Annotated in this window: 108 protein-coding genes and 3 pseudogenes (1 of these 111 cut by a window edge); 63 read left to right on the forward strand and 48 right to left on the reverse strand. The window is 75.7% G+C overall.

Annotated features, from left to right (window positions below; all coding sequences use genetic code 11):
• Positions 1–515, forward strand: partial view of an NADP-dependent oxidoreductase gene (locus tag BUB17_RS02625; protein ID WP_141242881.1) — the 3' portion only. 418 nt of this gene lie to the left of the window's left edge; 515 of the gene's 933 nt are visible here — the last part of the coding sequence; the start codon falls outside the window, past its left edge; it ends in the stop codon at positions 513–515.
• A 62-nt stretch (positions 516–577) separates the two neighbouring features.
• Here BUB17_RS02625 and pdxY read toward each other — a convergent pair whose 3' ends face one another.
• Positions 578–1429 carry a pyridoxal kinase PdxY gene (gene pdxY / locus BUB17_RS02630; RefSeq protein WP_072913665.1) on the reverse strand — a complete coding sequence of 284 codons (852 nt, stop codon included), beginning with the start codon at positions 1427–1429 and terminating at the stop codon, positions 578–580.
• 59 nt (positions 1430–1488) lie between these two features.
• Between pdxY and BUB17_RS02635 the strand changes: the two genes are divergently transcribed.
• Entirely contained in the window at positions 1489–2664 is a 1176-nt protein-coding gene (locus BUB17_RS02635; protein WP_072912803.1) for a cysteine--tRNA ligase, read from the forward strand.
• Between the two features lie 528 nt (positions 2665–3192).
• Here BUB17_RS02635 and BUB17_RS28475 read toward each other — a convergent pair.
• The 3 genes and pseudogenes from BUB17_RS28475 to BUB17_RS02645 form a co-directional block, all read right to left on the reverse strand.
• Positions 3193–3903 (reverse strand): annotated as a pseudogene (locus tag BUB17_RS28475) (hypothetical protein); the annotation flags it as partial.
• Between the two features lie 231 nt (positions 3904–4134).
• Entirely contained in the window at positions 4135–4278 is a 144-nt protein-coding gene (locus BUB17_RS26545; RefSeq protein ID WP_175561252.1) for a hypothetical protein, read from the reverse strand.
• Positions 4279–4372: 94 nt separating this feature from the next.
• Positions 4373–4966: a TVP38/TMEM64 family protein gene (locus tag BUB17_RS02645; RefSeq protein WP_244276846.1), complete on the reverse strand. Its 594-nt coding sequence runs from the start codon at positions 4964–4966 to the stop codon at positions 4373–4375.
• 138 nt (positions 4967–5104) lie between these two features.
• Here BUB17_RS02645 and BUB17_RS02650 point away from each other — a divergent pair, with 138 nt between their 5' ends.
• From BUB17_RS02650 to BUB17_RS02695, 10 genes are all read left to right on the forward strand, one after another.
• A complete protein-coding gene (locus tag BUB17_RS02650) occupies positions 5105–6238 on the forward strand; it encodes a glycosyltransferase family protein (RefSeq protein WP_072912813.1) in 1134 nt (377 codons plus the stop codon).
• Between the two features lie 19 nt (positions 6239–6257).
• On the forward strand, positions 6258–6800 hold the full coding sequence (locus BUB17_RS02655) for a GNAT family N-acetyltransferase (RefSeq protein WP_208983298.1): 543 nt from the start codon (positions 6258–6260) through the stop codon (positions 6798–6800).
• An 87-nt stretch (positions 6801–6887) separates the two neighbouring features.
• Positions 6888–10121, forward strand: a complete 3234-nt coding sequence (gene icmF / locus BUB17_RS02660) for a fused isobutyryl-CoA mutase/GTPase IcmF (RefSeq protein WP_072912821.1) — start codon at positions 6888–6890, stop codon at positions 10119–10121.
• A complete protein-coding gene (locus tag BUB17_RS02665) occupies positions 10121–10948 on the forward strand; it encodes a helical backbone metal receptor (protein WP_244276847.1) in 828 nt (275 codons plus the stop codon). Before icmF ends, BUB17_RS02665 begins: the two co-directional genes overlap by 1 nt.
• Before the next feature lie 136 nt (positions 10949–11084).
• Positions 11085–12224 (forward strand): globin domain-containing protein, encoded by a 1140-nt coding sequence (locus BUB17_RS02670; RefSeq protein WP_072913670.1) that lies wholly within the window; start codon positions 11085–11087, stop codon positions 12222–12224.
• A complete protein-coding gene (locus BUB17_RS02675; protein ID WP_072912826.1) occupies positions 12221–12994 on the forward strand; it encodes a DivIVA domain-containing protein in 774 nt (257 codons plus the stop codon). The genes BUB17_RS02670 and BUB17_RS02675 overlap by 4 nt, the downstream gene beginning before the upstream one ends.
• Before the next feature lie 93 nt (positions 12995–13087).
• Positions 13088–14320, forward strand: coding sequence for a globin domain-containing protein (locus BUB17_RS02680; RefSeq protein WP_072912832.1), 1233 nt, complete (start codon positions 13088–13090; stop codon positions 14318–14320).
• A gap of 410 nt (positions 14321–14730) precedes the next feature.
• The gene (locus BUB17_RS02685) at positions 14731–15885 is read left to right on the forward strand and encodes a CaiB/BaiF CoA transferase family protein (RefSeq protein WP_072912839.1); all 1155 of its coding nucleotides are present in this window, start codon (positions 14731–14733) and stop codon (positions 15883–15885) included.
• A gap of 9 nt (positions 15886–15894) precedes the next feature.
• Positions 15895–16731, forward strand: a complete 837-nt coding sequence (locus BUB17_RS02690) for a crotonase/enoyl-CoA hydratase family protein (RefSeq protein WP_244276849.1) — start codon at positions 15895–15897, stop codon at positions 16729–16731.
• Between the two features lie 177 nt (positions 16732–16908).
• Complete coding sequence (locus BUB17_RS02695; protein ID WP_072912843.1) at positions 16909–17508, forward strand: YceI family protein; 600 nt, start codon at positions 16909–16911, stop codon at positions 17506–17508.
• Positions 17509–17511: 3 nt separating this feature from the next.
• Here the strand turns inward: BUB17_RS02695 and BUB17_RS02700 are convergent, their stop codons facing one another.
• Positions 17512–19035, reverse strand: coding sequence for an acetyl-CoA hydrolase/transferase family protein (locus tag BUB17_RS02700; RefSeq protein WP_072913675.1), 1524 nt, complete (start codon positions 19033–19035; stop codon positions 17512–17514).
• Between the two features lie 10 nt (positions 19036–19045).
• Positions 19046–19420, reverse strand: coding sequence for an alpha/beta fold hydrolase (locus tag BUB17_RS27600; protein WP_244276851.1), 375 nt, complete (start codon positions 19418–19420; stop codon positions 19046–19048).
• A gap of 620 nt (positions 19421–20040) precedes the next feature.
• Between BUB17_RS27600 and chrA the strand changes: the two genes are divergently transcribed.
• From chrA to BUB17_RS02740, 7 genes are all read left to right on the forward strand, one after another.
• A complete protein-coding gene (gene chrA, locus BUB17_RS02710) occupies positions 20041–21417 on the forward strand; it encodes a chromate efflux transporter (protein ID WP_072912846.1) in 1377 nt (458 codons plus the stop codon).
• A 38-nt stretch (positions 21418–21455) separates the two neighbouring features.
• Entirely contained in the window at positions 21456–21773 is a 318-nt protein-coding gene (locus BUB17_RS02715; protein WP_072913677.1) for a DUF1905 domain-containing protein, read from the forward strand.
• A 102-nt stretch (positions 21774–21875) separates the two neighbouring features.
• Positions 21876–23537, forward strand: a complete 1662-nt coding sequence (locus BUB17_RS02720; protein ID WP_072912849.1) for a PP2C family protein-serine/threonine phosphatase — start codon at positions 21876–21878, stop codon at positions 23535–23537.
• A 195-nt stretch (positions 23538–23732) separates the two neighbouring features.
• On the forward strand, positions 23733–24983 hold the full coding sequence (locus tag BUB17_RS02725) for a S8 family serine peptidase (RefSeq protein WP_244276853.1): 1251 nt from the start codon (positions 23733–23735) through the stop codon (positions 24981–24983).
• Positions 24980–25213 carry a ketohydroxyglutarate aldolase gene (locus BUB17_RS02730; protein WP_141242882.1) on the forward strand — a complete coding sequence of 78 codons (234 nt, stop codon included), beginning with the start codon at positions 24980–24982 and terminating at the stop codon, positions 25211–25213. Before BUB17_RS02725 ends, BUB17_RS02730 begins: the two co-directional genes overlap by 4 nt.
• A gap of 61 nt (positions 25214–25274) precedes the next feature.
• Positions 25275–25616, forward strand: a complete 342-nt coding sequence (locus tag BUB17_RS02735; RefSeq protein ID WP_072912880.1) for an STAS domain-containing protein — start codon at positions 25275–25277, stop codon at positions 25614–25616.
• A 75-nt stretch (positions 25617–25691) separates the two neighbouring features.
• On the forward strand, positions 25692–26483 hold the full coding sequence (locus BUB17_RS02740) for an NAD(P)-dependent oxidoreductase (protein ID WP_072912884.1): 792 nt from the start codon (positions 25692–25694) through the stop codon (positions 26481–26483).
• Positions 26484–26729: 246 nt separating this feature from the next.
• Here the strand turns inward: BUB17_RS02740 and BUB17_RS02745 are convergent, their stop codons facing one another.
• A complete protein-coding gene (locus BUB17_RS02745) occupies positions 26730–28697 on the reverse strand; it encodes a sugar phosphate isomerase/epimerase and 4-hydroxyphenylpyruvate domain-containing protein (RefSeq protein WP_244276855.1) in 1968 nt (655 codons plus the stop codon).
• Complete coding sequence (locus BUB17_RS02750; RefSeq protein ID WP_072912909.1) at positions 28687–29565, reverse strand: shikimate dehydrogenase; 879 nt, start codon at positions 29563–29565, stop codon at positions 28687–28689. Before BUB17_RS02750 ends, BUB17_RS02745 begins: the two co-directional genes overlap by 11 nt.
• Positions 29566–29807: 242 nt before the next feature.
• Here BUB17_RS02750 and BUB17_RS02755 point away from each other — a divergent pair, with 242 nt between their 5' ends.
• The gene (locus BUB17_RS02755; protein ID WP_072912912.1) at positions 29808–31196 is read left to right on the forward strand and encodes an MFS transporter; all 1389 of its coding nucleotides are present in this window, start codon (positions 29808–29810) and stop codon (positions 31194–31196) included.
• A gap of 89 nt (positions 31197–31285) precedes the next feature.
• Positions 31286–31975 (forward strand): TetR/AcrR family transcriptional regulator, encoded by a 690-nt coding sequence (locus BUB17_RS02760; protein ID WP_208983299.1) that lies wholly within the window; start codon positions 31286–31288, stop codon positions 31973–31975.
• Positions 31976–32069: 94 nt separating this feature from the next.
• On the opposite strand, the gene BUB17_RS02765 is transcribed toward BUB17_RS02760, so the two are convergent.
• Positions 32070–32417 carry a UBP-type zinc finger domain-containing protein gene (locus tag BUB17_RS02765; RefSeq protein WP_072913685.1) on the reverse strand — a complete coding sequence of 116 codons (348 nt, stop codon included), beginning with the start codon at positions 32415–32417 and terminating at the stop codon, positions 32070–32072.
• Positions 32418–32504: 87 nt separating this feature from the next.
• Here BUB17_RS02765 and BUB17_RS02770 point away from each other — a divergent pair, with 87 nt between their 5' ends.
• From BUB17_RS02770 to BUB17_RS02780, 3 genes are all read left to right on the forward strand, one after another.
• Complete coding sequence (locus tag BUB17_RS02770; RefSeq protein ID WP_072912915.1) at positions 32505–32873, forward strand: thioredoxin family protein; 369 nt, start codon at positions 32505–32507, stop codon at positions 32871–32873.
• A 112-nt stretch (positions 32874–32985) separates the two neighbouring features.
• Entirely contained in the window at positions 32986–34644 is a 1659-nt protein-coding gene (locus tag BUB17_RS02775; protein WP_072912918.1) for an NAD(P)/FAD-dependent oxidoreductase, read from the forward strand.
• Complete coding sequence (locus BUB17_RS02780; RefSeq protein ID WP_072912921.1) at positions 34641–36095, forward strand: ATP-binding protein; 1455 nt, start codon at positions 34641–34643, stop codon at positions 36093–36095. The genes BUB17_RS02775 and BUB17_RS02780 overlap by 4 nt, the downstream gene beginning before the upstream one ends.
• A 15-nt stretch (positions 36096–36110) precedes the next feature.
• On the opposite strand, the gene BUB17_RS02785 is transcribed toward BUB17_RS02780, so the two are convergent.
• On the reverse strand, positions 36111–36575 hold the full coding sequence (locus BUB17_RS02785; protein ID WP_072912924.1) for a hypothetical protein: 465 nt from the start codon (positions 36573–36575) through the stop codon (positions 36111–36113).
• Between the two features lie 148 nt (positions 36576–36723).
• Between BUB17_RS02785 and BUB17_RS02790 the strand changes: the two genes are divergently transcribed.
• Positions 36724–38256, forward strand: coding sequence for an MFS transporter (locus BUB17_RS02790; RefSeq protein ID WP_072912927.1), 1533 nt, complete (start codon positions 36724–36726; stop codon positions 38254–38256).
• A gap of 59 nt (positions 38257–38315) precedes the next feature.
• Here BUB17_RS02790 and BUB17_RS02795 read toward each other — a convergent pair whose 3' ends face one another.
• Entirely contained in the window at positions 38316–39758 is a 1443-nt protein-coding gene (locus BUB17_RS02795) for a cation:dicarboxylate symporter family transporter (protein WP_072912930.1), read from the reverse strand.
• 148 nt (positions 39759–39906) lie between these two features.
• On the opposite strand from BUB17_RS02795, the gene BUB17_RS02800 reads away from it, so the two are divergent.
• The 7 genes and pseudogenes from BUB17_RS02800 to BUB17_RS27610 all read left to right on the forward strand — a co-directional run.
• The gene (locus tag BUB17_RS02800) at positions 39907–41535 is read left to right on the forward strand and encodes a sensor histidine kinase (protein WP_072912933.1); all 1629 of its coding nucleotides are present in this window, start codon (positions 39907–39909) and stop codon (positions 41533–41535) included.
• Positions 41532–42203: a response regulator gene (locus BUB17_RS02805; RefSeq protein ID WP_072912936.1), complete on the forward strand. Its 672-nt coding sequence runs from the start codon at positions 41532–41534 to the stop codon at positions 42201–42203. Before BUB17_RS02800 ends, BUB17_RS02805 begins: the two co-directional genes overlap by 4 nt.
• A 242-nt stretch (positions 42204–42445) precedes the next feature.
• The gene (locus BUB17_RS02810) at positions 42446–43675 is read left to right on the forward strand and encodes an epoxide hydrolase family protein (protein ID WP_072913688.1); all 1230 of its coding nucleotides are present in this window, start codon (positions 42446–42448) and stop codon (positions 43673–43675) included.
• A gap of 286 nt (positions 43676–43961) precedes the next feature.
• The gene (locus BUB17_RS02820; protein WP_072912939.1) at positions 43962–44357 is read left to right on the forward strand and encodes a nuclear transport factor 2 family protein; all 396 of its coding nucleotides are present in this window, start codon (positions 43962–43964) and stop codon (positions 44355–44357) included.
• Between the two features lie 49 nt (positions 44358–44406).
• Entirely contained in the window at positions 44407–44931 is a 525-nt protein-coding gene (locus BUB17_RS02825; protein ID WP_072912942.1) for a gamma carbonic anhydrase family protein, read from the forward strand.
• Positions 44932–44938: 7 nt separating this feature from the next.
• Positions 44939–45085: pseudogene (locus BUB17_RS27605) on the forward strand (ribonuclease Z); the annotation flags it as partial.
• 463 nt (positions 45086–45548) lie between these two features.
• Positions 45549–45671 (forward strand): annotated as a pseudogene (locus BUB17_RS27610) (ribonuclease Z); the annotation flags it as partial.
• Positions 45672–45836: 165 nt separating this feature from the next.
• Here the strand turns inward: BUB17_RS27610 and BUB17_RS26550 are convergent.
• Positions 45837–47447, reverse strand: coding sequence for a SigE family RNA polymerase sigma factor (locus tag BUB17_RS26550; RefSeq protein ID WP_175561251.1), 1611 nt, complete (start codon positions 47445–47447; stop codon positions 45837–45839).
• 39 nt (positions 47448–47486) lie between these two features.
• Here BUB17_RS26550 and mug point away from each other — a divergent pair, with 39 nt between their 5' ends.
• Entirely contained in the window at positions 47487–47996 is a 510-nt protein-coding gene (mug, locus tag BUB17_RS02835; RefSeq protein ID WP_072913690.1) for a G/U mismatch-specific DNA glycosylase, read from the forward strand.
• Between the two features lie 9 nt (positions 47997–48005).
• On the opposite strand, the gene BUB17_RS26555 is transcribed toward mug, so the two are convergent.
• Complete coding sequence (locus tag BUB17_RS26555; protein WP_175561253.1) at positions 48006–48149, reverse strand: hypothetical protein; 144 nt, start codon at positions 48147–48149, stop codon at positions 48006–48008.
• A 16-nt stretch (positions 48150–48165) separates the two neighbouring features.
• Positions 48166–48648: a GNAT family N-acetyltransferase gene (locus BUB17_RS02840; protein ID WP_175561254.1), complete on the reverse strand. Its 483-nt coding sequence runs from the start codon at positions 48646–48648 to the stop codon at positions 48166–48168.
• A gap of 95 nt (positions 48649–48743) precedes the next feature.
• Here BUB17_RS02840 and BUB17_RS02845 point away from each other — a divergent pair, with 95 nt between their 5' ends.
• Positions 48744–49202 (forward strand): winged helix-turn-helix transcriptional regulator, encoded by a 459-nt coding sequence (locus BUB17_RS02845; protein ID WP_072912950.1) that lies wholly within the window; start codon positions 48744–48746, stop codon positions 49200–49202.
• 15 nt (positions 49203–49217) lie between these two features.
• On the opposite strand, the gene BUB17_RS02850 is transcribed toward BUB17_RS02845, so the two are convergent.
• Positions 49218–49538 carry an AzlD domain-containing protein gene (locus BUB17_RS02850; RefSeq protein WP_072912953.1) on the reverse strand — a complete coding sequence of 107 codons (321 nt, stop codon included), beginning with the start codon at positions 49536–49538 and terminating at the stop codon, positions 49218–49220.
• Positions 49535–50314: an AzlC family ABC transporter permease gene (locus BUB17_RS02855; protein WP_244276857.1), complete on the reverse strand. Its 780-nt coding sequence runs from the start codon at positions 50312–50314 to the stop codon at positions 49535–49537. Before BUB17_RS02855 ends, BUB17_RS02850 begins: the two co-directional genes overlap by 4 nt.
• A gap of 556 nt (positions 50315–50870) precedes the next feature.
• On the opposite strand from BUB17_RS02855, the gene BUB17_RS02860 reads away from it, so the two are divergent.
• Positions 50871–52247, forward strand: a complete 1377-nt coding sequence (locus tag BUB17_RS02860) for an FAD-dependent oxidoreductase (RefSeq protein ID WP_072912955.1) — start codon at positions 50871–50873, stop codon at positions 52245–52247.
• Positions 52248–52476: 229 nt separating this feature from the next.
• On the opposite strand, the gene BUB17_RS28480 is transcribed toward BUB17_RS02860, so the two are convergent.
• On the reverse strand, positions 52477–53445 hold the full coding sequence (locus BUB17_RS28480; protein ID WP_432416374.1) for a cold-shock protein: 969 nt from the start codon (positions 53443–53445) through the stop codon (positions 52477–52479).
• Positions 53446–53535: 90 nt separating this feature from the next.
• A complete protein-coding gene (locus BUB17_RS02870; protein WP_072912957.1) occupies positions 53536–53751 on the reverse strand; it encodes a hypothetical protein in 216 nt (71 codons plus the stop codon).
• A gap of 189 nt (positions 53752–53940) precedes the next feature.
• Between BUB17_RS02870 and BUB17_RS02875 the strand changes: the two genes are divergently transcribed.
• The gene (locus BUB17_RS02875; protein WP_072912959.1) at positions 53941–54528 is read left to right on the forward strand and encodes a hypothetical protein; all 588 of its coding nucleotides are present in this window, start codon (positions 53941–53943) and stop codon (positions 54526–54528) included.
• Positions 54529–54655: 127 nt separating this feature from the next.
• Here the strand turns inward: BUB17_RS02875 and BUB17_RS02880 are convergent, their stop codons facing one another.
• Both BUB17_RS02880 and BUB17_RS02885 read right to left on the reverse strand, forming a co-directional pair.
• Positions 54656–54925 carry a YciI-like protein gene (locus BUB17_RS02880; RefSeq protein ID WP_072912961.1) on the reverse strand — a complete coding sequence of 90 codons (270 nt, stop codon included), beginning with the start codon at positions 54923–54925 and terminating at the stop codon, positions 54656–54658.
• A gap of 21 nt (positions 54926–54946) precedes the next feature.
• Positions 54947–55918, reverse strand: a complete 972-nt coding sequence (locus BUB17_RS02885; RefSeq protein ID WP_072912964.1) for a sensor histidine kinase — start codon at positions 55916–55918, stop codon at positions 54947–54949.
• Positions 55919–56128: 210 nt separating this feature from the next.
• On the opposite strand from BUB17_RS02885, the gene BUB17_RS02890 reads away from it, so the two are divergent.
• The 3 genes from BUB17_RS02890 to BUB17_RS02900 all read left to right on the forward strand — a co-directional run bounded on the left by BUB17_RS02890 (position 56129) and on the right by BUB17_RS02900 (position 62244).
• Positions 56129–56848, forward strand: coding sequence for a GDSL-type esterase/lipase family protein (locus BUB17_RS02890; RefSeq protein ID WP_072912967.1), 720 nt, complete (start codon positions 56129–56131; stop codon positions 56846–56848).
• A gap of 1 nt (position 56849) precedes the next feature.
• Complete coding sequence (locus BUB17_RS02895; RefSeq protein ID WP_083605969.1) at positions 56850–57641, forward strand: alpha/beta hydrolase; 792 nt, start codon at positions 56850–56852, stop codon at positions 57639–57641.
• A gap of 85 nt (positions 57642–57726) precedes the next feature.
• A complete protein-coding gene (locus BUB17_RS02900; protein ID WP_072912970.1) occupies positions 57727–62244 on the forward strand; it encodes a cation-translocating P-type ATPase in 4518 nt (1505 codons plus the stop codon).
• On the opposite strand, the gene BUB17_RS02905 is transcribed toward BUB17_RS02900, so the two are convergent.
• A complete protein-coding gene (locus BUB17_RS02905) occupies positions 62232–63068 on the reverse strand; it encodes a helix-turn-helix domain-containing protein (RefSeq protein WP_072912973.1) in 837 nt (278 codons plus the stop codon). The two genes, BUB17_RS02900 and BUB17_RS02905, sit on opposite strands and share 13 nt — an antisense overlap.
• A 38-nt stretch (positions 63069–63106) precedes the next feature.
• Here BUB17_RS02905 and BUB17_RS02910 point away from each other — a divergent pair, with 38 nt between their 5' ends.
• The gene (locus BUB17_RS02910) at positions 63107–63673 is read left to right on the forward strand and encodes a TIGR03086 family metal-binding protein (RefSeq protein ID WP_072912976.1); all 567 of its coding nucleotides are present in this window, start codon (positions 63107–63109) and stop codon (positions 63671–63673) included.
• A gap of 28 nt (positions 63674–63701) precedes the next feature.
• Here the strand turns inward: BUB17_RS02910 and BUB17_RS02915 are convergent, their stop codons facing one another.
• Positions 63702–64172: a heme-degrading domain-containing protein gene (locus BUB17_RS02915; protein WP_072912979.1), complete on the reverse strand. Its 471-nt coding sequence runs from the start codon at positions 64170–64172 to the stop codon at positions 63702–63704.
• Positions 64173–64251: 79 nt separating this feature from the next.
• Between BUB17_RS02915 and BUB17_RS02920 the strand changes: the two genes are divergently transcribed.
• The 6 genes from BUB17_RS02920 (at position 64252) to BUB17_RS02940 (ending at position 69851) form a co-directional block, all read left to right on the forward strand.
• Positions 64252–65235, forward strand: coding sequence for a YihY/virulence factor BrkB family protein (locus BUB17_RS02920; RefSeq protein ID WP_072912982.1), 984 nt, complete (start codon positions 64252–64254; stop codon positions 65233–65235).
• Between the two features lie 213 nt (positions 65236–65448).
• Positions 65449–66423: an ATP-binding cassette domain-containing protein gene (locus BUB17_RS02925; protein WP_072912986.1), complete on the forward strand. Its 975-nt coding sequence runs from the start codon at positions 65449–65451 to the stop codon at positions 66421–66423.
• Positions 66424–66428: 5 nt separating this feature from the next.
• Positions 66429–67265: an ABC transporter permease gene (locus tag BUB17_RS02930; protein ID WP_072912989.1), complete on the forward strand. Its 837-nt coding sequence runs from the start codon at positions 66429–66431 to the stop codon at positions 67263–67265.
• Positions 67266–67282: 17 nt separating this feature from the next.
• The gene (locus BUB17_RS02935; protein WP_244276859.1) at positions 67283–68218 is read left to right on the forward strand and encodes a tryptophan 2,3-dioxygenase; all 936 of its coding nucleotides are present in this window, start codon (positions 67283–67285) and stop codon (positions 68216–68218) included.
• A gap of 190 nt (positions 68219–68408) precedes the next feature.
• Positions 68409–68570: a hypothetical protein gene (locus BUB17_RS26560; protein ID WP_175561255.1), complete on the forward strand. Its 162-nt coding sequence runs from the start codon at positions 68409–68411 to the stop codon at positions 68568–68570.
• A gap of 69 nt (positions 68571–68639) precedes the next feature.
• The gene (locus BUB17_RS02940) at positions 68640–69851 is read left to right on the forward strand and encodes a low temperature requirement protein A (protein WP_072912995.1); all 1212 of its coding nucleotides are present in this window, start codon (positions 68640–68642) and stop codon (positions 69849–69851) included.
• Positions 69852–69867: 16 nt separating this feature from the next.
• On the opposite strand, the gene BUB17_RS02945 is transcribed toward BUB17_RS02940, so the two are convergent.
• Positions 69868–70470: a TMEM175 family protein gene (locus tag BUB17_RS02945; RefSeq protein ID WP_072912998.1), complete on the reverse strand. Its 603-nt coding sequence runs from the start codon at positions 70468–70470 to the stop codon at positions 69868–69870.
• A gap of 72 nt (positions 70471–70542) precedes the next feature.
• Here BUB17_RS02945 and BUB17_RS02950 point away from each other — a divergent pair, with 72 nt between their 5' ends.
• Together BUB17_RS02950 and BUB17_RS02955 are read left to right on the forward strand one after the other, a co-directional pair.
• The gene (locus BUB17_RS02950; RefSeq protein WP_072913001.1) at positions 70543–71433 is read left to right on the forward strand and encodes an alpha/beta fold hydrolase; all 891 of its coding nucleotides are present in this window, start codon (positions 70543–70545) and stop codon (positions 71431–71433) included.
• Between the two features lie 22 nt (positions 71434–71455).
• Entirely contained in the window at positions 71456–71896 is a 441-nt protein-coding gene (locus BUB17_RS02955; RefSeq protein WP_072913004.1) for a flavodoxin family protein, read from the forward strand.
• 43 nt (positions 71897–71939) lie between these two features.
• On the opposite strand, the gene BUB17_RS02960 is transcribed toward BUB17_RS02955, so the two are convergent.
• The 3 genes from BUB17_RS02960 to BUB17_RS02970 all read right to left on the reverse strand — a co-directional run bounded on the left by BUB17_RS02960 (position 71940) and on the right by BUB17_RS02970 (position 76057).
• Positions 71940–72695, reverse strand: coding sequence for a hypothetical protein (locus BUB17_RS02960; protein ID WP_072913706.1), 756 nt, complete (start codon positions 72693–72695; stop codon positions 71940–71942).
• Positions 72696–72767: 72 nt separating this feature from the next.
• Positions 72768–74324 (reverse strand): alpha-amylase family glycosyl hydrolase, encoded by a 1557-nt coding sequence (locus tag BUB17_RS02965; RefSeq protein WP_072913007.1) that lies wholly within the window; start codon positions 74322–74324, stop codon positions 72768–72770.
• A complete protein-coding gene (locus BUB17_RS02970; RefSeq protein ID WP_072913010.1) occupies positions 74321–76057 on the reverse strand; it encodes a pyruvate dehydrogenase in 1737 nt (578 codons plus the stop codon). Before BUB17_RS02970 ends, BUB17_RS02965 begins: the two co-directional genes overlap by 4 nt.
• Before the next feature lie 151 nt (positions 76058–76208).
• On the opposite strand from BUB17_RS02970, the gene BUB17_RS25315 reads away from it, so the two are divergent.
• Positions 76209–76757 (forward strand): hypothetical protein, encoded by a 549-nt coding sequence (locus BUB17_RS25315; protein WP_072913015.1) that lies wholly within the window; start codon positions 76209–76211, stop codon positions 76755–76757.
• A complete protein-coding gene (locus BUB17_RS27615) occupies positions 76727–76963 on the forward strand; it encodes a response regulator transcription factor (protein ID WP_072913039.1) in 237 nt (78 codons plus the stop codon). Before BUB17_RS25315 ends, BUB17_RS27615 begins: the two co-directional genes overlap by 31 nt.
• A 41-nt stretch (positions 76964–77004) precedes the next feature.
• Here BUB17_RS27615 and BUB17_RS02985 read toward each other — a convergent pair whose 3' ends face one another.
• Positions 77005–77190, reverse strand: a complete 186-nt coding sequence (locus BUB17_RS02985) for a DUF6186 family protein (RefSeq protein WP_072913042.1) — start codon at positions 77188–77190, stop codon at positions 77005–77007.
• Positions 77187–77573: a hypothetical protein gene (locus BUB17_RS02990; RefSeq protein ID WP_072913045.1), complete on the reverse strand. Its 387-nt coding sequence runs from the start codon at positions 77571–77573 to the stop codon at positions 77187–77189. Before BUB17_RS02990 ends, BUB17_RS02985 begins: the two co-directional genes overlap by 4 nt.
• Before the next feature lie 32 nt (positions 77574–77605).
• On the opposite strand from BUB17_RS02990, the gene BUB17_RS02995 reads away from it, so the two are divergent.
• Both BUB17_RS02995 and BUB17_RS26565 read left to right on the forward strand, forming a co-directional pair.
• Positions 77606–78286 (forward strand): CPBP family intramembrane glutamic endopeptidase, encoded by a 681-nt coding sequence (locus BUB17_RS02995; RefSeq protein ID WP_083605972.1) that lies wholly within the window; start codon positions 77606–77608, stop codon positions 78284–78286.
• A gap of 70 nt (positions 78287–78356) precedes the next feature.
• Complete coding sequence (locus BUB17_RS26565) at positions 78357–80210, forward strand: hypothetical protein (RefSeq protein WP_072913052.1); 1854 nt, start codon at positions 78357–78359, stop codon at positions 80208–80210.
• On the opposite strand, the gene BUB17_RS03005 is transcribed toward BUB17_RS26565, so the two are convergent.
• On the reverse strand, positions 80207–81418 hold the full coding sequence (locus BUB17_RS03005; protein ID WP_072913708.1) for an alpha/beta hydrolase family protein: 1212 nt from the start codon (positions 81416–81418) through the stop codon (positions 80207–80209). The two genes, BUB17_RS26565 and BUB17_RS03005, sit on opposite strands and share 4 nt — an antisense overlap.
• Positions 81419–81564: 146 nt before the next feature.
• Here BUB17_RS03005 and BUB17_RS03010 point away from each other — a divergent pair, with 146 nt between their 5' ends.
• Complete coding sequence (locus tag BUB17_RS03010) at positions 81565–82431, forward strand: DMT family transporter (RefSeq protein WP_072913710.1); 867 nt, start codon at positions 81565–81567, stop codon at positions 82429–82431.
• Between the two features lie 43 nt (positions 82432–82474).
• Here BUB17_RS03010 and BUB17_RS03015 read toward each other — a convergent pair whose 3' ends face one another.
• Positions 82475–83167: an NADPH-dependent F420 reductase gene (locus tag BUB17_RS03015; RefSeq protein ID WP_072913055.1), complete on the reverse strand. Its 693-nt coding sequence runs from the start codon at positions 83165–83167 to the stop codon at positions 82475–82477.
• A gap of 300 nt (positions 83168–83467) precedes the next feature.
• A complete protein-coding gene (locus tag BUB17_RS03020) occupies positions 83468–84112 on the reverse strand; it encodes an ANTAR domain-containing protein (protein ID WP_432416375.1) in 645 nt (214 codons plus the stop codon).
• Positions 84113–84931: 819 nt separating this feature from the next.
• Between BUB17_RS03020 and BUB17_RS03030 the strand changes: the two genes are divergently transcribed.
• A complete protein-coding gene (locus BUB17_RS03030; RefSeq protein ID WP_072913064.1) occupies positions 84932–85405 on the forward strand; it encodes an ester cyclase in 474 nt (157 codons plus the stop codon).
• Between the two features lie 101 nt (positions 85406–85506).
• Positions 85507–85758, forward strand: a complete 252-nt coding sequence (locus BUB17_RS03035) for a hypothetical protein (protein ID WP_072913067.1) — start codon at positions 85507–85509, stop codon at positions 85756–85758.
• Positions 85759–85882: 124 nt separating this feature from the next.
• Here BUB17_RS03035 and BUB17_RS03040 read toward each other — a convergent pair whose 3' ends face one another.
• The 5 genes from BUB17_RS03040 to lysS all read right to left on the reverse strand — a co-directional run bounded on the left by BUB17_RS03040 (position 85883) and on the right by lysS (position 93458).
• Entirely contained in the window at positions 85883–86665 is a 783-nt protein-coding gene (locus BUB17_RS03040) for a DUF899 family protein (protein ID WP_072913070.1), read from the reverse strand.
• Between the two features lie 142 nt (positions 86666–86807).
• Positions 86808–87527 (reverse strand): VOC family protein, encoded by a 720-nt coding sequence (locus BUB17_RS03045; RefSeq protein WP_072913073.1) that lies wholly within the window; start codon positions 87525–87527, stop codon positions 86808–86810.
• 165 nt (positions 87528–87692) lie between these two features.
• Positions 87693–88589 (reverse strand): ornithine cyclodeaminase family protein, encoded by an 897-nt coding sequence (locus tag BUB17_RS03050; RefSeq protein ID WP_072913076.1) that lies wholly within the window; start codon positions 88587–88589, stop codon positions 87693–87695.
• 64 nt (positions 88590–88653) lie between these two features.
• Entirely contained in the window at positions 88654–90063 is a 1410-nt protein-coding gene (locus BUB17_RS03055; protein ID WP_083605975.1) for an APC family permease, read from the reverse strand.
• Entirely contained in the window at positions 90060–93458 is a 3399-nt protein-coding gene (gene lysS / locus BUB17_RS03060; RefSeq protein WP_072913099.1) for a lysine--tRNA ligase, read from the reverse strand. Before lysS ends, BUB17_RS03055 begins: the two co-directional genes overlap by 4 nt.
• Positions 93459–93637: 179 nt before the next feature.
• Here lysS and BUB17_RS03065 point away from each other — a divergent pair, with 179 nt between their 5' ends.
• The gene (locus BUB17_RS03065) at positions 93638–94129 is read left to right on the forward strand and encodes a copper chaperone PCu(A)C domain-containing protein (RefSeq protein ID WP_072913102.1); all 492 of its coding nucleotides are present in this window, start codon (positions 93638–93640) and stop codon (positions 94127–94129) included.
• Here the strand turns inward: BUB17_RS03065 and BUB17_RS03070 are convergent.
• A complete protein-coding gene (locus tag BUB17_RS03070; protein ID WP_072913104.1) occupies positions 94126–94698 on the reverse strand; it encodes a putative immunity protein in 573 nt (190 codons plus the stop codon). The two genes, BUB17_RS03065 and BUB17_RS03070, sit on opposite strands and share 4 nt — an antisense overlap.
• 198 nt (positions 94699–94896) lie before the next feature.
• On the opposite strand from BUB17_RS03070, the gene BUB17_RS03075 reads away from it, so the two are divergent.
• On the forward strand, positions 94897–95520 hold the full coding sequence (locus BUB17_RS03075; protein WP_072913107.1) for an antibiotic biosynthesis monooxygenase: 624 nt from the start codon (positions 94897–94899) through the stop codon (positions 95518–95520).
• 90 nt (positions 95521–95610) lie between these two features.
• On the opposite strand, the gene BUB17_RS25910 is transcribed toward BUB17_RS03075, so the two are convergent.
• Genes BUB17_RS25910 through BUB17_RS03090 form a run of 3 tightly spaced genes read right to left on the reverse strand, consistent with a single transcriptional unit; the run spans position 95611 to position 97990 of the window.
• Positions 95611–96096 carry a hypothetical protein gene (locus tag BUB17_RS25910; protein ID WP_072913127.1) on the reverse strand — a complete coding sequence of 162 codons (486 nt, stop codon included), beginning with the start codon at positions 96094–96096 and terminating at the stop codon, positions 95611–95613.
• 4 nt (positions 96097–96100) lie between these two features.
• Positions 96101–96997 (reverse strand): polysaccharide deacetylase family protein, encoded by an 897-nt coding sequence (locus BUB17_RS03085; RefSeq protein ID WP_072913129.1) that lies wholly within the window; start codon positions 96995–96997, stop codon positions 96101–96103.
• Positions 96998–97027: 30 nt separating this feature from the next.
• Positions 97028–97990 carry an asparaginase gene (locus BUB17_RS03090; RefSeq protein ID WP_072913131.1) on the reverse strand — a complete coding sequence of 321 codons (963 nt, stop codon included), beginning with the start codon at positions 97988–97990 and terminating at the stop codon, positions 97028–97030.
• A gap of 397 nt (positions 97991–98387) precedes the next feature.
• Between BUB17_RS03090 and BUB17_RS03095 the strand changes: the two genes are divergently transcribed.
• Entirely contained in the window at positions 98388–99953 is a 1566-nt protein-coding gene (locus tag BUB17_RS03095) for an acyl--CoA ligase family protein (protein ID WP_072913134.1), read from the forward strand.
• 9 nt (positions 99954–99962) lie between these two features.
• Here BUB17_RS03095 and nthA read toward each other — a convergent pair whose 3' ends face one another.
• Genes nthA through BUB17_RS03120 form a run of 5 tightly spaced genes read right to left on the reverse strand, consistent with a single transcriptional unit; the run spans position 99963 to position 102652 of the window.
• Positions 99963–100556, reverse strand: a complete 594-nt coding sequence (gene nthA / locus BUB17_RS03100; RefSeq protein WP_072913137.1) for a nitrile hydratase subunit alpha — start codon at positions 100554–100556, stop codon at positions 99963–99965.
• Positions 100553–100843 (reverse strand): SH3-like domain-containing protein, encoded by a 291-nt coding sequence (locus tag BUB17_RS28395; RefSeq protein WP_072913140.1) that lies wholly within the window; start codon positions 100841–100843, stop codon positions 100553–100555. Before BUB17_RS28395 ends, nthA begins: the two co-directional genes overlap by 4 nt.
• A complete protein-coding gene (locus BUB17_RS28400; protein ID WP_072913143.1) occupies positions 100836–101138 on the reverse strand; it encodes an SH3-like domain-containing protein in 303 nt (100 codons plus the stop codon). The genes BUB17_RS28395 and BUB17_RS28400 overlap by 8 nt, the downstream gene beginning before the upstream one ends.
• A gap of 45 nt (positions 101139–101183) precedes the next feature.
• Positions 101184–101831 carry a response regulator transcription factor gene (locus BUB17_RS03115; RefSeq protein WP_072913714.1) on the reverse strand — a complete coding sequence of 216 codons (648 nt, stop codon included), beginning with the start codon at positions 101829–101831 and terminating at the stop codon, positions 101184–101186.
• The gene (locus tag BUB17_RS03120; protein ID WP_208983300.1) at positions 101828–102652 is read right to left on the reverse strand and encodes a sensor histidine kinase; all 825 of its coding nucleotides are present in this window, start codon (positions 102650–102652) and stop codon (positions 101828–101830) included. Before BUB17_RS03120 ends, BUB17_RS03115 begins: the two co-directional genes overlap by 4 nt.
• Before the next feature lie 458 nt (positions 102653–103110).
• On the opposite strand from BUB17_RS03120, the gene BUB17_RS03125 reads away from it, so the two are divergent.
• The 3 genes from BUB17_RS03125 (at position 103111) to ggt (ending at position 106666) form a co-directional block, all read left to right on the forward strand.
• Positions 103111–104010, forward strand: coding sequence for an ABC transporter ATP-binding protein (locus tag BUB17_RS03125; protein ID WP_072913146.1), 900 nt, complete (start codon positions 103111–103113; stop codon positions 104008–104010).
• Positions 104007–104756 carry a hypothetical protein gene (locus BUB17_RS03130; protein ID WP_072913149.1) on the forward strand — a complete coding sequence of 250 codons (750 nt, stop codon included), beginning with the start codon at positions 104007–104009 and terminating at the stop codon, positions 104754–104756. The genes BUB17_RS03125 and BUB17_RS03130 overlap by 4 nt, the downstream gene beginning before the upstream one ends.
• 98 nt (positions 104757–104854) lie before the next feature.
• Positions 104855–106666: a gamma-glutamyltransferase gene (gene ggt / locus BUB17_RS03135; RefSeq protein WP_072913152.1), complete on the forward strand. Its 1812-nt coding sequence runs from the start codon at positions 104855–104857 to the stop codon at positions 106664–106666.
• Between the two features lie 9 nt (positions 106667–106675).
• Here the strand turns inward: ggt and BUB17_RS03140 are convergent, their stop codons facing one another.
• Positions 106676–107794, reverse strand: a complete 1119-nt coding sequence (locus tag BUB17_RS03140) for a DUF6297 family protein (RefSeq protein WP_072913155.1) — start codon at positions 107792–107794, stop codon at positions 106676–106678.
• Between the two features lie 4 nt (positions 107795–107798).
• The gene (locus tag BUB17_RS03145) at positions 107799–108497 is read right to left on the reverse strand and encodes an ABC transporter ATP-binding protein (protein ID WP_072913158.1); all 699 of its coding nucleotides are present in this window, start codon (positions 108495–108497) and stop codon (positions 107799–107801) included.
• A 73-nt stretch (positions 108498–108570) separates the two neighbouring features.
• Between BUB17_RS03145 and BUB17_RS03150 the strand changes: the two genes are divergently transcribed.
• Positions 108571–108966, forward strand: a complete 396-nt coding sequence (locus BUB17_RS03150; protein ID WP_072913161.1) for a DUF6221 family protein — start codon at positions 108571–108573, stop codon at positions 108964–108966.
• Between the two features lie 156 nt (positions 108967–109122).
• Positions 109123–109686, forward strand: a complete 564-nt coding sequence (locus BUB17_RS03155; RefSeq protein WP_244276861.1) for a dihydrofolate reductase family protein — start codon at positions 109123–109125, stop codon at positions 109684–109686.
• Between the two features lie 78 nt (positions 109687–109764).
• Here BUB17_RS03155 and BUB17_RS27360 read toward each other — a convergent pair whose 3' ends face one another.
• On the reverse strand, positions 109765–112485 hold the full coding sequence (locus BUB17_RS27360) for an MDR family MFS transporter (protein WP_208983301.1): 2721 nt from the start codon (positions 112483–112485) through the stop codon (positions 109765–109767).
• Positions 112486–112672 lie beyond the last annotated feature (187 nt).

Raw genomic sequence — 112672 nt, forward strand, 5'->3', positions numbered from 1 at the left:
GCGACACCGTGCTGGTGCACGGCGCCGCCGGCGGGGTGGGCCTGATGGCCGTCCAGCTGGCGGCGCTGCGCAGTGCCCGCGTCGTCGGGACGGTCGGCGGCCACGGCGCCGACCTGGTGCGCCGGTTCGGCGCCGAGCCGGTGCGCTACGGCGACGGGCTGGCCGGCCGGGTCCGGGAGCTCGCGCCGGGCGGCGTGGACGCCGCCCTGGACCTCGTCGGCACCGACGAGGCCGTCGACGTCTCCCTCGAGCTGGTCGCCGACCGGCAACGGATCGCCACCGTCGCCGCCTTCGGCCGGGCTTCGGCCGACGGCATCAGAGCGCTCGGCGGCGGGCCGGGCGCCGACCGCGGCACCGAGCTGCGGGACGCCGCCCGGTTGGACCTGGCCGAGGCGGCAGGCGCCGGCCGGCTGGAGGTCGTCGTCGCCGGGACCTTCCCGCTGGAGGACGTCGCCGCGGCGCACCGGCAGGGGATGGCCGGCCACACCCACGGCAAGCTGGTGCTCGTCCCCTAGCGAGAGGACCCGCTCCTCCCCGACCCTCGCACGCTCGGGCCGGGCCCCTGGAGCGGGCCGGTTCAGACCTCCTCGACCGGGAACGTGCGGCTCGGCGAGACGACCTCCTCCTGCGCGGCGACCAGCAGGATCTCCCGCGAGTGCGCCGCCTCGGTGGCGGCGAGCAGGCCGTGCACCGAGGCCGCGGCGGCGCCGAGGGCGGTGCCGGCGTCCCGGCTGGCCAGCCAGTGCGCGAGGAAGAGCGCGGCGATGGCGTCGCCGGCCCCGTTGACCGCGACGTCCAGCCGGGGGGTGCGCACCCGGAAGTGCCGGCCGCCCTCGGAGGCGAGCAGGTCGACGGCGTCCTCGGGGGTGTCGCCGGTGACCAGCGAGGTGGTCAGCACGACCCGCGGGCCGAGCGCCTGGACCGCGGCGACGGCGTCCCGGACCTCGTCGAGGGTCTTCGTCGCCGTCCCGGCGAGGAAGTCGAGCTCGAAGTGGTTGGGCGTGACCAGGTCGGCGGCGGGGACCGCGACCTCGCGCATGAACTCCGGGATGCCCGGGCGGACGAAGACGCCGCGGCCGACGTCGCCGATGACCGGGTCGCAGCAGTAGACCGCCTCCGGGTTGGCCTGCCGCACCCGCTGCACGGCCTGGACGACGGCGTGGCCGATGTCGGCCGAGCCGAGGTACCCGGAGAGGACGGCGTCGCACCTGCCCAGCACGCCGCGCTCGGCGATGCCGTCGACGACCTCCTCGATCGCCGGGCCGTCGAAGACCCGCCCTTTCCACTCGCCGTAGCCGGTGTGGTTGGAGAACTGCACGGTGTGCACCGGCCACACCTCGATGCCCAGGCGCTGCAGCGGGAAGACGGCGGAGGAGTTACCGACGTGGCCGTAGGCGACGTGCGACTGGATCGAGAGGACGGCGACCATGGGGGAACGGTCGCACAGCGGGTCGGCGGGCCCCACCGGGAGGACGGCAGGATGGCGGCATGGCCCTGCCTCATCCGACCTCATCCGGGATCGTCGGCGTCGCCGGCCGCGTGGCCGAGCCGGTCGACGTCCGCACCGCCGACCTGCGGCTGGGCGGGCGGCCGCTGCCGGTGACCAGCCCGGCGCGCGTGTACGTCTGCGGCATCACGCCCTACGACGTGACCCACCTCGGGCACGCGGCGACGTTCGTGTGGGCCGACGTCCTCGGGTCGGTGCTGCGGCTGGCCGGCGCCGACGTGGTCACCAGCCGGAACGTGACCGACGTCGACGACGTGCTGACCCGGGCCGCCGACGCCCGCGGCCGGCACTTCGACGAGTTCGCGCTGGGCCAGGAGTTCGCCTTCGAGCAGGACATGCGTGCCCTCGGCGTCCGGCCGCCGACGCACGCGCCCCGCGCCCGCCACCACGTGACCCACGTGCAGCAGCTGGCGGCGGCGCTGCTGCGGGCCGACCGGGCGTACGAGCGCGAGGGGCACGTGTTCTTCCGCGGCGCCGAGGCGGTCGCATCGTCGGAGCTGCCCGCCGACCGGGCGCGCGAGCTGGCCGCCGAGTTCGGGGACGAACCGGACGACCCACTGCGGGAGGACCCCTTCGACGTGCCGGTGTGGCGGCCCTCCGGCGAGCGGGACCCGGCCTGGCCCTCGCCGTGGGGGTGGGGCCGGCCGGGCTGGCACGCGGAGTGCGCGGCGATGGCGACGGCGACGCTGGGCCGGGGTGTGGACGTGCTCGTGGGCGGCGCCGATCTGGCCTTCCCGCACCACGCGCACCAGGCGGCGATGGCCGAGGCGGCGTCCGGGGTGGCACCGTTCGCGCGCAGCCGGGTGCACGTCGGGGCGGTGTCCCAGGACGGCGCCAAGATGGCGAAATCGACCGGCAACCTGACGCTGGTGTCCGATCTGCTGCGGGGAACCACCGGGCCGGTGCTGCGACTGCTCGTGCTCGACCGGCCGTGGTCGCAGCCGTGGGAGTACCGGCCGGAGCTGCTCGAGACGGCGTCCGCGCGGCTCGACGCGCTCTTCGCCGCCGCCGGCCGTCCCGGCTCGTCGCCGGCGGCCAGCCGGGCGGTGGCCGACCGGCTGCTGGACGACCTCGACGTCTCCGGCGCCCTCGACGTCGCCCTCACCGACGGCGGGGACGCCGCCCGGCAGCTGGTCCGCGTGCTCGCGCTCGGCTGACGCCCAGCCGCCTGCCACGAGCTCGTCGGCTCGTCCGGCGTCCCCGCTGCGGTCACGGCCGCCAGGGTGCCCATCGGCCGCCGGGTGGGCCGGGCAGCCGCGGCGGGCCGCGGCGCGCAGTTTGCGCAGGGTGGCCACCGCCCTCAGGGTGCCGTGGTCGTCGGTGAAGGAGAAGCCGATCGATCCACCGGGTGGGGTGGGCAGGCCGATGGCGTCGAGCTGGGCGAGCAGCTCGCGCACGTGCGCGGCGGTGATCGGCACCCCCGCCACCGCGCCGGTGGGCTGCGCGACGGCGCCGGGCCGGGCGAGTGCGGGCGGCGCCGGGGAGCCGCCGGCGAGGAACCGGCCGGGGGTGAGCGCGCCGAGCGGGACCTGGACGTCGAGGTGCGCGGCCACCGGCTCGGGGGCCGCCCAGGGCCGCGGGATCAGGTCGGCCAGCACCCCGGACCGCAGCATGCCCAGTGGCCGGTCGTCGCCGGCCTTCTTGGCCCGCCGCGCCGGCTCGTCGATCCTCGCCTGGCAGGCGGCGGCCAGTTCGTCGGTCATGCCGGCGATCAGCTCGCTGACGCCGTCGCCCACCGGCCGGCGGCGCACGGTCACCGCCTGGTGGGCGTCCTGGCGCGCCCGGTCGGACGCGGCGGCATCCCGGGCGGCCAGCTCGGCGCGCAGCCGGTCCTGCAGCCGGCGGATGGACAGCGACGCCGCCTCCGGCAGCACCGCGGCCTCCACCTGGGCGAGCACCGCGGGGTCGGTGCCGCGCACCTTCTCCCCCAGCTCCTCGGCCATGGTGCGGGCGGGTGGCCAGTCCAGCCGGCCCCGCGCCAGCTCCGCCAGCGTGGCCGGCAGCGACTGCGCCAACGTCAGTGCGTGCTCGGTGAGCACCGTGGCCGTCGCCCGGGCGCAGGTCAGCGTCAACGCCAGCTCGTCGGCGAAGAACTCCGACACACCTTCCGGCGTCGCATCGGCCCCGGCGGCGGCACCCGGTTCACCGGGCCGGCGGTCGAGGAAGGCCGGGCGGTCGGCGGTGAAGGCGGCGACCAGTTCCATCTGGTAGGCCGCGAGTTCCGACTCCAGCTGCTGGACCCGCTGCAGCTCCGCGGCCTTCTCCGCCGCCGTCCGCGCGTACACGGGCAGCACCTCGGCCAGCGCCGGTGGGGAGGTGATCGGCGGCCCGAACTCCGGCGACGGCGGCGCCAGGTCGGCCACCGTCAGGCCGACGCCGAAGCCACCGGGGAACATGCCCTGACGGTAGGCCGGGGGTACGACACTTCCCGGCTCTGACCAGCGAAGACGTCGGTAGACATGGTGACCATGGGGTTGGTGCGGGCAACACGCGCAGACACACCGCGCCGGGTGGCAACACGCCCATGATCAACAGCCCGACGTGCGCGTCCACGGCGATTCGCCGCGAGGCGCGACGGGGCCGACGCGGAGTCGGGCGAGGGCGACGAACCAGTGGCGACGAACCAGTCAGGCGGCGCGCGACGTCGACGGGGCGGTCGCGGGCTGCGCCGTCGGCTTGGCGGGCACGGTCCAGCGCATCTCCATGTGCCGGTGCCCGGCGCTGTCCACGACGGGGACCCAACGCGCCTGCGGACACGGGTTGATGCGCATGACAGCCACCTCTCGTTCACCTGTTGTTCACCATTGTGACAGCAGGCACTCCTGGCAGGCACGCGGCGCGACGGAGCTGACCCGAAAGGGGGAGTCAGAGCCAGCCGACCACCGAGGCGCCGATGCCGACGTGCAGCACCGCGCCCGGCACGACGCCGATGACGGTCCCCAGCGTCGCGGGCAGCCAGCGGATGCTCGACAGGCCGGCGGCGTAGCTGACGATCCAGAACGGCACCGGGCTCACCCGGGCGAGCGCGACGGCGAGGAAGCCGCGGTTCTGGAACAGCCGGTCGGCGCGCGCCAGCCGTGGGCCGGTGAGCCGGGCGACGGCGTCGCGGCCCAGGTGCCGGCCGAGGGCGAAGCCGCCCATCCCGCCGAACCAGCCGGCCAGCACGGCGACCGCGAGCCCCGCCGGGAACCCCGCCGCGGCGCCCAGCAGCACCGACAGGGCGGTCCGGGGGACCGGCGCCATCAGCGCGCCGGACACGGCCAGGACGACGGCGGTCCAGCCGAGCGGCCCCGCGTGGTCCAGCCAGCCCTGCAGCGCCGGGACGCCGGGCCGCTCGACCGTCAGCGCCACGACCGTCGCCACCACGAGCAGCAGCCCGAGGACGGCGAGCCGCCGCCAGGGCCGGCGGGTCGGCGGGCTCCCCGGCTCCGGTCGAGGGGATCCGGGCCCGGGATGCACGCCATCCACGCTACGGGCGCGGCCGGAGAACCCGGTTGCGGCTGCTGCGACGCTGCGGGCAGTGATCGAGCTCGCGAGGTCACGCATGGGCACAGCACCGCCGGGCACGGGTCCGACGAGCGCCAGCGAGGAGGACGCGTGACCGACCGCCTGCTCGTCGACTTCTTCTACGCCCAGCAGCTGGGCCACGCCGTCGAGGCGCTGCAGTACTGCGTCGGGCACGCCGCCGCCGTCCCCGGCCGCGAGGTGTCGGTGCTGCTCAACGCGGCCACCCCGACCGAGCTGGCCACCTGGTGCCCAGCGGTGTCGGCCGTCTTCCCTGTCGACGGGCCGTTCCTGGAGGCCGACCCGGCCGCCGCGGAGCGGCTGGCCGCCGTTCCGCGCGACTGGGACTGGGTGGTCGACGACACCCGCCGCCACCAGCCCTTCCAGCTCGACCTCTTCCCGGGGATGCGCGACCACTACGCCGCCTCCGACGCGCACCTGCGCGCGCGGCGGGGCCGCTCGGTCGTCGGCGCCGAACGCGTCGGGTACCTCCCGCACCAGCCGGTGCGCCTCGACCTCCCCGCCGCCGCCCGGGCCGCGGCTCCCCGCCGGCTCGGCGACGACGCCCGTCCGCGGATCGCCGTCCTCCCCGCCGGGTCGAGCGACCCGTCGCTGTACCCCTCGATCGCCTCCTGGCGGCTGGTGCTCGACGCGCTGACCGACGCCGTCCCCGGCGTGCAGCTCGTCCTGCTCGGCCGGCTCGCCCGGGACGAGCGCAGCTCCACCTCCTGGGGGCGGGAGGACGTCGACGCGCTGCTGGCGCACCGATCCGGTCCCGTGGATTGCGTCGACGTCCCCCTTGCCGAGCAGCTGGCCGTGGTCGAGGCCTGCGACGTGCTGCTCGCCCCGCACTCCGGCTTCGGGATGGCCGCCCTCGCCGTCGGCACGCCGTGGCTGGCGCTCTCCGGCGGGCGCTGGTTCGAGTACTGGGCGAACGCCGGCGTGCCGTTCCGGTCGGTGCTGCCGGATCCGGCCCGGTACCCGGCGTTCAGCCAGTTCGACCCGGCGGCCGTCGTCCTCGACGGGGACGACGGCCCGCGGACGCCGAGCATGACGCGTGCACGGGTGCGCCAGGACCTCGACCGCCTCGTCGCCGGCGCCCGCGAGCTGCTGGCCGGGGAGCTGACCCACGAGCGGGCGCTCGCCGAGTACTACCGCGACCTGCGCGCCGTCGTCGGCGCCGAGGCGATCTGGTCGATCGACGGGGTGCACGCCGCGTACTGCTGACGACGGGCACCATGGCGGGGTGGCGGAGAGCTGGCTGGTCCGGGACGCGACGGTCGAGGACGCCGCGGCGTGCGCCCGCATCTACGAGCCCTACGTCCGCGACACGGCGGTCTCCTTCGAGCTCGAGCCGCCGACGCCCGCGCAGCTGGCCGACCGCATCGAGGCCGCGCTCGCCCGGCACGCCTGGCTGGTGCTCGAGGACGGCGGACGGGTCGTCGGGTACGCCCACGGCTCGACCTTCAACCTCCGCGCCGCCTACGACTGGTCGACGTCGGTCAGCGTCTACCTCGAGCCCGGCCGCCGGCGCACCGGCGCCGGCCGCGCCCTCTACACCGCGCTGCTCGACCGGCTGGCCGCCCGTGGCTACCTGACCGCCCTGGCCGGGGTCGCGCTGCCCAACGAGGCGAGCGTCGGGCTGCACACGGCGATGGGCTTCGAGCCGGTCGGCACCTACCGCAGGGTCGGCTGGAAGCTCGGCCGCTGGCACGACGTCGCCAGGTTCCAGCGCCCGCTCGGCGCCGGGCCGTCGGACGACGGCACGCCGCCCGCCCCGCTGACCTGACCGTGGACACGACGGCCTCGCCGGGAGATACTAGGACGTCCAACTAAATCGGCGCGGGCCCGTCGCGCGTCCGACGCTGGGAGCGACATGCCGTCCGACCTGCACGTCCCCACCCACCCGGTCCGCTTCGTCACCGCGGCGAGCCTGTTCGACGGGCACGACGCCGCGATCAACGTGATGCGCCGGCTGCTGCAGAGCCAGGGCGCCGAGGTGGTGCACCTCGGTCACGACCGCAGCGTCGACAGCGTCGTCCGCGCGGCGCTGGAGGAGGACGTGCAGGGGGTGGCGATCTCCTCCTACCAGGGCGGGCACGTCGAGTATTTCGGCTACCTGGTGGAGCGGCTGGCCGAGGCCGGCGCCGGGCACGTGAGGGTCTTCGGCGGCGGCGGGGGCGTGATCGTCCCGGAGGAGATCGCGCTGCTCCGCGAGCGCGGCGTCCGGATCTTCAGCCCCGAGGACGGTCAGCGCCTCGGCCTGCCCGGGATGATCAACGAACTGATCCGCGAGTGCGACGTCGACCTGACCGAGCACCGCCCGGACGTCGAGGCGCTGCTCACCGGGGACCCCGCGGCCCTGGCCCGGGCGATCACCGTGCTGGAGTCCGGCCGCGACCCCGGGCTCGCGAGCAGGGTCCGGCAGGCGGCCGAGGGCCGGACGGTGCCGGTCCTGGGCATCACCGGGACCGGCGGCTCGGGCAAGTCGTCGCTCACCGACGAGCTGCTGCGCCGGCTGCGCACCGACCAGGAGGACAAGCTGCGGGTCGCCGTCCTGGCGATCGACCCGACCCGGCGCCGCGGCGGCGGGGCACTGCTCGGCGACCGGATCCGGATGAACGCCCTCGAGACCGGCGAGGGCTCGCACACCTTCTTCCGCTCGATGGCCACCCGGTCGGCCGGCGCGGAGACCCCTGCGCACCTGGACGACGTGCTGTGCGCGGTCAAGGCCGCCGGCTTCGACCTGGTGGTCGTGGAGACGCCCGGCATCGGGCAGGGCGACGCCGGGATCGTGCCGTTCTCCGACGTCGCGCTGTACGTGATGACGCCGGAGTTCGGCGCCGCGTCGCAGCTGGAGAAGATCGACATGCTCGACTTCGCCGACGTCGTCGCGATCAACAAGTACGAGCGGCGCGGAGCCGAGGACGCCCGGCGGGACGTCGCCCGGCAGATGGTGCGCAACCGCGAGGCGTTCGGGCAGCCGTGGGAGCAGATGCCGGTCTTCGGCACCAGTGCCGCCCGGTTCAACGACGACGGCGTGACCGCGCTGTACCAGCACCTGCTCGGCCTGCTGGTCGACGAGGGCCTGCCCGCGGGCGCCGGCGTCCTGCCGCGGGTCGACGTCACCGCGTCGTCCGGCCTGACCAGCGTCGTCCCCGCGCAGCGCGCGCGGTACCTCGCCGAGATCACCGAGGCGGTGCGCGGGTACCACGCGGCCACCGAGGCGCAGGCGGCGGTCGTGCGGCGGCGGCAGCACCTGGCCACGGCCGCCGACGTCCTGGACGGGGACGCCGCCGAGGCCGCCCGCGCCGCGGTCGAGGCCGCCGACCGCGAGCTGCTGCCCGAGGTGCGCGAGCTGCTCGACGAGTGGCCGGCGCGGGTGGCGGCCTACTCCGGCGACGAGTACGTCTACTCCGTCCGCGGCAAGGAGATCCGCACCCCGCTGACCCGCGAGACGCTGTCCGGGTCGAAGGTGCGCCGGGTGGCGCTGCCGCGCACCCGGGACGACGCCGAGCTGCTGCGCTTCCTGCGCCGGGAGAACCTGCCCGGCGGCTACCCGTTCACCGCCGGCGTCTTCCCGTTCAAGCGCTCCGGCGAGGCGCCGGCGCGGATGTTCGCCGGCGAGGGCGACGCCTTCCGCACCAACCGCCGGTTCACGCTCCTGTCCGCCGGCAACGAGGCGACCCGGCTGTCGACGGCGTTCGACTCGGTCACCCTCTACGGCCGCGACCCCGACCCGCGCCCCGACGTCTACGGCAAGGTCGGCACCTCCGGGGTCTCCATCGCGACGCTGGACGACATGGAGGTCCTCTACTCCGGGTTCGACCTCTGCGACCCGACCACCTCGGTGTCGATGACCATCAACGGCCCGGCCCCGGCGGTGCTGGCGATGTTCCTCAACACCGCGATCGACCAGCGCCTGGACCGGTTCCGCGAGGAGGAGGGCCGCGAGCCCGACGCCGCCGAGGCCGAGGAGATCCGGGCGTTCGTGCTCGCCACCGTCCGCGGCACGGTGCAGGCCGACATCCTCAAGGAGGACCAGGGCCAGAACACCTGCATCTTCTCGACCGAGTTCGCGCTGCGCTGCATGGCCGACATCCAGCAGTGGTTCATCGAGCACCGGGTGCGCAACTTCTACTCGGTGTCGATCTCCGGCTACCACATCGCCGAGGCCGGGGCGAACCCGATCAGCCAGCTGGCGTTCACCCTCGCCAACGGGTTCACCTACGTCGAGGCGTACCTGGCGCGGGGCATGGACATCGACGACTTTGCGCCCAACCTCTCCTTCTTCTTCTCCAACGGCATGGACGCCGAGTACTCGGTGATCGGCCGGGTCGCCCGCCGCATCTGGGCGGTCGCGATGAGGGAGCGCTACGGCGCCGGGCAGCGGTCGCAGCAGCTGAAGTACCACGTGCAGACCTCCGGGCGGTCGCTGCACGCCCAGGAGATGGACTTCAACGACATCCGGACGACGCTGCAGGCCCTCTGCGCCATCTACGACAACGCCAACAGCCTGCACACCAACGCCTACGACGAGGCCGTCACCACTCCCAGCGAGCACTCCGTCCGCCGGGCGCTGGCCATCCAGATGATCATCGACCGGGAGTGGGGGCTGGCCGGCAACGAGAACCCGCTGCAGGGCTCGTTCGTCATCGAGGAGCTCACCGACCTGGTCGAGGAGGCGGTGCTGGCCGAGTTCGACCGGATCGCCGAGCGCGGCGGCGTGCTCGGGGCCATGGAGACCGGCTACCAGCGCGGCAAGATCCAGGACGAGTCGATGCTCTACGAGCACCGCAAGCACGACGGCAGCCTGCCGATCGTCGGGGTCAACACCTTCCTCGACCCGCACCGCGACGAGACCCCGCCCAAGCCGCTGGAGCTGGCCCGGGCCACCGAGGCGGAGAAGCAGTCGCAGCTGCAGCGGCTCGCGGACTTCCACGCCCGGCACGCCGACGAGGCGCCCGCCGCGCTGGCCGAGCTGCAGCGGGCGGCCACCGAGGGCGGCAACGTGTTCGCCGCGCTGATGGACGCCGTCCGGGTCTGCTCGCTCGGCCAGATCAGCGACGCGTTCTTCGAGGTCGGCGGCCAGTACCGCCGCAACGTGTGATGAAGGACCCCGCTGCCCCCCGCCACTCGCTCCGCTCGCGGCGGGACCCTGCAGCGGGGCCGTTCCAGCACGTCACCTCCGACGACCTCGGCCACCCGGTCGAGCTGCCGCGGCCGCCGCGGCGGGTGGTGTCGCTGGTGCCCTCGCTCACCGAGGCGCTGGCGGTCACCGTCCCCGAGCGGCTGGTGGGCGCCACCGACTGGTGCACCCACCCGGCCGGCCTCGAGGTGTCCCGCGTGCGGGGCACCAAGAACCCCGACCGCGCGGCGGTCGCGGCGCTCGCCCCCGACCTGGTGGTCGCCAACCGGGAGGAGAACCGGCGGCTGGACGTCGACCGGCTGCGGGCCGCCGGCGTCCCGGTGTGGGTGACGGTCATCGAGTCGGTCGACGAGGCGCTCGCCTCGATGCGCCGGCTGTTCGACGAGGTGCTCGACGTCGGGGAGCCCGGCTGGCTGGCGGACGCCGCGGAGGTGTGGGCGCAGCCCGCGGCCACGAGCGGGCTGCGGGTCGCCGTCCCGGTGTGGCGGGACCCGTGGATGGTCGTCGGCCCGCGCACCTTCACCGGCGACGTGCTCGCCCGGCTCGGGCTGGTCAACGTCTTCGGCGCGGGGGAGGACCGCTACCCGCACGTGTCGGTCGAGGCCGTGCGGGTAGCGGGACCGGACGTCGTCGTCCTGCCCGACGAGCCCTACGCGTTCAGCGCGGACGACGGACCCGAGGCGTTCCCCGGGCTGCGCACCGCGCTGGTGTCCGGCCGCGACCTCACCTGGTACGGCCCCTCCCTGGGCGCGGCCCGCGCCCGGCTGCTGGCGGCGATCACCCGGTGACGCCGTGCCTCCAGGGATCGCGGGCGGTCGGGGTGGTCGCTACGGTCGTGCCGGGGCGACCGGACGTTCCGCCGGCCGCTGAGCACGGTCCGGAGCGTCGAGCCGACAGCGAACAGCACGGGGGACGGAGGTGCTGGTGGACATCCCTGCCATGCGGGCGAGCTTCGCCAAGGCGGCGGCCGCCGGAGACGAGGCGCCGCTCTACTTCTACTCCCACCTGTTCCTGAGCCACCCCGAGACCCGGCAGCTCTTCCCGGTCTCGATGGCCCACCAGCGGGACCGGCTGTTCCAGGCCCTCGGCGACGTCGTGGCCTACGTCGACGACCTCGACCGGCTGGTGCCGATCCTGCAGGCCCTGGGTCGCGACCACCGCAAGTTCGGGACCGTCGCCGACCACTACCCGGCCGTCGGCGCCAGCCTGATCGCCACGCTCCGGCACTTCGACGACGAGTGGAACCCCGCGCTGGAGCAGAGTTGGACCGAGGCGTACGGGCTGGTGGCGCAGGTGATGGTCCAGGCGGCGGAGGAGGCCTCCGACCAGCCGCCGTGGTGGGACGCCGAGGTCGTCGCGCACGAGCGCCGCACGGTCGACACCGCGGTCATGTGGCTGCGGCCCGAGCCGGAGTTCCCCTATGCGGCGGGACAGTCGGTGTCACTGGAGACCGATCTCCGGCCCAAGCTGTGGCGCTACTACTCGCCGGCCAACGCGCCGCGTCCGGACGGGCTGATGGAGATCCACGTCCGGGCCTACGACGGCGGCCCGGTCAGCGCCGCCCTCGTCCGCCGGGTCGGCAAGGGGGACGTGCTGCACCTGGGTCCGCCGCTGGGTCACATCGACTTCGACGCGGAATCCGACCGCGACCTCCTGCTCGTCGCCGGGGGCACCGGGCTGGCCCCGCTCAAGGCGGTCGTCGACCACGTCGCCCGGATCGGGCCGCCGCGGCGGGTCGACCTGTTCGTCGGCTCCCGTACCGAGGAGCGGATCTACGACCGGGCCGACCTCGAGCACCTGGCGCAGGAGCACGGCTGGCTGACCCTGAGCTTCGCCGTCTCGGACGACGACCTGTCGCCGCTCGAGCAGGGCGACGTGGGGAAGGTCGTGGTCCGGCACGGCCCGTGGGCGAGCCGGGACGTCTACGTCGCCGGGCCGGCCCGCATGGTCGAGGACACGACGACGCGGCTGGTCGAGGCAGGCATCCGCCCGGAACGGATTCGCAGCGAGGTGTTCGCTCCCAGCCGGCTGGGACCCAGCCTTGACGGAGAGGTGACCGAATGACCACCAACACCCACGAGCCGGAGCGCGGAGGGCGGCGGCTGAGCCCCGCTGACGTGCGCGGCGCGCAGCTGTCGCGCGCCACCATGCTGCGGCCCGGGTACAGCGACGTCGAGGTCGACCGCTTCCTCGACCGGGTCGCCGAGGAGCTGGCGCGACTGCACGCGGACAAGGCCGAGCTCCGCGACCAGGTGCGCGCGCTGCAGGAACAGGTGGCCGGGGCGGCCGCGCAGGAGGCGCCGAGCGACCAGGCGGTGCGCATCCTGGCCGTCGCGCAGCAGACCGCCGACAGCTACGTCGCCGAGGCCGAGGACTTCAGCCGGCAGATGACCGCCGACGCGCGGGCGCAGTACGAGGAGCAGGTGCGACGGGCGCGGGAGAACGCCGGCGCCATCATCCAGGCCGCGCAGGAGGCGGCAGCCCGGATGACCGCCGGGGAGCGTCCCGCGGCCGCCGACGCCCCTCCGCGCAGTGCCCAGGAGCTCGAGGACCAGGTGGCCTACCTCAAGGCCTTCGGACAGGCCTGCCGCACGCAGTTGCGTGCCTACCTCGAGGCGCTGCTGGTCGACGTCGAGGCCGAGTGGGGCCGCGCCGACCCGGGCGCGCTCCCGCCGGTGCCCCGCTCGTCACGGGTGCAGCCGGGGACCCCGACCGGGACCCGCCCGCCACCGGAACCGAACGTGGCTCGGGAGGTGCCGCCCGCCGACAGCCGGGACGCCGACGAGGTCGCCGGGACCGACCAGGACAGCGGGGCCACGCGCACGGCGCGGTGACGGCCCGCACGGGTGCGTCACCGAGCATCCACCGATCGACGGCCGGGGCACGGACGCCTGCGGCCCAGGACGACGACGAGGAGGGGAAGCTGCATGCTGTCCGACCGCGCCCGCCCGGTGGTGGAGGCGACGCTGCCCGTGGTGGCCGAGAACATCGGCGAGATCGCGCAGCGGTTCTACCGGCACCTGTTCGACGCCCATCCGGAGCTGCTGGACGGGGTGTTCAACCGGGGCAACCAGGCCGAGGGCACCCAGCAGGTGGCGCTGGCCGGGTCGGTGGCCGCGTTCGCCAGCACCCTGGTGCAGAGCCCGGAGCAGCTGCCCGAGCAGTTGCTGAACCGGATCGCGCACAAGCACGCCTCGCTGGGCATCCGGCCCGAGCAGTACGAGGTGGTGCACGAGCACCTGTTCTGGGCGATCGTCGACGTGCTCGGCGACGCGGTCACCCCGGAGGTCGCCGCCGCCTGGGACGAGGTGTACTGGCTGATGGCCTATGCCCTGATCCACCAGGAGCGGGGTCTGTACAGCGCGCGCGGGGTGCGCCCGGAGCGGGTGTGGCGGGACTGGCGCGTCGCGGAGAAGGTCGCCGAGACCGACGACGTGGTCACCTTCCGGGTGCGCCGGGTCGACGACCGGCTGGTGAAGGGCTCCCTCCCGGGGCAGTACGTGTCGGTCAAGGTGCGCATGCCCGACGGGGTCCACCAGCCGCGGCAGTACAGCCTGACGCGCGCCGACGACGGCGAGCACCGCCAGTTCTCGGTCAAGCGGGTCCGCGGCGACGGGAAGCCCGACGGCGAGGTCTCCAACCACCTGTGCGACCGCGTGCAGGTCGGGGACACCCTGACCATGTCCCTGCCGTTCGGTGACGTGGTGCTCGACGACTGGCGGCCGGCGGTGTTCCTCAGCGCGGGCATCGGCGTCACCCCGATGGCCGGCATGATCTCCCACCTGCGGCACGCCGGCTCCGGGCTGCCGATCACGCTGCTGCACGCCGACAGCGACGAGGCGTCCTTCGCCCTGCGCGGTCAGGTGCTCGACGACGTCCGCGCGCTGCCGAACGCCACGGTGCACGTCTGGTACGAGTCCGGCGCCGACAGCGCGCTGCCGGTCGACGGCGTGCACGCCGGGACGATGGACCTCAGCGCGGTCGACCTCCCCGCCGGGGCGGCCTACTACCTGTGCGGTCCGCTGCCGTTCATGCAGGCCGTGCGCAGCGCGCTGATCGGGCGCGGGATCCCGCCCCGGGACATCCAGTACGAGGTGTTCGGCCCGGACCTGTGGCAGGCCGACTTCCAGAGCGAGCCCGCGCCCGGCGCCGCAGGCTGAACCGCGCGCTGCGGCCACGGGCCCGTCATCGGCGTAGCGCCGATGACGGGCCCGAACCCTCCGCTGCGTCCACCGCGGGCTGGGCGGACGTCGCGACCCACCGGGTGCAGCCCTCGCCCGGCCCGCCGGCGGCTCCCGACGGCGCTGGCTGCTCTGCCCACTGCCGGGAACCGGACGACTCCAGCCGGTAGGGATGACCGCGGGACCCGAACTGCAGACTGAAGGATCCGTCCGCCCCGAGCCGTCCGCAGGCCCGGGGCGGGGTCGCCGATGAGCCGGCGGCCGGCCGGGGTCTGCCGCCACGTGGGCCTCGCGCCGGTCCGGCGCCTCCTGCAGCGCCAGGTCGACGAGGGCCGGCTGCCCGGCTTCGTCGCCGCGATCCGGCACCGGGCGTTGCTAGGTTGGCGGTCGTGCTGCCGCCCTCCGGCCCCCTGGCGGGGATCCGCGTCGTCGAGCTGGCCGGGCTGGGGCCCGTGCCGTACGCCTGCCTGCTGCTGGCCGAGCTGGGCGCCGACGTCGTCCGCGTGGACCGTCCCGGCGGGGGCACGCAGCTGGTCCCGCCGGAACAGGACGCGCTGCAGCGCAGCCGCCCGTCGGTCGCCGTGGACCTGAAGAGCCCGGCCGGCCGCGACGTCGTCCTGCGCCTGGTGGAGTCCGCCGACGTGCTGGTCGAGGGGCTGCGGCCCGGCGTCACCGAGCGGCTCGGCGTCGGCCCCGACGACTGCCGGGCCCGCAACCCGCGGCTGGTGTACGCGCGGATGACCGGCTGGGGCCAGGACGGCCCGCTCGCCGACCGCGCCGGGCACGACATCAACTACCTCGGCCTCACCGGCGCGCTGCACGCCATCGGGACGGCGGAGGCGCCGGTCCCGCCGCTCAACGCCGTCGCGGACTTCGGGGGCGGCGCGCTGTTCCTCGTCGTCGGCGTGCTGGCCGCGCTGCTCGAGCGGCAGACGAGCGGGCGCGGCCAGGTGGTGGACGCGGCCATGGTGGACGGCGCCAGCTCGCTGGTCACGATGGTCTACGGCCTGCTCGGCGCCGGCCGGTGGCAGGACCGCCGGGCGGCCAACCTGCTCGACGGCGGCGCGCCGTTCTACGGCACCTACGCCTGCGCCGACGGCCGCCACGTCGCCGTCGGGTCCATCGAGCCGCAGTTCCACGCGCAGCTGCTCGCGGGCCTCGACATCGGCTCCGGCGAGCACGGCGGCCAGTTCGACGTCGCCCGCTGGCCGGAGCAGCGCGAGCGGATCGCCGCCGCCTTCGCCACCCGCGGTCGCGACGAGTGGGCCGAGGCCTTCGCCGGCACCGACGCCTGCGTGACGCCGGTCCTCGGGCTGACCGAGGCGCCGCAGCACCCGCACCTGGCCGCCCGCGGCACCTTCGCCGACCGCGGCGGGCACCCCGAGCCCGCGCCGGCGCCGCGCTTCTCGCGCACCCCGGGCGCGGTCCGCGGGGAGCCGCGCGCGCCCGGCCAGGACACCCGCACGGCGCTGGCCGGGTGGGGCTTCGGCGAGGACGAGGTGGCCGGCCTGCTGGAGGCCGGCGCCGTGGTCCAGGCGGACTGAGGAGGTCTGGTGGACGAGGTGCCGGTGGACGAGGTGCCGGTGGACGAGGTGCCGGTGGACGAGGTGCCGGTGGACGAGGTGCCGGTGGACGAGGTGCTGGTGGAGCGGCGGAACGGCGTCCTGCTCGTCACGATCAACCGGCCGGGGACCAGGAACGCGCTGAACCGGACGGTCGCGGAGACGGTGGCCGCGGCGGTCGACGAGCTGGACGCCGACGACGAGCTGCGGGTCGGCGTCCTCACCGGCGCCGGCGGCACCTTCTCCGCCGGCATGGACCTCAAGGCGTTCCTGCGCGGCGAGAGCCCGGCCATCGAGGGCCGGGGGCTGTGCGGCATCACCCAGACCCCGCCGCGCAAGCCGCTGGTCGCCGCGGTCGAGGGCTGGGCGCTCGCCGGCGGCTTCGAGCTGGTCCTCGCCTGCGACCTCGTGGTCGCCGCCGAGACCGCGCGCTTCGGCGTGCCGGAGGTCAAGCGGTCGCTCGTCGCCGCCGGCGGGGGCGCGCTGCTGCTGCCGACGCGGGTGCCGGCCAACGTGGCGATGGAGATGCTGCTCACCGGCGACCCGATCGACGCCCGGCGGGCCGCGGAGGTCGGCCTGGTCAACCGGCTCACCCCCGAGGGCGGCGCACTGGACGGCGCGCTGGCGCTGGCCGGGACGGTCGCGGCGAACGGCCCGCTCGCCCTGACCGCGACCAAGGCGGTGGTCCGCGGGAGCGCGGACTGGACGACCGCGGAGGGCTGGGCGCGCCAGGCCGACCTCGTCGCCCCGGTCTTCGCCAGCGAGGACGCCCGGGAGGGCGCCGCTGCCTTCGCCGAGAAGCGCCGCCCGGTCTGGCGCGGTCGCTGAGGGCCGTCGCCGAGGGCCGTCGCTGAGGGCCCCGCGCCGTCCGCGTGGACGGGCGTCCACGCTCGCAGGTCCGGGGCGCGGCCGGGACCTGCGCAACGGCCCGGTGCGGGACCCTGACGTGCCCTCCCTGGAGGGGATCAGCCAGGATGGAGTGCGTTCAGGGGGAGGAGGGCCACCGTGGGCAAGCACCGGGCACCTGACGCTGACCCCACCGACTTCGACGCCGCCACCAGCGCGCTCGTCGACGTCACCGGGGACTACGAGGTCGACGTCGCGCACACCCGGATCGGGATCCGTGCCCGGCACGCCATGGTGACCACCGTGCGCGGGTCGTTCGGCGACTTCAGCGGGACGGCACACCTCGACGTCGCCGATCCGGCGGCCAGTTCGGTGACGCTGCGCATCCGGACAGCCAGCATCGACACCGGCCAGGCCGACCGCGACGCGCACCTGCGCTCCGCGGACTTCCTCGACGTGGAGACGTATCCCGAGATCGTCTTCGTCTCCACCGACGTGGAGCAGGTCGACGAGGAGACGTACACGGTCACCGGTGACCTCACCATCCGGGAGACCACCCGGCCGGTGTCGGTGGACTTCACGCTGACCGGCTCGGCGAAGGACCCGTTCGGCAACACCCGGGTCGGCTTCGAGGGGGCGCTGGCGATCAAGCGCAGCGACTGGGGGCTGACCTGGAACACGCCCCTGGACACCGGCGGCGTGCTGGTCAGCGACCGCATCCAGATCGAGTTCGACGTCTCCGCCGTCCGCACCTCCTGAACCTCAGCGCGGGGGCAGCATCGAGCCCTCGGCCAGGTAGCGGGTGTGCCAGCTCAGGGCCTCGGCCAGCAGGTGCGGGGTGTGCCGGCCGGGCGACTCGCGCAGTGCCCGCTCGTAGTAGTCGCGCAGCGGCGGGCGGTAGTCCGGGTGGGCGCAGCGCTCGATGACCAGCTCCGCCCGGCGCCGCGGCGGCAGGCCGCGCAGGTCGGCCAGACCCTGCTCGGTGACGAGGACCGAGACGTCGTGCTCGGTGTGGTCGACGTGGCTGACCATCGGCACGATCGCCGAGATCGCGCCGCCCTTGGCCGTCGACGGGGTGGTGAAGATGGAGGTGTAGGCGTTGCGGGCGAAGTCGCCCGAGCCGCCGATGCCGTTCTGGATGCGGCTGCCCATGACGTGGGTGGAGTTGACGTTGCCGTAGATGTCGGCCTCGATCAGCCCGTTCATCGCCAGCACGCCCAGCCGCCGGATGACCTCCGGGTGGTTGCTGATCTCCTGCGGCCGCAGCAGGATCTGCTCGCGCAGCGTCTGCGCCTCGGCGTCGAAGCGCGCCATGCCCTCCGCGCTCAGCGAGAACGCGGTCGCCGACGCGGACACCATCCGGCCGGTGCTCAGCAGGTCGAGCATGCCGTCCTGGATGACCTCGGTGTAGGCGGTCAGCCCCTCGAAGGACGACGCCCCGAGCCCGGCGAGGACGGCGTTGGCGACGTTGCCCACGCCGGACTGCAGCGGCAGCAGCTCGCGTGGGACCCGGCCCCGGGCCACCTCGTGCTCGAGGAACTCGACGATGTGCCCGGCGATGGCCCGCGAGGCGTCGTCGGGGGCGGCGAAGCCGCTGTTGCGGTCCGGGGCGTCGGTCTCGACGACGGCCACGATCTTGTCCTCGGGGCAGCGCAGGTACGGCACGCCGATCCGCTCGTCGGGGCGGGTCAGCTGGATCGGCCGCCGGTGCGGCGGCAGCGCGGTGCCGTAGTAGACGTCGTGCATCCCGTCGAGCGCGGGGCTCTGCCACGCGTTGACCTCGAGGACCACCCGGTCGGCCCGGTCCAGCCAGGTCTTGTTGTTGCCCACCGACGAGGACGGCACCAGGTCGCCGTCGGCGGTGATGCCGCTGACCTCGACGACGGCGACGTCCAGCGGGCCGAGGAACCCCATCCACGCCATCTGGGCGACGTGCGACAGGTGGACGTCGATGTACTCCATGAGACCGCGGTTGATCTTGTCGCGGCTGACCGGGTCGGACTGGTAGGGCAGCCGCAGCTCGATGCCGTCGGCGGCGGCGAGCGCGCCGTCGAGCTCGGGAGCGGTGGAGGCGCCGGTCCAGACGTTGACCCGGAAGGGCTCGCCGGCGGCGTGGACGTCGTGTATCCGCTGCGCGAGGGCCTGGGGTACGGCCTTCGGGTAGCCGGCGCCGGTGAAGCCGCTCATGCCGACGGTGTCGCCGTGCCGGATGTGCCCGGCGGCCTCGTCGGCCGGGACGACCTTCCGTGCCAGCCCGGGATGGTGGATCCGTCCTGCGCCCGCCATGCGGGTCACGCTACGCGGACCGCGCCGATCCGGGAGGCCAGACCGCCAGCAGCGTGCGGACGGCGGTGACCAGCGCCGGCGGCTGGTCGAGCACCGGGTGGTGGCCGGCCTCGGGCAGGTCCACCACGGGCAGCCCGCCGGGGACGAGGGCCACCATCTCGGCGGCCATGTCCGGGGTGACCAGGCCGTGCTCGCAGCGGAGGAGCGCGGCGGGCGCCACCAGCCGGGGCAGCAGCCGGCGCACCAGCGGCCGGCTGCCGGAGGACGTGGGGTCGAACACCCACGTCCACCCGCCCTCGACCGCCCGCAGCGAGCCGCGAGCCACGTGCTCGCGGACGTAGGGCAGCTGGACCTCCTGCGGCGGCAGGGTGCGGAACCGGGCCACCGCCGTCTCGATCGGCGTGCACCCGCTGCCCCAGCGGCTGCTCGCGCAGCCTCTGCTCCTCGGGCGGCTGCCGGTCCAGCGGCGAGTCGATGGCGGCGACGCCGGCGACGTCGTCCCCGTGCTCGACGCCGACGGTCAGCGCCACCCAGCCGCCCGTGCCGTGCCCGAGCACCACCGGGCGGGAGAGGGTCCTCGGCGGCCGTGACGGCGAGCACCTCGCGGGCCCACTGCTGCATGCCGTAGCCCTCGAGCCGGCCGCCGTCGCCGTGGCCGCTCGGGTCGAGGGCGACGACCCGGTGCGTGCCGAGCAGCGGGGCGACGTGGTCGCACCAGCCGGAGTGCGCCGCGCCGCCGTGCACCAGCACCAGCCCGGGCCGGCCCGGCTCCCCCACGCGCGGTCGTGGACCCGGGTGCCGTCGACGGCGACGTCCCGGTGCTCGGGGGCGCTGGCCAGCGCGCGGGCGAACCAGGCGGGGACGGCCTCGCGGGTCTCCGCAGCTCCGGGGCGGGACATCGCGGCAGCTCGTCGGGGTCCGGGGCCCCGCACGTCGGGAGCCGCGACGGACGCCACGCAACGTCGTCCGGCGGCGGCCAGGGCCCCGCCGCGGGACGATGCCGACGTGCAGCGGGATCCCCAGGGGCGCGGGCAGACAGTCGTGCCGTTCCGGACGGCGGTGCGGGCCTGGTTCGTCATCTCGCTGCAGACCTTCGGCGGCCCGGCCGGGCAGATCGCGGTCATGCAGCGCACGCTCGTCGACGAGCACCGGTGGATCGGTCAGCGCCGGTTCCTGCACGCTCTGAACTACTGCATGCTGCTGCCCGGCCCGGAGGCCCAGCAGCTGGCCACCTACGTCGGCTGGCTGCTGCACGGCACCCGCGGCGGGCTGGTCGCCGGTGGGCTGTTCGTGCTCCCCGGGGTCGTGGCGCTGCTGGGGCTGTCGGCGGTCTACGTCGCCTTCGGCGACACCACCGCCGTCCTCGCCGTGTTCGCCGGGCTGGCCCCCGCGGTGCTCGCGATCGTCGCCCAGGCCGTGCAGCGGGTCGCGAAGCGGGCGCTGAACGGCCGGGCGCTGGTCGCGATCGCCGTCGCGGCGTTCGTCGCCCTCGCCCTGTTCGGCGTCCCGTTCCCGGTGGTCGTCGCGCTGGCCGGCGTCGCCGGCTGGGCGCTCGGCCGGTGGCGCCCGTCCGCGCTGCCGCAGCAGGGGGCCGCCGCCGGGGACGACGGCCCGCCGCCGGTCATCAGCGACGACGTCCTGCACACCGAGCCACCGTCCGCCCGCCGCACGCTGCGGGTGCTGCTGACCGGCCTGCTGGTGTGGGGCGTGCCGGTGGCCGCGGTCGCGCTGCTCACCGGTGCGGGCAGCGTGCTCACCCAGCAGGGCCTGTTCTTCTCCGGCGCGGCGGTGGTCACCTTCGGCGGGGCGTACGCGGTGCTGGCCTACGTGGCCCAGCAGGCGGTGGAGACCTACGGCTGGCTCGGGCCGCGGGAGATGGTGCGCGGCCTGGCGCTGGCCGAGACCACGCCCGGGCCGCTGATCATGGTGGTGCAGTTCGTCGCCTTCCTCGGCGCGCACCGCGACCCCGGCGCGCTGGACCCGTGGGTCGCCGCCGTCCTGGCCTCGCTGCTCGTCACCTGGGTGACCTTCGTGCCGAGCTTCCTGTTCGTGCTGCTGGGTGCGCCCTACATGGAGCGGCTGCGCGGCAACCGGTCGCTGTCGTCGGCGCTGACCGGGATCACCGCGGCGGTGGTCGGCGTGATCGCCAACCTGGGCGTGTACTTCGCCGTCCACACGCTGTTCTCGGGGACGGTCGGCGTCGACCGGGGGCCGCTGCACCTGGAGCTGCCCGACCTGGCCACGCTGCGCCCGGTTCCGCTGGCCATCGCCGTGGTCGCCGCGGTCCTGCTGTTCCGGGTCCGGTGGTCGGTGCTGCGGACCCTCGGCGGGTGCGCGCTGCTGGGGCTCGCCGCGGGGCTGGCCGGACTCCCCGTCGCGTGACGCCGATGAGTCCGGACGCCGCGCGCGGTCCGAAGCGCATGACTCCTCCGCCCCGCCCACCCGTCGGCCGGCCCCAGCGCAGCGGCCCGCTGGACACCGCGTTCACCGCGCCGCTGCAGCGCAGCCCGGCACCCGGCGGCTGGACCTACGTGCAGATGCCCGGCTCCGCGGAGTTCTTCGGCACCCGCGGGCTGGTGCGGGTGCGCGGCACGATCGACGGGCACCCCTTCCGCAGCTCCTTCATGGCCCTCGGTGACGGCACGCACAAGCTGCCGGTGACCGCGGAGGTCCGGCGGGCAATCGGCAAGGAGGCCGGTGAGCCGGTGACGGTGCACCTCGAGGAGCGGCTGGGCTGACCCGTCCGGCTCCAGGAGCCGCCGGGGCGCTGGCGTAGATTCCCCCCGTCAACGCCAGTTGCTGTCGACCGGAGGCGTGAGGACGACGTGAGGGATGGCGCAGTGCCCGCGGCGCCCGTCCTGGAGGCGCCGGCCGCCGACCCGCAGCGGCCCGCCGTCGCGGTCTTCGACGGTGAGTGGACGCTGGTGTCGGTCGACCAGGCCGCCGCGGACCTGCTCGGCCGCCGGCGCGAGGAGCTGGCCGGCCGCAACATCTGGATCGCGCTGCCCGAGCTGGCCGGCACGATCTTCCACAGCTTCCTGCTGCACGCCCGCAGCGTCGGCGGCCGGGTGACCTGGCGCGGCTTCTACCCGCCGGCGGGCTGCTGGCTGGACGCCACCGCGCACCGGGCCGGTGACCGCCTGCACGTCTCGCTGCGGCGCAGTTCCGGCCCGGCACCCGAGGGCGGGTCCGACCTCCCGGCCGGCGCGGCCGAGGACGACCGGCTGCGCTTCCTCGCCGAGGTCACCGAGTCGATGGTCAGCACCCTGGACCCGGGCGAGTCGGTGGCCACGCTGGTCGACCTCGTCGTCCCGCGGCTGTGCGACTGGGCCATCGTGACCGTGCTGGGGGACGACGGCGCCCCGGCCGACGAGGGCTGGGCGCACCGCGACCCGGCCCGGGCGGCCGACCTCGACCTGTACCTGAGCCGGAGGGTCCGCACCGCGGTGGACGACAACCCGATGGTGACCGCGCTGCTCACCGGCGAGCCGATCCACCTGCCGGTGCTCGACCCGGCGATGGTCGAGCCGGCGTTCGACGGCGACGAGGAGGTCCGCGCGGCCTGGGAGCGGCTGGACGCGGGCTCGATCACCGTCGTCCCGCTGCGGGCCCGGGCGGAGACCTTCGGCGTCCTCGGGCTGGTCAACGGCTCGGCGCGCCCCCCGCACAGCGAGATGGAGATCGCCACGGCGGTGGAGGTGGCCCGCCGCGCCTCGCTGGCCATCGACAACGCCCGGCTCTACGGCCGCCAGCTCGCCGTCGCCGAGACCCTCCAGCGCAGCCTGCTCACCCCGCCGCCGCAGCCCGACGACCTGGAGATCGCCGTCCGCTACCTGCCGGCGTCGAGCACGCTGCACGTCGGCGGCGACTGGTACGACGCCTTCCAGCAGCCCGACGGCGCGACGCTGCTGGTGATCGGCGACGTCGTCGGCCACAACGTCGACGCGGCCGCGGCGATGGGGCAGGTGCGCAGCATCCTGCGCGGCATCGCCTACGACCGGCAGGAGGAGCCGGCGCGGGTGCTCACCCGGGTCGACGCCGCGCTCACCGGCCTGCGGATCGGCACCCTGGCGACCGCGCTGATCGCCCGCATCGAGCAGCCGGGCGAGCTCGCCGGCAGCGGGCGCCGGGTGCTGCGCTGGTCCTCGGCCGGGCACCTGCCACCGCTGCTGCTGCGCGGGAACGGCCGGGTGGAGCTGCTGGCGAGCGAGCCGCAGACGCTGCTGGGCGCGGAGTCGACCCGCCCCCGGACCGACGCGGTGGCCGAGGTCGGCGCCGGCGACACGCTGCTCTTCTACACCGACGGGCTGGTCGAGCAGGGCCGCACCGGCATCGACGAGGGCACCGACCGGCTGGTGGCCGCAGTCCGCGAGCTGGGTTCGGTCCCGGTGCACCGGCTGTGCGACGCGCTGATCGAGCGGATCGTCGGGCGCCGGCCGGAGGACGACGTCGCGATCGTCGCCGTCCGCTGCGCCGCGCAGGGCGGCGCCCCGGCCGGCTGAGGGAAGCTTCCGCGGAGGACTCTTGGCTGCTCAGGGTGCGGACGGCGTGGCAGCGCGTCACGATGAGTGGCGGCACCGGGGCGTCCGGGCCGAGTCCCCGCCGAGGAGGCAGCCGTGATCGGACGACCGACGACCCGGAGGGGTCCGGGCGGAGGTCGTCCCGGTGCCCCCTCGCCGGCGACGACCGGGCGGTCCGTGGTGGTCTTCGCCGACCCGGACGAGGACGGCGCGGCGACGCTGCGCCGGCTGGCCGGGCTCTCGGACGTCGTCGACTCCCGCGACGCCGAGCCGGGGGACGTCGACGCGCAGGCGCTGCGGCGGGCCGACGCGGTCGTCTTCCCCGGGCTCGGGCTGGCCGTGGCCGCCGTCGACCCGCAGCGGCTGGCCGGCGACGGGTCGGTGCTCGCCGTGACGCCCGAGCTGGTCCACTCCGTGCTGCCGGAGGTCCCCGAGGGCTACCTCGCCGGGTACCGGGACGCCGTCACCGACCTCGCCGGGCGGCTGCTCGACCTGCCCGGGGACGCCGCCGAGCCCACCACCCCGCCCTTCGCCGACACCCCGCAGTACACCTGGGGGTTGCAGGCCACCGGGGTGCCGGCCGCGCCGCGCACCGGCCGCGGCATCCGGGTGGCCGTGCTCGACACCGGCGTCGATCTCGCCCACCCCGACCTCGCCGGCCGCGCGGTCACCGCCACCTCCTTCGTCGCCGGCGAGTCGCCGCAGGACGGGCACGGTCACGGCACGCACTGCGTGGGCACCGCCTGCGGCCCGCGCACCGCGCAGGGGTCCCGCGGCTACGGCGTCGCCCCCGACGCGGAGGTCTTCGTCGGGAAGGTGCTCAGCGACGAGGGTTCGGGCACCGACGCCGAGATCCTCGCCGGCATCGCCTGGGCGGTGCGCAACGGGTGCCAGGTGATCTCGATGTCGCTGGGCGCCGACGTCGCCGCTCCCAGCCCGGCCTACACGGCGGCGGGCCGGCGGGCGCTGGACCAGGGGTCGCTGATCGTGGCGGCCGCGGGCAACAACGCCGACCGGGAGAACGGGGACGTCGGCTTCGTCGGCGTGCCGGCCAACAGCCCGGAGATCCTGGCCGTCGGCGCGCTGGACCCCACCCTGGCGGTCGCCGGGTTCTCCGCCCGCAGCAGCGCCGTCCCCGGTGGCCAGGTCGACCTGGCCGGACCGGGGGTGGACGTGTACTCGTCGTGGCCGCTGCCGGACTGCTACCGCACGATCAGCGGTACCAGCATGGCGACGCCGCACGTCGCCGGGCTGGCCGCGCTGTGGGCCGAGGAGACCGGTCTGCGCGGGCGGGAGCTGTGGCAGACCCTGACCCGGGCCGCGCGGCGGTTGACCGCCCCCTCGGTGGACGTGGGCTCGGGGCTGCCCCTCGCGCCGCGGGAAGAGCCCACCCCGGCGGGGCCGCCCGGGGCTACCGTTCCCCTGTGACCGCTGTGATCGTCACCGTCGACGACGCGCACCGCGCCCAGCTGGACGCGGTCGCCGAGGCGCTGCGCGGGCGCGGTCTGCAGGTCGAGCAGGTGCTCTCCGAGGTGGGGCTGATCGCCGGGCAGTTGCCGGGCGGACAGGCGCTGGGGGAGCTGCGGATCGAGGGCGTGGCGGCGGTCGAGGAGGCGCGCACCGTCCGGTTGCCCCCGCCGGACGCGCCGGTCCAGTAGCCGCTGGGCGGGCTCCGCAGCCCGGTTGTCGCGCCGGGTGCGCGCCGTCAGAGTGGAGGGCGTGCACCGCCTGAGCTCCGGGTCCGAGCCGCCGAGCGGCGCCTTCCGGGTGGTGCACGAGGACGCCGGCCCGGTGCTGCACCTGCACGGTGACGTCGACGAGCCGCTGGTCCGGCAGATGCGCGCCGAGGGCCTGGACGAGCGCGAGCTGGTCGCGGTGCAGGTCGCCGCGGTCGGCTACATCGACTCGACCGGCCTGGCGCTGCTGGTGCGCTGGGCGCAGTCCGCTGCCCGCGACGGCCGGCCGGCGGTCCTGCGGTCCGCCTCGCCGTGGTTCCGCAAGGTGCTCGACCTCGCCGGCATCTCGGTGCTCTTCGTCCTCGAGGACGACGGCCGGGCCTGACCGGCCCGCGGGTCCGCGGACCGCCCGCCTACAGTCCGCGGGGCGGCCCGCCGGGGCCGAGGAAGGGAGGCGACCGTGGACCGAGCACCGGTCATCGCGCTGCTGGGACTGGGGGAGGCCGGGTCGGAGATCGCCCGCGACCTGCTCGCCGCGGGTGCCGACGTCCGTGGGTACGACCCGCGGGTGGGCCCGCCCCCCGGGGTGCTGCCTCGGGCCGACGAGGCCGCCGCGGTGGCCGACGCCGACCTGGTGCTCAGCGTGAACAGCGCCGCCGACGCCCCCGTCGCGCTGCGCAACGCCCTGCCCGGCCTGCGCCCGGGCACGGTGTGGGCCGACCTGAACACCGCCGCGCCCGGCGTCAAGCGGGACCTGGCCGCGGCCGTCGCCGGCCGGGGCGTGCCGGTGGCCGACGTGGCGCTGCTGGCCACGGTCCCCGGGCGGGGGCTGCGCACGCCGATGCTGGTCTCGGGGGACGGCGCCCGCTCCTACGCGCAGGTGCTGGCCGGCTTCGGTGTGACCGTCGAGCTGCTGGAGGGCCCGCCCGGCGCGGCCATCTCCCGCAAGCTGCTGCGCAGCGTCTTCTGGAAGGGCGTGGCCGCCGCCGTGGTCGAGGCGGTGGAGGGCGCGGAGGCGGCCGGGGTCGCCGACTGGCTGCGCGGCGACATCGGCGCCGAGCTGGACCGCTTCACCGCCGCCGACGTGGAGACCTTCGTGGCCGGGTCGCACCGGCACGCCCGCCGCCGGTCAGCGGAGATGGCCGCGGCCGCCGAGCAGCTGCGCGACCTCGGCGTGCCGTCGCGGGTCGCGGAGGCCGCCCGGGACCAGCTGGCCGCCCTCGTCGAGCGGGGGACCGAGCCCGCCGGCTGAGCGTCCGTCCCGGGACTCCTGCGTCCCGGAGCGGGTGGCCGGCCTCGGCCACCACCACCCTCGGCGGAGGACGCGCGGGACGCATCCTGCGCTTCTTCGGGACCCAGCTGCGGGCGGCCCGAGCACGTGCGCACCTGCTCGCCCCGCCGAGTGCTGCGAACCGGTGGCCATCAGCCGCTGATCACCACGACGTGGTAGCACTCGACGAGGGGAGGGCACGCAGTGCAGGCGGCCCGCCGGTCGGCTTCACCGGCCACGCGGGTCGGTCCAGCGCGGAACGGGAACGGCGGCCGCCTGGCGCCGCCGGCGGTGGGCGGCCATGCGCACCGGGGCGTCGGCGGTGCCGTAGCCGTCGTAGCCGCCCAGGCGCTGCACCACCTCGAAGAAGACCCGGTCGCCGAGCACCTCGGTGGCCAGGTGCAGGTAGCCGCCGGCGCCGTCCTCCTCGTACATGAGGTCGTGCTCCCGGATCGCGGCCAGCACCTCGGCGGGCAGGTCGAAGCGCGCCTCGAGGTCGTCGGCGTAGTTGTCCGGCAGCGGCAGCAGCGGCGCCCCGGCCGCGCGCAGCGCCGCGGCGGTGGCGACCAGGTCGTCGGTGGCCAGGGCGACGTACTGCGGCTCGGGCACACCGGGCGCCCAGCCACCGCGGCGCAGCGTCGCGGCCGACAGCGCCAGCCGCACGGAGCGGTCCGGGTCGGTGACCGCGCGGGTGCGGACCAGCCCGAACGGCGCGGCCAGCTCGGTGACCTCCTGCGACTCCAGGCCGAGCACGGCGCGGTAGAACAGCCCCGCCTCGTCGAAGGAGTCGAACGGCTGGGTCAGCCCCACGTGGTCGACGCCGGTGATCCCCGCACCCGGCCCCGCCTGCTGCCCGGTGGGCAGGAAGTCGGCGGGCCAGCCGTCGGGAACGGTGCGGGTGAAGAAGACCTGGGTACCGTCGGGCGCGGCCACAGCCGACAGCTCCGCCTCCGCGGCGCCGCGGGTGCGGGGCAGGACCGGGGCGCTCATCGCCTCGGCGCGCGCGGCCGAGCGGCCCGGGTCGGCGCTCTCCAGGCCGAGCGCGACGACCGAGGCGACCCCGGTGGCGGCCGGGCGGACGACGTCGGCCCGATTGTCGTAGGCGTTGAGCAGCACCCGGGCGTGGTTCTGCTCCCACAGCTGCACCGGCTTGGAGCGGTGCTGCCCGGTGTGGGTGAAGCCGAGCGCGGCGAGCACCTCGGCGGCCCGCAGCCCGGACACCCCGTCGACGCCGAGCTCGGTGAACGACCAGCCCGACAGCGCCGGCGCGGCCGGGGGCGGGATCAGGCCGGACGCCGGTTCGCGCAGCGCGAGCGCCTCCTCCAGCCACTGCAGCGAGCGCATCGCGTCGACCGCCGTGCGGGCCGGGTCGGCCTGCCGGTAGACGTCGTTGAAGACCTCCAGCGACAGCGGCCCGGCGTAGCCGGTGGCGAGCACGGCGGCGACGAAGCCGGGCAGGTCGAAGCTGCCCTGCCCGGGGAAGAGGCGGTGGTGGCGGCTCCACTGCAGGACGTCCATGGCCAGTCGCGGCGCGTCGGCCAGCTGCAGGAAGAACAGCTTCTCCCCGGGGACGTCGGCGAAGCCGGCCGGGTCCCCGCCGCGGGAGAGCACGTGGAAGCTGTCCAGGCACAGCCCGAGGGCGGGGGAGCCCGCGCGCCGGACGGCGTCCCACGACCGCTCCCAGGTCGAGACGTGCCGGCCCCAGGCCAGCGCCTCGTAGGCGATCCGCAGACCGCGGTCCCCGGCGCGGGCGGCGGCGGTGGCCAGTTGCCCGGCCAGCCGGTCGGCGTCGTCGACGGCGTCCGGCGCGACCGAGGAGCAGACCAGCACGGTGTCGACGCCGAGCTGTGCCATCACGTCGAACTTGTGCTCGGCCCGGCGCAGGTTGCGGGCGAAGCGGTCGTCGTCGGTGGAGTCCAGGTCGCGGAAGGGCTGGTAGAGGTCGATGGACAGATCCAGGTCCGCGCAGCGGGCGGCCAGCTCGGCCGGGGACCAGGGCGAGGCGACCAGGTCGGGCTCGAAGACCTCGATGCCGTCGAACCCGGCGGAGGCCGCCGCGGCGATCTTGTCCTCGAGCGTGCCGGAGAGGCAGACGGTCGCGATGGCCCGGCGGCAGTGCCCACGTCCCGTGGCCCCCTGCAGGGTCCCGCCACGAGCCTTCGAGTGGTGGGGGGGACGAGGTCCGCTACTGGACACGGACGTCGGAGACCAGCGTGGTGAAGTGGGCCAGCATCCGTTCGGCGTCGGGCTCGACGCCGGTGAACAGCCGGAAGGCGTCGACGGCCTGGAACACCGCCATGCCGCCACCGTCGAGCACCCGGCAGCCCAGCTCCCGGGCGGTGCGCACCAGCGCGGTCTCCAGCGGCCGGTAGACGATGTCGGCCACCCACAGCCCGGGGCGCAGCAGGTCGGCGTCCAGTGGCAGCCCGGGGTGGGCGGCCATGCCGGTGGGGGTGGCGTGCACCAGCCCGTCGGCGCGTTCCAGCGCCGCCGGTAGCGCGCCGAGGTCGCCGCCCTCGGCGCGGTCGGCGCCGAAGCGCCCGCCCAGCGAGTCGGCGAGCTCACCGGCCCGCCGGCCGTCCACGTCGAGAACGGTCAGCCGGCGGGTGCCGAGGGTGAGCAGCGCGTGCGCGACCGCTGCCCCGGCGCCGCCGGCGCCGAGCAGCACCACCCGGTCCAGCGGGGCCTCGGGCAGGCCCCGGTCGAAGGCCCGGGCGAAGCCGGACCAGTCGGTGTTGTGCCCGACCGCCCGGCCGTCGCGGAGGACGACGGTGTTCACCGCGCCGAGGGCGGCGGCGTCGGGGGAGAGCTCGTCGAGGTGCGGGATGACGAGCTGCTTGCAGGGGTGGGTGACGTTGAGCCCGTCGTAGCCGGCCAGCCGCGCGGCGGCGAGGATCTCGCCGATCGCCGATGCCGGCCTCTGCAGCCGGTCGAGGTCCAGGCGCCGGTAGAGGTAGCGCAGGCCCAGCTGGTCGGCCTCGCGCTCGTGCAGCGGTGGGGTCAGCGATGGGCCGATGCCGCTGCCGACCAGACCGACCAGGAATTCCTGCGCGCCGTCCGTCACGGGACCGCCCCCTCTTATGTACCAACTGGTGAGTTGTTGTGCAGCAGACCACATCCGGCCGCCGAGCGCCAGCCGTTGCCGGTGGATCACGGCTGTCCGCGAGCCGGGGGTTGTGCTCTCCGCCACGCTAATGTACCAATTAGTTCATTGCGGACGTGGTGCCGGTCACCGCGCTCGCTCTCCGCACCGAGCACCGCCGTCCCGCGCCCACCGGCGCACCCCCTTCCCTCTCAGGAGGACCGATGCGCGACGCAGTGGCCGAGCCCGGCTCGCACGAGCCCAGCGAGTTCAAGAAGACGCCCAAGAAGGCCGCGGCCAGCGGCTGGATGGGCAGCGCGCTGGAGTACTACGACTTCTTCATCTACGCCCAGGCCGCCGCCCTGGTGTTCCCGACGCTCTTCTTCCCGGAGTCCGACCCGCAGATCGGCATCATCATCTCGCTGGCCACCTTCGGGGTGGGCTACGTCGCCCGGCCGATCGGCGCGTTCGTCCTGGGCCACTGGGGTGACACCCGCGGCCGCAAGAACGTGCTGGTGCTCTGCATGCTGCTGATGGGCGTGTCCACGTTCCTCGTCGCGCTGCTGCCCACGTACCAGCAGGTCGGCCTGCTGGCCCCGGCGCTGCTGGTGGTGCTGCGGCTGGTGCAGGGCTTCGCCGTGGGCGGGGAGATCTCCGGCGCCAGCGCGATGATCGTCGAGCACGCCCCCTTCGGCCGGCGCGGCTACTACGCCAGCTACACCCTGCAGGGCGTGCAGGCCGGGCAGATCCTCGCCGCCGCGGTGTTCCTGCCGCTGGCGGCGATCCTGCCCGAGGAGGCGTTCCAGTCCTGGGGCTGGCGGATCCCGTTCCTGCTGTCCGCCCTCGTGGTGGTCGCCGGCGTCATCATCCGGCGCCGGGTCGACGAGACGCCGGTCTTCCAGGAGGAGGCCGTGCACGGCGAGGTGCCCAAGGCGCCGATCGTCCAGGCGGTCCGGGAGAGCGGTACGGACATGCTCCGGGTGGTCTGCATGGCGCTGATGAACGCCGTCCCGGTGGCGACCACCGTGTTCGGCGCCACCTACGCCACGCAGGAGGCGTACGGCATCGAGTTCAGCGCCGCGACCTACCTGTGGATCTCCGTGGTGGGCAACGCGGTCGCCGTGCTGCTGATCCCCTACGTCGGCAACCTGTCCGACCGCATCGGCCGGCGGCCCTGCATCATCGTCGGCGCGCTGGGGTCGACGGCGCTGTCCTTCGCCTACCTCTACGCGATCAGCCAGGGCTCCGTGGTCTGGGCCTTCGTCTTCGCGATCCTGATGTGGGGCATCGTCTACCAGGGCTACAACGCGGTCTTCCCGGCCTTCTACCAGGAGCTCTTCCCGACCCGGACCCGCGTCACCGCCTTCGCGGTCTCGCAGAACCTGGGCACGATGATCACGGCGTTCCTGCCCACCCTGTACGCGATCATCGCCCCTGGCGACGCCAACGTGCCGCTGATCGTCGGCGGCATCACCTTCGGCATCGGGATCATCGCGGCGACGGCCGCCTGGTCGGCCCGGGAGACCCACCGGGTGCACATGGACGACCTGGGCCGCGACGACGCCCCGGTGGTGCCGCGCGAGGAGTACGAGCGCATCCGCGCCTCGCGCTGAAACACCTCTACCCGGTGGCCGGGCCGACCTCGGTCGGCCCGGCCACCTAGGCTCGAGGTCCAGCCCACTGCCCGGGAGGAACCGCCGTCGTGCCGCCGTCCGCCGCCCAGCCGCTGCCCGACGAGGCCGTCCGCTCGGTCGCTGCCGTGCCTGGTCCGCCGCGGCAGCGGGACGCCGAGCGCACCCGTGCCGAGATCCTCGACGTGGCCACCAGCGAGTTCGCCGACCGGGGCTACGCCGGGGCGCGGGTCGACGAGATCGCCGCCAAGACCAGCACGACCAAGCGGATGATCTACTACTACTTCGGCGGCAAGGAACAGCTCTACATCGCCGTCCTGGAGCGGGCCTACAAGCGGATCCGCAGCCTCGAGCAGGGGCTCGACGTCGAGCACCTGGACCCGGTGCAGGCGGTGCGGGAGCTCGCCGGCCTCACCTTCGACCACCACGAGGCGCACCCGGACTTCATCCGGTTGGTGAGCATCGAGAACATCCACCGCGCCGAGCACATCTCCCGTTCCGAGGCGCTGTCCGGGCTGGCCAACCCCGTCCTGGACGTCCTCGGCCGGATCCTCGAGCGGGGCTGGGACGCCGGGCTGTTCCGGGACGACGTCGACGCCCTGGACGTGCACCAGGTGATCAGCTCCTTCTGCGTCTTCCGGACGGCGAACCGGCACACCTGGCGTGCCCTGTTCGGCCGGGACATGCTCGACCCGGAGCGGCGCGACCAGCAGCGCCGGGTGCTCGGCGACCTCCTCGTCGCCTACCTCACCGCCCGCTGAGCACGCGCCGCCGCCCCGAGTGCGACGAACTCCTGGCCGTCGACCGCTGATCGCCCCGGGTTCGCAGGACTCGGCGACGGGAGGGGACGCGGTCTCAGTGCAGGCGGGACTGCCAGTCGGCCGGCACCCGGCCGCGCGGGCCCGGTGCCGGCTGGTCCAGCGGGTGGTGGGCGGGCGGCGCGAGCTCGGGGCCGGGGACGACGTCCCCGCGGGCGAAGTCCCAGAACCAGCTCTCCCCGGGCTCGTAGCTGCGGATCACCGGGTGCCCGGTCTCGGCGGCGTGCCGGCGGGCGTGCTGTGAGGGGGAGGAGTCGCAGCAGCCGACGTGGCCGCAGGCGGCACACCGGCGCAGGTGGAACCACCACCCGCCCGTGGCCTCGCACTCCAGGCAGCCCGCGCCGCTCGGCGGCACGGACGGGTCGATCGCAGCGGCAGCGTCCACGGCCGTCACGGTAGGGACGGCGCCCGCTCCCCGGAAGCCGGTGCGCGGCCGGCGGGGCACACTCGGTCCGGGGGGACGGAGGTCAGCATGGGGACGGTCAGCCTCTCGGGGGAGGACTTCGCAGCGGCGACGCAGGCCGCGGGCATCGTGCTGGTCGACTTCCGGGACGCGGGGTCCGGCTCGAGCCGGGCCTTCGCGCAGGTCTTCGACGCCGCCGCGCACCGCCACCCGGACCTGCGCTTCACGACCGTCGACCTCCGCGCCGAGCCGGGGCTGGCCGCGGCGGTCGGGGTGCAGCGGGCGCCGAGCCTCATGGTCTTCCGCGACGGCGTGCCGGTGTTCGCCGAGCCGGGCTGGCTGCCCGAGGACTCCGTCGAGCTGCTCATCGCCACCGTCCGCGGGCTCGACATGGTGGCGGTGCGCGAGACCTTCCCGGAGCCGGTCCACCGCGGCTGAGCCGCCGCGAGGCTGTCGCGCCGCAGCTACACCGGGCTAGCGTGGCCGGCACCCGGCAACGACGCCGTCCTCCACACCTCATCGGTCCGGCAGGGCCGGACAGGAGGCCGCCATGGGCCGACCCGTGCTGCTCACCGTCGACGACGACCCGCAGGTCTCCCGCGCCGTCGCCCGTGACCTGCGCCGGCACTACGGCGAGCACTACCGGGTGCTGCGCGCCGGCTCCGGCGCCGAGGCCCTCGAGGCGCTCCGGGAGCTCAAGCTGCGCGGCGACCCGGTGGCGGTGCTGCTGGCCGACCACCGGATGCCGGAGATGAACGGCATCCAGTTCCTCGAGCGGGCCATGGACCTGGTCCCGCGGGCCCGCCGCGCGCTGCTCACCGCCTACGCCGACACCGACGCCGCCATCGCGGCGATCAACGACGTCGACGTCGACGCCTACCTGCTCAAGCCCTGGGATCCGCCCGACGAGAAGCTCTACCCCACGGTCGACGCCATGCTGACCGCCTGGCACGAGACCCCCGACCCGGAGGTGCACGGCGTCAAGCTGGTCGGTCACCGCTGGTCGGCGCCGTCCTTCCGCGCCCGTGACCTGCTGGCCCGCAACGCCGTCCCGTACCGCTGGTTCAGCGCCGACGAGCCGGACGGCCGGCGGATCCTCGCCGCGGCCGGGGCCGGCCCGGACGACGTCCCGGTCGTCGTCACCGCCGACGCGCAGGTGCTCAAGCACCCGGGCGAGGCCGAGCTGGCCGCCGTGGTCGGGCTGGCCGTCGACCCGCGGGAGGAGTTCTACGACCTGGTGGTCGTCGGCGGCGGGCCGGCCGGGCTCGGCGCCGCCGTGTACGGCGCGTCCGAGGGGCTGCGCACCGTCCTGGTCGAGCGGGAGGCCACCGGCGGGCAGGCCGGGCAGAGCAGCCGGATCGAGAACTACCTCGGCTTCCCCGACGGGGTCTCCGGTGGGCAGCTGGCCGACCGCGCCCGCCGCCAGGCCGTGAAGTTCGGCACCGAGCTGCTGCTGGCCCGCGACGTGGTGGCGCTCGAGGCGCACGGACCCAAACGGGTGCTCCGCCTCGACGACGGCCGCGGCATCGCCGCGCACGCCGTCGTCCTGGCCACCGGCGTCTCCTACCGCAGCCTCGGCGTGGACGGCGTCGACGACCTCACCGGCCGCGGCGTCTACTACGGCTCGGCGATGACCGAGGCGGCGGAGTGCGCCGACAGCGACGTCTACGTCGTGGGCGGGGCCAACTCGGCGGGCCAGGCGGCGGTGTTCTTCTCCCGCTACGCCCGCTCGGTGTGCCTGCTGGTCCGGGGGGCGTCGCTGGAGGCGTCGATGTCGGCCTACCTGGTCGAGCAGATCGCCGGCATCGGGTCGATCTCCGTGCGCACCTGCACCACCGTGGCCGGCGCACAGGGCGACGGGCACCTCGAGGCGGTCACCGTCGAGGACGCGCGGACCCGCGAGCGGGAGACGCTGCCGGCCAGCCACCTGTTCGTCTTCATCGGCGGCGCGCCGCGCACCGGCTGGCTCGACGGCGCGGTCGTCCGCGACGAGCGCGGGTTCATCCCCACCGGCCCGGCGCTGCTCCGCGAGGGGCGCCGTCCCGCCGGCTGGGACCTGGACCGCGACCCGTACCTGCTGGAGACCAGCCTGCCCGGCGTGTTCGTCGCCGGGGACGTGCGGGCGGACTCGGTGAAGCGGGTCGCCTCGGCCGTCGGCGAGGGCGCGATGGCGGTCACCCTCGTGCACCGCTACCTGGGGGAACGGTGACGACGGCGGCCGAGCGGCTCGCGCCGGCCGAGCTGCGCGGGCTGTTCCTCTTCGCCGACCTGGACGACGGGCAGCTGGCCTGGGTCGCCGACCACGCCGTCGTCGTCGGGTACCCCGCCGGCACGGAGGTGTCGGTCGAGGGGGAGCCGGCCCGGTGCTTCTCGGTGCTCCTCGAGGGGACGCTCGCCATGTCCCGCCGGGTCGGCGGCAGCGAGGTCGAGACCGTGCGGACGTCGCACCGCGGCGTGTACTCCGGTGCGGTGCAGTTCTACGTCGGCGAGCGGGTCGACCAGCGCTACCCGGCGACGGTCCGTGCGGTGACCGACTGCCGCTTCCTCGAGCTGCCCGCAGCCGAGTTCGCCGCACAGTTCCGGCGCTGGTACCCGATGGCGGTGCACCTGCTGGAGGGCATGTTCATCGGCCAGCGGAACGCCGCGGAGCTGGTGGGGCAGCGCGAGCGGCTGCTCGCCCTCGGCAAGCTGACCGCCGGGCTCACCCACGAGCTGAACAACCCGGCCGCGGCCGCGTCGCGGGCGGCCGCCGCGCTGCGGGAGCGCTTCGCCGGGATGCGGCACAAGCTGGCCCTGCTCTCGGAGGGCCGGCTCGACGGCGCGGTGCTGCGCGCGCTCACCGGGCTGCAGGAGGAGCTCGTCGCCCGCGTGGGCACCGCCCCGGAGCTCCCCGCGCTGGAGCGGTCCGACCGCGAGGACGAGCTCGGCGACTGGCTGGACGACCGCGCCGTGGGCGGCGCGTACGAGCTGGCCGGGATCTTCGTCGGCGCGGGCCTGGGCCCGGCGGACCTGCAGCGGGTCGCCGACGCCGTGGCGCCGGACGACCTGGAGCCCGCGCTGCGCTGGCTGGCCTACGCGGTGGAGACCGAGTCGCTGCTGAGCGAGATCGCCGACAGCACGGGCCGCATCTCCGGCCTGGTCGAGGCCGCCCGCCAGTACTCCCAGCTCGACCGGGCCCCGCACCAGCCCACCGACCTGCACGCCGGGCTGGACGCCACTCTGGTCATGCTCAGCGCCAAGACGCCACCGGGCGTCCGGGTGGTCAGGGACTACGACCGGTCGCTGCCGCCGGTGCCCGGCTTCCCCGGGGAGCTCAACCAGGTGTGGACCAACCTGGTCGTCAACGCGCTGGACGCGATGACCGGAGAGGGCAGGGCGGGGGAGGGGACGCTCACCCTGCGCACCGCCCGGGACGGCGACTGCGCGCTGGTGGAGGTCGCCGACACCGGCCCGGGCATCCCCGAGGAGCTGCGGCAGCGGGTGTTCGAGCCGTTCTTCACGACCAAGCCGGTCGGCCAGGGCACCGGTCTGGGCCTGGACGTCTCCTACCGCGTCGTCGTCACCCGGCACGGCGGGGACCTGCGGGTGAGTTCCCGCCCGGGGGACACCCGGTTCCAGGTGCGCCTCCCGCTGACCGAGGCAGCCGCCGTCCCCGGTTAGGCGGGACCGGCCGGCTCAGTCCGCCGTCAGCGCCAGCAGGACCCCGGTGGTCAGCCCGACGGTGGCGTGGCCGACCAGGCCGCGGGCGTGGCTGACCAGCGGGTACTGCCGGGCCGTGGGCAGCGCGGTGCCCTCGTCGACCACCAGCCAGGCGGCCGCACCGACGGCCAGCCCGGCGGTGACCGGGTGCTTCCCGCGCCGGGCGAGCAGGGCCGCCAGGACGCCGTAGGTGGTGCCGAGCGTCCGGTGCACGGCCAGCCCCACCCGGCCGGCGGCCGCGTCGTCGAGCTCCCGCCCACGGGCCGCGCCCAGCTGGCGGCCGAGCTGCACCAGCATGCCGCCGGGCGTGATCTCCTCCTCGCGCCGCCGCGAGGCCTCGCTCTGGCGGGCGTGGAAGGCACCGGTGACGGCGTCCATCGTGCGGCTGGCGACGTAGCCGGCCAGCGCACCGGTTCCGAGCGTGCGGCGGAGTCCCGACATGGCCTCTCCCAGGGAGCGCAGGTCCTGGCAGTGTCCGGCCGGGGTTCCCGGGCCGGGAAGTGCCGGAGGTCATCCGCTCCCGCGTGCCGGACGGGCGGCACGGGTAGCCCCCGGTGCGTCCCTCCCGCACCACCCTGGAGACCGCCCCGTGACGGCTCGGCCGATCGTCCACGACACACCTCCCGAGGCCGACGCCGACCGGTACGAGCCCGATCCCCGCCGCTGGCGGGCGCTGTCGGTCACCCTCGTCGCCGGCTTCATGAGCCTGCTCGACGTCAGCATCGTGTCGGTGGCGCTGCCGACGCTGCAGCGCGACCTCGGGGCTTCCGCGGCGGCGGTCCAGTGGGTGGTCTCCGGCTACGCGCTCACCTTCGCGCTGATGCTCGTCCCGGCCGGCCGGCTGGGTGACGCCCTCGGCCGGCGGCGGATGTTCCTGGTCGGGCTGGCCGGCTTCGTGCTGTGCAGCGCGGCAGCAGGGGCGGCGCCGTCCGTGGGTCTGCTCATCGCCGCGCGGCTGGCGCAGGGGCTGGCCGCCGGGGTCCTCGCGCCGCAGAATTCCGGGCTCATCCAGCAGCTGTTCCGCGGCGGTGAGCGCGGCCGGGCGTTCGGTCTGTTCGGCGCGGTCGTCGGGGTGTCCACCGCGGTGGGCCCGATCGTCGGCGGGCTGCTGCTGCAGGTGGCCGACTGGCGGTGGATCTTCTACGTCAACGTGCCGATCGGCGTCGTCGCGTTCGTCCTCGCCTGGCGGCTGCTGCCCCGGAGCGGAGCGGGCGGGCGCGGGCACATCGACGTCGGCGGGGTGCTGCTGCTCGGCGGCGGGGCGCTGGCCCTGCTGCTCCCGCTGGTGCAGGCGGAGGCCGGCGGCCTGTCCCGGCTGTGGTGGCTCTTCCCGGTCGGCGCGCTCGTGATGGGCGGGTTCGTCGGCTGGGAGCGGCGGGTGGTCCGGCGCGGCGGGGAGCCGGTGTTCGACCCGCGGCTGGTCACCGAGACCCGCGGCTACGGCCTCGGGGCGGCGCTGGGCACCGTCTACTTCGTCGGCTTCAGCGGCATCTGGCTGGTCTTCGCGCTGTTCTTCCAGACCGGCCTGGGGCTCACGCCGCTGCAGTCCGGGCTGGCGGTCACCCCGTTCGCGCTGGGCTCCGCGACCGCGGCCGTGGTGGCCGGGCGGCTGGTCGAGCGCGTCGGGCGGCTGCTCACCGTCGTCGGCCTGGTCGGGGTGCTGATCGGTCTGGGGGCGACGGTCGCCGTCCTGCTGCTCGTGCCGGCCGACGCCGTCCCCTGGGCGGTGGCCCCCGCGTTGCTGGTGGGCGGGCTCGGCGGCGGTTTCGTCATCTCGCCGAACATCACCATGACGCTGCGCGACGTGCCGGTGCGGATGGCCGGCGCGGCCGGGGGCGGGCTGCAGACCGCGCAGCGCTTCGGCGCGGTCATCGGGACGGCGGCGCTGCCCGGTCTGTTCTACGTCGTCCTCGGCGCCACCGCCCAGGACTACCCGGCCGCAGCGGCCGCGGGCCTGGTCGTCGCCCTGGCCGGGATCGCCGCGGCCCTCGTGCTCGCCGTCGTCGACCTGCGCCGCACCCGGCGGGAGGAGGCCGCCGACCGCGAGGACCGCGACCGCGAGGACCACCACCACGAGGACCGCGACGCCGGCCACGGCCACGGGCACGCCGCCCACTCCTGACCCGACGAGGGCGCCCGGTCCTGGACAGGACCGGGCGCCCCCGGGGAACGCAGTGCGGGTCAGCGCACCGAGGACTGCGCCAGCCCGGCCTGCGCGTCCCCGGCGTCGCGCTGGCCCGGGCCGGCGTTGGTCGCGTCGGCGGGGAGGTTGTCGTCGCTGGAGCCCCCGCCGTGGCCGTCGTCGTCGAGCATGGTCTCCTCGTCGAAGGGCCGGTTCCCGGCGAGGACGGCGTCGAGCTGCTCGCGGTCGAGCTCCTTGGTCCAGGTGGCGATCAGGACGGTGGCGATCGCGTTGCCCGCGAAGTTGGTCACCGCCCGCGCCTCGGACATGAACCGGTCGATGCCGACGATCAGGCCGACGCCGTCCAGCAGGTCCGGACGGTGGGCCGAGAGCCCGCCGGCCAGCGTGGCCAGGCCGGCGCCGGTCACACCGGCGGCCCCCTTCGAGGCGATGATCATGAAGGCCAGCAGCCCGATCTGCTCACCGATCGACAGCGGGTCGCCCAGCGCCTCGGCGATGAACAGCGAGGCCATCGTGAGGTAGATGGCGGTGCCGTCGAGGTTGAAGGAGTACCCGGTCGGGACGACGATGCCGGCGACCGGCTGGCTCACCCCGGCGTGCTCCATCTTCGCGATCAGCCGCGGCAGCGCGGTCTCCGACGACGACGTCGAGACGATCAGCAGGAACTCGCGGCCCAGGTACTTGAGCAGCGAGAAGACGTTGATCTTCGCGACCACCCGCAGGATCAGGCCCAGGATGACGAACACGAACACCGCGCAGGTCGCGTAGAAGCCCAGCATGATGATCGCGAGGCTCTTCAGCGCGTCGATCCCGGTCTCGCCGACGACGGCGGCGATGGCGCCGAAGGCACCGATCGGCGCGACCCACATGACCATCGCGAGGATGCGGAACACGAGCTTCTGGAAGTGGCCGATGCCGCGCAGGAGCGGCTCGCCGGCGCGGCCCATGGCCTGGATGGCGAAACCGGTGAGCAGGGCCACCAGCAGCGCCTGCAGCACCGAGCCCTCGGTCAGCGCCGACACCAGCGTGGTCGGGATCAGGCCGAGGATGAAGTCGGTGGTGCCGCCGGACTCCTCGGCCGTGCCCGCCAGCTCGGCGCCCTCGCCGCGCAGCTCCTCGGAGAGCTGCAGACCCTCGCCGGGGCTCAGGATGTTGCCGACGACCAGACCGATCGCCAGGGCGACGGTCGACATGAGGATGAAGTAGCCCAGCGCCAGGCCACCGATCCGGCCGACCTTGGCCGCCTGCCGGATGGCGCCGATGCCCAGCACGATGGTGCAGAAGATGACCGGCCCGATCAGCATCTTGATCAGCCCGACGAACGCGGTGCCGAGCCACTTCAGCGAGACGGCGAACTCGGGGAAGGCGAAGCCGACCGCGATGCCGGCGAGCACCGCGCCGATGACCGCGAGGTAGAGCCAGTGCGTCCGGTCGCGCCGCTTCGCGGGCGGTGGCGCGGTGGCAGCGGTGCCTGAGGCCATGACTGCTCCTGGGGTGTGGGGGTGGGGGCGGCCCGGGAGGTGGGCCACAGCACAGACGGTCCGGGCCGCGGTGACCGCCGTCACGCATTCGTTCATTGCGTACACGCCGGTCGCGGCGCGGGGCCCCGCACGCGGGACACTCGCGGGCGTGCGCGTCCCCGCCTTCCTCTCGCACCGCGGCCGGGGTGACGCGAGCCTGGCGAGGCGGCTGCTGCTCCTGCAGGCGCTCGTGGTGGCCGTCGTCGTCCTGACCATGACCGCGGTCGCCTACCGCCAGGCGCAGCAGGCGGTGCGGCAGGCGGCCGAGGAGGAGACCACCGCGATCGTCGCCGGCCTCGCCGACTCCCCGCTGGTGCGCTCGGCGGTGACCGGGCCGGACCCGACCGCGGTGCTGCAGCCCTACGTCGAGGAGGTCCGGGCCGACACCGGGACGTCGTTCATCACCGTCCTGTCGCCCGACCGCACCCGGTTCACCCACCCCGACCCGCGGCAGATCGGCAGGCCGTTCATCGGCACGATCGACCGCGCGCTGGCGGGGGAGGTCTTCACCGAGACCTACACCGGCACGCTGGGCCCGTCGGTGCGCGCCACCGGCCCGGTGCTGGACGACGACGGCGCCGTGGTGGCCGTGGTGTCGGCCGGGGTCACCGTGGAGGCGATCGGGGATGACCTCGCCGCCGCCGTCCCCGGCATCCTCGGGACGGCGGCCGCGACGCTGGCCGTCGGCGCGCTGGGCAGTGCGGCGCTGTCCCGGCGGCTGCGGCGGCAGACCCACGGGCTGTCCCCGGCGCAGCTGGCGCGGATGGTCGACTACCACCACGCCGTGCTGCACGCCGTCCGCGAGGGCCTGCTCCTGGTGGACGACGAGCAGCGGGTGCAGCTGGTCAACGACGAGGCGCGGCGGCTGCTCGGGCTGACCGACGACCCCACCGGCCGGCACGTCGGCGAGCTCGGCCTACCGCCGGAGCTGACCGCGGCGCTCAGCCAGCAGCGCACCGCCGTCGACGAGGTGCACGTGACCGGCACCCGGGTGCTGGTGGTCAACCAGGCCCCACCGCGGCCGGAGGGCCGCTCGGCCGGGGCGGTGGTGACCCTGCGCGACCACACCGAGCTGCAGGCGCTGACCGGCGAGCTGGACAGCGTGCGCTCCTTCGCCGAGTCGCTGCGCGCCCAGGCGCACGAGGCGGCCAACCGGCTGCACACCACCGTGTCGCTGGTCGAGCTCGGCCGCACCCAAGAGGCGATCGACTTCGCGACCGCCCAACTGGCCTCGGCCCAGCAGCTCACCGACCGCGTGGTCGACGCCGTCGGCGACCCGGTGCTGACGGCGCTGCTGCTGGGCAAGGCCGCGACGGCGCACGAGCGCGGCGTGCTGCTGGAGGTGGACCCGGCGACGGCGGTGGGGGTGACCGGCATCCCCGCCGGCGACCTGGTCACGATCGTCGGCAACCTGCTCGACAACGCGATCGACGCCGCGCTGGCCGGGGAGCCGCCGCGGGAGGTGCAGTTCGCCGCGGAGGTCGACGGCGGGCGACTGGAGATCCGGGTCGAGGACACCGGCCCGGGCGTGCGGGAGGAGGACCTGCCGCGGCTGTTCGAGCGCGGCTGGAGCACCAAGGAGACGACCGCGGCGCCCGCCGGGCTCGGCCGCGGGCTGGGGCTGGCGCTGGTCGCCCAGGCCGTCGCCCGGCACGGCGGCACGCTCACCGTGCGGCCGGGCCCGGGCGCGCTGTTCACCGTCACGCTGCCCGTCGGGGTGCCGGCGGTGTCCCGGTGATCCGCGTGCTGGTGGTGGAGGACGAGCCGGTCGCCGCGGAGGCCCACCGCGCCTACGTCGACCGGACGCCGGGCTTCACCACCTCGGCGGTCGCCGGCACCGGCGCCGCGGCCCTCGACGCGCTGGCCCGCCAGCCGGTCGACCTGGTGCTGCTGGACATGAACCTGCCCGACGGGCACGGCATCGACCTGTGCCGGCGGATCCGCGGCGCCGGCGCGCAGGTCGACGTCCTCGCCGTCACGTCCGCTCGCGAGCTGGCCACGGTGCGGGCCGCCGCCGCGCACGGCGTCGTCGGCTACCTGCTCAAGCCGTTCACCTACCCGGCGCTGCGCGACCGGCTGACCGCCTACGCCGAGTACCGCCGGCGGCTGCGCGCCGGCGGGGACGCCGCCGGGCAGGACGACGTCGACCGCGTGCTCGGCGGCGTGCGCCCCTCCCGCTCCGCGCCGCTGCCCAAGGGGATGGGCCGGGAGACCCTCGACGCCGTCGTCGCCGCCGTCCGTGCCGCCGGTGAGGGGCTGTCGGCCGCGGAGACCGCCGAGCTGATCGGCGCCTCGCGCATCACCGCCCGCCGCTACCTCGAGTACCTCGCCGACACCGGGCTGGTCGACCGGGCCCCCCGCTACGGCGGCGCGGGCCGCCCGGAGCTGGAGTACCGCTGGCGCTGAGCCGCGTCAGCCCCGGCTGATCGGTCGACCGGATCGGCCGCTGGGAGCCGACCGGTTGCCGGTCACGGAGCGTTCCGCCGTGCAGGGGGAGGGCCCTGCGACCCTGGCGTGCCTCCGAGACCCGAGAAGCGTGGCCTGCGCCCCGGAAGCGCCGACTGTGCCGGAGGCGCTGGTACGGGGCTCCTGCGTCCCTCCCGGTCTGGAACTTCCACGAAGATCCGGACGACGAGGTGGATCCGACCATGAGCGCTGTTGCACACGAGACCGGTAGTGCAGTTCACCCGTTCCGCGTGGACGTCCCGGACGAGGAGCTCACCGAGTTGCGCCGGCGCATCGCCGCGACGCGCTGGCCCTCCCCGGAGCTGGTCCCGGATCGCTCGCAGGGCGTGCAGTCGGCGACGATGCGGGAGCTGGCCCGCTACTGGGCGGGCGAGTACGACTGGCGCCGGTGCGAGGCGCGGCTGAACGCACTACCGCAGTTCACGACGGAGATCGACGGGGTGCAGGTCCACTTCGTCCACGTGCGCTCGCCGCACGCGGACGCGCTGCCGCTGATCATGACGCACGGCTGGCCGGGCTCCGTCATCGAACTGCTCGACTCCATCGGCCCGCTGACGGACCCGACCGCGCACGGCGGACGCGCCGAGGACGCCTTCCACCTGGTGCTGCCGTCCCTGCCCGGCTACGGCTTCTCCGGTGAGCCGACCGAGCTCGGCTGGGACGTCGGTCGCGTCGCGCAGGCCTGGGCGGAGCTGATGCGCCGCCTCGGCTACACCCGCTACGTCGCCCAGGGCGGTGACGTCGGCGCCGGCGTGACCGACGTGATGGGCCGCCAGGCACCCGAGGGCCTGCTCGGCATCCACATGAACCTGCTCGTGACGGCGCTGGGCGGCCCGCAGTTCCCGACGGACACCGAGGGGGAACGCGCTGCGGCCGCCGCGATCGCGACGTTCCAGGCCAGCGGCTTCGCCTACTTCCTGGAGATGGCCACGCGGCCGCAGACGATCGGCTACGCCCAGCTGGACTCGCCCGTCGCCCTGGCGGCCTGGCTGCTCGACCACGACACCGACAGCTACGACAAGATCGCCCGCGCCTTCGTCGACGGGCGGCCCACGGGCAACCTCACCCGGGACCGGATCGTCGACAACATCACGCTGTACTGGCTGACCGGCACCGGAGCGTCGGCGGCCCGGTCGTACTGGGACAACTACGGAGTCGCCGCGGTCCAGGCCCGGGCGGCCCAGCCTCTTCCGGAGGTCGCGGTCCCGGTCGGCTTCACCACGTTCCCGGGCGAGATCTGGCGCACCCCGCGGAGCTGGGCCGACCAGTCCTACCCGACCCTCAGCTACTTCAACGAGGTCGACCGGGGCGGCCACTTCGCCGCCTGGGAGGAACCCGAGCTGTTCGCGACCGAGGTCCGGGCGGCGTTCCGCCCGCTGCGCACACCGCAGGTCCCCGAACCGCGACGTTGACCGCCGGCCCCGCGGCTCCAGGACGAGCGTTCCTCGCGCTGCACCAGCCGGACGTCATCACCCTCGTCGGCCGGGTTCACCCCCTGCAGAGCCCGGCCACCCGCCGCTGACGCGGCCGGCCGGTGGCGAGGGCGACCACCAGCCCGGCCGCCACCGCACCGGTGGCGTTGAGCGCCGCGTCGACCGGGGAGACCACCCGGCCCAGCGGAAGCGCCAGAACGTGTCGGCTCGGCCACACCTGTCGGGACGCCGATGAGCCGGCGCACCGACCGCGGTCGGTACCGGTATGAGCGACGACGAGTCCACCATCCGCGACCTGGTGCTGCGGTGGGCGGCGGCCGTGCACGCCGGCGACCTGGACGGCGTGCTCGCCGACCACACCGAGGACCTCGTGGCGTTCGACGTCCCGCCACCGGACGACGGCGTCCGCGGCCTCGACGCCTACCGCGGAATCTGGCCGCCGTTCTTCCAGTGGCAGCGCTCCGGTGCGGTGTTCGAGGTCGTCGAGCTGTCCGTGACCGCCGGCGTGGATGTCGCCTGGGCGTACGCCCTGCTGCGCTGCGGCACGGCGGCCGACCTGGCCGCGCACCCGTCGAACCGGCTCCGGCTCACCCTCGGCCTGTGCCGCGAGGGAGGCGGGTGGCGCGTCGCGCACGAGCACCACTCGTTCCCGCTGCGCTGACGGTTCCACCCGGTGGGGGAGCGGCCGGACCGGCCCCTACGCTCCGCCCGTGCCGCTGTTCTCCTTCGAAGGCCGTGCCCCCTCCGTCTCCCCGGCGGCCTGGATCGCGCCCACCGCCACGCTCGTGGGGGACGTCGTCGTCGAGGCCGGGGCCTCGGTCTGGTACGGCGCGGTGCTGCGCGCGGACTTCGGCCGCATCGTCGTGCGGGCCGGCGCCAACGTGCAGGACAACTCGGTGCTGCACGGTGGCGCGGACCCGGAGACCGAGATCGGGCCGGGCGCCACCATCGGCCACCAGTGCGTCGTCCACGGCGCGGTGGTGGGCGCCGAGGCGCTGATCGGCAACGGCAGCACCGTGCAGGACGGGGCCCGCATCGGCGCCCGGGCGCTCATCGGCGCGCACAGCCTGGTGCCGCCGCGGGCGGTGGTCCCCGACGGGGTGCTGGCGCTCGGCGCCCCCGCGACGGTGCGGGGCCCGCTCAGCGCGGGGGCCGCGGTCTGGGTCGACGGCAACCCGGCGATCTACCGGGAGCTGGCCCGGCGGCACGCGGGCGGCGTCGAGCAGATCGGCTGAGCCGGCGGTGAGCGCCCGCGAGCTGGTCGTCCTGGGCACCGCCAGCCAGGCGCCCACCCGCACCCGCAACCACAACGGCCACCTGCTGCGCTGGGACGGCGCGGGGTTCCTGTTCGACCCCGGCGAGGGCACCCAGCGGCAGCTGCTGCTCGCCGGGGTGCCGAGCAGTGCGGTCACCCGCCTGTGCGTCTCCCACTTCCACGGCGACCACTGCCCCGGCCCCCTGCAGGGGCCCGTCGCGAGCTTGCGAGGGACGGGGGCAGGGGGTCCTTTCGCCGGCGTCCGGGCGGGAGTACTTCGGCCGGCTGCGGGCCGCGTCGGTGTTCCACGACGTCCTCGACCTGCGCGAGGAGCCGCTGACCGCCGACGGGCCGGTGGCCTCCGGACCGTCGTGGACGCTGGAGGCCCGCCGGCTGGACCACCTCGTCGAGACGTTCGGCTACCGGCTGGTCGAGCCCGACGGCCGCCGGATGCTGCCCGAGGCGCTCGCCCGCGCGGGGGTGGCCGGGCCGGACGTCGGGCGGCTCCAGCGGGCGGGGCCGCTGGACGTCGGCGGGCGGACCGTGCGGCTGGAGGAGGTGAGCGCGCCGCGAGCGGGGCAGCGGGTGGCCTTCGTGATGGACACCCGGCTGTGCGACGCGGTCCCCGCGCTGGCCGACGGGGCCGACCTGCTGGTCATCGAGTCGACGTTCCTCGGCGAGGACGCCTCGCTGGCCCGCGAGTACGGACACCTGACCGCGCGCCAGGCGGCGACGGTCGCGGCCGAGTGCGGGGTGCGCCGGCTGGTGCTCACCCACTTCTCCCGGCGCTACCCCGACCCGGAGCGCTACCGGGACGAGGCGGCCGCGGTGTTCGCCGGCGACCTGGTGGTGGCGGCGGACCTGATGACCGTGCCGGTGCCGCGCCTAGCGCACCTCGCCGGAGCCGTAGTCGCCGAACGGCTCGGTGGCGAGGGCGCTGATCGGCACCTCCGCGAGCGCCCGGCCGGTGGCGTCGAGGGTGCGCACGTCCCGCGCCCCGGTCGGGAGGAGGGCGACACCGCCGCCGTCGGGCAGCGGGACGGTGGCGAGGACGCCGCCGTGCTCGTCGAGGACGGCGGCGGCCGCGGCCGGGGCCGGCGCGGTGACGACCAGCCAGCGGCCGGCGTCCGACGGCTCGCTCTCGGGGGAGGAGAGGTCGCAGACCCGCGCCACGACGAGCCCGGCGACGTCCGTCGTCCCCGGCGGGGTGTGCACGCCGCAGGGCACGGTGCGCCCGGCGCCGGTGGCGCCGAGCTGGCCGGCCCACGTGGTGACGACCAGCCCGCCGCCGGGGCTGCGGCCGACGACGACGGCGGCGCTGCCCGGCACCTCGGGCATCGGCAGGGTGCCCGCCCAGAGCAGCTGCGGCTGCAGGTCGGCGGGCTCGGCGCCCAGCGGGACGGCGATGTCGGTGAGCGCCTCGGTGACCAGCCGCTCGGCGGGGTGGGCGGAGGCCGGGCGCAGCGGGTCCAGCGGCGGGATCTCCGCGGTGCCGGCCGGGGCGGTGGGGGCCGGGGCGGTGACGCCGGCGCGGTGCACCGGCTGCCCGTCGCGCAGCACGCGGACGCTGGTGCCGGCTCCGGCGGTCGTGGTGCGGACCTCGGTGACCGCGAGGCCGTCGTCGGCCGGGACCGGCTCGTAGCTGCGGCCGACCGTGCCGCGCGGGCCGACCTGCAGCCGCGGGGAGACCTCGACCTCGTCGCCGGGAGCGGTGACGACGACGAGGGTCGCGGGGCCGGGGCCACCGACCAGCAGCGACACCGGCCGGTACGGGCCGAGCTCCTGCGGGACGGAGCGGGTCAGCTGCTCGGGCGGTGCACCCACCGGGCCGGTGAGCCAGACGCCGCGGACGTCGTCGTCGACCGCGCCGGCCAGCAGCACGACCCGGCCGTCGGGGGTGTCGGTGGCGAGGACGACGCGGCGCTCCTCGACCGGCGGCGGGGTCAGCGGGCCCCAGTCGGCGCGGCGGGCGGCCTCGACGAACGCGGTGTCCCCGGCGAGCGAGCCGCGGGTGGGCTCGGTGAGCACGAGGATGTCGGCGGCCTGCTGCCGGGCGCCCTGCGGGTCGGGCGGTTCCGGAGTCAGCTGCGGGACCACCAGGGCGGCCGCGGCAACGGTGGCGGCGGCCGCGGCGGCGAGCCCGGCGGTGCGGACCCGGCGCTGCCGGCGGGCGCGGGCCAGGGCCTCGGTGGCGGCCGCGTCGGCGTCCGACCGCCACCGCGCGGGCGGGGGAGGCGCGGGCGGTCGTCGGTCGTCGAGCGACGCGAGGACCTGTCCGCCGTCCTGCCTCGTGGCCGCGTCGTGCAGCGCGTCGACGGCGGTCGGCGCGGGGTCGGCGCCGCGTCGTCCCCAGTGCAGCCGGGTGCGGGCCAGCGCACGCTGGACGGCGTCCTCGGCGCGGTCGGGGTCGCCGGTCAGCCGGAGTGCCTCGGCGAGGAGGGCGTCGCGCTCGGCGGCGACGAAGCGGCGGAAGGCCGCGTCGGCGCCGTCGGTCATGCCGGCCAGTGTGCGCCGTTCCCGGCTAGCCTCGCCGTCGTGCCGGGCAAACCGCTGCGCGACGTCCTCGCCCCCGGTCTCGACGTCCTCTTCTGCGGGATCAACCCGTCGCTGACGTCGGCCGAGCGCGGGCACCACTTCGCCCGGCCGGGCAACCGCTTCTGGCCGGCGCTGCACCGGGCCGGCCTCACCCCGCGGCAGCTGCGGCCCGAGGAGGACGCCGAGCTGCTGCAGTACGGCCTCGGGGTGACCAACGTGGTCGACCGGCCCACCCGGACCGCCGCGGAGCTCTCCCGCGGGGAGCTGCGGGCCGGAGCCGGAGCCCTGGGCGAGCTGGTCGCGCAGTACCGGCCGCGGGTGCTCGCCGTCCTGGGCATCACGGCCTACCGGCTCGGCTTCGACCGACCGCGCGCGGGCACCGGGCTCCAACCCGAGCGGGTCGGTGGCGCGGTGACCTGGGTGGTGCCCAACCCGAGCGGGCTGAACGCCCACTCCCAGCTGCCGGACCTCGCCCGCCTCTACGGGCAGCTGCGGCCGCCGGGCGGCTGACCGCGGCGGTCAGCGGCGGGTCGAGATGGCACGCAGCTCGTGCGCGGACTCGACGGTCGGGGCCCGGGCGAGCAGCCGCTCGAAGGCGCGGTCCTCGCGCAGGCGGGCGCGGGTGCGGCGGCGTTCGGCGATGATCGTGCGCAGACGGGACATGGTGGTTCCTCTCGGATCAGGCGGCCGCGGCGGCTGCCGGGCCGGGCAGCGGACTCCGCACGGCGTAGACGCCGTGGGCGGGGGTGAGGGCGGCGCCGGGGAGCAGCCGGCGGACGAGGGCGACGACGCGGTCGTTGTCGGCCTGCACGTCCGCGGACAGGGTCCGGACGCCGCGCCGGCCGGCGAGGTCGGTGAGCTCGGCGAGCAGCTGCCGGCCGACGCCGACGCCCTGCCAGGCGTCCTCGACGACCACGGCGACGTCGGCGGTCGTGGGGTCGGCGGGGGAGCGGTCGTAGCGGGCCACCCCGACCACCTCCCCGCCGACGACGGCGACCAGCGCCTCACGCAGGACGTGGTCGACCTCCACGAGCCGGCGCGCGTCGGCCGGCGGGGAGCGCAGCGGCGCGTGGAAGCGCCGGTAGACCGTCTCGGGGGAGAGCCGGTCCCACAGCCGGCAGAACAGCGGGGCGTCGTCCGGCCGCACCGGCCTGGTCGTCACGGGCAGATCCATCCCGGCCTCCCTGAGTTCGTGCGACGAACTCTGCCCTTCGCATGCGAGTTCGTCAAGTGAACTCAGCCCGCTATGCTGGTGCGGTGAGCGAAGCCCTCTGGGACCGGTCGCGCTGCTCGGTCGCGGGCACGCTGGCCGTCATCGGCGAGAAGTGGAGCCTGCTCGTGCTGCGGGAGGCGTTCCTCGGCGTGCGCCGGTTCGCCGACTTCCAGCGGGTGCTGGGGGCGCCCCGGGCCGTGCTCACCGACCGGCTCGCCACGCTCGTCGACCAGGGCGTCCTGCGACGGGTCCCGTACCAGGCGCCGGGGGAGCGGCAGCGGCACGAGTACCGGCTGACGCAGAAGGGGATCGACCTGCACCCGGTCCTGGTCGCCCTCATGGCGTGGGGGGACAGGTACCTGGCCGAGGACGACGACGTCCCCCTCGAGCTGCGGCACCGCGACTGCGGGGAGCCGGTGCACCTGGCCCTGGTCTGCGACGCCGGCCACGAGCTCTCCGGAGCCCGTGAGGTCCGGCCGGTGCCGCGCGGGCCCGGGGCCTGAGCGGGGCCGCTCGGCTCAGCCCACGCCCAGGGCGCGCAGGCCGGCGGTGACCGCGGCGGCGCCCAGGACGACGACGAGCAGGTGCGCCCGCCGCCACAGCAGCACGCCGGCGGTCGCCGCGCCGGCGGTGTCGGCCCCGACGTGCAGCTCGGTGCCGTCCGCCAGCGCGGAGGTGACGACGAGCGCCGCCAGCAGCGCCGAGGACAGCAGGACGACGACCCGCACTGCGGGCGCGGGGAGCTCCCGCCCGCCGGTCGCGGCCGGGCCCGCCCCGCGGGTGACCGCGGTCGTCAGCACGCACAGGCCGATGAGCAGCCACCAGGTCGACGGGCTCACCGCGGCCCCCGCAGCCCGACGAGTGCCACGGCGCTCGCGGCCAGGACCGGCAGGCCCGGTGGGGCGACCGGCACGAGGGCGAGCGCGATGCCGCCGCCGGCCAGGGCCACGCCGAGTCGTAGCCGGTCGCGGACCTCCGCCGCGAGGAGCGCGAGGAAGAACGCCGGGAAGACGGCGTCGAGGCCGAGGGCGCGGGTGTCGAGCACCGGCACGAAGACCCCGACGACCGTGCCGGCCACCCACGGGACGTACTGCGCCGCGGAGTGTCCGAAGAGGTATTCGCGGTCGTACCGGCCGTCGCCGCGGGCCGCCATCGCCCAGGACGCGTCCACCGTCGCCTGGCCCTCCAGCGCCCGGCGCAGCCGGTTGCCGCGCAACGAGGGTCCGAGCGCGAAGCCCATCGGCAGGAACCGGGAACTGACCAGGGTGGCGGCCCCGACCGCGGCCCCGACGCCCCCGCCGGAGCCGGCGATGCCCAGCGCGGCGAACTGCCCCGAGCCCGAGTACACGAGCGCCGACATCACGATCGCAGCGAGCGCGGGCATCCCGGCGTCGGTGGCCACCACCCCGAAGGACACCGCCAGCACGAACGCCGCGGCGCCGTACGGGGCCCCGTCGCGCAGGCCCTCCCGCCAGCTCCTGCCCTGCCCCGCCGAACCGTCGCCGCCGCCCACCGTGCCCTCGCCCACCGTGCCCTCGCCCACCGTGCCCTCGCCCACCGTGCCGCCGCCCACCACGCCGCCGTCCTCCCCGTTCCCGGTCCGCCGGGCCCTCACGCGGACGACGGCGTCGGGACGACCTTGCAGGACCCCTCGCCCCGTGGCGGTGGCCGGGACGGAGGGACCGCCGTGCTCACCAGCGGGACGCAGGTCCCGGTCGCCGGAGCGGAACCGGTGACCTCGTCCGGCCCGCCCGCGTCAGGGCCGCCGACGGCGGGCGCGAGGCCGCCGACCAGCGAGGCCGCCGGCCGAGGCGTTGATCATGGGGTTGTGGTCGGCGACACGCGCGGACGCGCCGCGCCGGGCGACGACACCCCCATGATCAACAGCGCGGGGAGGATCAGACCGGCTGGGGTCCGGACGGCGGCGGAGCTGAGGGGTCGGTGGGACCGGGCACGGGGAACGGGGCCGGCTCGGGCGGCGGCACCGGGTCCACGGGGGACGGCGCGGGCGAGGGCGGGTGTGGACCGGGGGGAGGAGGGACCGTCATGGGCCGACGCTAGCCCCGCGACTCCCGCGCAGCAGCGGTCCGGGACGGCCGGCGCACCGAGCCCGCGGCGGCCACCCCGCCGTGGACCGGCGGACGCGCACCAGGTCCCCTAGCGTCCGGGACGTGGGCAGACGCGTGGTGGTGATCGGTGGGGACGCCGCGGGCGGCAGTGCGGCGTCGCAGGCGAGGAAGCGGCGTCCCGACCTGGACGTCGTCATGTTCGAGCGGGGCCGTTCGACGTCGTACTCGGCGTGCGGCATCCCGTTCTGGATCAGCGGCACCGTCGACTCGGAGGCCGACCTGGTCGCGCGGACCCCGGAGCAGCACCGCGCGATGGGCATCGACGTCCGGATGCGGACCGAGGTCGTCGGCATCGACCTGGACCGCCGCGTCGTCGACTGGCGCAGCCTGGAGGACGGCGGCAGCGGTGTCGAGCCGTTCGACGACCTGGTGTACGCCACCGGCAGCGTGCCCATGCGGCCGCCGGTGCCCGGCATCGACGCGACCGGCGTCCACGGCGTGCAGACGCTCGACGACGGGGCGGCGCTGCGGGCTGCGCTCGACGGCGGGGACGTGCGCCGGGTGGTCGTCGTCGGCGGCGGCTACATCGGACTGGAGATCGCCGAGGCGTGCCGGATCCGCGGGCTCGACGTCACCGTCGTCGACCGCTCGGCCACCCCGGTGGGCACCTTCGACCCCGACGTCGGGGAGTTCATCGCCGAGGCGGTGCGCAAGGAGGGCGTGGAGCTGGTCCTCTCCGACGCCGTCGCCGCCATCGAGAGCGACGCGGCCGGCCGGGCCCGGGCGGTGGTCACCGCCAGCGGCCGGGAGCTGCCCGCCGACCTGGTGGTGCTCGGCCTCGGCGTCCGGCCGGCGGTCCGGCTGGCCGAGGAGGCCGGCATCCCGCTCGGCGTCTCCGGCGGCATCGCGGTCGACGCGGGGATGCGCACCGGGGTCGAGGGCGTCTGGGCGGCCGGCGACTGCGTCGAGTCGGTGCACCGGCTCTCCGGCCAGCGGCTGGTGGTCGCGCTGGGCACGCACGCGAACAAGCAGGGCCGGGTGGCGGGGATCAACATCGGCGGCGGCTACGCCACCTTCCCCGGCGTCATCGGCACCGCGATCACCCGGATCTGCGACCTGGAGGCGGCCCGCACCGGGCTGTCCACCGCCGAGGCCGAGGCGGCCGGGTACCAGTTCGTCACCACCGTCGTCGACTCGACCACCAAGGCCGGCTACTTCCCGGGCGCGCAGCCGATCCGAGTGAAGATGATCGCCGAGCGGCGCAGCGGCCGGCTGCTCGGCGCGCAGGTCGTCGGCCGGGAGGCGGCGGCCAAGCGCGTCGACGCGCTGGCGATCTGCATCTGGAACGAGATGGGCGTCGACGAGATCCTCTCGCTCGACCTCTCCTACGCCCCGCCGTTCTCGCCGGTCTGGGACCCGGTGCTCATCGCCGCGCGCAAGGCCTTCGACGCCGTGGAGGCCGACGTCCGGCAGCTCTGACCCCGGCCTCGGCGGCGCGCCCGCGCCGCCGGGTACCGGGCGTCCCTCCGCGCCCGGGGTCCCCGCGCCCGGGCAACCGCCCAGCGGCGCCGCACCTCGCGAGGTGCGGCGCCGGGCGAGGCCCCGTCCGAGGCCCCGCCCCGAGCCTGGTGACCGACTGGACCGGCCACCTTCCAGGGACCCGGGACAGGGTCCTTCTCCGAGGCGTGGGGGGAAGGACGGTCCGATCTCAGGCCGGGTCGACCCGGTCGGCCTGCCGGCCGCGCTGACCCTCGCTGGCCTCGAACTCGACCCGCTGGCCCTCGTCGAGGCTGCGGTAGCCGCCGCGGTCGGCGATCGCCGAGAAGTGCACGAACACGTCCGGCCCGCCGTCGTCGGGCTCGATGAACCCGAAGCCCTTCTCGGCGTTGAACCACTTCACCGTTCCGTTGGCCCGACCACCGCCCGTGGGGCGGCGACCTCCGCCGGCGCTGCCGCGTCCGGCGTCCCGCCCGCCGTCGCGGTACCCGCCGGGGTCGCGGTCGCGGTAGCCGCCGGAGTCCCGGTCCCGGTGCCCGCCACCCCGCGGGCCGGCGTCCCGGGAGCCGCCTCCGCCGCGCTCGGCCGGCCGCACGTCCTCGGCCTGCGGCCCACGCTGGCCCTGGGTGACGTCGAACTCGACCCGCTGGCCCTCGTCGAGGCTGCGGTAGCCGCCGCGGTCGGCGATCGCCGAGAAGTGCACGAACACGTCCGGACCGTCGTCGTCGGGCTGGATGAACCCGAAGCCCTTGTCGTTGTCGAACCAGGTCACCGTGCCGGTGCTGCGCCCGCCGCGCGACGACGAGCGGCCGCCGTCGCGTCCCCGGTCGCGGTCGTCCCGGCCACGACCCCGGTCGCGGTCGTCGTCCCGGCCTCGACCCCGGTCGTACCCGGCGTCCTGGCGCCGCGGGGCGCCCCTGCCGAGCGGCCGCACCGAGTCCGCCTGCGGCCCGCGCTGTCCCTCGCTCGCCTCGAACTCCACCTGCTGGCCCTCGTCGAGGGTGCGGAACCCGCCCTCGTCGGCGATCGCGGAGAAGTGGACGAAGACGTCACGCCCTCCGTCGTCGGGTGCGATGAACCCGAACCCCTTCTCGGCGTCGAACCACTTCACCGTGCCCTGCGGCATCCACGTGCTCCTGCACTGCTCGTCGCCGGCGAGCTCGTCCCACCGGCCGTCCACCGGCCCCGCTCTCCCCCCGGGAGGCGCGGCCGCAGCCCCCAGCCTCCCTCACCCGCCGCGCGCCCGTTCGGGCACCCGGCGGGACACCGGTCACGCCGCGGACGCGGCGGGCGGCCGGGAGGAGGCGGTCGTGCGGTCGAACCGGAGGTCGAGCAGCTCGTCGAGCCGCGCCTCGGCCGCCTGGCAGGCGGTGATGGCGGCACTGCTCGGGAACTGCGCGAACGTCGACCGGGCCGCGCCGAGGTCGCGGTGCGCCTCGACGATGCCTCGGTCGATCTCGGACACGGGGACGACGGGGGGCGTCATGGTGATCTCCGCGGGGCTCCGACCGGTCCGACCGTCCGAACTGCGGCCAGCCCGCCTCCTACCCCGCCGCAGTCGCTCCCACCCTCCCCGACGTGTTCTCCGGCGTGTCACGGCCTTCCCCGTTACCGGTCCGGAGACCCGGGTAGGGGCGGCGACTCCAGACGGAGACGCGATGCACCGGAGGAACCGATGACCACCAACACCGACAACCACTTCGTGGCCCAGGCCGTGCACGACCTCGGCTCGGCCCTCTGGTTCGGCGGGGCGGTGATGGGCATCGCCGGCGTCAACAAGTCCGGCCAGGACCTCTCCCAGGGGCTCGACCGCGTCCGGGTGGCCGGGTCGGCGTGGAGCCGGTACCAGCCCGCGCAGTTCGGCGGCATCGCCGCCACGCTGCTGGCCGGGCTGCGGCTCACCCAGGTCGGCGGACGGCGCATCGCGCTGCAGAAGGGCTTCGGCACGGTCGGCGCGCTCAAGGCCGGCCTCGCGGTGGCCGGTGCGGGCGCCACCGCTTACGCCGCCTACAGCGGCGCCCGCATCGGCAAGGCCGCCGAGGAGGCTGCGCGCCAGGGGCAGCAGGTGGAGGTCAAGGACGCCACGCTGCCGACCGCGAACACCCCGCCGGAGATCGCGAAGTGGCAGAGCCGCCAGCGGGTGACGCAGTTCCTCGTCCCCGCGCTGGCCGGTGCGAACATCGTCTGCAACTCGTGGCTGGTGCAGTCCTACCGAGCCGGGGCGACGGTCAAGGGCGTGCTGGGCCGGCTGCTGCCCGACTGAGGCAGGACCCTGCAGGGTCCCGCCGGCTCGCCGGCTCGCGGCGGGACCCTGCAGGGGACCGCCCGTCCTCCTGCCCTGCGCAGGCTCAGGACGTCTCGTCCGGCATCGGTGCGTGCCGGCAGCCGGGTCAGCCGATGACGACGTCCCACTGCCGGATGGTCCAGCCGGTCACCAGCCCCTGGACGACGTAGGGGTCGGACGTGGCGAAGCGCTCCACCACCTCGCGGGGTGCGGTCCACACCAGCAGCGCGCGGTCGTGGGGGTCGGGCAGCGCGCCGGCCAGGAGCAGCTCGCCGCGCTCGTGGGCGGCCCGGGCGAGCGCCAGGTGCTCCGCCCGCAGGGCCGCCCGGCGCTGCAGGTAGTCGTCGGCCAGCGTGTACTCCAGGACCAGGTGCACGCGGCCAGACTCCCAGACGACCTAGCGCAGCGCGGTCGTCAGCCGCACCGCGACGCCGTCCGGGCCGGAGCTGATGTCGACGTGGTCGCACAGCTGGCGGGCCAGCCACACGCCCATGCCGCCGCGGGAGAGGTCCTCGCCGTGGGCCGGGCCGTAGCCGGCGAACGGGTCGCCCAGGCCCGTGCCGTGGTCGATGACCGTGCACACGACCCGCTCGGCCGACGTCCACAGCCGCAGGCCCACCGGTGGCGCGCCGTGCCGGACGGCGTTGGACGTCGTCTCGTCGACGGCCAGCAGGAAGTCCTCGACCACCTCGCGCGGACCGCCGACGGCGGCCAGCTCGGCGGCGACGGCGTGCCGCAGCGCGATCGGGTCGGCGACGGCGTCCACGGCCAGCCGCGGGGCGGCCGACTGCAGCGGTTCCACCGGCACCGGCAGCCCGCGCAGGTACTCGGCCGGGTCGACGAAGCGGGGGTTGGGGGTCCGGGACCGGGCGGTGACGACGGTCGGGTGGGTGCGGGCGGCGGACTCCAGCACCGGCTCGGGCAGCCGCGTGGTGTCGAAGAGGCACAGCCCCCACAGCGGCCAGCCGGCGAGGGCGTGGTTGGTCACCGCCTCGTAGCGCTGCCACTCCAGCTGCTCGCGCTCGGTCCGCCCGAAGTCGGTCTCGCCGAGCACCCGGACGCGGCGCGCGCCGGCGGCGGTGAGCTCGTCGGCCAGCCGTCGGAACGCGGTGACCGCCGCGGGCGTGCGCCGGGCGTAGGCCGACCCCCGATCGAGTACGCGGACCCGCTCGTCGTCCACGGCCGTCCGGACGACGTCGGCGGTGGCGGGGGCGGCGGTGACGACGACGGCGTCCCCGGCGGCCAGGCCCTCCTGCGCGAAGGGAACCGTGGCGGCGGCCAGCTCGTCGGGGGAGGAGAAGAACAGCGCGTCGTGCACGTGGCGCGGGCCGGGGGCGGGGACGACCCCGTGCGGAAGCGCCGTGTCCACCTGTCCGTCCCCTCGCCTGCGGCCGCCGATGCCCTCCCACGGTAGCCAGCGCAGCGGGGCGGCCGCCCGCCGACACGGGGCGATGCAGCCCACCCCGGGTATGCCCGTGGGCTCCCGGCTGGTGCCCCTCCCGGGCCCGGACGGGCCCCGTCGCGGGGACCACGCGCCGGGCGGGGCGCGGCTGACCGGCTCCTGGCGCACCATGGCGGGGTGACCGGCGCCGGAGGGTACGTCGCGCTCGGCGACTCGATCTCGATCGACGACTACTCCGGCGGCCCCGGGCGCGGCGGGGCCAGCCTGCTGTACGCCAACCGGGACGACGACTTCCCGGACTGGCGCGGGCGCGACCTGCGCAGCACCGCGCCCGGGACGGCGTTCACGCTGCTGGCGACCGACGGCGCGACCACCGGCACGCTGCTGGACCGGCAGCTGCCCCGGCTGGCCGCGTCGCAGCAGCGGCCCGCGCTGGTCACGCTGACCATCGGCGGGAACGACCTCCTGGGCGCCTACGGGGACACCGCGGCCGCCCGTGCGGTGGTCGCCCGCGTCGCGGCCGCGCTCGACCGGGCGCTGGCCGCGATCGGCGAGTCCCTGGCCCCGGACGGCCGGGTCGTCGTGGGCACGGTGTACGACCCCAGCGACGGCACCGCCGACGCGGCGCGGCTCGGCCTGCCGCCCTGGCCGGACGCCGTCGCGCTGCTCGCCGAGCTCAACGACGCCCTGCGCCGGGGCGCGGCCCGGCACGGCGCCGCGGTGGCCGAGATCGCCGAGCGCTTCCGCGGCCACGGGCTGGCAGCCGGTGACCCTCGCCGCCGCGAGGCCCGGCCGGAGCAGCGGGACCTGTGGTTCTGCTCCCTCATCGAGCCCAACGCCTGGGGTGCCGACGGCGTCCGCGCGGCCTTCTGGGCGGCGCTGCACGACGGCGGCTGACGTGCAGCCCGCGGACCCCGGCTGGACCCGCCGGCGGCTGCTCGGCGCCGCCGCGGCGCTCGCCGGCGCGGGCGTGCTCGCCGGCTGCGGCGCGCGGCTGCCGGGGGCACCCGGGGGCACGGACGCGGCCGCCCGGCTCACCGCCCGCCCGCAGCCGGAGCCGCCCGCCGCGCCGCCCGCGCCGGGGACGCAGCCGCTGGAGCTGGAGGTCGAGCGGCCGCCGCTGCTGCACGTGCCGCCCGGACTCGCAGCGGGGAGCGCGGTGGCGCTGGTGGTCTCCCTGCACGGCGCCGGCGGGGACGCCCGGGGCGGCATCGACGTCTTCCGCGGACCGGCCGACGAGCGCGGCCTGCTCGTCCTCGCGCCGGCCTCCCGCGGGTCGACGTGGGACGCCGTCACCGGCGGCTACGGCGAGGACGCCGCACTGGTGGACGAGGCCCTGGCCCGGGTGTTCTCGACCGTCCTGGTGGACCCGGGGCGCATCGCCGTGGCCGGGTTCTCCGACGGCGCCTCCTACGCCCTGGGCCTCGGCCTGGCCAACGGGGACCTGTTCGGGCGGGTGGCCGCCTTCTCCCCGGGCTTCGTGCCCGGGTCGTCGCGGGAGGGGCGGCCGGCGGTGTTCGTGTCGCACGGCGACGCCGACGACGTCCTGCCCGTCGGGCAGACCAGCCGGCGCATCGTGCCGGCCCTGCGCGACGACGGCTACGACGTCACCTACCGGGAGTTCGCCGGCGGGCACACCGTTCCGCCGGAGGTGGCGGCGGAGGCCGCGGACTGGCTCGGCGCGCGATGACGACGATCCGGGGCGCGGGCGGGCGGCGACGGGCGTAGCGTCCGCAGTCACTCACATTCCGGGGGACCGAGTTCCGGGGGAGCCGATGGCCCTCAGACGCCGGATCGGCAGCGCGCTCGGCGCGGCCGCGGCGCTGGCCGGTGCCGGCGTGGTGGCCGGCGCCGGGGTCACCGCCGGGCTCGTGGGCGGCACCGCCGGCCTGGTGGAGGGCGCGGCCCGCGCCTCGCTGTCCCGGGCGCACGCGGCCGCGGTCACCGGTACCCGCGCCGTCGGCACCCTGGTCACCGGCGCCGACCCGCTGCCCGACGGGCGGCTGCACGACCTGCTGGACGCCGCGCGCGGGATGCTCGAGCCGCCGCCGGCGCGGCACACCCGGCGGGTCTGGGCCGACCGGGGCCGGGTCCAGGTCGAGCTCCTCGCCCCGGACGCGGAGGAGTCCCCGGAGGTCCGCTCCGCGCTCCGCCGGCACCTCGAGCGGCTCGAGGGCGTGGAGTGGGCGACGGTGAACGACGTCGTCGGCCGGGTCCTGGTCGCCTTCGACGAGCGGCGGGTGACGCCTGCGGACCTCGTCGGCGCGGTGACCGCCATCGAGAAGGCCCGCGGCGGCCAGGGGCTGTTCCCGGCGCGGGAGGACCACCCGGCCGACCTGGAGCCGCTGCTGGCCGCGCTCGTCGCGGTCGGCATCGACCTCGCGGCCGTCGGCGTCGCCTACGCCGGGAAGGCGCTGCCGATCCCGGCGCTCACCCGCCACGCCACCCTCGCCGTCGCGCTGCTGGAGTCGCAGACGTGGCTCAAGCGGGAGCTGTACCGGCGCGTGGGCCCGACCGGCACCGAACTGGTCTTCTCCGGCGTCAGTGCGCTGCTGCACGCGCTCACCCAGAGCCCCACGGTGCCCGCGCTCAACGCCGCCGCCGCGCTCCAGGAGGTCCTGGAGATGCGCGCCCACCGGCAGGTGTGGCGGCGCCGCGAGTGGGAGCTGTGCCGCCCGGAGCCGGACGACGGCGAGCGTCAGCCGCTGACACCGCCGGGGCCGCGCCCGCGCCCGCTGCCGCCCGGCCCGGTCGAGATCCACAGCGAGCGCCTGGCCCCCACCGAGCTGGCCGCCGCGCTCGGCCTGCTGGCGCTCACCGGCCGACCCGGCCGCTCGGCGGACCTGCTCAAGGCGCTGAACCCGAAGGCCGCCTTCTCCGGGCGGGCGGCGTTCGCCACGACGCTGGACCTGCTGCTGTGCCGCCGCGACGTGCTCCCGATGGACGGCTCGGCCTACCGGCGGCTGGACCGGGTGGACGCCGTCGTGGTCGACGGGGACGCGATGTGCACCGGCCCGCCGGCGGTGCTGGAGGCCACCGCGGAGGCCGACGGGTGGGACGACGCCAGGGTGTGGTCGGTGGCCGCCCGGCTGGTGGGCGCCCTGGAGGGCGACGAGCCGGACGACGGCGTGCGGCTCGGGCCGTCCCGGGCCGCCGAGGACGCGCCCGGGGCCGAGGTCCGGCCGCTGTACGAGGGCGGGCGTCGGGTGGGCACGGTGACCGTCGCCCGCGAGCTGGACCCGCACGCAGAGGCGCTGCTGACCACCGCTGCGGCGGCCGGCGCCCGGCTGGTGCTCACCGCGCACGCCGGCACGCGGGAGGTGGCCGCGGCGGCCGACGAGGTGGCACCTGCGGACGAGGCCCTGGTGGACACGGTGCGCCGGCTGCAGGACGCCGGGCGCGGTGTCCTCCTGGTCAGCGACACCGACGGCCCCGCCCTGCTGGCCGCCGACGTCGCCGTCGCCCCGGTCCGGCCCGGCTGCGCGCCGGCGTGGGGCGCCGACCTGGTCACCCGGCCGGGGCTGGCCGATGCCTGCCGGGTGGTCGCGGCGACGGCGGCGGCCCGCACCGTGAGCCGCCGCTCGGTGCAGGCGACGCTCACCGGCAACGTCCTCGGCGGGCTGCTCGCCGCCGTCGGCAGCGAGCGGTACGGGCAGCGCAGGTCCACCACGCCCGGGAAGACGGCCACGACCGTGGCGATGCTGGGCGGCACCTGGGCCGGGGTCCGGGCCGCCGGCCGTCCGGTCCCGCCTCCGACGGTGCACACGCCCTGGCACGCGCTGGACCCCGACGAGGTGCTGCGCCGCGTGGGCGAGCTGCCGGTCGCGGAGGGCGCGCGGCCGGTCCGCTTCCGCCGGGTCCGGGCGCACCCGCTGGTGCGGGGGCCGTCCCGGTTCGCGCGCACCGTCGCCGCCGAGCTGGCCGATCCGCTCACCCCCGTCCTCGCCACCGGCGCCGCGGCCACGGCGGTGCTCGGCGAGGCCACCGACGCCGTCCTCGTCGGCAGCGTCACCGTCGCCAACTCGCTGGTCAGCGGCCTGCAGCGGCTGCGCGCGGAGACGGCGCTGGAGTCGCTGCTGCTCGAGCAGGACGTCGTCGTCCACCGCGAGACCGACGGCGGCCGCGAGGAGGTGCCCGGCAGCGCGCTGCGGGTCGGCGACGTCGTCGTCGTCGAGCCCGGGGACGTGCTGGCCTGCGACGCCCGCCTGCTGGAGGCCGTCGACCTGGAGGTCGACGAGTCGAACCTGACCGGGGAGTCGCTGTCGGTGGGCAAGTCGGTGCCGGCCACGCCGGGGGCCGAGGTCGCCGACCGCACCTGCGTGCTGTTCGACGGCACGACCGTGGTCGCCGGGCGCGGCCGGGCGGTCGTCGTCGCGGTCGGTGAGGCCACCCAGGCCGGGCGCGCGGCCCGGGCGGCCGGCGGCGCGGCGCCCCCGGCCGGCGTGCAGGCGCGGCTGGGTGAGCTGACCCGCCAGGTGCTCCCCATGACGTTGGCCGGCGGCGCGGCGGTCACCGCACTCGGGGTGCTCTGGCGCCGCCCGCTGCGGGACGCCGTCCGGGACGGCGTGGCGGTCGCCGTCGCCGCGGTGCCCGAGGGGCTGCCGCTGGTCGCGACCGTGGCGCAGCAGGCCGCGGCGCGGCGGCTGTCGCGGCGGGGCGCCGTCGTCCGCAGCGCGCGGGTGCTCGAGGCGCTCGGCCGGGTGGACACCGTCTGCTTCGACAAGACGGGCACGCTGACGGAGAACCGGCTGCGGGTCGCCCGCCTCCTCCCGCTGGACGGTGAGCTCGACGAGGGCGGGCTGCTGCGGCTGGTCGCGGCCGGTGTCGGCAACGGCGACGACCAGGCGCACGAGACCGACCGGGCGGTCGTGGAGGCGGCCGAGGAGCGCGGCGTGTGCCCCGACGGCGACGCGGGGGAGAGCCTGCCGTTCGCCGCCGGGCGGGGCTTCTCCGCGGCCGTGCGCGGCGGCCGGCTCGTGGTCAAGGGCGCGCCCGAGGTGGTCGCCGCCCGGTGCCGGGACGCCGGGGACCTGATCGGGCGGGTGCAGGAGCTCGCCGCCGAGGGGCTGCGGGTGCTGGCCGTCGCCGACCGCGCGCACGACGGCACCGACGACCTCGAGGAGGCGGCCTCCGACCTCACGCTCCGAGGACTGATCGGGCTGGCGGACACGGTGCGGGAGTCGTCCGTCGCGGCGGTGGAGCAGCTGCGGGCCGCCGGCGTCCGGGTGGTCGTGGCCACCGGCGACCACCCGGAGACCGCCCGGGCCATCGCGGACCAGGCCGGGGTCCCCGGGGCCGACCAGGTCGTGACCGGCGCAGAGTTCGCCCGCGCCTCGGATGCCGAGCGGACCCGGATGGTGCGCGAGACCGCGGTGTTCGCACGGCTGTCGCCGGAGCAGAAGGTGTCGCTGGTCGCCGCCTTGCGCCGGGCCGGGGCGACCCTGGCGATGACCGGCGACGGGGTGAACGACGCCGCGGCGATCCGGCTGGCCGACGTCGGGGTGGGGGTCTCCGGGGCCGAGTCGCCCGCCGCCCGGGCCGCTGCCGACCTGGTGCTCACCGACCTGGACCTGACCCGGCTGGTCGACGCGATCGGCGAGGGCCGCGCGATGTGGTCCCGGGTGCAGGACGCCGTCTCGATCCTGGTCGGCGGCAACGCCGGCGAGGTGGCGTTCACCGTGCTCGGCACCGCGTTCGGCGGGCGGGCACCGATCAACACCCGGCAGCTGCTGCTGGTCAACCTGCTCACCGACATGTTCCCCGCGCTGGCCGTCGCCGTGGCCGCGCCCCGGAGCGCCGCGCCCGACGGGGACGACGGCCCGCTGGCCGGGCACCCGCTGGCCGCGGTGCTCGAGGCCGGGCCGCGGCGCGGCTTCGCGCGGGAGGTGCGCCGGATGGTGCTGGTGCGCGGGGCGGCCACCACCGCCGGCGCGACCGCCGCCTGGGCCACCGGGCGGTTCACCGGCTTCCGCGGCCGGGCCGGGACGATGGGGCTGGCCGCGCTCATCACCACCCAGCTGGGGCAGACGGCGTGGGCCGGCCGGCGCAGCCCGCTGGTGCTGGTCACCGCCGCCGGCTCGCTCGCCGTCCTGGCCGCCGTCGTCCAGACCCCGGGGCTCAGCCGGTTCTTCGGCTGCACGCCGCTGGACCCGCTGGCCTGGCTGGTCGTGCTCGGCTGCGCGGCGGCGGGCACGGCCGGTGCCGAGGTCGTGCCGGCGCTGGTGGCGCGGCTCCGCGGGGAGCCGTCGGCGGTTTCGGCCGGGATGGCCGGTACAGGCGATCAGCCCGCGTAGCGGGCCGCGAACGCGCCGGGCGTGATGCCGGTGACCCGGGAGAAGTCCCGGCTGAAGTGCGGCTGGTCGGCGTACCCGAGCAGCGCCGCGACCTCGGCGAGGGGCGTGCCGCGACCGCGGAGGCGCTCGGCGGCCTCCTGCAGCCTGCGGCGCTGGATGAGCCACTTCGGCGTCAGCCCGAGCCGGCGCTGCACGAGTCGCTGCAGCGCCCGCTCGGACAGGCCGAACTCCGCGCAGACCTGGGCCACCCGGACGACCTCGCGGTCGCCCTCCACGAAGGCCACCAGCCGGTTGACCAGCTCTCCCTCGGCGTCGACGGGCAGCAGCGGCCGCAGCGCGTCGCCGAAGGCCGCCATGGCGACCGCGTGCGCCGCGAGGGACGTCGGGTCGCCGGCCATCGCCTCGCGCACCCGCGCGGTCAGCCGCTCGCCGTCGGCGCCGAGCACCTCGGCCAGCGGGACGTGCCGGTCCGTGAAGGGCGCCACGGAGCCGCGGGCCACCAGCGCGCCGGCGGCCGGGGCGCACATGACCCCGACCGCCCAGCCGTCCCCGGTCAGCGTGGTCGTCGACAGGCCGGAGACGACGCCGTAGAAGCGGGCGTAGTCGCCGGAGACCACCAGCAGGGTGACCGGGTACTGCAGCACCTGCTGCGGTGCCTCGCGGCCGGGCGGCACCGACCAGACCGGGATCCAGAACCGCTCCAGCAGGCCGGCGAACTCCGGCGCGGCGTCGTAGCGGTACATGACGTGCGAGGCGTCACCGGGGGAGCGCAGGTGCGCGCGCTCGACGTGGTCCAGCGGTCGTGGGGCGGTGTCGGGTTCCATCAAGACCCCACCCTGCCCGGCTCCCTACCGTCCCGGCCATGACCTCACCGACGACCTTCCCCGACACGGCGATCGCCACCGCCTACGCCGCGGCCGAACGCCCGCTGACCGCCGTCCTCGACGCCGTCCCGCCCGACGCGTGGGACCGGCCCTCGACCTGCGCGGAGTGGACCGTGCGCGACGTCGTCCGGCACCTCGTGCAGACCCAGCGGGAGTTCCTCACCGAGCGCGGCGTCGACCTGGGGGAGGAGCCGGACGTCGACGCCGACCCGGCGGCGTGGCGGGCCCACGCTGCGCGGGTCGCGGCGGCGATCGCCGATGAGGCCGTCGCGGAGCGGGCGTACGACGGGTTCTTCGGCCCGACGACGGTCGGCGCGACCCTCGAGCAGGTCTACGTGTGGGACATGGTCGTGCACCGCTGGGACGTCGCCCGGTCGGTCGGCGCCGACCCCGCGCTCACCGACGCCGAGCTGGACCGCGTGGAGGCCGGGGCGGACTCGTTCGGCGACGCGCTGTACATGGAGGGCATCTGCCGGCCCGGGACCGAGCCGCCCGCGGACGCCGACCGCACGACCCGGGTGCTCGCCCGGTTGGGCCGCGCCTGAGCCGGGCGGTCGTCCGGTCCGGCGGCGGTCACCGACCCAGGTGTGCCCGGATCGCGGCGACCACCATCCGGTGGTCCTCGAGCTGCGGGAGGCCGGAGACGACGACGGCGCCCACCGGGCCCACCGATCGGACGATCACCGGGAAGGCGCCCCCGTGCGCGGCGTAGAGCTGGGGGTCCAGGCCGAACTGCTCCTCGAACGTCGTCCCCCGCTCGATCGAGGCCTGCCGCACGAAGAGGCTGCTGTGCCCGAATCGGTGGACGACGCGGGTCTTGCGCCGGACCCAGGAGTCGTTGTCCGGGCTGGTCCCGGGCAGCGCGGCGTGGAAGAGCTGGTGGCCGTGCCGGCTGACGTCGACCGCGACGGGGGCGCCGTCCCGCCGGGCGACCGCCACGAGCGCCGAGCCGAGGTCCCAGGCGTCGTCGTTGGTGAAGCCGTCGAAGCGCAGCTCCTCCTCCTCGGCGGCGAGCTCGGCGAGGGACGGGAAGGGGTCGGCCATGCCCCCTTCCTACCGCCCGGCGCGGCAAGCTGGACCCGGGGTGCCGCGGCGGGCACCCCGGGGGCGATCGGGGTGGACCATGAGGTGGACGGAGCGGGTCGACCGGTTCCAGCGGCGGCACCCGGCGGCCGGGTTCCCGATCGCGGTGGTCTACAAGTTCATGGACGACGACGCCCACTTCCTCGCCGCGCTGATCACCTACTACGGCTTCCTGTCGCTGTTCCCGACCCTGCTCCTGCTGGCCACCGTGCTGGGCCTGGTGCTGGCCGGCGACCCGGCGCTGCAGCAGCGGCTGCTGGACTCCGCGCTGGCCGAGTTCCCGGTGATCGGGCCGCAGCTGGCCCGACCGGAGGGCCTCGGTGGCGGGGTCACCGGCATCGTGGTCGGCGGGCTGGTCGCCCTCTACGGGGCGCTGGGCATGGGGCAGGCCATCCAGCACGCGATGAACACGGTGTGGGCGGTGCCGCGGCACAGCCGGCCGGACCCGATCACCTCCCGGGGGCGCAGCCTGCTGCTGCTGTGCACCCTGGGGCTGCTGCTGCTGGCCAGCACCCTGCTGTCCGCGCTGGGCACGGGTGCGGCCGCCTACGGCGGCGGGTTCAGCGGCTGGCTGCACGTGCTGCTGACCGTCGCCTCGGTGCTGGCCAACGCGGCCGTCTTCGTGCTCGGGTTCCGGATCACCACGGCCCGCCGGCTCACCACCCGGCAGGTGCTGCCCGGCGCCGTGACCGCCGCGGTGGTGTGGCAGCTGCTGCAGTCCTTCGGCGGCGTGTACGTCGCGCGCGTGGTGGCCAACGCCAGCGCCGTCGACGCGGTGTTCGCGCTCGTCCTCGGGCTGATCGCGTTCATCTACCTGGCCGCGGTCGCGCTCATGCTGTGCGTGGAGATCGACGTGGTCCGGGTCGACTCCCTGTACCCCCGGGCGCTGCTCACGCCCTTCGTCGACCACCAGGACCTGACCGAGGGCGACGAGCGGGTCTACTCGGATGCTGCGCGCGCCCAGCGAGCGGTGCGGCACCAAGAGGTCGACGTGCGCTTCGAGTCCGGGGACGACGGGGCCTGACCCGCGTCGGGGAGACCGGAGCCCCGGTCCTCCCCGGCGGGATCCCGCGATCTCGCCGGTGGTGGGCCCGTGGCGGGGCGAGCTCGACCTCGGGTGCAATCGAGGTCCGACGATCGCCGGCAGGAAATCCGGTGGCGGTCCGATGACTCCGGCGCGCACATTCCGTCGGAGGTGCAGAGGACGCTGCGACGCACCACCTGCCGAGGAGCCCGGATGACAGCCCAGCCAGCACTCGCCATCGAGGCGGTCGGCCTCGAGAAGTCCTTCGGGGACACCCGGGCGGTGGCCGGCGTCGACCTCGCCGTCCCCGCCGGCGCCATCTACGGGGTCCTCGGGCCCAACGGCGCCGGGAAGACCACCACGATCCGCATGCTCGCCACGCTGATCGCACCCGACGCCGGCAGCGCCCGGGTGCTGGGGCACGACGTGGTCACCGAGTCCGACGCCGTCCGCGGCCTGGTCAGCCTCACCGGTCAGCTCGCCTCGGTCGACGAGGAGCTCACCGGCCGCGAGAACCTGGTGCTCGTCGGCCGGCTGCTCGGCCACCGCCGGGCCGCGGCCCGGGCCCGGGCCGACGAGCTGCTGGAGGCCTTCGGCATCGCCGACGCCGCGGGCCGGCTGGTCAAGCACTACTCCGGCGGCATGCGCCGCCGGCTGGACATCGCGGCCAGCCTCGTCGTCACGCCCCAGCTGGTGTTCCTCGACGAGCCGACCACGGGGCTGGATCCGCGGTCGCGCAACCAGGTCTGGGAGATCGCCCGGGCGCTGGCCGCCGCCGGGACGACGATCCTGCTCTGCACCCAGTACCTGGAGGAGGCCGACCAGCTGGCCGACGGCATCGCGGTCATCGACCGCGGCCGGGTCATCGCCGAGGGCACCCCCGGCCAGCTCAAGGCCTCCGTGGGCACCGGCTCGCTGCACGTGCGGCTGCTGGACCCCGGCCGCCGCGCGGAGGCCGCCCGCGTCCTCGGGGCCGCGGTCGGCACCGTGGTGCTGGAGCCGGACCCGGCCGCGCTCTCGGCGGCCTGCGCGGACGCCGAGCGCGCGGCCGTCGGCGTCGGTGAGCTGGGCCGTGCCGGCCTCGGCGTCGCCGGCTTCTCCCTCGACCAGCCCAGCCTGGACGAGGTCTTCCTCGCCCTCACCGGCCACGCGGCCGAGCAGCACCCCTCCGGGACCCTCGAGGCTTAGGCGTCATGACCGCCACCACCACCGCACCGGGCTCCGCCGACACCGCCGCCGTCCGCCGGGCCATCGCCGACACCGCACGGCCGGCCCGCCCCGGCCGCTTGGCGACCGCGCTGACCTTCGGCTGGCGCGGCATGCTCAAGGTCAAGCACGTGCCCGAGCAGCTGCTCGACGTCACGGTCACGCCGGTGATGTTCCTGCTGCTGTTCACCTACCTGTTCGGCGGTGCCATCGCCGGCTCGACCAGCGCCTACCTCGACTACACGCTGCCCGGTCTGCTGGTCATGTCGGTGCTGTTCACCACTGTCTACTCCGGCGTCTCGCTGAACACCGACCTCACCAAGGGCGTGGTCGACCGGTTCCGGTCGCTGCCGATCTGGCGGCCGGCACCGCTGCTGGGGTCGCTCCTGGGTGACAGCGTCCGCTACGTCGTGGCCGGCACGGTGATCATCGTGGTCGGCGTCGCCCTGGGGTACCGGCCGGACGGCGGGGTCGGCGGGGCGGTCGCGGCACTGGCGCTGGTCGTCGTCTTCTCGTTCGGGCTGTCGTGGGTGTTCTCGGTGCTCGGTCTGCTGCTGCGCTCGCCGAACGCGGTGATGAACGCCGGATTCATGGGCATCTTCCCGCTGACGTTCCTGTCCAACGTCTTCGTCGACCCGGCCACGCTGCCCGGTCCGCTGCAGGCGTTCGTCGACGTCAACCCGATCTCGGTGCTGGCCACCGCCTCCCGCTCGCTCATGGCCGGCACGCCCGACGGGACCGCGATCGCCGTCTCGCTGGCCGTGGCCGCGGCGCTGGCCGCGGTGTTCCTGCCGGTCACGACCCGCCTCTACCGGAGCCGGTGAGGGTTACGGTGACGGCCGTGGTGCCGTCGGACCCGGACCCGTCGGGAGCGGTGCGGCCGCTGGAGGCTTCCATCCGCACCGACCTCGGCGGCGCGATGACCTACGCCGCCTACCTCGACCTGGACCGCCTGCTGGCCGCGCAGCACCCGCGCAGCCGCCCGGAGCACCACGACGAGCTGCTGTTCATCGTCCAGCACCAGACCAGCGAGCTGTGGCTGAAGCTCGTGCTGCACGAGCTGCGGGCCGCCTGCCGCCACCTGGCCGGCGACGAGCCCGCGCCGGCGCTCAAGTGCCTGGCCCGGGTGAAGAACGTGGAGCGGACGCTCATCGAGCAGTGGTCGGTCCTGGCCACGCTGACCCCGCGCGAGTACGCCCAGTTCCGCGGCGCCCTCGGCAACGCGTCGGGCTTCCAGTCGCACCAGTACCGCGCGGTCGAGTTCGTCCTCGGCAACAAGCACCCCGGCATGCTCGCGGTCTTCGACGGCGAGCCGGCCGCGCGGGAGCTGCTGGAGGAGCTGCTCGCGGCGCCGACGCTCTACGACGAGTTCCTCCGGCTGCTGGCCCGGCTCGGCCTCGCGGTGCCGGCGGCCGTCCTGCACCGCGACGTGCGCCAGCCGTGGACGTACCAGCCGGACCTGGTCCCGGTCTTCCGCGAGGTCTACGAGTCGACGGACACGCCGTGGGAGGTCTACGAGGCCTGCGAGAGCCTGGTCGACGTCGAGGACAACTGGCAGCTCTGGCGGTTCCGCCACCTGCGCACGGTGCAGCGGACCATCGGCGCGAAGACCGGCACCGGTGGCTCCTCCGGGGTCGGGTTCCTGCGCCGGGCCCTCGACCTCACCTTCTTCCCGGAGCTGTGCGCCGTCCGCACCGTCATCGGCTCCGCGGCGGAGAGCCTCCGCGGAGATTCCGACGCCGGCTCCGGACGCGGGGCCGACGGCCGCCGTATGTAGCAGTGGTGGCGGCGCCGCCCGGCGCGAGGACCGCTCGCACCGGTCGTCGGGAGCACGCCGCACTCCACCGCCCGCCCGTACGGAGGAAACCGGCATGACCGCACGACCGAGCAACTGGGGGGTCCTTGTGCCGCTCCCGTCCGGGGGCCGAGCATGGTCGACCTGGCGCACCCGAGGAGGAGGAGCCGACATGGAACCCGACCCGCCCGAACCGACCGGAGACCTGGGCTACGACTCGGCGCACGAGGTCACCGGCGACCGGCCCCGACCGGAGCCGGGGACGCCGCAGCCCCCGCCGGTGGACGACGGCGGGGACCACGGCTACGACGAGGCGCACGACTTCCGGCGCTGACGGCGGACCCGGCGTGGGAGCGCCCGCCCGGGGTAGAGGGCGGGCACCACCCCTCCTCCAGGGAGCGTCGTGACCGACCGCACCGCACCCCGATCCTTCCTCGGCGCGCTGACCGGCGGCCTGGTCCGCGCGCCCGAGCTGCGCACCGACGACGACCGCTCGGCCTCCCGGCTGGAGCTCTTCTTCGACCTGGCCTTCGTCCTCGTCCTCGCGGAGCTGGCCATCGACTTCCGCGCCGACGTCACCTGGCGCGGGGAGCTGGTGTTCGCCGGGCTGTTCACCGTCGTCTGGTGGTCGTGGGTCAGCTCGACCCTCTACGCCAACCGGTTCGACCACGACGACGTCGTCTACCGGTTGCTCAAGCTCGGCAGCATGGCCGCCGTCGTCGGGATGGCCGCCACCGCCACCGAGGCGACCGGCACCTACTTCGGCATCTTCGTCGGCTGCAACCTGGTGCTGCGGGCCATGCTGCTGCTGCAGTACCTCCGCGCGTACCGGCACCTGTCCGGTGCCCGGCCGATCGCCCGGCTGTACCTGATCGGCACCACCCTCGGAGCGCTGCTGTGGGCGGTGTCCCTCGCGGTGCCGCGGCCGATCGGGTTCGCCCTGTGGGCCGCCGCCGTCCTGGCCGAGGTGCTGGTGCCGCTGCTGGCCACCCGGTCGTCGGCCGACGTCCCGCTGCACGTCGAGCACCTGCCCGAGCGGTTCGGCCTCTTCGTGATCCTGGTGCTCGGCGAATCGGTGGCCGGCATCGCCCACGGGCTGCACGACGCCCACTGGACCGGTTCCGGGCTGCTGGTCGCGGCGCTCGGCTTCGTCCTGGCCGCGGCGCTGTGGTGGAGCTACTTCGACCTGGCCGGGGCCCGCGCCAAGCAGCTCCTCAGCGAGGTGGGCGGAGAGCGCAGCGACCACTCGCACGACGTCTACGTCTTCGGGCAGCTGCCGCTGACCCTGGCGCTGGCGACCGTCGGCGCGGGGCTGGAGCTGGCCGTCGTGCAGAGCGGCGAGGGCGAGGTGCCCACCGGCACCCGGCTGGTGCTGGCCGGCGGGGTGGTCGTCTACCTGCTGTCGGTGACCGTCACCGAGGTGGGGATGTCCAAGCAGGGTGCGCGGCGCGGGTGGTGGTGGCCGGCCGTGGCGGCCGCCGTCGCCGCCGTGGACGTCGTGCTCGAGCTGCCGGCCGCCGTCGTGGTCGGCGCGCTGGCCGCGGTCGTCGTCACCGTGGTGGTCGTGGGGCTGGCCGAGCGGGCCACCGGGCGGATGGGCGTCGAGGAGGTCTGACCGGCGCCCTCCGGGCTCAGCGCGCCCGGCGGGCGAGCAGCCGGCGCACCGGATCGGGGAGGAAGAGCAGCAACAGCGCGAGGTAGCCGACCGCGGGGACGGCGACGCCGACGACGAGGGCCAGCACGAAGGTGCCCGTGGTCAGCAGCGCGCTCGGCAGGTCGTCCTCCGCCGGGTCGGCGCCGGAGCGGCGCAGGTACGGGCGGCGGACGAGGGAGAGGGTGAGCAGGGTCAGGCAGGTCGAGCTCAGCGTCATGGTCCCGATGTAGATGCCGATGGCGAGCCGGGAGCTGCCGTAGACCGCCGCGACCTCGGTGGCGAAGGGCAGCAGCACGATCGTCAGCGTCCAGACCAGGTTCGCCAGCACGAAGGGCATGTCGTAGGAGCCGACCCGCTCGACGATCCGGTGGTGGACGAGCCACTGCTGCGCGATGACCGCGAAGCTCAGCGCGAAGGCGCCGAACCGGCTGGCCTCCTCGGCGAGCAGGTCGCCGAGCTCGACGGTCGCGCCCTCCTCCGGGATGACGTCGACCAGCGGCAGCACCAGCAGGGTGATGGCGATCGCCACGACCGCGTCGAGGAAGGTGATCAGCCGGTCCAGGCCCCGGTCGGTGCGCACCCGCCGCAGGCTAGAGGCGCCCGCTCGCAGGCGGGGTGGTCGTCGCGCCCGCCGGCGGGGTAGGGGCCCGGCATGCGCGAGCGACCAGGCCACGGCGGGCGACCCGGACCACGGGAGGGCAGCATCCGGCTGCCCGACGGGCGGGCGCTGGCCTACGCCGAGTACGGCGACCCGGCGGGCCGGGTGGTGCTCGGCTGCCACGGCTCGCCGAGCTCGCGGCTGGAGCGCCACGTCGAGGACCCCGAGGACTACCGGCGCTGGGGCGTGCGGTTCGTCGTCCCCGACCGGCCCGGCTTCGGTCGCTCCGACCCGCAGCCGGGGCGGCGGGTGACCGACTGGCCGGACGACGTCGCGCCGCTGCTGGACGCCCTCGGGGTCGAGGAGTTCGCCGTCCTCAGCCTGTCCGGTGGCGCCGCGTACGCACTGGCCTGCGCGCACGCCTTCGACACCCGGGTGCGCAGCATCGGCGTCCTCGGCGGAGCGCCTCCGCCCGACGTCCCGTGGCCGTGGCCGGGCTGGGTGCCCAGGCGGCTGCGGGCGGCCGCGCACCGGCCGTCGCCGGCGGCGGCGCTGCTGCGGCCGGTGTTCGCCCCGATCGCGCGGCGCCCGGCGGCGATCCCGCGCTACCTGCAGGCCCGGCTCAACCCGGCCGACCGTCGGGTGATCGGCCGGCCCGGCGTCCGGCGGGTCCTGGCCGACACCTTCACCGAGGGCCTGCGCAACGGGACCGCTCCGCTCGCCGAGGACCGCGCGCTGCTGTTCCGTCCCTGGGGGTTCCCGCTGACGGAGGTGCGCCAGCACGTGCACCTGTGGCACGGGACGCAGGACTGGCAGGTGCCGGTGGCGCTCGGTCGGGTGCTGGCCGCGATGCTGCCCTCCTGCACGGCGCACTGGCTGGCCGGCGAGGGGCACTTCGCCGTCTTCGACCACGCCGCGGAGGTCTACGGGGCGCTGCGCCCCTGACCGGGCAGGGGAGGATGCCCGCGTGCCGCGCCTGCTCGTCGTCCACCACACGCCCTCGCCGTCCCTGCAGGCCGTGCTCGAGGCGGTGCGGGAGGGCGTCGCGCTGGTCGAGGAGGTCGAGCTCGACGTCCGCCCCGCGCTGTCGGCCGGGGCCGCCGACCTGCTCGCGGCCGACGGTGTGCTGCTCGGGACGCCGGCCAACATCGGCTACATGTCCGGAGCGCTCAAGCACTTCTTCGACACCGTCTACTACCCGTGCCTGGACGCCACCGTCGGGCTCCCGTACGGCGTGTACGTGCACGGCAACGACGACACCGCGGGCGCGCTGCGCAGCATCGAGAAGGTCACCGGCGCGCTGCGGTGGAAGCAGGTCGCCGCACCGCTGAGCCTCACCGGCGCGCCCGGCCCCGCCGACCTCGAGGCGGCCCGCGAGCTGGCGGCCACGGTCGCGGTGCAGCTCTAGCAGAGGTGCTGCCCGGCGCCGCACGGCGACGTGGAGGACGCGCTCACCCGGGCCGGGTGGGCGGCGCTGCGGCCGGAGCGGCGTGCCGCGGCGGCACCTCGGTGAACAGGTCGACCAGCGCGTCCCAGCGGGTGCGCCGGCCGGCCGGGAAGCGGGCCTCCGAGCGGGCCCGCCGCCGAGAGCCCGGCCGGTAGCGGCGGTGCGCCCAGAACGAGCCGGGCCGGGCCAGCCGCACCGCACCGACCAGCGCGACGAGCGGGACGAAGACGCCCACGACGCCGAGCACCACCCGGCCCTTGAGGATCGCGGCGAGGGCGAAGAGGAGGTTGACCGCGACCGTTGCCCACAACACGACCTCGCTGTCGGCGTCGTCCGCGTCGAACGGGTTGGCACCGACGAGCAGCAGCCCCCCGACGACCAGCGCCACGAGGACGGCGTCGATCGAACTGCGGCCCTGCCGGCTCCAGTAGACGTCCTCCAGGTGCAGCCACAGCGCGAACTCGTCGAGGGTGAGGGCGGCGCCGGCGCCGAACAGCACGGCCAGCACCTGCACCCACGGCGGTTCGGGCCGGTAGGTGAACTCCAGGGTGCCGGTGCCGAGCAGCAGGAAGATGCCGTAGACCTCGTGGTGCACGTGCACGCCACCGATGCTCGCGTCGCGGAACGGTCCGCGGCCGGTCCGGATGGCCCGGGTGACCAGCCGGGTGACCAGGAAGGTCAGCAGGAACGCCAGCACCATCCAGCCCACCACGGCCCGGCGGTCGGACAGCCCGGGCAGGATCTCCAGATCGACGTCCACCCACCACCCCCGCGCCCGCGGACTCCGGCCGCCGCCGATGGTGGTGCCGGCGGGCACCCGCCGACAAGCGGGTCAGCCGCCGGTCAGGCGCAGCAGCACGGCCTCGTCAGGACCCAGCTCCCCGGTCCGCCCCGGCGGCCGGCCGGGGTCGGTGGAGACGAGCAGGGTGGCCTCGCCGTCGACGGGGAGCGCGCGGGGCTCGGCGGTGAAGTTGACGGCGGCCAGCAGCCGGTCGTCGTCGTCCTCCCGCAGCCAGGCCAGCACGCCCGGCGCGGCGTCGACCATCCGCTGCCGGCCGGTCTGCAGGGTCGGCGAGCCGGCGCGCAGCGCGGCCAGCCGGCGCACCAGCGACAGCGTCGAGGAGGCGTCCGCGGCCTGGCGCTCGACGCACAGCCGTTCCGCGTCGGCCACGAGCGGCAGCCACGGCTCCCCGGTGGTGAAGCCCGCGCCCGGGCCGGCGACCGACGGCGGCCGCCAGGGGATCGGCGCCCGCTCGGGATCGCGGCCGTCGACGTCGACCACCCGGTCCGGCGGGACGACGGCGTCCGGCAGGCCCAGCTCGTCGCCCTGGTAGAGGAAGGGCGTGCCGCGCAGCGCCGTCAGCAGCAGCGCGACCGCCCGGGCGCGGGCCGGGCCGTGCCCGCCGTCGCCCCCGTCGTCGACGTCGTAGCGGGTGGCGATGCGGGAGTGGTCGTGGTTGCCGAGGAACCAGGCCGGCCAGGCCTCCGGCTCGGCCTGCGCCTCGAACTCCTCGATCGCGGCGCGGAACGCGGCGGCGTTCCACGGCAGGTGGACGAAGACGAAGTTGTGCGCCAGGTGCAGTTGGTCCCCGCCGGCCAGGTAGGCCAGCACGCGGCGCAGGTCCAGCAGGTAGACCTCGCCGACGATCATCCGGTCGGGGAACTCGTCGACGACCCGCCGGATGCCGCGCAGCCGCTCGTGCGCGGTCTCCCAGTCCTGGTCGTGCCGCCGGTCGGAGCCGGCGTTGCTGCGCAGCAGCGGGTCCTTGGCCAGCCGCTGCAGGGCGTCGATGCGCAGCCCGTCCACCCCGCGGCCCAGCCAGAACCGGACGACGTCGTGCATGGCGGCCTCGACCGCGGGGTTCTCCCAGTTCAGGTCGGGCTGCTGCGGCGTGTACGAGTGCAGGTACCACTGGCCGGTGCGCTCGTCGTGCGTCCAGGCCGGGCCGACGGCGACGAACTCCGAGCGCCAGTCGTTGGGCGGCCCGCCGTCGGCGGCGCCGTCCCGCCAGACGTACCAGCTCCGCTTCGGGTCCTCGCGCGAGGAGCGGGAGGCGCGGAACCACGGGTGCTGGTCGGAGGTGTGGTTGGGCACCCAGTCCAGCACGACGCGGATGCCCCGGTCGTGGCAGTCGGCGACGAGGTCGTCGAGGTCGGCCAGCGTGCCGAACACCGGGTCGACGTCGCAGAGGTCGGAGACGTCGTAGCCGAAGTCGGCCATGGGGGAGGGGAACACCGGCGAGAGCCAGACGGCGGCGACGGACAACCCGGCGAGGTGGTCCAGGTGCGCCCGCATGCCGCGCAGATCACCGACGCCGTCGCCGTCGGAGTCGGCGAACGACCGCGGGTAGACCTGGTAGACCGCGCCACGCCGCCACCACTGCGTCACGGGCGCGGGATGTTGCGCAGGTTGCTGCGGGCCAGGTCCACCATCTTGCCGACGCCCCCGCCGAGCACCTGCCTGGTCGCCGACCGGGCGAACCCGCGGATCTGCTCGCCGGTGATCGCCGGCGGGATGGACAGCGCGTTCGGGTCGGTGACGAACTCCATGAGCACCGGCCCGGGGTCCGCCAGGCCCTTGGCCAGGGTGTCCCGGACGTCGCGGGGGTCCTCCACCCGCATCGACCGGATGCCCACGGCCTCGGCGATCGCGGCGAAGTCCGTCGGCTCGTGGTCGGTCTCGTAGTCGGGGATGCCGTCGACCATCATCTCCAGCTTCACCATGCCCAGCGAGGCGTTGTTGAACAGCACGACCTTCACCGGCAGCCGGTGCAGCCGCACGGTGATCAGCTCGCCGAGCAGCATCGCCAGGCCGCCGTCGCCGGACATCGACACCACCTGCCGGCCGGGTGCGGCGAGCTGCGCGCCGACGGCGTGCGGCAGGGCGTTGGCCATCGAGCCGTGCCGGAAGGAGCCGATCACCCGCCGGCGGCCGTTCGGCGTCAGGTAGCGGGCCGCCCAGACGTTGCACATGCCGGTGTCGACGGTGAAGACGGCGTCGTCGTCGGCGAGGTCGTCGAGCTGCGCGGCGACGTACTCGGGGTGGATCGGGCGCATCCGCTCGACCCGCGTGGTGTAGGCGTCGACGACCTTCTCCAGCGCCTCGGCGTGGTGGCGCAGCATCGTGTCCAGGAAGCGCCGGTCGGTCTTCTGCTCCAGCAGCGGCAGCAGCGCGCGGATCGTCTCGCCGACGTCCCCGTGGACGGCGACCTCCAGCGGGGTGCGCCGGCCGAGGTGGCCCGCCTCGGCGTCCACCTGCGCCGTCCGTCGCTGGGGCAGGAAGTTCGTGTACGGGAAGTCGGTGCCCAGCAGCAGCAGCAGGTCGGCCTCGTGGGTGGCCTCGTGCGCGGCGCCGTAGCCGAGCAGGCCGTTCATCCCGACGTCGTACGGGTTGTCGTACTGGATGACCTCCTTGCCGCCCAGCGCGTGCCCGACGGGGGAGAGCACCCTCCCGGCCAGCTCCATCACCTCGGCGTGCGCGCCGGCGCACCCGGCCCCGCAGAACAGCGTCACCGTGCGCGCCGCGTTCAGCGCGTCGGCCAGGGCCTGCACCTGTCCCGCCGCCGGCCGCACCGGCGAGGGCTCGGTGACCATCGCGGTGGGCGCGGTCGGTCCGCCGGACTCCTCGGCGGCCAGGTCGCCGGGCAGCACCACGACCGACACGCCCCTCCTGCCGACGGCGGTCTGGATCGCCACCCGCAGGGTGTGCGGCATCTGCTTCGGGGTGACCACCTCGCACCAGTACGAGCAGTCCTGGAAGGTGCGCTCGGGGTGGGTCTCCTGGAAGAAGGCCATCCCGATCTCCTGCGACTGGATGTGCGAGGCGATCGCGACCACCGGGGCGCCGCTGCGGTGGGCGTCGTACAGCCCCTGCAGCAGGTGGGTGTTCCCGGGCCCGCAGGAACCGGCGCACACCGCGAGCTCGCCGGTGACCTGGGCCTCGGCCGCGGCCGCGAACGCGCCGCCCTCCTCGTTGCTGACGTGCACCCACTCGATGCCGTCGGTGTGCCGGACGGCGTCGACGACGGGGTTGAGGCTGTCGCCGACCACGCCGTAGATGCGTCGGGCGCCGGCGTCCCGCAGCATCCGGACGAGCTGGGCGGCGACGGTCGGGTGGGCCATGGCGACCTCCGCGGGGAGGAGCAGCGGCGGCCGGGGCTGACCGACGTCCGGACCGTACGGGGAGGCGGCACCCCGGCGCGAGTACGCCGACCGCTGGCGCGTCCGTGGCTGCAGCCGCCGGGAACCCCGGTTCCTGACTACGCTCCCGTGCGTGCTGCCGGCGGCCGCGTGTCTCGCGCGGTGGCTCGAGTTCGTGGGCGACGCGCTGCAGCAGCCCGCTGGAGAGCGGTTTCCGCACCAGGACGTGGCGCAGCTGCTCCAAGCCTCCCTCCAGGCGGCCTGCTGCTCCCTGCACGTGGTGAGCGACACCTGGGTGGACAGCGTCGCGGGGTGCTGGCCCGCCGGTTACCTGCCGTCGATCCCCTCGCTGGAGCGTCCGCCTGACGCGACCTGGCACCCCCTGATGCGCTGGTACGCCCACACGGCCAGCACGGCGCCGCAGATCCTGGGGGCGGTGCCGACGGCGATCGCCGGCCGGTCTCTCATGGCGGGCTGGACGGTCTTCGCCCGACCCTTCGGGATCACCCACCAGATCGCGCTGCCCCTGATCGCCGGAGGTGGCGTCGAGACCTATCTGCTCAGTCGTCCGGACGACGACTTCGGCGACGACGACGCCGCCCTCGCCGCGCTGGTCCAACCGGTGCTCGCCGCCCTGTTCCGCCAGCCCGGGTGCTGGCGGAACAGGCGGCCTCCCCGCTGAGGTCGGCGGCACAGATCGGCCTGACAGGACGCGAGACGGCCGTCCTCCAACTCCTCGCCCGCGGCCTCACCGCCGAGTCGATCGCCCGCCGTCTGGGCTGCTCCCCCCGGACGGTGCACAAGCACCTCGAGCGGCTCTACCGCAAGATCGGGGTGCGCGACCGGTTGATGGCCGTGCAGGTGGCGCGGTGCCACGGGCTCGTCTGACCCGTCCCGGCTGTCCGCACGAGATCTCAGCGGGCGAGGTCTCAGCGGGCGAGGAAGTGCACGCCGAGCCACACCCAGGCGAGCAGCACCGCGACCCGTCCCGGTGTCGTCCGCATGGCGGCGCCCACCGTCTCCGCGACGGTGGCCGGCCCCGCGCCGCGCCGCGCCGCGGCCTCCAGCACCAGGGCGGCGACCAGCAGGACGGCGAACCCGGCGACGCCGGTCACCCCGGCCGCCGGGGGCAGGCGCGGGTGACCAGCCAGGCGCCGGCCGCCAACCAGGCGAGGGTCGCTCCGCCGCGCAGCACCGGGGAGGCGAGCACCGGGTCGGCCAGGTCGCTGAGCGCGGGCAGGTCGTCGTCGGCCAGGGTGGCCAGCTCCCAGGCGACGGCTGCTGCCAGCCAGCCGAGCCAGGGCAACCCGCGCCGGCCGACCGGCGCCGCCGCCGCGCCCGCCCGCCGGGCGAGGGCCGCCGCGGTGATGACGGCACCGGCAGCGGACACGGCCAGCAGCGCCCCCGTCGACAGCTCGCCGGCGACGGCCACCGCGGCGGCGCAGCAGACGGCCGACGCGGCGCAGGTGAGCCGGCGCGCGGAGCGGGAACACAGCATCCGTGCATGCTGGCGCAGCCGACCGCAGGAGGGTGCTCGTCCTCGCCGCGGCGCTGGTCCCGGTGCTCGGCGCCTGGAACAACCTGGTGGTGCACCGGCTGCCGGGCCGGCCGGGCTCCTACGTCGTGGCCAACGTCGTGGCGACGGCCGTGCTGCTCGCTGCCGCCCGGGTCAGCGGGCTGTCCTGGGCCGAGCTCGGGCTCGACCGCCGACGCCTCGCGGCGGGAGCGCGGTGGGGCGGGGCCTGCGCGGCGGTCGTCGCGGCCGGGTACGCGACGGCGCTGGCGCTGCCCGCCGTCCGACCGCTGCTGGCCGACGCCCGGGCGGCGGGCCTGGACGGGGGCGACCTCGCCGGGGAGGTCCTGGTCCGGATCCCGTTCGGCACCGTCCTGTGGGAGGAGGTCGCCTTCCGCGGCGTGCTGCTCGCCGCCCTCGTGCGGCTGCTCCCCCGGGCCGGGGCGATCGCTGCGTCCGCGGCGCTGTTCGGGCTCTGGCACGTCCGTCCCACCCTCGGCGCGCTCGCCGCGAACGACCTCGCCGACGGCCCGCTGGCCCGCACCGGTGCCGTGGTGCTGGCCTGCTTCGGCACCGCGGCCGCCGGGGTGCTCTTCACCGGCCTGCGGGAGCGCAGCGGGAGTCTGCTGGCCCCCGTGCTGCTCCACCTGGCGACGAACACGCTCGGCCTGGGGGCCGCGGCCGTCGCGCACCGGTGAAGGACCCGGCCCCCGTGCAGGGTCCTGCAACGGTGGGGGGCAAGGGGTCCGTTCTCTAGACTCTCGCCCGATGACGACGGGGAGGTGGCGGGCGGCGCTCGCCGTCCTCGCGCTCGTCGCCGGCGCGGCGGCCGTGCTGACCAACACGGCGCTCTTCCCGCTCTACTCCCTCAACCGCGACGACTCCGTCTACGTCGCCATGGCCCGGCTGCTCGAGGCCGGCACGGTGACCCTCCCCGCCGACCACGACGCGTTCCGGCCCTGGGCCTCGGCGGTGGTCGGTGACCGGATCGTGCTGAAGTACACGCCGCCCTGGCCGGCCGTGATCGCGGCCGGCGACCTGCTCAGCGGCTCGCCACGGGCGGCCCTGGCGGTCAGCGCGGCGGCCGCGGCGGCGCACGTCGCGCTGCTGGCCGCCGAGGTGCTGCGCGACCGCGCCGTCGCGCTCACCGCCGGCGGGCTGTTCGCGCTGTCGCCGGTGGTCGTCGTGCAGAGCGGCACGTACCTGCCCTACCTGTTCTCCCTGGCGCTGGGCCTGGGCGCCGCCGTCCTGCTGCTGTCGGGGACGCGGCTGGGCTCGACCCCCCGGCTGGTCGCGGCCGGCGTGGTGGCCGGCGTCGCCGCCTTCGCCCGGCCCTTCGACGCGCTGCTGACCGTGGCGCCGTTCGCACTCGCCGCCCTGCTCGCGCGGGAGCGTGGCGGGCTGTCCCGGCTCGGCGTCGTCCTCCGGGTCGCGGCCGGAGCGCTGCCGGTGCTGGCGCTGACGCTGGTCTACAACGCCGTCGTCGTCGGCGGCCCGTTCCGGCTGCCGTTCACCGTCACCGGCCCGCAGGACACCTTCGGCTTCGGCGACCGCGGCGTCTTCCCGCAGTACACGGTGCACTTCACCGCCGCGGACGGGCTGGCCGGCCTGCTCGCCAACGCCGTCGCGACGCCCGGCTGGGTCGCCGGCGGGGTGCTGCTCGTGGCGCTGGCCGTCCTCGGCCTGGCTCGGACGCGCGGCGCCGCGCGGTGGGCGGTCGCGGCGCTGGCCGTCGTCGTGCCGCTGGGCTACCTGCCGTTCTGGGGCCCCTGGGCGATCAGCGCGCAGTGGGAGGGCCTGGAGCTGTTCGGCCCCTTCTACTGGCTGCCGGTGGTGGTCCCGCTGGCCGTGTTCGGCGCCGCCGGCCTGGTGCGGGTGGCGCGACGGGGGCGGACGCCGGCCGCCGTCCTCCTGGTGGCGATGGTCGTGCTGACCGCGCTCGCCGTGCCCGGCCCCGTGGCCGGGAACCGGGCGGTGACCGCGGAGTACCGGGCGGTGCAGCAGGTGGTCGAGGACGCCGGCCTCGACGACGCGCTGCTGTTCCTGCCGGAGCGGGGCGACCTGGGCTTCGAGAGCGACACGCCGTTCCTGCAGAACGACCCGGCACTGCGGCAGCCGGTGCTCTACGCCGAGCAGCGCGGCGCGGCCGACCTCGCACTGGCCGCGCGGTTCCCGGGCCGCTCGCTGCACCGGTTGTCGGGGGACGACGACGGCCCGCCGGTCGTGGAGCCGCTCCGGGTGGACGCCGGCCCGCAGGTCACCCTCCGGTCGAGGTCGACGCCGCGTCCGGGCGCCGTCGCCTACCTGCGGGTCGGGGACCGCACGTACGAGCAGCCGCTGGGCCCCACCGGGGAGGTGACCTGGACCGTCGCCGCGCCCGGCGCGGCGGCCGGCCCCGGGGCCGTGGTGCTGGCCGACGACGGCGTGCTCGCGGTGGGCCTGGCGGCCCGGTCCCCGGGGGACGACGGCCCCGGCGACCGTTGGGAGCGGCGGATCGCCCACCGCACCGTGGACGGCGGGGCGCGGGTGGAGCTGCTGCGGCCGGGACAGGCCTGGGTACGCACCGACGGCGGCGGCTGGGTGCCCGACGCGGCCGGCGGCCCGGTCGACGAACTGGGTTAGGCCAACCGCCGCTCCAGCCAGTCGAGGACGCGCTCCCCGCGCAGGCCCACCGCGAGCGGCTCGCAGTGGCCGTCCGCGCCCTCCTCGGCGGTGAAGCGCACGAGGTCCCTGGGGCTGGTCAGCATGTCGTACAGCCGCCGGGACTGCCCCGGCCAGAACTGCTCGTGGTCGGGGTCGGTGACCAGCACCGGGCAGGTGATCCGTCCGACGACGTCCCCGCTCAAGGTGTAGGCGCGGGCGGCGGTGAAGAAGTCGAACGGCGAGGTGGTGCCGTAGGGCCGCATCCGCCACGTCATCATCGCCTGGACGCGCGGGGACAGCCGCCATCCCAGCGCCATCTCCTTGTCGAAGACCTCCCGATCGCCGGTGTCGAGCAGCCGCACGAGGTGGTGCGGCAGGTGGCCGAGCATCGCCGCGGACACGTCCACCACGCCCGGGTCGGCGACGGCGGCGGTCACGCGGTGCTCGAAGGCCACGGCGCGCGGCACCCAGTAGCCGGCCTGGCTGACGCCGACCAGGACCAGTCGGCGCGGGTCGACGTCGGAACGGGCGAGCAGGGCGTCGACGACCGGGGTGACGACGTGCTCCCAGTCGGGCCGGAAGGGCAGCCCCTGGCGGACGAGGGCGGCGTTCTGCCCGGGGCCGTCGAAGGTCATCGCGTTCCACCCGCGGGCCAGGGCGGCGGAGATGCCGCGCACCCAGGCGCCGACGACCGAGCCGTCGCTGCCGTTGTTGTAGACCAGCGTGCGCCGCGGCTCGTCCGCCGCGCCGGAGCGGAACAGGTAGCCGGGCAGGGTGGTGCCCTCGTACGGGACCTCGAGGCGCTCGACGGCGAGGTCGGTCGCGTCGACGAACGCGTCCCAGGCCCGGCGGTGCCGCTCCCAGACCGCGGCGAACAGGCCCTCCTCGTCCGTGCGGTCGGCCGCTCCCGCCGCGGTGGCGAGGTAGTTGGCCGCGCGGAGGGACCGGGCCGCGACCGAGGCGGAGCTGCCCTCCTCGGCCAGGAGCCGCTCGGCGGTGGCGGTCCACTCGTCGACCCAGGACCGGCCCCGGCCGTCGTGGATCCGGTCGACGGTGCTGAGCACCTCGCCGACGTCCGCGGCCCCGGCGAACACCCCGCCGAGGACGTTGCGGGTGGCGAAGTCGAAGTCCTCGTCCTGGAACAGCCGGCGCACGACGGTCACCTCCCGGATGGGTGCGACGACCATCCCGTGCGCGGCGGCCGGGCGGCCCCGGCCGGTGCCGCCCGGTGCCAGGGGCGTGCGGGTCGTTCCGCGCCGCGAGCGGACCAACCGGTTCCGTGACGCCGCTCGACGGGGTTCCCGGGCGCGACGCGGACCGGGAGCATGGCGCGGTGACCGGACTGGCCGCGGCGCTCGCGCTCCTGGCCGCCGTCCTGTTCGCCGTCGCCTCGGCGGTGCAGCAGCGGTCGGCCGCCGACGTCCCGGACGCCGACGCCCGCGGCGCACGGCTGGTGCTGGCGCTGGCCCGGAACCCGCGGTGGTGGGCCGGGACGCTCAGCGACACCGCCGGGTTCGCCGCGCAGGCGGCGGCGCTCGGCCTGGGCTCGCTGCTGCTGGTCCAGCCGCTGCTGGTCACCACCCTGCTGGTCGCGCTGCCGCTCGGCGCCCGCTGGGGCGGCCGGCGGCTGCACCGGTCGGACTGGGTGTGGGCGGCGCTGCTCGTGCTCGCGCTGGCCGTGTTCGCGGTGGTGGGGGAGCCGACGGCGGGCGTCGACCGGGCCGGCTGGCGGTCGTGGCTGCCGGCGTGGATCGTCCTCGGCCTGCTCGTCGGCGGCTGCCTGGCCGGCGCGGCGGTCCGCCGGGGGACGGCGCGGGCGGTGCTGCTCGCCGTCGCGGCGGGTGTGGCCTACGGGGTGGGGGCGGCGCTGACCAAGGGCGTGGTGAGCCGGCTGGACGACGGGCTGCTCGCGCTGCTGACCGGCTGGGAGACCTGGCTGCTCGCCGTCGCGCTGGCCGGCGGCACGCTGCTGCAGCAGTCGGCCTACCAGGCCGGCGCCCTGGAGGCGTCACTGCCGGCGGTGACCGTGGGGGAGCCGGTGGTCGCGGTCGCGCTGGGCATGGGGGTGCTGGGGGAGCGGCTGCAGGCCGACGGCGCGGAGTGGGCGCTCATCGGCGTCCTCGTCGTCGTGATGGCCGCCGCGACGGTCGCGCTGGCCCGCGCCGCGGCCCGGGACGGCGCCCTCGTCCCTGCCGGATGACGGTGGACGAGGGCGTTGAGACCGGCCCGAGTGATGTGCGGCCCTACGCGTCCCGGTAGCGCACGGCCGCGTCCAGCCTGTCCTCCAGCATCTCCGGTGTGACCCGGCGTCCGGGCCACGTGGGGTACCCGGTGCCCGGGACCGCGTAGGGCTGGACGTAGGCCGCGGTGTCGCGCTGGTAGCGCCAGCCCTCGGACAGCGGGCCGACGTCGTAGGCGTCGTAGCCGATCGAGTCGAGGAACCCGGCCACCGTCTGCTTGGCCGCCTCGTCGTCGCCGGCGATGGCGAGCACGGAGCGCTCGGGGTGACCTGCGGGGCGCTGCAGGCTGCCGAGGTGGCTGACGTAGATGTTGTTGAAGGCCTTCACGACGCGCGACTGCGGGAGGTGTGCCTGGAGCAGTTCGCTGGTCGTCGTGGACTCGTCGTCGAGCTCGGCGACGTGCCCGTCGCGCTCGGGGTAGTAGTTGTTCGTGTCGATGACGACCTTGCCGCGCAGCGGCTCGACCGGCACCTGGCGGTAGGCCTTCAGCGGGACGGTCACCACGACGATGTCGCCGGCCGCGGCTGCCTCGGCTGCGGTGGCCGCTCGTGCCCGCGGTCCGAGCTCGTCCACGAGGTCGGTGAGGGTCTCCGGTCCGCGACTGTTGCTGAGGACCACGTCGTGGCCGGCGGCGACCGCGAGCCGGGCGACGGTGCTGCCGATGTTCCCACTGCCGATGAGTCCGATGGTCGCCACGTACGCCGCAAGCCGGTCACGGGCAGAGCCATTCCCGGTGCGGCGTCCTGCACCTCGTTCCCACCTGGGCTCTGGACACTTGTGACGGACACCTGTGACGCGTCCGGCCACAGCGGCCTGCAGGCGGCTGTACGGACACCAGGAGGGGCGGCCCCGCCGCCCACTGTCTTGGAACGACGGGGCCTGACCGCTGCAGCTCCCGCGGAAGCCGTGGCGGCTGCTCGTGAGTCTCCGGGGGTTCTGGATCCTGGGCGACTCGGTGGGTGCCGGGGCTTGGTCAGCTCCCCGGTGCCGGTGGGCTCACCGGTGGGGATGTTCGCCGGTGCGGACCAGGTGTTCGGCGACCGCGCGCAGCTTGCGGTTCGTCTTCATCGACATCCGGGCCAGGACCTGGAACGCCTGGTCCGCGGTGAGCTTGTGGCGCGCCATCAGGATGCCTTTGGCCTGGTCGATGACGCCCCGCGTCTCCAGGGCGGTCTGCAGGTTGGCGGCCCTGTCCATGGCACCCCGGTAGGCGTACAGGTTGCCGGCGGCGACCGCAGCGTAGGGAGCGAACCTCGCGGCCGCCGAGCGGCTGTCCTCGTCGAAAGCGTGCGGCTCGCGGGCGTAGATGTTCAGCCCGCCGGCGACCTGCTCGTCCTCATCGATGACCAGCGGGACGGACAGGGAGCTGAGGGCGCCGCGCTCGGCCGCCCGCGGCATGTAGTCCGGCCACCGGCTGTCGGTGCGGGTGTCGCCGATCTCGATCAGCTCGCCGGTGCGGGCGGCGTGCAGGCACGGGCCGTGCCCGCGGTCGTACTGCGACTCGTCCAGGTCGGTGGCCAGTCGACCGGTAGAGGCCACCGTGCTCGGGGCATCCTTCACCAGCAGCGACACCGACACCTCGGTGCGACCCGGCATCACCGTCTTGGTCAGGTCGGCCACGATCTGCAGCAGCGCCTCCATCGACAGGTCGCGCAAGGACAACTGTCCCAGGCGCTCCAGCACCTCGGCCGCCTTCGCGGAATGTGAGTTCTGGCTGCTGACCACGTCTCGGCCTCCGGTTCACTGATACCGGGGGATGGGTGACCTCGGCCGCGGACCCCGATCTGGGGGCCGTGCGCGGGCACGCCGACTGGGTGACGCGCCGTCGACGCCGAGCCATCCCGACGTCGCACCTGACGCTACTCGCGTCGGCGGCCCTCCGGGCCCTGGCGATGTCCCCGACTGGGCCGCCGAGGGTCAGACCCGGTGGTCGTCGGCTCGCACGGGTTGGTCGGGCGGCGAGGGGTGGCGGGCAACCCGGACGCCCGCACCGCTGGATCGGTCCCGCAGGCTCACACGGGCCACGAGCGTGGGCGAGGACATCCGTTGGCCGGGTCTTGGCACCTGCTCCGACACGCACCACGGCTGTGCGTGGCCCCAGTGGGACGCCACCGACTCCGCGTTCTCGATGTCGAGCTCCAGGCCCCGCTCCACGCGACCCGAAGGACGACGGACGGGCCGAGGTTGCTCACCGTGGGGGCCGGGCCCTACGACCGCAGACAGGTCTCGTCCGGCGCACTACGGTTCCTCCCCTCGGACGAAGCGAGGACAGTTCGCGAAGGGAACAGCGATGACGGGCAACGGCCCCGTCCCCTTCGGAGGTGCGGCACTCGGCCTGGGGTCGGTGACCGTCCCCCCACTCGCAGCGCACCGACCCGGCCGAGTCCTCACTCGTCGCGGGCCGCGACATGAGACGCGCAGCTTGCCGCACAGCCCGACAGATGGCTGAGGAGACCTGTCATGGGAGAAGCGCGGGAGATCACGGACCGCCTCCTGGACGCCTACATCGCCGGTGACCGCGATGCCCTCGTTCGGCTGTACGCAACGGACGCCGTCGCCGAGACCCCCGACGCACCTCGCATCGAGGGCGGCACGGCGATCGCCGACTACCTCATGGCGGTAAGACGCGCGTTCCCCGATGCCGGCCGGGAGTCCACGACCAGGTACGAGAGCGGCGACACCGCGATCGACGAGGGCTTCTTCGTCGGCACCCACACCGAGGCCCTGATCACAGCTGAAGGCCTCGAAGTGCCACCTACGGGCAGAAGCGTGCGTCTACGCGAATGCAACATCGTGACCGTCAAGGACGGCATGGCCGTCTCGCACCGCCAGTACTTCGATCAGCTGGACCTCATGTCCCAGCTGGGACTGGTGGAGCCCGGAGGGGACACGGGTTCGTCACGAGACGCCCCGTCGACGGACACGTCACGTTGACGGCCGACTGATCGAGGCTGGGACCGGGACCCGTCAGTAGCAGCTCCACGGGTGTCCCGTGGTGGGCCGCTCCGGGACACCTCGCCTGCCACACTCCGCAGGTGCGCCGTGCGGATGAGCCGGACGATCGACGGACCCTGGAACGACGTGCTCTGACCGAGTGGCCGGAGCAGGCCGGTGCCCAGGTCCGGTCGGTGGCCGTTGCCGGCGACCGCGCCGAGGTCACTCTCACCGTCAACGGTCACCACGACTACTGGGTGTACTACCGGCGGGGCAGAGTCGGTCGGGAGGAACGGGTGTCCGGCAACGGACCCACGCTCGGCTGGGAGGACCCGAGCGCCATCGGGTGGTGAGTCGTTGCGCCCGAGTCACTCCCGTGCGAGGTGTCCCCACGTGGGCCGCTACCGGGCAACCCGGCACCTGGCACCTGGCACCTGGCATCTGGCACCTGGCACCTGTGCCGACGCCGTCGGCGCGTCAGGAGTGGGGGCCGTGCCGGCCGAGCGTCTCCACGGGGGTCGCGCCGGGGCGGGTCCACTGCGGCACGGGGCGGCTGGTCGGGCCCCAGGTGGGGTCCCCGTCCGCGTCCGAGCGCCAGTACCAGCACGCGTGGCGTCCCTCGGGCCAGCCCTCGGGCTTGTCCTCCCACGCCTCGCCGCGGCCGTAGGGCGTCCTGTCGAGCAGACCGAAGGACCCGGCGACCGGCTCGTTGCCACGGCCCGTCGTGGAGTAGGTGAGGAATGCGCGGGCGCCGTCGCGCAGGAAGCAGGTGAGGCAGCCCATGCTGTCGCCGACCGGCGCGTCCACGTCGCGCACCGAGTACCAGGGCTGGGTGTAGCCCATGAACTCGACGTAGGCGGCCACCTCGTCCCACCGGCCCGTGGTCAGGACGGCGAACGAGACGCCGCGGGCATTGAGGTAGACGGCGTCCTTCAGCTGCCAGGTCGTCATGGTGCAGCCCTCGCACTGCCCCTGGTGCGGCGCGCCGTCGTACCACATGTGCTTGTACACCAGGAGCTCCTCGCGACCCTGGAACAGGCCCAGGAACGGGACCGGGCCGTCGGGTCCGACGACCTCGACCGTCCCGTCGAACTCCACCATCGGCAGCCGGCGGCGGGCCGCGGCGAGGGCGTCGCCCTCACGGGTGTGGGCTTTCTCGCGGACCAGGAGCTCGTTCCGGGCAGCTTGCCAGGTGGCCAGGTCGACGATGGGCGGGCGGCCGGGCAGCGCGGTGGCCGGGTTCCTCGACGTGGTCGTCATGGTGTCCTCCGGGGCGTCTCGTGCCGGGCAGGCGTCGTACGACGTCCTGCGACGGTGCTGCGACGGTTGCCAGAACAGACCCGCGACCCGGCCGGAACTCATCGCGGCAGGGAGGGGCACCCCCGGCCGAGCCCGCGCGAGATCACGAGGGCAGCACGCAGAACTCGTTGCCGTCGGGATCGGCCAACACCACCTCGTCGACCTCGCCCTGGCCGATGTCGATCCGGGTCGCCCCGAGCGCGACGAGGCGGTCGACCTCCGTCTGCTGATCACCGGGGACAGCGGGAGCGAGGTCGAGGTGCAGCCGGTTCTTCCCCGTCTTCGGCATCAGCGGCGGACCGCCCCAGGTGATCTTCGGACCGCCGTGCGGGGAGCGGATCGCGGTCTCCTGGTCCTGGTCCCAGACCAACGGCCAGCCCAGCGCATCGCGCCAGAAGTACCCGGCCTGCTGCGAACCGTCGCACGCGAGCGCTCCGACGAACCCGCAGTCGGCGAGGAACTGGTTGCCCGGCTCGATGACGCAGAACTCGTTGCCCTCGGGGTCGGCGAGCACCACGTGCCGCTCCTCGGGGCGTTGACCGACGTCGATGTGCCGGGCGCCCAGCGCCAGCGACCTCGCCACGGTCTGCTGCTGGTCCTCCGGGGAGGTGCTCGTCAGGTCGAGGTGCATGCGGTTCTGGCCGGCCTTCGGCTCCCGGGTCGGGAGGAACCGGACCCGGAACCCGGTGTCGTCGTCCGGCAGCAGCGCGATGCCGCCGGAGGGGTCGTCGGCCGTCTCCCAGCCCAGGACGCCCGCCCAGAAGCCCGCGAGGCGGCCCGGGTCGTTCGCGTGGAAGCTGAGCGCGACGAGGCGGGCGGACATCCCTCTCCCGTTCTCCGATCCGATGGCTCACGGCCGCAGGCAGGGCACGTCCGCATCGCCCGCGAGGAGAGCGACGCTAGGGCGCTCGGGGACCGGGACGCAACGCACCCGGGTCACCCGCGACCCGGCGGTGGCGTCCGTGCCCGAGCCATCCGACGGGGACGGTCAGCCTGCGCTGCGTGCCACGACCGCTGCGGCGACGACGAGGTCCTGCCACGACATCCCGACGCTCTTGAAGACCAGCGGACGGTCGGCGGGCACGGCGACCGCGCCGGTCAGGACGTCCCGCACCGGCACCAGGTCGACCGCGGTCAGCGCGCCCTCGGTGATGGCCAGCACCACGTCCCCGGCCTCGCGCAGGGCGGTGGCGACGTCCTCCACCACCACGGTCGCGCGACCGAGCAGCGCTGCGTCGAGTTCACGGGCGTCGGGCTCGTGCGAGCCGACGGCGACCACCACGACGGCGTCGCGCAGCAGGGCGGAGTCGAACACCGGCGACCGTGCCGAGGTCGCGCAGACGACGACGTCGGCCGCCCGCAGCGCCTCGTCGGCCCGCGGCGATCCGAGCTCGACCGCGTCGAGCGGGGTCCGGGACGGGTCGCGCACCAGGTACGTGACGTCCTCGAGCGGGCGGACGGCGGCCAGCGTGGCGACGTGGCCGGTGGCCTGCGGGCCGGCGCCGACCACCGCGACCCGCAGCGGACGGTCCGGCAGCCGGTCGAGGACGGCGGCGACCGAGACCGCCGGCGTGCGCAGCGTGGTCAGCGCGGTCCCGTCGAGCACCGCGCGCAGCGCGAGGGTCTCCCGGTCGAACAGCAGGTACGCGGCCTGGATGCGGGGCAGCCCGCGGGCCGGGTTGCCCGGGGCGACGGTCACGACCTTCACCCCGGCCGCGGCCGGGACCTCCGACGGCATCAGCAGGAACTGACCCCGCGACAGGCCGACGGAGACGCGCGGCGGGTCGGCGGCCGGGTCGACCTCGCCGCGCAGTGCGTCGGTGACGGCCCGGACCGCCGCGGCGGGTCCGAGCGCGGCGACGGCGTCCGCGTCGAGGAACCTCACTGCGGCAGGCACGCGATCGGCGAGGGCGGCACGGGAGCACCCTGCCACCCGGGTCGAGCGCCCCTCACCCCGTCGTGGCCGGCGTGGCCCGGCGCCGGCGCTCCAGCAGGGCGAAGACGAACGGCGGCAGCGACAGCACCACGGTCGCCAGCGCGAGCAGCAGCACGTAGACCACCGGGTTGCCGGTCTGCAGCTGGTCCGGGGGCACGAAACCGAGCAGGAACGAGACCACGCAGCCGACCAGGCCCACCCCGCCGACCAGCCAGACGCCGGGCAGCCCACCGGGGATGCGGTAGAGGCGGGGGACGTCGGGCTGGGTGTACCGCAGCCGGATGACCGAGGCGAACACCAGCGCGTACATCACCACGATCACCTGCGCGGTGACCGCCGAGAGCATCCAGTACGAGGTGCTCACGCTGGGCACCAGCGCGAACAGCAGCGCGAACACCGAGCCGGCGACGGCCTGCACGACCAGCAGCGCCACCGGGACGTCGTTGCGGTTGACCCGACCCAGCCGCGCCGGAGCCAGACCCTCGCGGGCGACCGCGCCGACCCCCTTCGCCGGCCCCAGCACCCACGGGGTCAGGTGCGCGACGCCGCCCAGCGCGACGACGACGGCCAGCGGGACGAGCAGCCAGCCGATCTCCAGCCGGTCCAGCACGCTGGAGAACAGCTCCATCGTCCCGGACACCAGGCTGATCTCCCGCTGCGGCACCACGAAGGCCATGAACAGCGAGCCGAGCACGGAGAAGGCGACGGTGACGGCGACGGCCAGCGCGATCGCCCGGGGCACGGTGCGGCCGGGGTCGGCGGTCTCCCGGGCGTGGAAGCCGGCCATCTCCATGCCGGTGAACAGCAGGATGACCCCGCCGAGGAACGCCACGTTGCCGAGCGAGAGGTCGGGCACGAGCGCCCCGGCGGAGAACGGGATCTCCGAGCGGTCGCCGCGCAGCAGGAACGCCGCGCCGAGGGCGACGACGAGCACGGCCGGGAGGATGGAGCCCGCGACCGTGCCGACGGCGCCGATCACCGACGACGTCCGCACCCCGCCCAGCGCGGCGGCCGTGGTGCCCCAGAAGACGACCAGCATGACCGTGACCAGGAAGAACCGGTCGTCCGCCAGCGCCGGGTCGAACGCGTAGGCCAGCGAGGCGGCGATGAACGACAGCACGGTGGGGAACCAGGCGACGTTCTCGGCGTAGTCGCACCACACCGCCAGCGCCCCGGTCCGGCCGCCGAACGCCTCCTTGACCCAGGCGTAGACGCCACCCTCCTTCGGCCAGGCGGTGCCCAGCTCGGCAGCGGCCATCGAGACCGGCACCAGGAAGACGCCGATCGACAGCGCGAACAGCGCGAGCATCGACCAGCCGTACTCGGCCATGACCGGCAGGTTCCGGGCGCTGACGATCGACGCGATGTTGACCATGGCCAGCGACAGGACGCCCAGGCGGACCCCGCCGCCCGGCCGGGTCACGCCGCCGACCGCCGCTCCGGCGCCGAGGGCGCGGGCACGCCGCCGACGGCCTTGGGCACCAGCAGCTCGCCGAGCCCGGGCAGCGCGAGGAAGCCCTCCGCGCCGGCGTAGCGCAGGCCCACCCGCGGCAGGTCGGCGCGGTGCCGGTAGGCGAGCACGCGGGGCAGCCACTCGGGCTCGAACTTGGCGTTGAAGTCGTGCAGCGACCTGATCTGGAAGAACGGGTTGAGCGCCCCGACCGCCCAGCGGGCCGCGCGCTGGGCGGCGGTGAACGGGACGTCGTCGGCGAACAGCCGCCCCCACATCGCGAAGTTCATCGACAGCCGGGCCACGCCGCGGGCGCCCAGCGCGGTCGCGGTGGAGGCGATGAGGAACTCGGTCATCCCGTTCGGCGCGTCGGGGTCGTGGCGCATCAGGTCCAGCGTGTAGCCGAACGACGGCCCGTAGGCGGGCACCAGGCGCAGGAAGCCACCGGGCCTGCCGTCGGCGTCCTCCGCGACGCACAGCAGGAAGCCGGGGTCGGCGCCGGCGCCGCGCACGTCCTGGGACAGCGACATGGTGAAGCCGCGCTCGGGGTGCTTGCCGCGCCAGCGGGCGCTGATCGCGTTGAGCTGGTCCACCAGCGCCGGCGGGGCGTCGGCCTCGGCGATCAGCCGGAAGCGGTTGCTGCGCCCCACCCGCCGGACGGCGGCCCGCAGCCCCTTGCGGCCCGGCCCCTCGAGGGTGAACCGGCGGCAGTCGATGACGGCCTCGTCACCCAGGTAGAACGCGCTGAACCCGCGCGAGGAGTAGAGCGGCATGCTCGCCTCGCGCGCGGCCAGCAGGGCCGGCGTCCAGGCCCGCTCGTCGCACATCGCGAGGAACTCGTCGAGCACCTGCGGTACGGACTCGCGGGCCCCGATCGGGTCGCCGGAGACCAGCGCGTAGCCGCCGAGGTAGGTGTAGGCGAGGAAGGCCTCGCCGTCCCGGGAGAAGAAGAACGTCTTGTCGTCGCGCAGGGCGAAGTAGGCGAGGGTGTCCCAGCCGTAGGTGTGCACCAGCCGCTCGGCGTGCGCCCAGTCGTCCTCGGTGTGCGGCCGGCGGGCGGCGGCCAGCGGGCGGAACAGCAGCACCGCCAGGGCGACCAGGCCGACCACGCCGAGCGCGAGCAGCGCCGCGGGGTAGAAGGCCGCGAAGAACCGGGAGCCGTAGGTGTAGGGGCCGTCGAGGCCGACCAGCCCGGCGAGCACGGTCTGCAGCGCGCCGCCGAGGGTGAGCGGCGGGTCGATCCGCCCGCGTTCGGCCCACAGCGCGAACAGGCCGAACAGCAGCACTCCGGCCAGGTAGAGCGGGACGAACCGCAGCAGGCGCAGCAGGGACGGCGGATCGGCCGGCGCACGGAACGCCGACCGGTACCGCACCAGCCCGGCGAGCAGCGCGAGGCACAGCGCCACGGCGACCGGGTGCGGCCCCTTGACCACGTGCGCGACCGCCCCGACGGCGAACAGGACCGCTGCCACCCGCCAGGCCAGTGCCTTGCGCCGGGCCAGCTGGTCGGACAACAGCAGGAGCAGCAGCCCGATCACGACCGACGCGACCGCGCCGCTCACCGGCACCCACAGCGGCCCGAACGCCGCGCCCCGGCCGACGAGCCGTTCGTGCACCACCGGCAGCGCGGTGAGCAGCTGCAGCACGCCGGACAGCGCGGTCAGGCCGGCGAGCACCTGCACGGCCGTCGGGTGCGTGCGTGCCGCCGGCGGGGGTGCCGGGACCGGGCCGGACGAGGGCGCCATGGCGGGCAGCGCGACGACCGAGCCGGCCGCCGTCCCTGCGCCGTCCGGGCCGGCCGTGCTGCCGGCGGGGAGCGGGGTCGGGGCGACCAGCGGGCGCACCGCGCCGTCCGGGCCGGTACCGGGGACCTCGGGGCGCAGCGTCGGGAACAGGATCACCTCGCGGATCGAGTCGACGCCGGCCAGCAGCATGACCAGCCGGTCGATGCCGATGCCCAGCCCGCCGGTGCAGGGCATCCCGCACTCGAGCGCGCGGACGTAGTCGAGGTCGACGTCCCCGGCCTCCGGGTCGCCGTGCGACTTGGCGCGGGCCTCGGCCTCGAACGCGGCGAGCTGCTCGACCGGGTCGTTCTGCTCGGAGTAGGCGTTGCACAGCTCGAAGCCGGCGACGATCAGCTCGAAGCGCTCGACGTAGGCGGGGTCGTCGCGGTGCACCCGGGCCAGCGGTGAGACCTCCCGCGGGTAGTCGACGCAGAACACCGGCCCCACGATCGAGTGCTGCACCTTCTCGTCGTAGACCTCCTTCATCAGCCGCCCGGCGCCCCACGAGGCCTCGTAGGGGATGCCCAGCCGGTCGAGCACCGCGCGGGCGTCGTCGATCGGCATGGCGGGGTGCATGGGAGCGCCGGTGGCCTCGGCGATCATGTCGGCGAACCGCTTGCGCGGCCACGGCGTCGCGGCCAGGTCGATGCTCTGACCCGCGTAGTGCACCGTGAGGTCCTCGCCGAGGGCCGCCCGCGCCGCGGCGGTGATCAGCCCCTCGGTCAGCGCCATCATGTCGGTGATGTCGCCGAAGGCCTGGTAGGCCTCCAGCAGCGTGAACTCGGGGTTGTGCCGGGTGTCGACGCCCTCGTTGCGGAACACCCGGCCGATCTCGAACACCCGCTCCAGACCGCCGACGATCAGCCGCTTGAGGTGCAGCTCGAGGGCGATCCGCAGGTAGAGGTCGAGGTCCAGGGCGTTGGAGTGGGTGACGAACGGCCGCGCGCTGGCCCCGCCCTGGATGGTCTGCAGCACCGGCCCCTCGACCTCGGTGAAGTCGAGGTCCTCCAGGTGCCGGCGGATCGCCCGCACCGCCGCGTGCCGGATGCGGAAGACCTGCCGGGTGCGCTCGTTGACCTCCAGGTCGACGTAGCGCTGCCGGTAGCGGGTCTCCACGTCGGTCAGGCCGGCGTGCTCGGGCGGCGGCGCGCGCAGCGCCTTGCCCAGGACGGCGAAGTCCTCGACGCAGACCGACAGCTCGCCGGTCCGGGTGGTCATCACGGTGCCCTCGGCGCCGACCCAGTCGCCGCGGTCGACGTCGTCGAACTCGGCGTGCCGGTCCGCGCCGAGGACCGAGCTGTCGACGTAGAGCTGGATCGCGCCGGTGCGGTCGCGCAGCGTGGCGAAGGTCAGCCAGCCCTGCCGGCGGATCAGCTCGACCCGGCCGGCGACCCGCACGCGGTCCGTCGTCCGCACGTCGGGGGCCAGGTCGGGGTGGTCCGCGCGGATGCCGGCGGCGGTGGCGTCCGGTGGCCAGCGGTAGGGGTAGGCGGCGGTGCCCCGGGCGCGCAGGGCCTCCAGCTTGGCCAGCCGGTGCGCGCGCTGTCCGGCGCTCCGCCCGGCGACGTCGGTCTCGCTGACCACCGGGCCATGATGGGGAGGCCCCCGGCCCGCGTGACCCCCTCGGCGACTGCGGGTGCCCAGCCCGTGGGCGTGTCCGGTGGGTCGCTGCGCTCAGGGCGGGCGGTCATCGCTGCGCGTGCGTCCGAGCAGGGACCCCCGCCTCTGGTGCCGCGCCGGTCACGGCGGGATCGTCCGCTTCCGTGCGACCGAGTCCTCTCCACGCGTGGGCGACCGTCGGCCTGCTGGTCCTGGGTGGCTGCGCCGCCGGGGAGGAGGCCGAGACCGCGCAGGAGACCCCGGACGTCGCCGGGGTCGACGGCACGGTCGGCGAGGTGTCGCTGGACGACGTCTTCCTCGATGCCGAGGACACCGTCGAGGCCGGGGCCTCAGTACCGCTGCGCGGCGTGCTGACGAACGACGCGGAGCAGGCCGACCGGCTCGTCGGCGTCAGCACACCGGCGGCGGGGTCGGTCCAGCTGCTCGACGAGTCCGGGGCACCGAGCGCCGACGGCATCGAGGTGCCGGCCGGCGGCCAGGTGGAGGCCGTCAGCGAGGCCGTGCGGATGCAGCTGGAGCGGGTGACCGAACCGATCGCTCCCACCGACACCGTCCCGGTCACCTTCGCCTTCGCGACGGCCGGTGAGGTGACCCTCGACGTGCCGGTCGCACCCGGCCCGGGTCCTGTCGACTAGGAGTGCTCGGCGGGGACGTCGGGCACGGGGCCGGGGGAGCTGCGGAGGGCCTCGTCCAGGTCGCGGAGCAGCTCCCCGACCCGCCCTCCGCCCGGCGGTGCCGCGGGGTAGCGGCGGAGCACGTCGACGACGACGGGAGTCGCGCGACGGCGGGCCCGCTCGACGTGTTGGGCACCGACGCCTCGGTCGTCGCCCGCCACGAGCTCGGCTGCCCGCGCCGCGTGGGCCGCCGCCCCCAGGATGTGCTTGACCTGGTGCGCGTCGGCCAGGGGGTGCAGGTACGCGGCGGACGCCGCGGCCATCGCGGCTCGCGCGGCATGGCCCGCGGCCGTGGCGCCGGCGTCCCGGGCCGCCCGCTGCGCCGCCCACGCGGTGTCGCGCAGGGCCTTCCCGCGCTCGCCGCCCCGGGCGAACGTCCATGCGGCGTCGACCGCATCGCGCGGCCGGGAGTCGCCCGGGTGTGCGTCCTCGAAGACCTCGAGGACCTCCTCCGCGCTCTCCGCGGCACACCCGGTGACCGCCCGGAGTTCCTGCGTGCTCAGGACGATCTCCCCGGTCTCGCTCGCCACGGGTACCACCTTCGTCCACCACACCGGTCAGCAGGAGTTCCGCTGGATGCGTGCCCGGTGGCGTGCGCAGGGTCCGCACGCGCCGCGCCTGGTCCCGGCCGACCCGATGAGACACCTCGGACGCCGCCGGCCCCGGTGCGAGCGAGGACATTCCACTCCGTGCGGTGCTGCCCGGCACCGCCAGGGAGGAGATCGGTCATGTACGCCAGGACCACCACCGTCCGCGGCGACCCGCGTGCGGTCGAGGACGGGGTCGCGTTCGCCCGGAGCGACCTCTGGCCGGCCATCGAGCGCATGGACGGCTGCATCGGGATGTCGATGCTGGCCGACCCCGAGACGGGGCGGTGCGTCTTCACCTCCGCGTGGGCCAACGAGGACGCGATGCGGGCCAGCGCCGGTGAGATCGGGGAGCTGCGGAGGCAGGCGGCCGAGGTGCTCCGCGCCGAGACCGTCGACATCGCCGAGTGGGAGATCGCCGTCCTGCACCGGTCCCGGCCGGCGGGGGACGCGGCGTGTGTCCGGGCCACCTGGGTCGACGTCCCGGCCGGCCACGTCGACGAGATGGTCGACGCCTTCCGGATGACCCTGCTGCCGAGGCTCGAGGACCTCCCCGGCTTCTGCAGCGTCAGCCTGCTGGTCGACCGGCTCGGCTCCCGCGGCGTGGCGGCGGTGACCTACGAGGACCGGGCCGCCTTGGAGCGGACCCGAGAGCAGGGCACCGCGCTCCGCGAGGAGTTCAGCCGGGCGATGAACTCGACGATCACCGAGGTCGCCGAGTTCGACCTCGCGATGGCCCACCTGCACGTCCCCGAGATGGCGTGAGGTCCTCGCGGGCAGCACTGCGCGCCCACGGCCCGTTCCCGGTCCCGGAAACGGGCCGCCGGCGCGCAACCAGACGTCCGCCCGGCGCGGTCAGCCCTGCGTCGCGAAGTGGAGGAGGTCGGCGAGCGCTGCCTCCGGCTCGGGCCCGAGGACGCCGACCTCCGGCCCTGTGGAGGGTGCGACGTGCGCCGCGCCGCCGTCCCGGAACTCCACCACGCCGTCGGGCAGCGCCGCCGCGGTGAGCGTGCCGGCGCGGGCGGCGGCCGAGATCCAGACCGTGGCCGCCTGCAGGTCCCAACCGGCCGGTGCGGGCGCCCGGGCCCAACGCTGCTCGCCCGGGGGCACGCCGTCCCGCCCCACGGCCGCCCAGAGCTCGTCGAGCGAGGCCACCGGGCGGGCGGCCCCCGTGGCCGTCGTCAGCAGGTAGCCGCCGCGCCAGGGCGTGACCCTCAGCCGCCGGCCGGTCAGCAGCCGGCCGGCGGCACCGGCCCGGGCGGCCCGTTGGGCGGGGCCGGCCCCGGCCAGCACGTCCTCCCACGGTGCGGCGGCCCGGCCGCTGCCGCAGGCGCCGCACACGCGGTCAGGCCGGACGCGGCGAGCGGCGCAGGAAGTCCTGCGCGATCTCGTCGAAGGTTCCCCAGCGCACGCCGTCGTGGCCCTTGATGTGGGCGATGATCCGCTCCAGGGCCATCAGCACCTGCGGCCGCCCGGAGACGTCGGGGTGGATGGTCATCGTGAACGCCGCGTAGTCCTGCTCGCGGTAGACCCAGTCGAACTGGTCGATCCACATCTGCTCGATGTCGCGCGGGTTGACGAACCCGTGGCTGTTGGGGCTGGTCTTGACGAACATCATCGGCGGCAGGTCGTCGAGGTACCAGTTCGCCGGGATCTCCACCAGCTCGGTCTCCCGGCCGCGGACCAGCGGCTGCATCCACGTGTCGGCCGGCTGCGAGTAGTCGATCTTCGTCCAGCTGTCGCCGACGCGGACGTAGTAGGGCTCGAAGTCGCGGTGCATGAGCGAGTGGTCGTAGGTGATGCCCCGCTCCAGCAGCAGCTCGTTGGTGACGGGGGAGAACTCCCACCACGGCGCGACGTAGCCGGTCGGACGGCGTCCGGCCCGCTTCTCGATCAGCTCGATGCAGCGGTCGAGCACCGCCGACTCCTGCTCCCGGGTCATCGCGATCGGGTTCTCGTGGCTGTAGCCGTGCACGCCGATCTCGTGGCCGGCCGCCACGCAGGCGTCGAACTGCTCCGGGAACGTGTCGATGGAGTGACCCGGCCAGAAGAACGTCTGGGTCAGCCCCTCGCGGCGGAACAGCTCGAGGATGCGCGGCACGCCCACCTCGCCGGCGAACAGCCCGCGCGAGATGTCGTCGGGGGAGTCCTCCCCGCCGTAGGACCCCAGCCACCCGGCGACGGCGTCGATGTCGACGCCGAAGGACACGAAGATCTCCTTGTCCCCTGATGCGTTGGCCATGCTGCGTTCCCCTCTCGATGTGGTCGGTGTTCAGCACCGGCCGGCCAGCACGCGGGCCGGGTCCTCGGGGTCCAGCGCCAGGGCGGCAGCCAGCAGCAGCCGCCCCTGCCACGGGCTCAGGTCCCCGCCGAACAGGGCGCCGTCGCGCGCCAGGCGCGCCCCGCCCCCGGCGTAGAGCGGCGCGACCGGACCCGACGGCACCCGCGAGCACACCAGGACCGGCACGCCGCCCGCCACCAGCTCGGCCGCCGCCGCGGCCACCGGCGGCGGCACGTTGCCAGCGCCGAACGCCTCCAGCACGACCCCGGCGGCACCGGCCGCGACCGCGGCGCGCAGCAGGGCGTCGTCCGACCCCTGGCCGCAGGCGACGACGTCGACCCGCGGCAGCTCGGCGTCCAGGTCCAACGGCAGCGCCGGCGGCCGCGGCGGGCGGCCCACCGGGACGACGGTCCCGCCGGTCACCCGCAGCACCGGACCGCGACCCGGTGCACCGAAGGCCGCGCTGCGCAGCGTCTCGACCTTGCGCACCCCGCGGGCGGCGAAGACCAGGCCGTCGAAGGCCAGCAGCACGCCGAGGTCCCGGGCCGCGGGGTCGGCGGCCACCCGGAGCGCGTCGGCCAGGTTCGCCGGGCCGTCGGGGGCCGGGGCGTCGAACGGCCGCTGCGCACCGGTGAAGACGACCGGTCGCGGGTCGGCGTGCACCAGGTCGGCCAGGAACGCCGACTCCTCCATGGTGTCCGTGCCGTGGGTGACCACGACGCCGTCCACGCCGTCGGCCAGCTGCCGGCGCGCGTCGCGCACCAGCGCCCGGACGTCGGCACCGGTGAGCGCGAAGCTCGGCACCGTGGTCAGGTCGCTGACGGTGACCTCGAGGCCCGGGAGCGGCCCGGCGACGGCCAGCAGCTCGGCAGCCGGCGTGGTGGCCGACAGCCCGCCGTCGGTGCGCCGGCTGGCGATCGTGCCCCCGGTCGCCAGCAGGTGGACCCGTGCCACGGCACCCTCCCGTCCTCGCGCCCGTCCCCCGCACAGCGGCCCCAGGTGACCACGACGCGCCGGGCCACGCACGTCGGGGAGCACCTCGGGCGGAGTGTGAGCAGACCCACCCTCGGCGCTGACCTGCGCAGCTGCCGGCATGGTCCGTGTCGCGCTTGACGGGCTCCCACCGCAATCACCTAGGGTTCGGACCCGGACACCGCCCGTCATGGGGGGTCGCCCTCCGCGAGGGCCACGGGGCCACGCGGAGGGCGGCGCGGGGTGGTGTCCCACGCCTGGCCCCACCTCGACCTGCGCAGTGCCGGAGTCGGCGGGCCGACGCCGGTGAGCGGGAGCGCGGGAGCGTGCCGACAATCCCTCCACGGGAACCGTCCGCACCGCGCCCTGAGGAGACCAGGTGGCGACCTTCAGCTCGGCCCAGCTCACCCCGACCGCCTTCCTCGAGCGCTCCGCCCGGGTGTTCCCCGAGCGCACCGCCGTGGTCGACGGCGACCGGCGGTTCACCTACCGGGAGTTCGCCGAGCGCTCCCGTCGGCTCGCCGGGGCCCTGGCGTCCCGCGGCGTCTCGCCCGGGGACCGGGTGGCCGCGCTGTGCACGAACAGCTCGACGATGCTCGAGCTGCACAACGGCGTCCCGTGGGCCGGCGCCGTCCTGGTCCCGCTCAACACCCGGCTGAAGGGGACCGAGCTGGAGTACATCCTGCGGCACTCCGGCGCCGCGGTCCTCGTCGCGGACGACGCGTTCGCCGCGACCGCCACCGAGGTCGCCGCGGCGGTCGGCATCCCGGTCGTGCTGGCCGGCGGCGAGGCCGACGAGTACGAGCAGCTGCTGGCCGCGGCCGAGCCCCTGGCGCGGCCGTGCGCGGACGAGCGGGGGCTGCTCGCGCTCAACTACACCTCCGGCACGACCGGCCGGCCCAAGGGCGTCATGTACAGCCACCGGGGGGCCTACCTGCAGGCGCTCGCGATGGCGCTGCACACCGGACTGGGCCCCACCAGCCAGTACCTGTGGACGCTGCCGATGTTCCACTGCGACGGCTGGTGCTTCCCCTGGGCGGTGTCGGCCGGCGGCGCCACCCACGTGTGCCTGCCGCGGGTCGAGCCGGACCGCATCTGGCAGCTGCTGCGCACCGAGGGCATCACCCACTTCAGCGCCGCGCCGACCGTGCTCACCATGATCGCCAACGCCGAGGAAGCGGCGGCCGGCCCGGTCTCGCCGCGGGTCGCGGTGCAGACCGGCGGCGCGCCGCCCACCCCGACCCTGCTGGCCCGGATGTCCGCGCTGGACATGGACGTCACACACCTGTACGGGCTCACCGAGACCTACGGGCCGGTGGCGGTCAACCAGTGGCACCCGGAGTGGGACGACCTGCCGGACGAGCGGCAGGCCGAGCTCAAGGCCCGGCAGGGTGTCGAGAACGTGGTCGCCCAGCCGCTGCGGGTGGTGGGGGAGGACGGCGCCGACGTGCCCCGCGACGGGGAGACGCTCGGGGAGATCGTCGCCCGCGGCAACGACGTCATGCTGGGCTACTACCAGGACGAGGAGGCGACGGCGAAGGCGACGCTGCCGGGGCCGGACGGCGGACCGGGCTGGTTCCGCACCGGGGACCTCGCCGTCGTCCACCCGGACGGCTACCTGGAGATCCGGGACCGCAGCAAGGACATCATCATCTCCGGCGGCGAGAACATCTCCTCGGTCGAGGTCGAGCGGGCCCTGGACGCCCACCCCGCCGTGCTGGAGTCCGCCGTGGTCGCCGAGCCCCACGAGAAGTGGGGCGAGGTCCCGGTCGCCCACGTGACGCTGCGGCCCGGCAGCGAGGTCACCGACGAGGAGCTCGCGGCCTTCGTGCGGTCACGGCTGGCGGGGTTCAAGGTGCCCAAGCGGTTCATCTACGGCGACCTGCCGAAGACCTCCACCGGCAAGGTGCAGAAGAACGAGCTGCGTGGGCGCAGCTCGGGCTGACCCCGCGTCTCAGACGGCGGCGGTCCCGATCAGGCCCTTGCGGGTGACCAGGCCGGCCAGCTGCTCCTCCGACATACCGTCGGTCCCCTCGGGCCGGCGGGGGACGACCACGTATCGCGACTCCGCGCTGGCGTCCCACACGCTGATCCGCGTCGTCGTCGGCAGCTCGAGGCCGAACTCCGCCAGCACCCCGCGCGGGTCCCGCACGACCCGGGACCGGTAGGCCTCGCTCTTGTACCAGGCCGGGGAGGGGCCGAGCAGCGCGATCGGGTAGCAGGAGCACAGCGTGCAGACCACCACGTTGTGCTCGTCCTCGGTGTTGGCGACGACCTTCAGCCGCTGCTCCTGCAGGCCGCCGGCCATCGACAGCCCGACCTCCCTGATCGCGGCGTTGGCGTCGGCGAGCAGCCGGTCCCGGAAGTCCGGGTCCACCCAGGCGCGCGCGGTGATCCGGGCCCCGTTGGCCGGGGAGCCGCCGGCGAGGAACTCGTCGATGCGCCGGTCGACCTCGCCCTCGTCGACGAGGCCGCGCGCCTCCAGCAGCGCCTCGACGTGCCGGACCCGCTCGGAGATCGCCGAGCTGCCGTGGTGGTTCCCGCTCATGGTGTCCCTCCCGAGGGGTCGGCGGGCTCCAGGTAGTCCTCCCAGAGCTCCACGGTGACGGCGTGGTCGCCGTCGCCGAACAGGTCCGCGGCGGCGAACCGCACGTGGTAGACGGCCCGCGTCGTCCCGGGCAGGCCACGCGCCCGGTCGTCGGCGAGGGGGTGGTGCCCGGCGACCTCGACCACCCGGCCGACGGCGCCGCGGGCGTACCGCGGCAGCCGGGTGTGCCACACCGGGTCGGTGGTGCTGGTCCGCACCGTGTCGCCCGGGGCGAAGCGGTCAGCCACCGGCCAGTTCCTCCGGGGTGGCCAGTTCCTCCGGTGTGGCGATGCCCTTCTCGACCAGCAGCGTGGTGATCGCCGTGAACCACTTCTCGTAGTAGGAGCTGGAGAGGTAGGTGTCCGGCGGCATCCGCTCGATGGCGTCGCGGAACTCGTCGAGGTTGTAGACGCCGCGCCGGATCAGCGCGGCGTTGAGGGCCAGGACGTGCGCTTCCCAGTCGGCGTGGAAGGCCGGCTCGTCGGGCTCCTCGACGACCGCCGGGAAGCCCACCATGCCGCCGACGTCGTTGATGCGGCTCACCCGCTGATCCTGTCCCGCCGCACCGGATCGGTCCAGCTCCCGGCCTCAGGACAGCGGCACCAGCCCGGTCTCGTAGGCGGCGATCACGGCCTGGGTGCGGTCCCGCGCACCGAGCTTCCGCAGCAGGCTGCTGACGTGGGTCTTCACCGTCTGCAGCCCCAGGTACAGCTCGGCGGCGATCTCGGCGTTGTTCAGGCCGCGGGCGACCAGGTGCAGGATCTCGGCCTCCCGGGGCGTCAGCTCCGGCGCCTCCCGCCGGGGCCCACCGCGAGGCCCGTGGGCGGCGGCGAGCGCCCGGATCGCCGCAGGGAACAGCAGGCTGTCCCCGCGCGCCACGACCCGGACGGCGGCCACGATCTCGTCGGGGCGGGCGCGCTTGGGCAGGAAGCCGTCGGCCCCCGCGTGCAGGGCGGCGCAGACGTTCTCGTCGTCGCCGAAGGTCGTCACGACGAGCACCTTGGGTGGCTGGTCGAGCCGGGAGCGCAGGTCGCGGGTCGCCGTGATCCCGTCGACCAGCGGCATGCGGATGTCCATGAGGACGACATCGGGCCGCAGCGAGCGCACCAGCGGGACGACGACCGCGCCGTCGGCGGCCTCGCCGACCACGGTGATGCCGTCCGCGGTCTCGAGGATCGCCTTCAGGCCGCCCCGGACGAGGTCCTCGTCGTCGACCAGCAGCACCGAGACGGTCACCCGGCCGCCGCCAGGGGGAGCCTCACGGTGACCCGCCACCGGCCGTCCACGACGCCGGCGGACGCGGTGCCGCCGAGCAGCGCGGCCCGCTCCCGCAGCCCCCGGACGCCGCTGCCGGAGCCGCCCGGGGCGGGCAGGCCGACGGAAACGGGGTTCTCGACGACCAGCACGAGCCGGCCGGGATCGGCGGTGACCGCCACGGCGACCGGCACCGGACCCGCGTGCCGCAGCGCGTTGGTCACCGACTCCTGGACGATCCGATAGGCCTCGCGGGACACCACCGGCGGGAGCCCCGCCACGGCGCCGGTGACCCGCAGGTCGACGGCGGCGCCCGCGGCCTCGACCGAGCGCACGAGGGCGGCGACGTCGTCCAGCGTGGGGCTGCCCGCCGGCCCGGACGACGGCTCCCGGAGGAGGGCCAGCACCCGGTCGAGCTCGGCGGAGGCCCGGCGCGCGCTGTCCTCGATGGCCGCGAGGGCGCCGTCGACGAAGGCGGGGTCCCGGTCGGCGACCTGCCGGGCGGCCCCGGCCTGCAGCACGGTGACGGTGAGCGCGTGGCCGATGGAGTCGTGCAGCTCCGCCGCGAGCCGGGTGCGGGCCAGCAGCCGGTCGGTGCGGGCCTCGGCCACAGCGAGGCGCTCGGCGGCCGACGGGCTGAGCAGGGACCGGGCGGCGGCGGCCAGCGCCGACCCGAGCAGCACCACGGCCGCCGGCAGGGCGAGCACAGCCGCGGGCACCGCCGTCCAGCCGAGCAGGTCCCCGCGCTGCACCGATCGCCACACCACGGCCACGACGGCGGCCGTGAGCTGGGCGGCGAACACCCCCCAGCTCCACGCGCAGGCAGAGCCAGAGCAGCACCCGGACGCGGTCGGCCCAGCTCGTCGCCGGCTCGACGCTGATGCCGTCGTCCCGCGGCAGGACCAGCGCGCGCACCTGGACCCCCTCGCTGCGGCGGACGACCGGCACGCAGGCGAGCAGCGCCAGCACCGGCAGCGGTGCGAGGTACTGCCCCACGAGGGTGCGCAGCGAGGTGTCGGACAGGCCCGGCCACACGAGGGCGCAGGCGGTCGCGAACCAGGCGGCGATGGCCAGGTGCAGCGCGCGGGTCCACGTCGTCCTGGCCGTCAGCGGTCCCAGCAGCCTGCGCACGGCCCGATCCTGCCGTCCGGCGCGCGGCGCGACCTCCCGCTGGAGAGGGAGACACGCGGGACCGCGGCGGGAGGCGCGCGCCCGCCCGCGGCATCGAGGGTCGGGGCATGACGAACCCAGGAGGTGCCGGGTGATCGAGGCTCGCGGGCTCACCAAGCGGCACGGCACGCGGACCGCCGTCGACGGCCTGACCTTCGAGGTCGCGCCCGGGAGGGTGACGGCCTTCCTCGGGCGCAACGGCGCCGGCAAGTCGACGACCATGCGGATGCTGGTGGGTCTGGACCGGCCCACTGCCGGGACGGCGCGGATCGCCGGCCGCGCGTACGAGGAGCTGGCCGAACCGATGCGCACGGTGGGTGCGCTGCTCGACAGCGGTGCGGCACACCCTGGCCGCACGGCCCGCGACCACCTGCTCTGGCTGGCGCACAGCAACCGGATCGGCGCCCGGCGCGTCGACGAGGTCCTGGACACGGTCGAGCTGTCCGGCGCGGCCCGGCGGCGGGTCGGCGGGTTCTCCCTCGGCATGCGGCAACGGCTCGGCATCGCGGTCGCGCTGCTCGGGGACCCCGCGGTGCTGCTGCTGGACGAGCCGGCCAACGGCCTGGACCCCGAGGGGATCCGGTGGCTGCGGACGGTCCTGCGGTCGCTGGCCCGCGAGGGGCGCACCGTCCTGGTCTCGAGCCACCTGATGGGCGAGGTCGCGCGGACGGCGGACCACCTGCTGGTCATCGGGCGCGGGCGGTTGCTGGCCGACACCCCGCTGACGTCGTTCGTCACCGCGCACGGACCGCAGGCGCTGCGCGTGCGCACGCCCCGGCCGCAGGCGCTGCTGGACCTCCTGGACGCCGAGGGCATCCCGACGAGCCGGCAGCCGGACGGCGCGCTGCACGTCTCCGGTGCGGGGGAGGACCGGATCGGGAGGCTCGCGGCCCGGCACGGCATCCCGTTGCTGGAGCTGACCCCCGAGGAGGACCCGCTGGAGGAGGCGTTCCTGCGTCTGACCAGCCCGGCCGCGGGGAGCTCCCGGTGACGTTGCTGGCCGCGGTGCACGCGGAGTGGACGAAGGCCCGGACGGTGCGCGCGCTGCTGATGGCGCTGCTGGCCTACGCGGTCGTCGTCATCGGGGTGAGCCTGGGCGTGACGGCGGGGATCGGGGCCGGTGAGGCCGCGTCGCCCGGCTACGACGCCGCCCTGCTCGCCTTCTACGGGCTCAACTTCGGCCACGTGGCGGTCATCGTCTTCGCCGTCCTGCTGACCGCGGGGGAGTACAGCCGGCAGACCGTCCACCCGTCGCTGGTGGCCGTGCCGCGGCGGGGCCGCTTCCTGGCGGCGAAGGTCGTCGTCGGGACCGCGCTCGTGCTCGCCGTCGCCGCTCCGACGGCGCTGCTCACCCTCCTCGGCACGCAGGCGCTCCTGGGGCCCGCGGCGGTCGGGCTCGGCGATCCGGGGGTGCTGCGCGCCACCCTGGCCGCGGCGCTGTACCCCGCCCTGCTCGCGGTGTTCTGCATGGGCGTCGGGGTGCTGCTGCGGGACCAGGTCGCCGCGCTGGGGCTGCTCGTCCCGTTCTTCTTCCTCGTCACCCCGGTCCTCGAGCTGATCCCCGGGCTCCGCGAGGTCGCCGTCTTCCTGCCCGACCGGGCCGGGCAGGTCGCCGTCCGGCTGCACACCCGCCCCGTCGACCAGTTCGGTCCGGGGACCGGACTGGCCGTCCTCGCCCTGTGGGCGCTCGCCGGAGTGCTCCTCGCGTGGTGGGTGCTGCGCCGGCGGGATGCGTGAGCCGTGGCCGACCGGCCGGTGCCCGAGGGGCGGGCCGGCCGGGCCAGGAGCAGGCTGGGCTCCTGGCCCGCGACCGTCCCGACGCCCGAGGAGTCCCCGTGCCGCGTCGACGCACCGTCCTGACCGCCCTGACCGCCGCCGTCCTGGCCGGGGTCGCCCCGGCCGGCACCGCGGCCGCCGCGCCCGGGGACGCCGCCGTCCCGCCGCCGGAGAAGGTGCCCCGCGCGGTCGGGACCGGCGGCGCGGTCGCCACGGTCGACCCGGACGCCACCCGGGTCGGCCTGGAGGTCCTGGCCGCGGGCGGCAACGCCGCCGACGCGGCGGTCGCCGCGGCCGCCGCGCTGGGCGTGACCGAGCCCTACTCGGCGGGCGTCGGAGGCGGCGGCTTCTTCGTGTACCACGACGCCGCGACCGGGGAGGTGAGCACGATCGACGGCCGGGAGACCGCGCCGCAGGCGATGGGGGCCGGCGCCTTCCTCGGGGAGGACGGCGAGCCGCTGCCCTTCGAGGAGGCGGTGACGAGCGGGCTGTCGGTCGGCACGCCGGGGACCCCGCTGACGTGGCAACGGGCGCTCGACGAGTTCGGCACGCTCTCGCTGGCCGAGACGCTGCAGGGCGCCACCGAGCTGGCCGAGGAGGGCTTCGTCGTCGACGAGACGTTCCGCCAGCAGACCGCCGAGAACGAGGAGCGGTTCCGCCGCTTCGCGCCGTCCACCGAGCTGTTCCTCCCCGGCGGCGCGCTGCCCGAGGTGGGCTCGGTCTTCCGCAACCCCGACCTGGCGGGCACCTACGAGCTGCTGGCCGCGAAGGGGGTCGAGGCCCTCTACAGCGGGGAGCTGGGCGAGGAGGTCGTGCGCACCGCCCAGGAGCCCCCGCTGGCGGACGGCGCCGAGCCGGTGCGGGCGGGCCTGCTCGAGGAGTCCGACCTCGCCGCGTACGGGGCGCCGCTGCGCGAGCCGACGCGCGTCGACTTCCGGGGTATGGAGGTCTACGGCATGGCGCCGCCGTCCAGCGGTGGCTCGACCGTCGGCGAGGCGCTGAACGTCCTGGAGGGCGCCGACCTGGCCGCGCTGCCGGAGGTCGACGTCCTGCACGCCTACCTGGAGGCGAGCGCGCTGGCCTTCGCCGACCGCAACGCCTACGTCGGCGACCCCGCCTACACCCAGGTGCCGCTGGCCGAGCTGCTCTCCGACGCCTTCGCCGCCGAGCGGGCCTGCCTGGTCGACCCGGACCGGGCGGCGCCCAAGCCGGTGCCGGCGGGCGTTCCGGACGGCGGGTACGGCCCGTGCCCGGCCCCGGCCGCACCCCCCGGCGACGGCGGCGCGGAGGGGCCGTCCACCACGCACCTCACCGTGGCCGACGCCGAGGGGAACGTGGCCGCCTACACCCTGACCATCGAGCAGACCGGTGGCAGCGGGATCACCGTGCCCGACCGCGGGTTCCTGCTGAACAACGAGCTGACCGACTTCACCTTCGCGCCCGCCGACCCGACCCGTCCCGAGCCGAACCTGCCCGCTCCTGGCAAGCGGCCGCGCAGCAGCATGGCGCCGACGATCGTGCTGCAGGACGGCGAACCGCTGCTGGCCCTCGGCTCGCCCGGCGGGGCCACGATCATCACCACCGTGCTGCAGACGCTGGTGAACCGGCTGGACCGCGGCGCCGACCTGGCCGACGCGGTCGCGGCTCCGCGGGCCAGCCAGCGCAACAGCGCGACGGCCGACGCCGAGCCGGCCTTCCTCGACGCGTACGGCACCGAGCTGACCGCCCGCGGGCACGCCTTCGCGCCGATCGACGAGATCGGGGCCGCCACCGGCGTGGAGTTCCTGCCCGACGGCCGGCTGCTGGCCGCGGCCGAGACGGTGCGGCGCGGTGGCGGCAGCGCCGGGGTGGTGCACCCCGGCGACGGCTGATCCCGCGGGTCAGCCGCCCGGCGAGCGTCGCCGGCCGAGCTGCGCCAGCACCGCCGCGGCCAGCCCCCAGCCGAGCAGGCAGCCGGCCCAGACTGCCGGCGGCAGCGCGCCCAGCCCTGCGGTGCGGGCGACGACCACCGGGACGGCGGCGGCGACGGCGAGCTGGCCGAGCTGCCACCGGCCGCGTGCGAGGACGGCGAGGTCGGTGGCCACCACCGCCTGCCAGGGGCGGCGCACCGGGCGGAAGCGGCGGCTGCGGCGGGGCGGCCGGTCCCGGCCGGCCAGCGCGCGGCCCAGCTGCCGGGTGTCCATCGAGAGCAGCGAGCCGCCGGCGTAGCGGGCCGCCGCCCCGCCGGCGAGCAGGCGGGCGGCGTCCAGCCGGCCCAGGCCCCGGTCGGCCTGCACGAGCAGGGCCGCGGCGGCGACCGCTGCGACCGCGACGGCCCAGCCCGGCGGGGTCCCGGCGGCCGGGACGTCGACCGGCGCGCCGCCCCCGGCGGCCACCGTGCCGACGACCGCGGGGACGACGGCCGCCGCGCCCGCGACCGCACCGGCGAGCCCGGCCACGCCCCGGCCGCGGCGCCGGGTCTGCAGCAGCGCCGTCCCGCCCACTGCGGCGACGGCCAGCACGACCGCCCCGCCGAGCCCGCGCAGCACCGAGGCCGCGGTCGGCGCGGCGGCGGCGCCGAACACCAGCGGCAGCGCCAGCAGCACCGCGACGGCGACCCCGGCTGCGGTCAGCCGCACCAGCTCGCCGCGGAGCAGGCCCCGGCGGTCGGCGGGCAGCGGCAGCCACCACGCCGCGGCCGCCGGTGTGGCGCTCACCGGCCCCAGCCGGGCCAGGACGACGACCACGCCGGCCAGCGCCAGCAACGCCAGCGCGGCGGAGGTGAGGGAGGCGGGCAGCGTCGTCCCGGTGATCGGCGCGCCGGCCAGCGCGATCCGCTCGCGCAGCGACGCGAGGCTGCCGCCGGCGACCGCCACGCCGATCCCGGCCGAGACGAGCCCGCCCCAGGCGTCGGAGAGCCGCTCGCCCAGCGTGGTCCGCGCCCGGGCCGCGGTCGCGGTGCGCGTCCAGCGGCGCACCGCCGCACCGTCCAGCGGGGCGACCGTGGTGCTCGTGGTCACCGGCTCAGAGCTCCGCGATCCGGCCCGCGGCCTCGACCGGGTCCAGCAGCCGGCAGGCGTCGTCGTCCACCACGAGGACCTCGTCGGCGACCGTCGCGACCACGTCGGCGTCGTGGCTGGCGAGCAGCACGGCGGTGCCGGCGTTCCGCAGCGACACCAGGCGGGCCGCCAGCCGGGCCCGCATGCCGGCGTCGAGCCGGCGCTCGGGCTCGTCGAGCACCAGCAGCCGGGCGGGCCGGACGAACGCGGCGGCGAGCGCCAGCCGCCGCCGCTGGCCGGAGGAGAGCGCGGAGGGCAGCGCGTCGGCCCGGTTCCCCAGCCCGAAGGCCTCGACCTCGGCGTCCACCACGTCCTCGGCCGCGGCCACCCCGTGCCCGCGCGCGGTCAGCAGCAGGTGCTCGCGGCCGGTGAGCGAGACGAAGAAGGCGTCGTCGTCCAGGACGGCGGCGACGTCGCGGCGGAAGGCGGCGGCCCGCTCGTCGACCGGGGCGCCGTCGAGGACGACGCTGCCGGCGAGCGGCTCCAGCAGCCCGACGAGCGTGCGCAGCAGCGTGGACTTGCCCGAGCCGTTCGGGCCGACGACGGCGAGCGCCCGCCCCGCGCCGAGGCGGAGGTCCACCGGTGCGCACACGGGGGCGCTGCCGTGCCCCACGGAGAGTTCTTCGGCGACGAGCAGGTCGAGCGATCCGGGTGCGTTCCGCATGGCCGGTCCACCCTAGGACCGCGCCGGGTCGCGGTCCGTACCGGCGCGCCCGCCGGCGGCGCAGGATGCCGGCATGAACCCCCAGCCCGGCCTCGAACCCGATCTGGAACCCGACCTCGACGGTTTCCTGCTGGCTCGCATCGCCGAGGACCAGCGGCTGGCGGCCGAGGCCGCCCAGGCGACCGGGTGGGAGGAGTGGGACGGCGACGTGACCGCGCCGCAGGGCGCCGCCGACCACGTCGCGCACCACGACCCGGCGCGGGTGCTCGCCGAGTGCGCGGCGAAGCGGCGGCTCGTGCTGGCCTGCCGGGACGCCCGGCCCGACCTGCGGCTGCTGGGCGCCCGTCCGGCGGGCCTGGACTTCCCGCTGCCGCCCACCGACCAGCACCAGCTGGCCGCGCTCACCCTGGCGCTGCTCGCGCTGCCCCACGCCGCGCACCCGGACTACCGGCCGGCCTGGCGGCCCTGACCGGGTGACCCTCTCCCGGCCGCCGCCGTTGCGCGCCTGCGGAGGCAGCGGCGGGTGCGGATGCGTCCGCCCGCGCGCAACCACCGCGGGAGCCCGGCGATGAGTACCGGGCTCCGGCGGGGTCGGTACCAGCAACGGAACCGAGCCCCGGGAGGCATGGTGCGCACGCTCGCGATCACCGAGAACACGACCGTCGACGGCGCGGTGGAGATGCTCGACGACTGGTTCGACCCGCAGGGACAGGCGGGGGAGGACAACTCCGACCTGATGGAGGAGCTGCACCGCCAGGACAGCCGGGCCGACGCGCTCCTGCTGGGGCGGCAGACCTTCGAGGACTTCCGCAGCTACTGGCCGCTGCAGACCGACGACGCCACCGGCGTCACGAAGTACCTGAACGAGGTGCAGAAGTACGTCGTGTCCTCGACGCTGACCGACCCCGGGTGGGAGAAGACCACGGTCCTGACCGGCGACCCGCTCGAGGAGGTGCGCGCGCTCAAGGAGCAGCCGGGCGCGGACATCGTCGTCACCGGCAGCATCACCCTCTGCCACGCGCTGATCGGCGCCGGGCTGGTCGACGAGTACCGGTTGTTCACCTACCCCGTCGTCCAGGGCCGCGGCCGGCGGCTGTTCCCCGACGGCGCCGCGGCGGCCCGGCTGCGGCTGGTCGAGTGCCGGGGCTTCCGCAGCGGCATCACGTACGCGCGCTACGCCGCTGCCTGAGTCCGGACGGGGGGCGGCGACCCGGGCTGCCCGCCGCTGACCCCTGCCGTTCCGCGGGCCCACTCCGCCGGCGGCCGGTCAGGGCGTGGCCGTAGCGGTCTCGGTGGGTGTCTCCGTCTCGGTCGGATCCGGCGTCTCGGTCGGCTCGGTGGTCTCGGTCGGCTCGGTGGTCTCGGTCGGTTCGGTGATCTCGGTCGGTTCGGTGATCTCGGTCGGCGTCGTGGGCTCGGTCGGCTCGGTGGGCTCGGTGGGCTCGGTGGGCTCGGTCGGCTCCGTGGGCTCGGTCGGCGTCGTGGTCTCGGTCGGTTCGGTGATCTCGGTCGGTTCGGTGGGCTCAGTGGGCTCGGTGGGCTCGGTCGGCGTCGTGGTCTCGGTCGGCTCGGTGGTCTCGGTCGGTTCGGTGGGCTCGGTGGGCTCGGGAGCGGCAGTCGACGACGCCGTTGCGGGGGGCGTCGTGGTCTCGGCCGGCTCCTCGGTCGTTGTGGGGCTGGGCGTCGCAGTGGGGCTGGGCATCGGCGTGGAGCTGGGCATCGGCGTGGAGCTGGGCGTCGGTGGGGACGCGGAAGCCGCGCCGGACGGGGTCCCCGCGGACGTCCCGGAGCTCGTCGTGCCGGAGCCCGTCGTCCCGCCGTCCGCGGTCCCGGAGCTCGTGCTGCCGGAGCTCGCCGGATCCGCGCTCGGGGTCCCACCGCCGGTCGTGGTGGCGCTCGTGCCGGGACCGACCGGGTCGGGAGTCCCGACGGCACCGCCAGGGGTCGGGGGCGCGGTCGTGGTCGTGGGGGTGCCCGGCGCGGTGGCGGGGCGCTGCGACCTCGTCTGCGGTGACCGCGCCTCCAGCGTCCCGTCGTCCGGAGCCGCCAAGTCCCCCCCGGGGACCGATCCGGGGAGGGGGGCGGCCGGCAGCGCCGCGTCCGGGGGCCCGGAGCCCTGCGGACCCTCCGCGGTGGCCGTGGGGCGGGCGCCCAGCGCCACCCCGCCGAGCCCCAGCACGAGCCCGAGCGCGGCCGCGCCGGCCAGGAGTCGTTCCCGGCCGGGCCACCGCCGGGGCGCGACCGTCGCCGCGGAGGCCACCCGCCGGCGCGCCGCGAGGCCGGGGACGACGCGCGGCCGGCCCCGGGTGCCCTCGCGGGCGGGGATGGCAGCGGCGGGGGCCGCCGTGGGCAGTGAGCCGGCAGCCCGGGCCGCGCTCCGGCGGGCCTGGATGCCGGACTCCGTGGACAGCGTCAGCTGCGGCAGGAACAGGAAGACGGCGGCGCCCACGGCCACCACGCCGGCGACGACGAGCAGCACCAGTTCCACGGACCCGGCGAAGCCGACCCGGAAGGGCTGGGCGACCGCGTCGGGGAGCTGCTGGACGAAGGAGCTGTCGGAGAGGTCGGAGCCGACCCCCTCGAGCGGCTGGAGCCGGGGCGCCAGCCCGGGGTCGGCACGGACGGCGTCCTGCACCGCGCGGTCGACCTCGCCGGGCAGCCGGGCGAACAACAGGGAGAGGAACGCCGCAGTGCCGACGGTGGCGCCTGCCTGGCGGAAGAAGGCCACCGAGGAGGTGGCCACCCCGATCTCCCAGGGGCGCACGGCACTCTGCACCGCCACGACGACCGGCTGGAAGGTGAAGCCGACGCCCACGCCGAACAGCGCCAGGAACGGCACCAGCAACCCGTAGGGCGTGTCGGCGCCGGCGACCGTGGAGAGGCCGAACAGCGCCGTGGCCATCAGTCCCACCCCGAGCAGCGGGAACTGCCGGTAGCGGCCCGTCTTGGAGATCGCGACGCCCGAGCTCCCCGCCCCGGCCATGATCCCGGCGACCAGGGGGAGCATCTGCAGGCCGGCGACCGTGGCGCTCGAGCCGTGCACGATCTGCAGGTACTGCGGGATCAGCAGCAGGCCGCCCAGCATCCCCGCGCCCAGCACGACGCTGCCCAGGGCGGTGACGGTGAAGCTGCGGTTGCCGAACAGCCGCAGCGGGAGCAGCGCGTCGTCTCCGTAGGCCCGTTCGGCGAGCACGAACGCGCCCAGGCCGGCGGCGCCGAGCGCGTAGCAGACCAGCGCCGCCGGCGAGGTCCAGCCCCATCCGCGGCCCTGCTCGGCGACGACGAGCAGCGGTACGGCGCAGGTGATCAGCGCCAGCGCGCCCGGCCAGTCGATGCGGTGGTCGCGCCGCTCGTGGGGCAGGTGCAGGACGCGGAAGACGACGGCGAACGCCAGCGCGCCCAGCGGGACGTTGACGAGGAAGATCCAGCGCCACCCGTCGACGCCGAACAGGGACTCCTGGCCGGCGAGGAGGCCGCCGAGGACCGGGCCCAGCACGCTCGAGCTGCCCCAGACGGCCATCGTGTAGCCCTGGTAGCGCGAGCGCTCCCGGGGCGGGACCATGTCGCCGATGATCGCCAGGGCCAGCGACATCAGCCCGCCGGCGCCCACGCCCTGTACCGCCCGGGCGGCCGCCAGCTGGTACATCGAGTCGGCGACGCCGCAGCACACCGAGCCGCCGATGAACACCGAGATCGCGAACAGGTAGAGCGGCCGCCGCCCGTAGAGGTCGGAGAGCTTGCCGTAGAGCGGGGTCGAGATCGTCGAGGTGATCAGGAAGGCCGTCGTCGCCCAGGCCTGCAGCGAGAAGCCGTCGAGGTCGTCGGCGATGGTGCGGATGGCGGTCGCCACGATCGTCTGGTCGAGCGCGGCCAGGAACATGGCGGCCATCAACCCGGCCAGGACGGTCAGCACCTGCCGGTGGGAGAAGGCGCCGTCCGCGGCGGCGTCCTCCACGGCCTCGGTTCCGGCGGGGCGGCTCGGGGTCATGCGATCACTCCCGGGACGTGGGGCGGGGGGCACGGACGCGCTCAGGTCGCCGGGCAGCGACCGGTCGGTCGAGGACGACGCCGTCCCGGGGAGGCGGGCCCGGGCCGCGTCCGGCCCCGCCAGGCGTCCGGCTCCCGCACTCCCCGTCGCGCGCGTGCGGCGTGCTGGTCGGGACGCTGGTCGGGGG

The organism is Geodermatophilus obscurus (assembly GCF_900143215.1).
GTDB lineage: Bacteria > Actinomycetota > Actinomycetes > Mycobacteriales > Geodermatophilaceae > Geodermatophilus > Geodermatophilus obscurus_A.

Coding starts and splice junctions, on each gene's coding strand:
- BUB17_RS02915 (WP_072912979.1), bottom strand. CDS start 64,172: ATGGCCGACCCCTTCCCGTCCCTCGCCGAGCTCGCCGCCGAGGAGGAG.
- BUB17_RS02930 (WP_072912989.1), top strand. CDS start 66,429: ATGACCGCCACCACCACCGCACCGGGCTCCGCCGACACCGCCGCCGTC.
- BUB17_RS02870 (WP_072912957.1), bottom strand. CDS start 53,751: ATGACGCCCCCCGTCGTCCCCGTGTCCGAGATCGACCGAGGCATCGTC.
- BUB17_RS02785 (WP_072912924.1), bottom strand. CDS start 36,575: ATGTCGGGACTCCGCCGCACGCTCGGAACCGGTGCGCTGGCCGGCTAC.
- BUB17_RS03020 (WP_432416375.1), bottom strand. CDS start 84,112: ATGGAGGCGCTGCTGCAGATCGTGGCCGACCTGACCAAGACGGTGATG.
- BUB17_RS02950 (WP_072913001.1), top strand. CDS start 70,543: ATGCGCGAGCGACCAGGCCACGGCGGGCGACCCGGACCACGGGAGGGC.
- BUB17_RS02675 (WP_072912826.1), top strand. CDS start 12,221: ATGACCACCAACACCCACGAGCCGGAGCGCGGAGGGCGGCGGCTGAGC.
- nthA (WP_072913137.1), bottom strand. CDS start 100,556: ATGAGCGGGAACCACCACGGCAGCTCGGCGATCTCCGAGCGGGTCCGG.
- BUB17_RS26550 (WP_175561251.1), bottom strand. CDS start 47,447: ATGACCGACGGCGCCGACGCGGCCTTCCGCCGCTTCGTCGCCGCCGAG.
- icmF (WP_072912821.1), top strand. CDS start 6,888: ATGCCGTCCGACCTGCACGTCCCCACCCACCCGGTCCGCTTCGTCACC.
- BUB17_RS03045 (WP_072913073.1), bottom strand. CDS start 87,527: ATGTCCGCCCGCCTCGTCGCGCTCAGCTTCCACGCGAACGACCCGGGC.
- BUB17_RS03155 (WP_244276861.1), top strand. CDS start 109,123: ATGGTGCGCACGCTCGCGATCACCGAGAACACGACCGTCGACGGCGCG.
- BUB17_RS02810 (WP_072913688.1), top strand. CDS start 42,446: ATGAGCGCTGTTGCACACGAGACCGGTAGTGCAGTTCACCCGTTCCGC.
- BUB17_RS02775 (WP_072912918.1), top strand. CDS start 32,986: ATGGGCCGACCCGTGCTGCTCACCGTCGACGACGACCCGCAGGTCTCC.
- BUB17_RS26545 (WP_175561252.1), bottom strand. CDS start 4,278: ATGCGCATCAACCCGTGTCCGCAGGCGCGTTGGGTCCCCGTCGTGGAC.
- BUB17_RS26555 (WP_175561253.1), bottom strand. CDS start 48,149: ATGTCCCGTCTGCGCACGATCATCGCCGAACGCCGCCGCACCCGCGCC.
- BUB17_RS02715 (WP_072913677.1), top strand. CDS start 21,456: ATGACTCCTCCGCCCCGCCCACCCGTCGGCCGGCCCCAGCGCAGCGGC.
- BUB17_RS02875 (WP_072912959.1), top strand. CDS start 53,941: ATGACCACCAACACCGACAACCACTTCGTGGCCCAGGCCGTGCACGAC.
- BUB17_RS02970 (WP_072913010.1), bottom strand. CDS start 76,057: ATGGCCCACCCGACCGTCGCCGCCCAGCTCGTCCGGATGCTGCGGGAC.
- BUB17_RS03145 (WP_072913158.1), bottom strand. CDS start 108,497: ATGCGGAACGCACCCGGATCGCTCGACCTGCTCGTCGCCGAAGAACTC.
- BUB17_RS02755 (WP_072912912.1), top strand. CDS start 29,808: ATGCGCGACGCAGTGGCCGAGCCCGGCTCGCACGAGCCCAGCGAGTTC.
- BUB17_RS02680 (WP_072912832.1), top strand. CDS start 13,088: ATGCTGTCCGACCGCGCCCGCCCGGTGGTGGAGGCGACGCTGCCCGTG.
- pdxY (WP_072913665.1), bottom strand. CDS start 1,429: ATGGTCGCCGTCCTCTCGATCCAGTCGCACGTCGCCTACGGCCACGTC.
- BUB17_RS02900 (WP_072912970.1), top strand. CDS start 57,727: ATGGCCCTCAGACGCCGGATCGGCAGCGCGCTCGGCGCGGCCGCGGCG.
- BUB17_RS02925 (WP_072912986.1), top strand. CDS start 65,449: ATGACAGCCCAGCCAGCACTCGCCATCGAGGCGGTCGGCCTCGAGAAG.
- BUB17_RS02920 (WP_072912982.1), top strand. CDS start 64,252: ATGAGGTGGACGGAGCGGGTCGACCGGTTCCAGCGGCGGCACCCGGCG.
- BUB17_RS02905 (WP_072912973.1), bottom strand. CDS start 63,068: ATGGAACCCGACACCGCCCCACGACCGCTGGACCACGTCGAGCGCGCG.
- BUB17_RS02820 (WP_072912939.1), top strand. CDS start 43,962: ATGAGCGACGACGAGTCCACCATCCGCGACCTGGTGCTGCGGTGGGCG.
- BUB17_RS26565 (WP_072913052.1), top strand. CDS start 78,357: ATGACGACGGGGAGGTGGCGGGCGGCGCTCGCCGTCCTCGCGCTCGTC.
- BUB17_RS02665 (WP_244276847.1), top strand. CDS start 10,121: ATGAAGGACCCCGCTGCCCCCCGCCACTCGCTCCGCTCGCGGCGGGAC.
- BUB17_RS03150 (WP_072913161.1), top strand. CDS start 108,571: ATGAACCCCCAGCCCGGCCTCGAACCCGATCTGGAACCCGACCTCGAC.
- BUB17_RS02770 (WP_072912915.1), top strand. CDS start 32,505: ATGGGGACGGTCAGCCTCTCGGGGGAGGACTTCGCAGCGGCGACGCAG.
- BUB17_RS03075 (WP_072913107.1), top strand. CDS start 94,897: ATGTACGCCAGGACCACCACCGTCCGCGGCGACCCGCGTGCGGTCGAG.
- BUB17_RS02700 (WP_072913675.1), bottom strand. CDS start 19,035: ATGGCGGGCGCAGGACGGATCCACCATCCCGGGCTGGCACGGAAGGTC.
- BUB17_RS03005 (WP_072913708.1), bottom strand. CDS start 81,418: ATGGTCGTCGCACCCATCCGGGAGGTGACCGTCGTGCGCCGGCTGTTC.
- BUB17_RS03040 (WP_072913070.1), bottom strand. CDS start 86,665: ATGACGACCACGTCGAGGAACCCGGCCACCGCGCTGCCCGGCCGCCCG.
- BUB17_RS02635 (WP_072912803.1), top strand. CDS start 1,489: ATGGCCCTGCCTCATCCGACCTCATCCGGGATCGTCGGCGTCGCCGGC.
- BUB17_RS02795 (WP_072912930.1), bottom strand. CDS start 39,758: ATGGCCTCAGGCACCGCTGCCACCGCGCCACCGCCCGCGAAGCGGCGC.
- BUB17_RS02990 (WP_072913045.1), bottom strand. CDS start 77,573: ATGCTGTGTTCCCGCTCCGCGCGCCGGCTCACCTGCGCCGCGTCGGCC.
- BUB17_RS27360 (WP_208983301.1), bottom strand. CDS start 112,485: ATGACCCCGAGCCGCCCCGCCGGAACCGAGGCCGTGGAGGACGCCGCC.
- BUB17_RS03030 (WP_072913064.1), top strand. CDS start 84,932: ATGGGAGAAGCGCGGGAGATCACGGACCGCCTCCTGGACGCCTACATC.
- BUB17_RS03085 (WP_072913129.1), bottom strand. CDS start 96,997: ATGGCCAACGCATCAGGGGACAAGGAGATCTTCGTGTCCTTCGGCGTC.
- BUB17_RS02910 (WP_072912976.1), top strand. CDS start 63,107: ATGACCTCACCGACGACCTTCCCCGACACGGCGATCGCCACCGCCTAC.
- BUB17_RS26560 (WP_175561255.1), top strand. CDS start 68,409: ATGGAACCCGACCCGCCCGAACCGACCGGAGACCTGGGCTACGACTCG.